This window comes from Bacillus sp. AC266, from assembly GCF_979253805.1.
Genome location: NZ_CEEDEC010000001.1, coordinates 1,172,410 through 1,287,752, shown reverse-complemented (window position 1 = coordinate 1,287,752; position 115,343 = coordinate 1,172,410). Strand labels below are relative to the sequence as shown.

The 115,343-nt window shown below is 34.5% G+C and carries 107 protein-coding genes, 9 pseudogenes and 4 other annotated features (2 of these 120 only partly in view); of the genes and pseudogenes, 87 read left to right on the top strand and 29 right to left on the bottom strand.

Going from position 1 to position 115,343, the window contains the following annotated elements; translation table 11 throughout:
• From moaA to AC0IXC_RS06515, 9 genes are all read left to right on the top strand, one after another.
• Window positions 1–292 carry the final stretch of a GTP 3',8-cyclase MoaA gene (gene moaA / locus AC0IXC_RS06555; protein WP_341112435.1) on the top strand. 722 nt of this gene lie to the left of the window's left edge, so only the last 292 of its 1,014 coding nucleotides appear in the window; the start codon falls outside the window, past its left edge; its stop codon occupies window positions 290–292.
• A gap of 17 nt (window positions 293–309) precedes the next feature.
• Window positions 310–1,323: a molybdopterin-synthase adenylyltransferase MoeB gene (locus AC0IXC_RS06550; protein WP_002031598.1), complete on the top strand. Its 1,014-nt coding sequence runs from the start codon at window positions 310–312 to the stop codon at window positions 1,321–1,323.
• 43 nt (window positions 1,324–1,366) lie between these two features.
• The gene (locus AC0IXC_RS06545) at window positions 1,367–2,656 is read left to right on the top strand and encodes a molybdopterin molybdotransferase MoeA (protein WP_471652723.1); all 1,290 of its coding nucleotides are present in this window, start codon (window positions 1,367–1,369) and stop codon (window positions 2,654–2,656) included.
• A 44-nt stretch (window positions 2,657–2,700) separates the two neighbouring features.
• Complete coding sequence (locus AC0IXC_RS06540; RefSeq protein ID WP_471652722.1) at window positions 2,701–3,171, top strand: molybdenum cofactor biosynthesis protein MoaE; 471 nt, start codon at window positions 2,701–2,703, stop codon at window positions 3,169–3,171.
• Window positions 3,168–3,401, top strand: coding sequence for a molybdopterin converting factor subunit 1 (gene moaD / locus AC0IXC_RS06535; RefSeq protein WP_107887964.1), 234 nt, complete (start codon window positions 3,168–3,170; stop codon window positions 3,399–3,401). The genes AC0IXC_RS06540 and moaD overlap by 4 nt, the downstream gene beginning before the upstream one ends.
• An 80-nt stretch (window positions 3,402–3,481) precedes the next feature.
• Entirely contained in the window at window positions 3,482–4,651 is a 1,170-nt protein-coding gene (gene narK / locus AC0IXC_RS06530; protein ID WP_002031603.1) for a nitrate transporter NarK, read from the top strand.
• Window positions 4,652–4,918: 267 nt separating this feature from the next.
• Window positions 4,919–5,116 carry a PspC domain-containing protein gene (locus AC0IXC_RS06525; RefSeq protein ID WP_000737853.1) on the top strand — a complete coding sequence of 66 codons (198 nt, stop codon included), beginning with the start codon at window positions 4,919–4,921 and terminating at the stop codon, window positions 5,114–5,116.
• A gap of 495 nt (window positions 5,117–5,611) precedes the next feature.
• Window positions 5,612–6,355, top strand: coding sequence for an amidohydrolase family protein (locus tag AC0IXC_RS06520; protein WP_002189422.1), 744 nt, complete (start codon window positions 5,612–5,614; stop codon window positions 6,353–6,355).
• Between the two features lie 85 nt (window positions 6,356–6,440).
• A complete protein-coding gene (locus AC0IXC_RS06515; RefSeq protein WP_002031605.1) occupies window positions 6,441–7,358 on the top strand; it encodes an AEC family transporter in 918 nt (305 codons plus the stop codon).
• A 224-nt stretch (window positions 7,359–7,582) separates the two neighbouring features.
• Here the strand turns inward: AC0IXC_RS06515 and AC0IXC_RS06510 are convergent, their stop codons facing one another.
• The 5 genes from AC0IXC_RS06510 to nirB form a co-directional block, all read right to left on the bottom strand.
• Window positions 7,583–8,053 (bottom strand): precorrin-2 dehydrogenase, encoded by a 471-nt coding sequence (locus AC0IXC_RS06510; RefSeq protein ID WP_002189424.1) that lies wholly within the window; start codon window positions 8,051–8,053, stop codon window positions 7,583–7,585.
• The gene (locus AC0IXC_RS06505; RefSeq protein ID WP_002189425.1) at window positions 8,046–8,756 is read right to left on the bottom strand and encodes a sirohydrochlorin chelatase; all 711 of its coding nucleotides are present in this window, start codon (window positions 8,754–8,756) and stop codon (window positions 8,046–8,048) included. Before AC0IXC_RS06505 ends, AC0IXC_RS06510 begins: the two co-directional genes overlap by 8 nt.
• A complete protein-coding gene (locus AC0IXC_RS06500) occupies window positions 8,753–10,177 on the bottom strand; it encodes a uroporphyrin-III C-methyltransferase (RefSeq protein ID WP_002031608.1) in 1,425 nt (474 codons plus the stop codon). The genes AC0IXC_RS06505 and AC0IXC_RS06500 overlap by 4 nt, the downstream gene beginning before the upstream one ends.
• Before the next feature lie 214 nt (window positions 10,178–10,391).
• Window positions 10,392–10,706: a nitrite reductase small subunit NirD gene (gene nirD, locus AC0IXC_RS06495; protein WP_002031610.1), complete on the bottom strand. Its 315-nt coding sequence runs from the start codon at window positions 10,704–10,706 to the stop codon at window positions 10,392–10,394.
• Between the two features lie 15 nt (window positions 10,707–10,721).
• Window positions 10,722–13,127: an NADPH-nitrite reductase large subunit gene (nirB, locus tag AC0IXC_RS06490; RefSeq protein WP_107888427.1), complete on the bottom strand. Its 2,406-nt coding sequence runs from the start codon at window positions 13,125–13,127 to the stop codon at window positions 10,722–10,724.
• A gap of 340 nt (window positions 13,128–13,467) precedes the next feature.
• Between nirB and AC0IXC_RS06485 the strand changes: the two are divergent.
• Window positions 13,468–13,557 (top strand): annotated as a pseudogene (locus AC0IXC_RS06485) (transposase); the annotation flags it as partial.
• A gap of 71 nt (window positions 13,558–13,628) precedes the next feature.
• Window positions 13,629–14,984 (top strand): RNA-guided endonuclease TnpB family protein, encoded by a 1,356-nt coding sequence (locus AC0IXC_RS06480; protein WP_471652721.1) that lies wholly within the window; start codon window positions 13,629–13,631, stop codon window positions 14,982–14,984.
• A 397-nt stretch (window positions 14,985–15,381) separates the two neighbouring features.
• Here the strand turns inward: AC0IXC_RS06480 and ric are convergent, their stop codons facing one another.
• Both ric and AC0IXC_RS06470 read right to left on the bottom strand, forming a co-directional pair.
• Entirely contained in the window at window positions 15,382–16,089 is a 708-nt protein-coding gene (ric, locus tag AC0IXC_RS06475) for an iron-sulfur cluster repair di-iron protein (protein ID WP_107887432.1), read from the bottom strand.
• Between the two features lie 203 nt (window positions 16,090–16,292).
• Window positions 16,293–17,249 carry an excalibur calcium-binding domain-containing protein gene (locus AC0IXC_RS06470; RefSeq protein WP_326996508.1) on the bottom strand — a complete coding sequence of 319 codons (957 nt, stop codon included), beginning with the start codon at window positions 17,247–17,249 and terminating at the stop codon, window positions 16,293–16,295.
• Between the two features lie 208 nt (window positions 17,250–17,457).
• Between AC0IXC_RS06470 and exsG the strand changes: the two genes are divergently transcribed.
• From exsG to AC0IXC_RS06450, 4 genes are all read left to right on the top strand, one after another.
• Window positions 17,458–17,610 carry an exosporium protein ExsG gene (gene exsG, locus AC0IXC_RS06465; protein ID WP_000395676.1) on the top strand — a complete coding sequence of 51 codons (153 nt, stop codon included), beginning with the start codon at window positions 17,458–17,460 and terminating at the stop codon, window positions 17,608–17,610.
• 249 nt (window positions 17,611–17,859) lie between these two features.
• Complete coding sequence (locus AC0IXC_RS06460; RefSeq protein ID WP_002085943.1) at window positions 17,860–18,069, top strand: hypothetical protein; 210 nt, start codon at window positions 17,860–17,862, stop codon at window positions 18,067–18,069.
• A 262-nt stretch (window positions 18,070–18,331) separates the two neighbouring features.
• The gene (locus AC0IXC_RS06455) at window positions 18,332–19,942 is read left to right on the top strand and encodes a lipase family alpha/beta hydrolase (RefSeq protein ID WP_434088048.1); all 1,611 of its coding nucleotides are present in this window, start codon (window positions 18,332–18,334) and stop codon (window positions 19,940–19,942) included.
• Between the two features lie 504 nt (window positions 19,943–20,446).
• On the top strand, window positions 20,447–20,722 hold the full coding sequence (locus AC0IXC_RS06450; protein ID WP_002035358.1) for a stage V sporulation protein S: 276 nt from the start codon (window positions 20,447–20,449) through the stop codon (window positions 20,720–20,722).
• Between the two features lie 358 nt (window positions 20,723–21,080).
• Here AC0IXC_RS06450 and AC0IXC_RS06445 read toward each other — a convergent pair whose 3' ends face one another.
• A complete protein-coding gene (locus tag AC0IXC_RS06445; RefSeq protein WP_471652719.1) occupies window positions 21,081–22,220 on the bottom strand; it encodes a tyrosine-type recombinase/integrase in 1,140 nt (379 codons plus the stop codon).
• A gap of 20 nt (window positions 22,221–22,240) precedes the next feature.
• A pseudogene (locus AC0IXC_RS06440) lies at window positions 22,241–22,473 on the bottom strand (ImmA/IrrE family metallo-endopeptidase); the annotation flags it as partial.
• A gap of 3 nt (window positions 22,474–22,476) precedes the next feature.
• Here AC0IXC_RS06440 and AC0IXC_RS06435 point away from each other — a divergent pair.
• From AC0IXC_RS06435 to AC0IXC_RS06405, 7 genes and pseudogenes are all read left to right on the top strand, one after another.
• Window positions 22,477–23,229, top strand: a pseudogene (locus AC0IXC_RS06435) (DnaB-like helicase C-terminal domain-containing protein); the annotation flags it as partial.
• 22 nt (window positions 23,230–23,251) lie between these two features.
• Window positions 23,252–23,356 (top strand): annotated as a pseudogene (locus AC0IXC_RS06430) (cell division protein SepF); the annotation flags it as partial.
• A 63-nt stretch (window positions 23,357–23,419) separates the two neighbouring features.
• Window positions 23,420–23,611, top strand: a complete 192-nt coding sequence (locus AC0IXC_RS06425) for a DUF3954 domain-containing protein (protein ID WP_044442009.1) — start codon at window positions 23,420–23,422, stop codon at window positions 23,609–23,611.
• Window positions 23,612–23,646: 35 nt separating this feature from the next.
• Window positions 23,647–23,772 (top strand): hypothetical protein, encoded by a 126-nt coding sequence (locus AC0IXC_RS06420; RefSeq protein WP_254904960.1) that lies wholly within the window; start codon window positions 23,647–23,649, stop codon window positions 23,770–23,772.
• Window positions 23,773–23,944: 172 nt separating this feature from the next.
• The gene (locus AC0IXC_RS06415) at window positions 23,945–24,343 is read left to right on the top strand and encodes a hypothetical protein (RefSeq protein WP_471652718.1); all 399 of its coding nucleotides are present in this window, start codon (window positions 23,945–23,947) and stop codon (window positions 24,341–24,343) included.
• 31 nt (window positions 24,344–24,374) lie between these two features.
• Window positions 24,375–24,578, top strand: a complete 204-nt coding sequence (locus tag AC0IXC_RS06410) for a hypothetical protein (RefSeq protein WP_471652717.1) — start codon at window positions 24,375–24,377, stop codon at window positions 24,576–24,578.
• Between the two features lie 24 nt (window positions 24,579–24,602).
• Window positions 24,603–24,785 carry a hypothetical protein gene (locus AC0IXC_RS06405; RefSeq protein WP_471652716.1) on the top strand — a complete coding sequence of 61 codons (183 nt, stop codon included), beginning with the start codon at window positions 24,603–24,605 and terminating at the stop codon, window positions 24,783–24,785.
• Between the two features lie 437 nt (window positions 24,786–25,222).
• Here AC0IXC_RS06405 and AC0IXC_RS06400 read toward each other — a convergent pair whose 3' ends face one another.
• From AC0IXC_RS06400 to AC0IXC_RS06390, 3 genes are all read right to left on the bottom strand, one after another.
• A complete protein-coding gene (locus AC0IXC_RS06400) occupies window positions 25,223–25,780 on the bottom strand; it encodes a hypothetical protein (protein ID WP_471652715.1) in 558 nt (185 codons plus the stop codon).
• Between the two features lie 1,483 nt (window positions 25,781–27,263).
• On the bottom strand, window positions 27,264–27,563 hold the full coding sequence (locus tag AC0IXC_RS06395) for a hypothetical protein (protein ID WP_044442001.1): 300 nt from the start codon (window positions 27,561–27,563) through the stop codon (window positions 27,264–27,266).
• 88 nt (window positions 27,564–27,651) lie between these two features.
• Window positions 27,652–27,873, bottom strand: coding sequence for a hypothetical protein (locus tag AC0IXC_RS06390; RefSeq protein WP_000807683.1), 222 nt, complete (start codon window positions 27,871–27,873; stop codon window positions 27,652–27,654).
• A gap of 295 nt (window positions 27,874–28,168) precedes the next feature.
• Between AC0IXC_RS06390 and AC0IXC_RS06385 the strand changes: the two are divergent.
• Window positions 28,169–28,638, top strand: a pseudogene (locus tag AC0IXC_RS06385) (ArpU family phage packaging/lysis transcriptional regulator).
• A pseudogene (locus AC0IXC_RS06380) lies at window positions 28,635–29,132 on the top strand (tyrosine-type recombinase/integrase). Before AC0IXC_RS06385 ends, AC0IXC_RS06380 begins: the two co-directional pseudogenes overlap by 4 nt.
• A 395-nt stretch (window positions 29,133–29,527) precedes the next feature.
• Here the strand turns inward: AC0IXC_RS06380 and AC0IXC_RS06375 are convergent.
• Window positions 29,528–29,851: a WGxxGxxG family protein gene (locus AC0IXC_RS06375; RefSeq protein WP_215591188.1), complete on the bottom strand. Its 324-nt coding sequence runs from the start codon at window positions 29,849–29,851 to the stop codon at window positions 29,528–29,530.
• A 345-nt stretch (window positions 29,852–30,196) separates the two neighbouring features.
• Between AC0IXC_RS06375 and AC0IXC_RS06370 the strand changes: the two genes are divergently transcribed.
• The 4 genes and pseudogenes from AC0IXC_RS06370 to AC0IXC_RS06355 all read left to right on the top strand — a co-directional run bounded on the left by AC0IXC_RS06370 (window position 30,197) and on the right by AC0IXC_RS06355 (window position 32,278).
• Window positions 30,197–30,712: a DUF3231 family protein gene (locus AC0IXC_RS06370; RefSeq protein ID WP_000512143.1), complete on the top strand. Its 516-nt coding sequence runs from the start codon at window positions 30,197–30,199 to the stop codon at window positions 30,710–30,712.
• Window positions 30,713–31,281: 569 nt separating this feature from the next.
• Window positions 31,282–31,449, top strand: a complete 168-nt coding sequence (locus tag AC0IXC_RS06365; RefSeq protein ID WP_044441988.1) for a hypothetical protein — start codon at window positions 31,282–31,284, stop codon at window positions 31,447–31,449.
• A gap of 58 nt (window positions 31,450–31,507) precedes the next feature.
• Window positions 31,508–31,942, top strand: a complete 435-nt coding sequence (locus tag AC0IXC_RS06360) for a hypothetical protein (RefSeq protein WP_215591189.1) — start codon at window positions 31,508–31,510, stop codon at window positions 31,940–31,942.
• Window positions 31,939–32,278 (top strand): annotated as a pseudogene (locus AC0IXC_RS06355) (HNH endonuclease). Before AC0IXC_RS06360 ends, AC0IXC_RS06355 begins: the two are co-directional and overlap by 4 nt.
• A gap of 114 nt (window positions 32,279–32,392) precedes the next feature.
• On the opposite strand, the pseudogene AC0IXC_RS06350 reads toward AC0IXC_RS06355, so the two are convergent.
• Window positions 32,393–33,082: pseudogene (locus AC0IXC_RS06350) on the bottom strand (helix-turn-helix domain-containing protein); the annotation flags it as partial.
• 621 nt (window positions 33,083–33,703) lie between these two features.
• A complete protein-coding gene (locus AC0IXC_RS06345; protein ID WP_113734563.1) occupies window positions 33,704–34,393 on the bottom strand; it encodes a hypothetical protein in 690 nt (229 codons plus the stop codon).
• Between the two features lie 109 nt (window positions 34,394–34,502).
• Between AC0IXC_RS06345 and AC0IXC_RS06340 the strand changes: the two genes are divergently transcribed.
• The 5 genes from AC0IXC_RS06340 to AC0IXC_RS06320 all read left to right on the top strand — a co-directional run bounded on the left by AC0IXC_RS06340 (window position 34,503) and on the right by AC0IXC_RS06320 (window position 38,693).
• Window positions 34,503–35,150 carry an HD domain-containing protein gene (locus AC0IXC_RS06340; RefSeq protein WP_002065130.1) on the top strand — a complete coding sequence of 216 codons (648 nt, stop codon included), beginning with the start codon at window positions 34,503–34,505 and terminating at the stop codon, window positions 35,148–35,150.
• Window positions 35,147–37,042 carry an ABC-F family ATP-binding cassette domain-containing protein gene (locus AC0IXC_RS06335; RefSeq protein ID WP_002127139.1) on the top strand — a complete coding sequence of 632 codons (1,896 nt, stop codon included), beginning with the start codon at window positions 35,147–35,149 and terminating at the stop codon, window positions 37,040–37,042. Before AC0IXC_RS06340 ends, AC0IXC_RS06335 begins: the two co-directional genes overlap by 4 nt.
• 75 nt (window positions 37,043–37,117) lie before the next feature.
• Window positions 37,118–37,849 carry a Bax inhibitor-1/YccA family protein gene (locus AC0IXC_RS06330; RefSeq protein WP_215591191.1) on the top strand — a complete coding sequence of 244 codons (732 nt, stop codon included), beginning with the start codon at window positions 37,118–37,120 and terminating at the stop codon, window positions 37,847–37,849.
• A gap of 95 nt (window positions 37,850–37,944) precedes the next feature.
• Window positions 37,945–38,199, top strand: coding sequence for a DUF4318 domain-containing protein (locus AC0IXC_RS06325; RefSeq protein WP_002012563.1), 255 nt, complete (start codon window positions 37,945–37,947; stop codon window positions 38,197–38,199).
• A 161-nt stretch (window positions 38,200–38,360) separates the two neighbouring features.
• Entirely contained in the window at window positions 38,361–38,693 is a 333-nt protein-coding gene (locus tag AC0IXC_RS06320) for a single-stranded DNA-binding protein (RefSeq protein WP_002085936.1), read from the top strand.
• Between the two features lie 55 nt (window positions 38,694–38,748).
• Here the strand turns inward: AC0IXC_RS06320 and AC0IXC_RS06315 are convergent, their stop codons facing one another.
• Window positions 38,749–39,339: a TetR/AcrR family transcriptional regulator gene (locus AC0IXC_RS06315; RefSeq protein ID WP_002136037.1), complete on the bottom strand. Its 591-nt coding sequence runs from the start codon at window positions 39,337–39,339 to the stop codon at window positions 38,749–38,751.
• Window positions 39,340–39,483: 144 nt separating this feature from the next.
• The gene (locus AC0IXC_RS06310; protein ID WP_471652714.1) at window positions 39,484–40,617 is read right to left on the bottom strand and encodes an FAD-dependent oxidoreductase; all 1,134 of its coding nucleotides are present in this window, start codon (window positions 40,615–40,617) and stop codon (window positions 39,484–39,486) included.
• 257 nt (window positions 40,618–40,874) lie between these two features.
• Here AC0IXC_RS06310 and AC0IXC_RS06305 point away from each other — a divergent pair, with 257 nt between their 5' ends.
• The 10 genes from AC0IXC_RS06305 (at window position 40,875) to ileS (ending at window position 55,604) form a co-directional block, all read left to right on the top strand.
• A complete protein-coding gene (locus AC0IXC_RS06305; protein ID WP_016094150.1) occupies window positions 40,875–42,002 on the top strand; it encodes a conserved virulence factor C family protein in 1,128 nt (375 codons plus the stop codon).
• 3 nt (window positions 42,003–42,005) lie between these two features.
• Window positions 42,006–42,389, top strand: coding sequence for a thiol-disulfide oxidoreductase DCC family protein (locus AC0IXC_RS06300; protein WP_002085930.1), 384 nt, complete (start codon window positions 42,006–42,008; stop codon window positions 42,387–42,389).
• 82 nt (window positions 42,390–42,471) lie between these two features.
• A complete protein-coding gene (locus AC0IXC_RS06295; protein ID WP_002012568.1) occupies window positions 42,472–42,906 on the top strand; it encodes a BrxA/BrxB family bacilliredoxin in 435 nt (144 codons plus the stop codon).
• A 49-nt stretch (window positions 42,907–42,955) separates the two neighbouring features.
• Complete coding sequence (locus AC0IXC_RS06290) at window positions 42,956–43,732, top strand: class I SAM-dependent methyltransferase (protein ID WP_215591192.1); 777 nt, start codon at window positions 42,956–42,958, stop codon at window positions 43,730–43,732.
• Window positions 43,733–43,768: 36 nt separating this feature from the next.
• Window positions 43,769–43,983 (top strand) — a binding site (T-box leader).
• Window positions 43,984–44,028: 45 nt separating this feature from the next.
• Window positions 44,029–45,717, top strand: a complete 1,689-nt coding sequence (gene argS, locus AC0IXC_RS06285; protein WP_215591193.1) for an arginine--tRNA ligase — start codon at window positions 44,029–44,031, stop codon at window positions 45,715–45,717.
• A gap of 245 nt (window positions 45,718–45,962) precedes the next feature.
• A complete protein-coding gene (locus AC0IXC_RS06280) occupies window positions 45,963–46,304 on the top strand; it encodes a DUF2085 domain-containing protein (protein WP_002141578.1) in 342 nt (113 codons plus the stop codon).
• Between the two features lie 17 nt (window positions 46,305–46,321).
• Window positions 46,322–46,534, top strand: coding sequence for a hypothetical protein (locus tag AC0IXC_RS06275; protein ID WP_033709025.1), 213 nt, complete (start codon window positions 46,322–46,324; stop codon window positions 46,532–46,534).
• Between the two features lie 121 nt (window positions 46,535–46,655).
• On the top strand, window positions 46,656–47,534 hold the full coding sequence (locus AC0IXC_RS06270) for a methyltransferase domain-containing protein (protein ID WP_471652778.1): 879 nt from the start codon (window positions 46,656–46,658) through the stop codon (window positions 47,532–47,534).
• A 374-nt stretch (window positions 47,535–47,908) separates the two neighbouring features.
• Window positions 47,909–52,111 carry a tetratricopeptide repeat protein gene (locus tag AC0IXC_RS06265; protein ID WP_471652712.1) on the top strand — a complete coding sequence of 1,401 codons (4,203 nt, stop codon included), beginning with the start codon at window positions 47,909–47,911 and terminating at the stop codon, window positions 52,109–52,111.
• Window positions 52,112–52,209: 98 nt separating this feature from the next.
• Window positions 52,210–52,448, top strand: a binding site (T-box leader).
• Window positions 52,449–52,502: 54 nt separating this feature from the next.
• Window positions 52,503–55,604: an isoleucine--tRNA ligase gene (ileS, locus tag AC0IXC_RS06260; protein WP_471652711.1), complete on the top strand. Its 3,102-nt coding sequence runs from the start codon at window positions 52,503–52,505 to the stop codon at window positions 55,602–55,604.
• Window positions 55,605–55,656: 52 nt separating this feature from the next.
• Here ileS and AC0IXC_RS06255 read toward each other — a convergent pair whose 3' ends face one another.
• Window positions 55,657–56,742 (bottom strand): DUF418 domain-containing protein, encoded by a 1,086-nt coding sequence (locus AC0IXC_RS06255; RefSeq protein WP_002189456.1) that lies wholly within the window; start codon window positions 56,740–56,742, stop codon window positions 55,657–55,659.
• Window position 56,743: 1 nt separating this feature from the next.
• Entirely contained in the window at window positions 56,744–57,328 is a 585-nt protein-coding gene (locus AC0IXC_RS06250) for a TetR/AcrR family transcriptional regulator (RefSeq protein WP_002136053.1), read from the bottom strand.
• Between the two features lie 328 nt (window positions 57,329–57,656).
• On the opposite strand from AC0IXC_RS06250, the gene AC0IXC_RS06245 reads away from it, so the two are divergent.
• Complete coding sequence (locus AC0IXC_RS06245; protein ID WP_002189466.1) at window positions 57,657–59,168, top strand: M36 family metallopeptidase; 1,512 nt, start codon at window positions 57,657–57,659, stop codon at window positions 59,166–59,168.
• A 107-nt stretch (window positions 59,169–59,275) separates the two neighbouring features.
• On the opposite strand, the gene AC0IXC_RS06240 is transcribed toward AC0IXC_RS06245, so the two are convergent.
• On the bottom strand, window positions 59,276–59,755 hold the full coding sequence (locus tag AC0IXC_RS06240; RefSeq protein ID WP_002141587.1) for a hypothetical protein: 480 nt from the start codon (window positions 59,753–59,755) through the stop codon (window positions 59,276–59,278).
• 63 nt (window positions 59,756–59,818) lie between these two features.
• Between AC0IXC_RS06240 and AC0IXC_RS06235 the strand changes: the two genes are divergently transcribed.
• From AC0IXC_RS06235 to AC0IXC_RS06180, 12 genes are all read left to right on the top strand, one after another.
• Window positions 59,819–61,201 (top strand): UDP-N-acetylmuramoyl-tripeptide--D-alanyl-D-alanine ligase, encoded by a 1,383-nt coding sequence (locus AC0IXC_RS06235; RefSeq protein ID WP_471652710.1) that lies wholly within the window; start codon window positions 59,819–59,821, stop codon window positions 61,199–61,201.
• A 67-nt stretch (window positions 61,202–61,268) separates the two neighbouring features.
• Window positions 61,269–61,480 (top strand) — a binding site (T-box leader).
• 110 nt (window positions 61,481–61,590) lie between these two features.
• A complete protein-coding gene (gene aspS, locus AC0IXC_RS06230; RefSeq protein ID WP_471652709.1) occupies window positions 61,591–62,889 on the top strand; it encodes an aspartate--tRNA(Asn) ligase in 1,299 nt (432 codons plus the stop codon).
• Window positions 62,890–63,091: 202 nt separating this feature from the next.
• Window positions 63,092–63,856 (top strand): vWA domain-containing protein, encoded by a 765-nt coding sequence (locus AC0IXC_RS06225; RefSeq protein ID WP_098776431.1) that lies wholly within the window; start codon window positions 63,092–63,094, stop codon window positions 63,854–63,856.
• Window positions 63,857–63,870: 14 nt separating this feature from the next.
• On the top strand, window positions 63,871–64,641 hold the full coding sequence (locus AC0IXC_RS06220) for a PP2C family serine/threonine-protein phosphatase (protein WP_471652708.1): 771 nt from the start codon (window positions 63,871–63,873) through the stop codon (window positions 64,639–64,641).
• A gap of 28 nt (window positions 64,642–64,669) precedes the next feature.
• A complete protein-coding gene (locus AC0IXC_RS06215; protein ID WP_012260834.1) occupies window positions 64,670–65,032 on the top strand; it encodes a ubiquitin family protein in 363 nt (120 codons plus the stop codon).
• A 31-nt stretch (window positions 65,033–65,063) separates the two neighbouring features.
• The gene (gene essC / locus AC0IXC_RS06210; RefSeq protein ID WP_341085948.1) at window positions 65,064–69,074 is read left to right on the top strand and encodes a type VII secretion protein EssC; all 4,011 of its coding nucleotides are present in this window, start codon (window positions 65,064–65,066) and stop codon (window positions 69,072–69,074) included.
• Window positions 69,075–69,192: 118 nt separating this feature from the next.
• On the top strand, window positions 69,193–69,465 hold the full coding sequence (locus tag AC0IXC_RS06205; protein ID WP_002158043.1) for a WXG100 family type VII secretion target: 273 nt from the start codon (window positions 69,193–69,195) through the stop codon (window positions 69,463–69,465).
• Window positions 69,466–69,547: 82 nt separating this feature from the next.
• On the top strand, window positions 69,548–72,223 hold the full coding sequence (locus AC0IXC_RS06200; RefSeq protein WP_341085947.1) for a tetratricopeptide repeat protein: 2,676 nt from the start codon (window positions 69,548–69,550) through the stop codon (window positions 72,221–72,223).
• A 23-nt stretch (window positions 72,224–72,246) separates the two neighbouring features.
• Window positions 72,247–75,039, top strand: coding sequence for a hypothetical protein (locus AC0IXC_RS06195; protein ID WP_471652707.1), 2,793 nt, complete (start codon window positions 72,247–72,249; stop codon window positions 75,037–75,039).
• 70 nt (window positions 75,040–75,109) lie between these two features.
• Window positions 75,110–75,547 (top strand): SseB family protein, encoded by a 438-nt coding sequence (locus AC0IXC_RS06190; RefSeq protein ID WP_088039298.1) that lies wholly within the window; start codon window positions 75,110–75,112, stop codon window positions 75,545–75,547.
• A 56-nt stretch (window positions 75,548–75,603) separates the two neighbouring features.
• Window positions 75,604–76,941: a WXG100 family type VII secretion target gene (locus tag AC0IXC_RS06185; protein ID WP_471652706.1), complete on the top strand. Its 1,338-nt coding sequence runs from the start codon at window positions 75,604–75,606 to the stop codon at window positions 76,939–76,941.
• A gap of 15 nt (window positions 76,942–76,956) precedes the next feature.
• Entirely contained in the window at window positions 76,957–77,406 is a 450-nt protein-coding gene (locus tag AC0IXC_RS06180; protein ID WP_001030887.1) for an SMI1/KNR4 family protein, read from the top strand.
• 798 nt (window positions 77,407–78,204) lie between these two features.
• Here AC0IXC_RS06180 and AC0IXC_RS06175 read toward each other — a convergent pair.
• On the bottom strand, window positions 78,205–78,522 hold the full coding sequence (locus AC0IXC_RS06175; protein WP_234785678.1) for a hypothetical protein: 318 nt from the start codon (window positions 78,520–78,522) through the stop codon (window positions 78,205–78,207).
• Window positions 78,523–79,431: 909 nt separating this feature from the next.
• Window positions 79,432–79,680, top strand: a binding site (T-box leader).
• Between the two features lie 116 nt (window positions 79,681–79,796).
• Here AC0IXC_RS06175 and AC0IXC_RS06170 point away from each other — a divergent pair.
• Together AC0IXC_RS06170 and AC0IXC_RS06165 are read left to right on the top strand one after the other, a co-directional pair.
• Window positions 79,797–81,137 (top strand): sodium-dependent transporter, encoded by a 1,341-nt coding sequence (locus tag AC0IXC_RS06170; RefSeq protein WP_471652705.1) that lies wholly within the window; start codon window positions 79,797–79,799, stop codon window positions 81,135–81,137.
• A 36-nt stretch (window positions 81,138–81,173) separates the two neighbouring features.
• A complete protein-coding gene (locus AC0IXC_RS06165) occupies window positions 81,174–82,088 on the top strand; it encodes an alpha/beta fold hydrolase (protein ID WP_326996527.1) in 915 nt (304 codons plus the stop codon).
• Between the two features lie 39 nt (window positions 82,089–82,127).
• Here AC0IXC_RS06165 and AC0IXC_RS06160 read toward each other — a convergent pair whose 3' ends face one another.
• Both AC0IXC_RS06160 and AC0IXC_RS06155 read right to left on the bottom strand, forming a co-directional pair.
• Window positions 82,128–82,703, bottom strand: a complete 576-nt coding sequence (locus AC0IXC_RS06160; protein WP_002012589.1) for a nucleotidyltransferase family protein — start codon at window positions 82,701–82,703, stop codon at window positions 82,128–82,130.
• 24 nt (window positions 82,704–82,727) lie between these two features.
• A complete protein-coding gene (locus AC0IXC_RS06155; RefSeq protein ID WP_002141610.1) occupies window positions 82,728–83,525 on the bottom strand; it encodes a lipid II flippase family protein in 798 nt (265 codons plus the stop codon).
• Between the two features lie 191 nt (window positions 83,526–83,716).
• Between AC0IXC_RS06155 and AC0IXC_RS06150 the strand changes: the two genes are divergently transcribed.
• From AC0IXC_RS06150 to AC0IXC_RS06125, 6 genes are all read left to right on the top strand, one after another.
• The gene (locus tag AC0IXC_RS06150) at window positions 83,717–84,382 is read left to right on the top strand and encodes an HAD family hydrolase (protein WP_215591207.1); all 666 of its coding nucleotides are present in this window, start codon (window positions 83,717–83,719) and stop codon (window positions 84,380–84,382) included.
• Window positions 84,383–84,752: 370 nt separating this feature from the next.
• On the top strand, window positions 84,753–86,192 hold the full coding sequence (locus AC0IXC_RS06145) for a GntP family permease (protein WP_033709030.1): 1,440 nt from the start codon (window positions 84,753–84,755) through the stop codon (window positions 86,190–86,192).
• Window positions 86,193–86,495: 303 nt separating this feature from the next.
• Entirely contained in the window at window positions 86,496–87,698 is a 1,203-nt protein-coding gene (locus tag AC0IXC_RS06140) for an iron-containing alcohol dehydrogenase (RefSeq protein ID WP_033709032.1), read from the top strand.
• 147 nt (window positions 87,699–87,845) lie between these two features.
• A complete protein-coding gene (locus tag AC0IXC_RS06135) occupies window positions 87,846–88,544 on the top strand; it encodes an aspartate/glutamate racemase family protein (protein ID WP_002012596.1) in 699 nt (232 codons plus the stop codon).
• Between the two features lie 88 nt (window positions 88,545–88,632).
• Window positions 88,633–89,106, top strand: a complete 474-nt coding sequence (locus AC0IXC_RS06130; RefSeq protein ID WP_002085895.1) for an SAM-dependent methyltransferase — start codon at window positions 88,633–88,635, stop codon at window positions 89,104–89,106.
• Complete coding sequence (locus AC0IXC_RS06125; RefSeq protein ID WP_002085894.1) at window positions 89,103–89,543, top strand: GNAT family N-acetyltransferase; 441 nt, start codon at window positions 89,103–89,105, stop codon at window positions 89,541–89,543. Before AC0IXC_RS06130 ends, AC0IXC_RS06125 begins: the two co-directional genes overlap by 4 nt.
• A 55-nt stretch (window positions 89,544–89,598) precedes the next feature.
• Here AC0IXC_RS06125 and AC0IXC_RS06120 read toward each other — a convergent pair whose 3' ends face one another.
• The gene (locus AC0IXC_RS06120) at window positions 89,599–90,126 is read right to left on the bottom strand and encodes an HAD-IIIA family hydrolase (protein ID WP_016102095.1); all 528 of its coding nucleotides are present in this window, start codon (window positions 90,124–90,126) and stop codon (window positions 89,599–89,601) included.
• 171 nt (window positions 90,127–90,297) lie between these two features.
• Here AC0IXC_RS06120 and AC0IXC_RS06115 point away from each other — a divergent pair, with 171 nt between their 5' ends.
• The 9 genes and pseudogenes from AC0IXC_RS06115 to AC0IXC_RS06075 all read left to right on the top strand — a co-directional run bounded on the left by AC0IXC_RS06115 (window position 90,298) and on the right by AC0IXC_RS06075 (window position 97,656).
• Window positions 90,298–91,008, top strand: a complete 711-nt coding sequence (locus AC0IXC_RS06115) for an ABC transporter ATP-binding protein (RefSeq protein WP_002141616.1) — start codon at window positions 90,298–90,300, stop codon at window positions 91,006–91,008.
• Window positions 91,001–92,200 carry an ABC transporter permease gene (locus AC0IXC_RS06110; RefSeq protein ID WP_061688413.1) on the top strand — a complete coding sequence of 400 codons (1,200 nt, stop codon included), beginning with the start codon at window positions 91,001–91,003 and terminating at the stop codon, window positions 92,198–92,200. Before AC0IXC_RS06115 ends, AC0IXC_RS06110 begins: the two co-directional genes overlap by 8 nt.
• A gap of 282 nt (window positions 92,201–92,482) precedes the next feature.
• Window positions 92,483–93,070, top strand: coding sequence for a YpjP family protein (locus AC0IXC_RS06105; RefSeq protein WP_002031682.1), 588 nt, complete (start codon window positions 92,483–92,485; stop codon window positions 93,068–93,070).
• Window positions 93,071–93,175: 105 nt separating this feature from the next.
• Entirely contained in the window at window positions 93,176–93,820 is a 645-nt protein-coding gene (locus AC0IXC_RS06100) for an HAD family hydrolase (RefSeq protein WP_002141618.1), read from the top strand.
• Window positions 93,821–93,854: 34 nt separating this feature from the next.
• Window positions 93,855–94,003, top strand: a pseudogene (locus AC0IXC_RS06095) (VOC family protein); the annotation flags it as partial.
• Between the two features lie 11 nt (window positions 94,004–94,014).
• Window positions 94,015–94,947, top strand: coding sequence for an aminoglycoside phosphotransferase family protein (locus AC0IXC_RS06090; protein WP_341085936.1), 933 nt, complete (start codon window positions 94,015–94,017; stop codon window positions 94,945–94,947).
• A gap of 294 nt (window positions 94,948–95,241) precedes the next feature.
• Window positions 95,242–96,123: an AraC family transcriptional regulator gene (locus AC0IXC_RS06085; protein ID WP_427341092.1), complete on the top strand. Its 882-nt coding sequence runs from the start codon at window positions 95,242–95,244 to the stop codon at window positions 96,121–96,123.
• A gap of 133 nt (window positions 96,124–96,256) precedes the next feature.
• The gene (locus AC0IXC_RS06080; protein ID WP_002031698.1) at window positions 96,257–97,366 is read left to right on the top strand and encodes an alpha/beta hydrolase; all 1,110 of its coding nucleotides are present in this window, start codon (window positions 96,257–96,259) and stop codon (window positions 97,364–97,366) included.
• An 8-nt stretch (window positions 97,367–97,374) separates the two neighbouring features.
• On the top strand, window positions 97,375–97,656 hold the full coding sequence (locus tag AC0IXC_RS06075; protein WP_002085886.1) for a phosphatase PAP2 family protein: 282 nt from the start codon (window positions 97,375–97,377) through the stop codon (window positions 97,654–97,656).
• Between the two features lie 150 nt (window positions 97,657–97,806).
• On the opposite strand, the gene tnpB is transcribed toward AC0IXC_RS06075, so the two are convergent.
• The gene (gene tnpB / locus AC0IXC_RS06070; protein WP_326996553.1) at window positions 97,807–98,934 is read right to left on the bottom strand and encodes an IS200/IS605 family element RNA-guided endonuclease TnpB; all 1,128 of its coding nucleotides are present in this window, start codon (window positions 98,932–98,934) and stop codon (window positions 97,807–97,809) included.
• Between the two features lie 268 nt (window positions 98,935–99,202).
• A complete protein-coding gene (locus AC0IXC_RS06065) occupies window positions 99,203–100,660 on the bottom strand; it encodes a serine hydrolase (RefSeq protein WP_002031694.1) in 1,458 nt (485 codons plus the stop codon).
• A 198-nt stretch (window positions 100,661–100,858) separates the two neighbouring features.
• Here AC0IXC_RS06065 and AC0IXC_RS06060 point away from each other — a divergent pair, with 198 nt between their 5' ends.
• The 5 genes from AC0IXC_RS06060 (at window position 100,859) to AC0IXC_RS06040 (ending at window position 106,168) form a co-directional block, all read left to right on the top strand.
• Entirely contained in the window at window positions 100,859–101,815 is a 957-nt protein-coding gene (locus tag AC0IXC_RS06060; protein ID WP_471652704.1) for a thymidylate synthase, read from the top strand.
• Between the two features lie 19 nt (window positions 101,816–101,834).
• The gene (locus AC0IXC_RS06055; protein ID WP_471652703.1) at window positions 101,835–102,323 is read left to right on the top strand and encodes a dihydrofolate reductase; all 489 of its coding nucleotides are present in this window, start codon (window positions 101,835–101,837) and stop codon (window positions 102,321–102,323) included.
• Between the two features lie 154 nt (window positions 102,324–102,477).
• On the top strand, window positions 102,478–104,463 hold the full coding sequence (gene pbpC / locus AC0IXC_RS06050; protein WP_341085931.1) for a penicillin-binding protein 3: 1,986 nt from the start codon (window positions 102,478–102,480) through the stop codon (window positions 104,461–104,463).
• A 238-nt stretch (window positions 104,464–104,701) separates the two neighbouring features.
• A complete protein-coding gene (locus AC0IXC_RS06045) occupies window positions 104,702–105,337 on the top strand; it encodes an FMN-dependent NADH-azoreductase (protein WP_471652702.1) in 636 nt (211 codons plus the stop codon).
• A gap of 111 nt (window positions 105,338–105,448) precedes the next feature.
• Window positions 105,449–106,168, top strand: a complete 720-nt coding sequence (locus AC0IXC_RS06040) for a lysophospholipid acyltransferase family protein (RefSeq protein ID WP_002141628.1) — start codon at window positions 105,449–105,451, stop codon at window positions 106,166–106,168.
• Window positions 106,169–106,205: 37 nt separating this feature from the next.
• Here AC0IXC_RS06040 and trhA read toward each other — a convergent pair whose 3' ends face one another.
• Window positions 106,206–106,862: a PAQR family membrane homeostasis protein TrhA gene (trhA, locus tag AC0IXC_RS06035; protein ID WP_002085872.1), complete on the bottom strand. Its 657-nt coding sequence runs from the start codon at window positions 106,860–106,862 to the stop codon at window positions 106,206–106,208.
• A 209-nt stretch (window positions 106,863–107,071) separates the two neighbouring features.
• On the opposite strand from trhA, the gene AC0IXC_RS06030 reads away from it, so the two are divergent.
• From AC0IXC_RS06030 to AC0IXC_RS06015, 4 genes are all read left to right on the top strand, one after another.
• A complete protein-coding gene (locus AC0IXC_RS06030; protein WP_002012719.1) occupies window positions 107,072–107,251 on the top strand; it encodes a twin-arginine translocase TatA/TatE family subunit in 180 nt (59 codons plus the stop codon).
• Between the two features lie 53 nt (window positions 107,252–107,304).
• Complete coding sequence (gene tatC / locus AC0IXC_RS06025; protein ID WP_012260868.1) at window positions 107,305–108,048, top strand: twin-arginine translocase subunit TatC; 744 nt, start codon at window positions 107,305–107,307, stop codon at window positions 108,046–108,048.
• Between the two features lie 328 nt (window positions 108,049–108,376).
• On the top strand, window positions 108,377–108,628 hold the full coding sequence (locus AC0IXC_RS06020) for a DUF2535 family protein (protein ID WP_002012715.1): 252 nt from the start codon (window positions 108,377–108,379) through the stop codon (window positions 108,626–108,628).
• Window positions 108,629–108,781: 153 nt separating this feature from the next.
• Entirely contained in the window at window positions 108,782–109,624 is an 843-nt protein-coding gene (locus AC0IXC_RS06015) for a DegV family protein (RefSeq protein WP_012260869.1), read from the top strand.
• A gap of 188 nt (window positions 109,625–109,812) precedes the next feature.
• Here the strand turns inward: AC0IXC_RS06015 and AC0IXC_RS06010 are convergent, their stop codons facing one another.
• Entirely contained in the window at window positions 109,813–110,787 is a 975-nt protein-coding gene (locus AC0IXC_RS06010; RefSeq protein WP_471652701.1) for an MBL fold metallo-hydrolase, read from the bottom strand.
• Window positions 110,788–111,122: 335 nt separating this feature from the next.
• Here AC0IXC_RS06010 and AC0IXC_RS06005 point away from each other — a divergent pair, with 335 nt between their 5' ends.
• Complete coding sequence (locus AC0IXC_RS06005) at window positions 111,123–111,710, top strand: SCO family protein (RefSeq protein ID WP_002141632.1); 588 nt, start codon at window positions 111,123–111,125, stop codon at window positions 111,708–111,710.
• Between the two features lie 36 nt (window positions 111,711–111,746).
• Here the strand turns inward: AC0IXC_RS06005 and AC0IXC_RS06000 are convergent, their stop codons facing one another.
• Window positions 111,747–112,214: an Hsp20/alpha crystallin family protein gene (locus tag AC0IXC_RS06000; protein WP_002012708.1), complete on the bottom strand. Its 468-nt coding sequence runs from the start codon at window positions 112,212–112,214 to the stop codon at window positions 111,747–111,749.
• A gap of 217 nt (window positions 112,215–112,431) precedes the next feature.
• Between AC0IXC_RS06000 and asnB the strand changes: the two genes are divergently transcribed.
• The 4 genes from asnB to AC0IXC_RS05980 form a co-directional block, all read left to right on the top strand.
• Window positions 112,432–114,333 carry an asparagine synthase (glutamine-hydrolyzing) gene (gene asnB / locus AC0IXC_RS05995; RefSeq protein ID WP_002012706.1) on the top strand — a complete coding sequence of 634 codons (1,902 nt, stop codon included), beginning with the start codon at window positions 112,432–112,434 and terminating at the stop codon, window positions 114,331–114,333.
• 91 nt (window positions 114,334–114,424) lie between these two features.
• The gene (locus AC0IXC_RS05990; protein ID WP_215591219.1) at window positions 114,425–114,784 is read left to right on the top strand and encodes a GNAT family N-acetyltransferase; all 360 of its coding nucleotides are present in this window, start codon (window positions 114,425–114,427) and stop codon (window positions 114,782–114,784) included.
• 45 nt (window positions 114,785–114,829) lie between these two features.
• Window positions 114,830–115,165 (top strand): hypothetical protein, encoded by a 336-nt coding sequence (locus AC0IXC_RS05985; protein ID WP_078176649.1) that lies wholly within the window; start codon window positions 114,830–114,832, stop codon window positions 115,163–115,165.
• 112 nt (window positions 115,166–115,277) lie between these two features.
• Window positions 115,278–115,343: the 5' portion of an N-acetylmuramoyl-L-alanine amidase gene (locus AC0IXC_RS05980; RefSeq protein ID WP_471652700.1), read on the top strand. It continues 936 nt past the right edge of the window; only the first 66 of its 1,002 coding nucleotides appear in the window; the start codon lies at window positions 115,278–115,280; its stop codon lies beyond the right edge, outside the window.

Below are 115,343 nucleotides of genomic sequence, written 5' to 3'. Positions count from 1 at the left end.
TCGATATGTAGGGAGCGATGCAGAAGTTGGATTTATTACTTCTGTTTCTGAATCTTTTTGTTCCTCTTGTACGAGAGCTCGTATTTCGGCAGACGGTAAGTTTTTTACGTGCTTATTTGGAACGAAAGGAACCGATTTGCGAACGCTTCTTCGAGAAAATATTTCTGATGCTTCATTATTAAAAATTCTCCAACATACATGGGAGTGCAGAACAGATCGTTATTCGGATGAAAGAACGGCTGAAAGTACAAATAAACATCCAAAAGTTGAAATGTCTTATATTGGTGGATAGCGAAAGGAGGATTCCCTATGCAAGAGCGATATTCAAGGCAAGTATTGTTTTCTGGAATTGGTGAAATGGGACAAAGAAAAATAAGAAAAAAACATGTGCTCCTAATCGGTGCGGGTGCACTAGGAGCTGCAAATGCGGAAGCGCTCGTTAGGATGGGGATTGGGAAATTGACAATTGCTGACCGTGACTACGTCGAATGGAGTAATTTACAGCGGCAACAGTTATATACAGAAGAAGATGCACAGCAGTGTAAACCAAAAGCAATTGCAGCGGCAGAACATTTAAGAAAGATTAATTCTGAAGTAGAAATTGTACCAATTGTAACGGATGTCACAATGCAAGAAATAGAAGAGTTAACAAAAGAAGTGGATCTTATATTAGATGCGACTGACAATTTCGATACGCGTCTACTTATAAATGACATTTCGCAAAAAGAAAATATACCTTGGATATACGGTGGATGCATTGGAAGTTACGGTGTAACGTATACAATTCTTCCAGGGGAAACACCATGCTTTCGCTGCCTAATGGATCATCCTATGGGCGGTGCAACATGTGATACAGCAGGAATCATTCAGCCGGCTGTACAAATGGTCGTTGCTCACCAAGTGACAGAAGCGATGAAAATATTGGTGAATGATTTTCAGGCGCTAAGGGGAACGATGTTATCATTTGATATTTGGAACAATCAATATCTCTCATTAAAAGTAAATAGGCAGAAGAAAAGTACATGTCCATCTTGTGGGAATGTACGCACTTACCCAAATTTAACATTTGGATCACAGATGAAAACTGAAGTGCTATGCGGGCGGAATACAGTTCAAATCCGTCCAGGGATAAAGCGAGTTCTTAATTTAGAAGAAGTTCGAAATCGCTTACAAAAAAGCGTGAGTGTCAAAAAAACTCCATATTTACTATCGTTTCTAGTAGATGAATATCGTTTTGTTTTATTTACAGACGGTAGGGCATTTATTCATGGGACAAATGATGTAAAAATGGCAAAACGATTATACGCAAAATATATAGGATGAACAGAAAGAGAGTTTATCCTTATCAAAACGAGGTGAAAAAAGAATGCTAGAAAAACGTAAACCAATTCCAGTAGCAGAAGCAGTTGCACGCATAATGGAGTATGCTCATCAAGGTGAAATAGAAAAGGTTTCTCTTATAGACAGCTACGGTAGAATGCTTGGAGAAGATGTTATTGCAGATCATGATGTCCCGCATTTCGATCGCTCTCCGTACGACGGATTTGCGATTCGAGCGGAAGATACAAAAGAAGCAAATAGCAGTAACCCGATTCAGTTCGAAGTGATTGGTGAGATCGGGGCAGGTTCTGTTTTTAGAGAAGAGGTGAAAGTATTTCAAGCTGTACGTATTATGACAGGAGCTGCAATTCCAGCAGGATGTAATGCGGTTGTTATGTTAGAGCTAACGGAAGGATTTGAAGAAAAAGAAAAGACTTATATGAAATTAAAACGCTCTTTTGCTGCTGGTGATAACATTTCTTTTAAAGGAGAAGATGTAAAACAAAATGCCATACTTGTGAAAAAAGGGACTTCTATTAACCCTGGAGTAGCGGCGCTTCTTGCTACGTTTGGTTATAGTTCCGTACATGTTGTAAAACAGCCGGTTATTGGAATTGTAGCGACAGGAAGTGAACTTTTAGAAGTACATGAACAGCTTAAATCGGGGAGGATTCGAAATAGTAATTCCTATATGATTGCTGCTCAAATTGAGCGAGCAGGTGGAATTGTACGCTATTATGGACAATTTGCTGATGATTTAGAGACGTGTTATGAGACCGTAAAAAGAGCAATAAAAGAAGTCGATATTTTAATTACAACTGGTGGCGTTTCAGTAGGAGACTACGATTATTTACCTGCTATTTATGAGAGATTACAAGCTAATGTACTTTTCAATAAAATAGCGATGCGACCAGGAAGCGTGACAACTGTAGCTGAGCTAGAAGGAAAACTATTATTTGGTCTATCTGGTAATCCCTCTGCTTGTTATGTCGGATGTGAATTATATGTTAGACCAGTTATTCGAACATATTTGCAAAGAAAAGATCCGCATGTATATCGTGCAGAAGCGATTTTACAGAAAGATTTTCCGAAAGCAAACCCATTTACTCGTTTTGTAAGAGGGAGAGTAGAAATTGTAGATGGCCAATTGCAAGCTACACCAGTTGGTTTAGATAAATCTAGTGCAATTTCTTTACTTGCAGAGGCGAACGCATTTATCGTCCTGCCGGGCGGAACAAGAGGATTTGAAGCAGGAATAATTGTTTCGGTATTATTATTGGAATCGAGCATAGGAAGTGAGTGGCCGTGGAAAGAACCACTTCGATCATACAAGTAATAGAAAAATAGATTGCTAATTTATACAAAGGTAAGAGGTGCAAAATGACACATACGTATTATGAAGTAATTGATACACCTATTTCAATTGAAGAAGTTACAAACAAAGTAATTCGGTGTGAGTGTGGTGCGGTTACTACTTTCATTGGTACCGTCAGAGAATTTACGAAAGGACGTCGTACGCTATATTTAGAGTATGTAGCATATAAAACAATGGCGGAAAAACAGCTTGAGAAAATTGGTAATGAAGTAGAAGAGAAGTGGCCTGGGACATATGTAGCAATTACACATCGCATTGGTACATTGCAAATTTCTGATTTTGCTGTTGTTGTCGCCGTTTCAACACCACACCGGAAAGCAGCCTATGAGGCGAACGTATATATTATGGAGCGTATAAAACAAATTATTCCGATTTGGAAGAAAGAGTTTTGGGAAGATGGTGAGTCATGGATAGGTGATCAGTTAGAGAAAATAGCATATGCAAATGGTGAGCCTAAAAGGGAGATGAGAACATGATTGAAGTACTATTATTTGCACATTTGCAAGAAGAAGCAAGTAAGCCGGCCTTGTACATAGATTGTGAAAATATTACGGTTGTTGAACTAAAGGAAGTTCTCATTAAGAAATACAGCGTAGCGATTTCAAACGAGATAATGGTCGCCGTAAATGAAGAGTATGCAAATGAGGATGACATTATTCAAACTGGCGATGTAGTAGCAATGATTCCGCCAGTAAGTGGTGGTTGATTCTTTTCAGCCTAATCATGTTAGGACGTGATTAGGCTGGAGAGAATGAATATAACTATGCATACATAGGAGGGAACAAGGTGAAAAGTCCTAATTTTCAATTAAGTTTACAAACTTCTAATCTAGTTATCGGTTTTATGGTATGGGTTATCTTATCATCATTAATGCCATATATTAAAGCGGATATTCCATTAACTGCGGGACAAATTTCTATGGTCACAGCAGTACCCGTTATTTTAGGTTCTATTCTTCGCATTCCAATTGGTTATTGGACAAATCGTTACGGAGCAAGAAAATTGTTCTTTATTAGTTTTATACTTTTATTATTCCCTGTCTTTTACATTAGTGTTGCCAATTCTATGATGGATTTAATTATTGGTGGATTATTTGTAGGGATTGGTGGTGCTGTATTCTCTGTAGGAGTAACTTCTCTACCGAAATACTTCCCGAAAGAGAGTCACGGTTTTGTAAATGGTATTTACGGTGTGGGTAACGCTGGAACAGCAATTACTTCATTTTTAGCACCTGTAATTGCGACATCAGTTGGCTGGAGAACAACAGTACAGTGTTATTTAGTTTTACTTGCAGCATTTGCACTTATGAACTTTTTATTAGGCGATCGTAAGGAAAAAAAGGTGAATACACCATTAATGGAACAAATAAAAGGTGTATATAAAAATGAAAAACTTTGGTTTCTATGTATCTTTTATTTTTTAACTTTCGGATCATTTGTTGCATTTACAGTATATTTACCAAACTTTTTAGTATCTCACTTCGGATTAGAGAAAGTAGATGCAGGCATGCGGACAGCTGGATTCATCGTATTAGCAACAATGATGCGCCCGATTGGTGGTTGGCTCGGTGATAAATTTAATCCATTTAAAATATTAATCTTCGTATTTATCGGCTTAACACTATCTGGTATTGTTTTATCATTCATGCCTAGTATGAACGTGTATACGTTTGGTTGCTTACTAGTCGCATTCTGTGCAGGTATTGGAAATGGCACAATCTTTAAGCTTGTTCCAATGTACTTCTCTGAGCAAGCAGGGATTGTAAATGGGGTTGTGTCAGCTTTAGGTGGATTAGGAGGGTTCTTCCCACCATTAATTTTAACGTTACTATTCCAACTAACAGGTCATTATGCAATTGGATTTATGGCGTTATCAGAAGTCGCTCTTGCTTGTTTAATCATTACAGTATGGATGTATAGCCAAGAGAAGCTGTTAGTGATGTTAAAGAATCATTAATAAAGAAAAAGAACCCTCCTAAAGTAATCTAGGAGGGTTCTTTTAGTAATAGGCTTCGATATGTTTTTTATTGCTAACTTAACAAACACTTGTATTCTAAAATAATGTGGTTTAAAAATGAAAAACAGAAGTTTTATGGAATTTTATGTTAAAATATAGATATCAGATGTTATTCAATTAAAGGGTTAGTTAAAGAAAGTTTAAATCTCTTCCGAAGATAGAACTAATTTTTAGCATACAAATACTTAATTGGATCGGGGTGTTTAGATGAAAAAATTATATAAGTCCACTCAAGATAAACAAGTATCAGGTGTATTAGGTGGCTTAAGCGATAAGTATGGAATTGATGTAAGTATCCTTCGCATAGTCACTGCATTATCAGCCTTTTTTACTAGTGGATTTACGGTGTTACTTTATATAATAGCTGCAATTGTTTTACCTACAGATAAAGATATTAAGAGATAAATGTATGAACTTAAATCTAATTCCACAATCGAGAACTCTGTTTTTTGTCTATTGAAAGTTTCCAAAGTAAAAGCAACAGTACGATTGTTATAAGACTGAAATGAACAAACGAAAAATCCTCATAAAACATTCGGAATATATCGAGAACGAAAATAATAACTTTTGAATTAAACGATGACTATTGATCGCTAACGAATCGATAAATAGTCGCTCCTTTCTAAAGGATATCTATTAATCTGTATAAAAATATATTGGTGGATTTAAATATTCTGAAATTCCAAAAACATATGACGGTATTTATAACAAGAAAAAACTTCATATTTTTTAGGGCCAGATTTTTTCGTAAGGCTAATGGATATTGTGAAAAAGTACACTTAAAATAAAGAATAAAGTTTAGGTCGATAAGATAAAATTATGAATTTGTATAAATAATCCATAATTTTCTTTATGAGTCATATTTGATATGTTAAAGAAAAGAGAGGGGAGGGAAATGAAATGAGAATTTTTGATGCACATTTTCATATTATTGATTTTAATTTTCCGATTATTGAGAACCAAGGGTATTTTCCACCCAACTTTGTTGTAGAAGATTATCAGAATGAAACTCCTAATTTGAATGTAATTGGTGGAGCGATCGTATCTGGTTCTTTCCAAGGGTTTGATCAAGAATATTTATTAAAGGCACTAAAACAGTTGGGTTCAACATTTTGTGGCGTAACACAATTACCTTTTACAGTGACGGATGAAGAAATACTAAATTTAAATGAAAATGGGGTAAAAGCATTACGCTTTAATATTAAAAGAGGTGGTTCAGAAGATTTATCGAAGCTGGATTACTTTGCTAGAAGAGTTCATGATTTAGTAGGATGGCATAGTGAGCTTTATATGGATGCAAAAGAGTTGCCCGAAATTGCATCCACTATAGAAAAATTACCAGCTATATCAATTGACCATTTAGGGTTATCAGAAGAAGGTTTACCATATTTATTAAAACTAGTTGATAAAGGGGTACATGTGAAAGCTACTGGTTTTGGTCGTGTCGAATTAGATGTTGAGAATGCCTTAAAGTCGATTTATGAAGTTAACCCAGATGCACTTATGTTTGGAACAGATTTACCATCTACAAGAGCAAAAAGACCTTTTGAGTATGGAGATATCAAATTGATTCAACAGCTATTTGATGAACAAGCTACCGATAAAATCCTGTATACGAATGCTTTCAAATGGTATTTTGGGTAGCGTCAGGGGCTACATTTGAATTAACTGTATCCATATTTAGTAAAGAGTTTAATCCAACTATAATGTATTTAGAATGGGGTATTAAATGTTTGTTTTTATTATATTAGACGTGATATTACCAATATTAATATTGATTCTAATTGGTGCAATCTTACAAAGAAAGTTCCAATTTAACTTAAAGCAGCTATCTACACTTATTACTTATTGCTTGATGCCAGCGGCTGTATTTGTGAATATATATGATATTAGTATAGAAACAGGTTTGTTGCTCCAGATAATATACTATTTAATACTTTACAGTCTGAGTGTGATGATAGTAAGTCATTTCATTTCAAAAACATTAAAGTTAGAAAAAGGAGAAAGTGCAGCTCTAAAAAATAGCATTTCGTTAATGAATTCCGGTAATTATGGATTACCAGTAAGTCAATTGATTTTCAGTCACAATCCAGTGGGGGTTTCCATTCAGATTTTCATTGTGATTTTCCAGAATCTTTTAACTTATTCATACGGGATATATAACTTACTATCAGCAACAAAAACAATCGGAAGTATTATTCAATCATTTCTAAGACTGCCTGTATTTCATGCACTCATATTAGGGGTTCTCTTTCAATCTTTTACAATTCAAATACCTAATTCTATCTTTCTACCTCTTAATCAGCTTGCGAATAGTTTTGTTGCAATAGCACTCATATTGCTAGGAGCGCAATTATCCAACATTAAGCTTAATTTTTTCCATCGAGTCATAACATGGGCTTTAATTGGAAGATTATTGATGGGACCATTATTAGCACTTGCCATGATATACCTACTAAACATTGATGGTATTGTTGCACAATCATTATTTATTGCAAGTTCTTTTCCTACTTCAAGAAATACAGCAACTATTGCTATGGAGTATCAAATAGAGCCTGAACTACATGCACAAATCGTTTTATTTTCAACACTTTTCAGCATTATTACAGTAACTGTCGTTATTTATTTGTCATATATTTTGTTTTGAATATACGTGCAAAAACGGATAGATTTGAGGCGGTAAATGATGGACGGAAATCCCATCGATATGAGAAGAAAACAGTCTTTGATATATTGGGTGTCGTTTACAATTGTACCATGTCTGATAATCAAGCGGCTTAATTCAAAAAAGGAACTAAAACAAAAAGAACAAACGCTTCTAAAAAAACGTTTGTCCAAAGGTAATTACTATTTTAGCTAAGAAATAGATTATTATTTGTGAGTACGAGAAAGCTTTTTTATAAGTTTAGGAAATATAGATGTTAGTTCCTGCTTCAAACGCTTTGTAAACGATGGATCCTTACCTGAAGTTGAAATCGTTACAATATATTCATCATTTCGGATGACACCAGGTGTGTGAAAGGATGATTCTGTGCCATCACTTACAACGTTAACCCATTGGAAATCATGGGAGGCCTGTTTGACCATCATATTGACATCATGTTGATTTGTAGCTGCATAAATAAGGTGAGCATCTTTAATATCATCATTACTAAAAGTTTTTTGCTTCCAAGTAATATAAGGAAGTTCCTTCATTTCCTCGCAAATCTCTGGGCTGATAACGGTGACAAAAGCGCCTGTATCTTTTAATCCAGACGCTTTCCGATATGCAATTTTACCACCACCAACTATAACAACAACTTTTTTATCTAAATTAAACATAAGAGGATACATATTATACATACACACATTCCTCCATTCGTTCTAATAATGCCAACTTCATATATGTATCAAATTGAAGACAATTACAAGTCGTAACGTGATCATATTTTTTTGTATGCAACTTAATTTTTTGAAGCAACAATCCGGTAAAGAGAAGGTACGGCATGACATATACATGGGACGCAGTCGATGTTATCGTCTTGAGCTCAGCAGTAAAAGAGGGCGCTCCTTTCGTTAAAAAGGAGCACGATACGGGCATACCGAGTTTTCGTTCGACCGCTGCTCCGATTTGTTGTAACTCATGTATCGGCTGTGGATCACTACTGCCTCGTCCTACGAGTAAAACGCTACTATCTTGCTTTGGCATAGTTTCACGTATTCTTTTCACTACAAGTTCAACCATATGTGGATGCGTACTAAAAGGTGGTACAACTGAAAATGTTATATGTGGATATTTCTTTTGTAGTTGCTCTATTTCAAAAGGAATATCACGTTTATAGTGAGCTGCTGCAAATAATAAAACAGGTACAATCAATATTTCAGTTGCGCCCTCTAGTATTGCTTCTGTAACTGCATCCGAAATGGTAGGTGTCGTTAGTTCTAGAAAAGCTATTTTTTGACTCCTTTCGTTACGTTCTTTCATAACAGATTGAATAAAGTGAATGAATTGTTCATTACCTTCTCGCAGGCGACTACCGTGTCCAACATATACAATTCCTTTCATCGTACCACCAAATCTTTCTTCATAATCATGTCTTGTAATTGCTCATCTACATTATGAAAACCAACTTTATTCGCATAGTGTAACGTTGGAATGTCGGTATACGAGAAGGGAAGAGTAAGAATATCGATAAAGCCAAGTCGTTTTATTTCTGCTAGAAACGTATCAATTGAAGCACGCCCTTCAAATACAATGCTATCCCATGAGAATTCAGAAAGCATACGAGAATGAATTTCATCGAAGCGATGATCAATTGTATACTCATGAGTCATCATATAAGACCCAGCACCAATTTTTTCTTGAATAAAACCAATTCGATTAATATTTCTGCCTAAATAAACAGTTGTATCGGAAGAGAACTCTGCTTGTTTACTTAGTAGCCCATATTGCATAAGTTTTTCTTGAGTGGCAACGTTCATATACTGCAGTTTCGCCTGTAAGGAACGAATATCTTTCTGGTGTTTACTACATGATCGCATCAAGATTTCTACACTTTCATCTGAACAAAATACAAGGCGATCAACGTTAAAAATTTCATTGATTTGTTCAGATGTTAACGTGTATTCTTCCCTTTTGAAAGTTGGAATTTGATATGTTTCTGCACCGCATTCTTGTAACTTTTGCTTTATGAAACTGGTTTTATTTGTTGCGGATGCAAATAAAACTTTTTTACCATGCAATGGTTTACGTTCTTTCCAAGCGATTTGATCCCGTAAGGAAACGACATCACCAACAATTGTCATAGAAGGGTTAGAAATATTTTCGTTTTTGACGACAGGAACAATGGTTGAAAGTGTTCCTGTGACAACGCGTTGCTTTCCAGTTGTACCCCACTCAATGACTGCTACGGGTGTATTTTCTTGTTTTCCTGCTTGTAGTAAATTTTCACAAATTGTAGGTAAGTTTTTTATACCCATGTAGTAGGCAATTGTATCGCTATTGTGGGATGAATTATATTTTCCATGATCGGTTAAAGGACCTTTTGCATGCCCAGTTAGTAAAGTAACGCTATTACTATAGTCACGGTGGGTGAGGGGGATACCTGCATAGCTACTAGCGGCGATGCTAGATGTAATACCTGGTACAATTTCATATGGAATGTCCGCTGCTGCTAAAGTTTCTGCTTCTTCACCAACACGGCCAAAAATAGATGGATCTCCGCCCTTTAAGCGGACAACGATTTTTCCTTCTTGTGCAAATTGAAGGAGGTGGGCGTTAATCATTTCTTGACGCATAGTATGATTCTTTGGCATTTTACCGCAATAAATAAGTTCACAAGTTGGCTTTGTATAGCTAAGAAAGTTAGGGTTCAATAAGCGGTCATATAAGACAATATCTGCACGCTTTAAGCAATCTATCGCTTTCTTTGTAATAAGCCCTTCATCACCTGGTCCTGCACCAACTAAATATACATATCCGTTCATAATCGCACCTCATCATTTTTTATTTAAAAGGAAGCCAGAGGAGGCTTCCTTTCGTAAATTACATGTTTATCCCGCTATTTGCAGGGCAGTAAGACCCCTACCTCAAAATTCAGCGAAAGCAAAGTAGTTAGGTAGGGATCAACTGCCCGTAAAAGCCCGATTGGTGAGGGCTAATAATCAGCGGGGGATGAACCAATCCCCGCTGATTAAAGTTTCACTTTATATAAATGTCACCATCAATAACTTCTACTTCGTACGTTTGGATACAGCCGTCATCAGGTTTTTGAACTTCACCTGTTAGCAATGAGATTTTCCAATCATGCAGTGGACAAAAGACGAATTCCCCAGATACAATTCCTTCCGCTAACGGTCCATTTTTATGAGGGCACCGATTTTCTACAGCTCGAATATCACCATTTGAAAGGCGGAATAGGGCGATAGACATGTCTTTCATTTGTACCTCTTTACCAATTTGAATAGGAAGGTCTTCCGCACGCATAACTTTTATTTTTTCTTTCGTTTGTATCATATAGATCACAGCTCCTTATTTCACAGTTTCTACTTCATACATCGCTTTTAAAGACTTCGTTTCTAGTGCTTCTCCCCAAGCTTCCGTATATGTGCTACGAGCTGTTTGGAAACGATCATTTAACATCGTGACCATACTTGTATCTTGTAGTATTTCTTTTATATGATCGAAGCCTAATCGTTCTGTCCAATAGGCAGTACGCTCCCCGTAAATACCAGTTTCACGATAATATTGCATGTAAGCTGTAGCGATGCGAAGGACATCGTCTTCAGTAGGGACGATCATTACAAAATCAGCCTCGCGTACTTCCGTACCACCATTTCCACCGATATACAGTTGGAATCCATTTTCAACACACACAACGCCGAAATCTTTCGTAAGTACTTCCGCACAGTTACGTGGACAACCTGTTACACCCATTTTCATTTTATGAGGTGTATCTACCATTTCTAATGACTGTTCAAGGAGCATACCAAGTCCTAAAGAATCTTTCGTACCGAAACGACAGAAGCGAGAACCAACACATGATTTTACATTACGAAGCGATTTTGAGTACGCATATCCAGAAGTCATATTTAAGTCAGCCCATACGTTAGGTAAATCTTGTTTCTTAACACCATATAAGCCGATTCGGCTCGCACCTGTAATTTTCACAAGAGGAACGTCATATTTTTTTGCGACTTCAGCAATTTTCATTAAATCATCTGCGGTTGTAACGCCTCCGTACATACGTGGAATAACAGAGAATGTACCATCATGCTGGATGTTACCATTCATTCTTTCATTAACGTAACGGGATGATTTATCATCTACATATTCTTCCGGAATCGCCATACGTAAATAGTAATTTAAAGCAGGACGACATTTCGAACAGCCGTCTTCATGTGCAAAACCGAGTACATTTCGTACTTCTTTTGGCGATTTTAAACCTTTCTCGTGAATGGCGGCTACGACTTCGTCACGTGATAAAGTTGTACATCCGCACATACCAGCAGACTGCGCAGAAGCATCAAAAGCATCTCCGAGTGTATGAGCTAGAACTTGTTCCACAAGCGGACGACATTTACCACAAGACCCTGCGGCTTTCGTGCATCCTTTAACTTCTTCAAAAGTAGTTAACTCTTGTTCTAAAATGGCATGAACGATTGTACCTTTCGTAACGCCATTACATCCACAAATTGTGTCATCCGCACTCATTGTAGCAACGTCAAGTTCACTTTCTTCACCAGCTTTGTGAAGAAGGGAAGCGGCTGTATATTCTTGTATATCTTCTTCTTTCTTTAACATGCTAAAGAGGCGTGTACCATCAGTTGCATCACCATATAAAACGATACCGACGACTTTATTGTCACGAATTAATACTTTTTTATAGGAACGTTTACATTCATCAAAGATTGAAATTGCTTTCGTTTGATCATCTTCATAAATTTGACCAGCAGAGAATAAATCACAACCTGCAACTTTTAACTGTGTACCGACGATGCTGCCCGTATATCCATTAGTTTGTAAATTCGTTATATGTTTTGCTAATATTGCGCCTTGTTCATAAAGAGGAGCAACAAGTCCATATGCGATACCGTCATGTTCTGCACATTCTCCAACTGCATAAATGGATTCATCATTCGTTAGCATATAGTCATTGACTACAATGCCGCGATTTACAAGTAAACTAGCATCTTTTGCTATTTGAGTATTTGGGCGTATTCCGACAGCCATTACGATTAAATTACAATCTACAACTTCACCATCTTCAAATTGAATGCCCTCAACATGGTCTGTACCAAGAATCTTTACAGTTTTCTTTTCCATTAGAAACTTCATGCCTTGCGCTTCTAAATCTTCACGCAATAGGGAAGCTGCTTTCGTATCTAGTTGTTGCTCCATTAAGCTAGGCATTAAATGAACAACATGTACGTCCATTCCTAAGTCAATAAGACCTCTTGCGGCTTCTAAACCGAGTAATCCACCACCAATGACAACGGCCTTTTTCTTTTCTTTAGCGGTATCCATCATAAATTGTGTATCTTCAATTGTTCGAAATCCTGTTACACCAGGAAGGGTGGAACCTTCAACTGGTAAAATAAAAGCACTAGAACCTGTTGCGATAATGAGTTTGTCGTATGTAATAGTACGATTTTTTTCTGTAATAATAATTTTTTCTTTTCGGTTAATACTTTGAACTCTTTCATTTGTATACAAAGTTATTTCATTTTCTTCATACCAACTGTATTGATTCATAATGATATCTTGCATATTTGTTTTTCCTTGTAATACATGAGAGAGCATAATACGGTTGTAGTTCGGATGTGGTTCATCTCCGAAAATAGTAATCTCATATAAATTACTATCATGTTTTAATATTTCTTCCATACAACGTATGCCAGCCATACCATTTCCGATCATAACTAAACGTTTTTTCATTTTCGTTTCCCCTTTTTATGTGAAATGTTGAACAAAGGATTATATTTCTATTATAGAAAATTAAAAAAGAGGGAGATGTGATATTTATCACATTTTTATCCCTTTCGGCAAGAAGACTCCATCTAATTTGTGTTACGGGTGAAACCCAACAATTCAGGTGGAGATGAATTGCTATCATTCAATAGACCAAACACTTTTGTTTGGTTCATAATAATTTTTTGAGGGCGAATATTTATTTCTTTTTGTCTTGCGATATAATCCGCCCTTAGATAAGGAGGGAATATATCGTAAGATAACGAAATTGGATAATAATCATCATTCGGTTACTTGAGCCAAATGTAATTACGATGAAGAACATGTTCACATTTTGTTCCGTTTCGTTCCAAATATTGATTTGTCAAAAGTAATTAACAGTTACAAAATTATTTCTTTCCTAAGATAAAATACTATCTTAGGAAAGAAATAATTTTAATGGACTCTCTAAGAAAGGTGGTGAAAACAATGGCTAGAAAGAAAGCAGTGAAAGTATTACGTAAACAAAAGAAAAGAGAAACCATGCAACGATTCACGCAGAAACAGAATATCGGACGAGCTTGTCTCACAGCTAAAGAATTTCGCTTACTGCAACGCATGTCACATAGTTCTAAAGCATTGCGAAATGTTGGATTGTACACGATTAAACAAAGTTATTTGAATAATAACAAGATGGCTACTGTAAAAGAAGTGGACACTGCCATGCAAACCGATATGAACTACTGGGGTATTCAATCAAACTCTGTTCAAGCGATTCGTAGAGCCTTATTTACAGAAGTGAAGAGCTTTTTTAAAGCAATGGAACAGTGGAAGAAAAAACCTGAAACCTTCACAGGTCGTCCTAAGTTTCCGAATTATTCCCGTTCCACTGACAAACGAATCATTGAAATCTATCAAGTTCCAAAAGTTGATAATAACGGGTATTGGATGATTCCGATGAATGTTGCATTCAGAAAAAAATTCGGTTCCATTAAAATACGTATGCCTAAAAACTTAAGAAATAAAAAAATCTCCTACATTGAGATTGTACCGAAGCAAAAAGGTCGGTTCTTTGAGGTGCATTACACATATGAAATGCACGTTTCTCAAATGAAGAAACAACCCACGACTATTAGTAAAGCTTTGAGTTGCGATTTAGGTGTAGACAGATTAGTAAGTTGCGTAACAAATACAGGTGATGCATTTTTAATTGATGGAAAAAAATTAAAATCCATTAACCAGTACTTCAACAAAATGATACGTAATCTACAACTGAAAAACATGGAAAATGGACTTTCTAAACGAGTTGTAACGAACAAAATGGCTGCACTTTGGCATAAACGGGAAAGACAAATAAATGGTTACATTTCACAAACTGTAGGCTTGTTGTTCGAAAAAGTGAAAGCATTCAACATAGATACTGTTGTCGTAGGGTATAACGCTGGTTGGAAACAAAAATCTGATATGGGAAAAAAGAATAATCAAAAATTTGTTCAAATCCCATTTCATAAACTGATTGCAGCAATTGAGAATAAATGTATAAAAGAAGGCATCCGATTTTTAAAACAAGAAGAAAGCTATACTTCAAAAGCTAGTTTTCTTGATAAAGATAGGGTTCCAGTTTGGGATAAGGATGATAGGACGCATTATCGCTTTAGTGGCAAACGAATCACTCGTGGTCTGTACCAAAGTAAAGCAGGAACATGTATCCATGCTGATATTAATGGTGCATTGAATACATTGGAAAAATCAAAAATTGTACAATTGGATGACAATCTCAAAGTGAAAACGCCGATTCTATTAAAAGTGCAAAAACGTAGGGCTTTTGCTTCGCGCATAGCTTAGTGGGTGTGTCAACCATCCATGTGTACTCGACTTGTCGGGGCTTGTAGCACACGCCGGATTCATCTGAGTGGTGGCTTCTTCCTCAAGGAAGAACTGCTCTTTTTCGAAAGGGTGGTGCAAGTGGGGAAACGATTGTTCGTTTCTAGTACCAACCAAAAACTTACTTGGGGTGTTACCTTAAGGTGGCATGAATTCTAGAGCGTCAAACTGTCTAGCGATAGACGAAAAGACCTAGCGTTCTAACTCAAGCCTCCACTGAAACGTTTTATCTCAGTGGGGGTAGTTGACAATGATTCACAAATTGTTAAAATTAGGATTTGTGTGAGGGGGATGTGGGTATTTTTCAAAAAATGAAAAAGCAGGACATAAGTATTTACACTCATGTCCTGCACTTGATTTATACTCTCGTAATAGCACGCGGAAATAAAATATTATTTTCTAAATGAATATGCTCAAATAAATCAGATTCAATGGCTTCAAGGCGCTGGTAAACAAGGCGATAAGTACCGCAAGCTCCTTCTGGTGGAGTAAAGTCATTTGTAACCTTACGAAGTTCTTTAATAATATTGCCAGCGTGGTTATGTTCATTTTCGAGCTCATCTACTACTTTACGTAACTTTGCATAGTTTTCATCAGTTGGATTTTGTTCGAATTCTAAAATTAACGGGAAATCTTCCGTTTCTTCTTTAATTAAATGTTGTTCTAATTCAATCTTAAGTTCATGAAATAGTTTATGAATTTGAGCTAAATGAGGCTGACTTGCCCCATGAACGCGTAATACTTTCGTCACATATGGACTTAACTGTGGCAACTCTTCATTTAAATAGCGATGATGCTTATTAATCACATAATCAATCAATTCACGATATGAAGCATTTTTCCAATCAATTTCAGATTCATTTAATAGTTTCGTATTATTATAAAGTGTATTTAACTCTGTAATTACCTCTGTTGCCGATAAATTTCTTTCATTAATTGCGTCAATAAGTGGTCTATTACCACCACAACAAAAGTCTATTCTATATGATTTAAAAAGGTCACTAGCTTTCGGAAATTGTGTAACAATCTCACCGATAATTGAAGTTTCAGTAAATGTATGTTTCATATGAATGCCTCCATAAAGTTTAAATGTAATATCTAAATTAAGAATAGCGTTAAATTAAAATCAATGTGGTGATTTAAATCACTTATTATGTGTCATTTTTGAGAATAATAAAATGAGTTTTATAAAAGGGAGAGGGAGGGTAATTCGTCGCAATAGTTTCTGATAATAAAAAAAGAAGCTTACTAGAAGCTTCTTTTTTACTACTATTTTTCACATGCAACTCCATCGCCATCACGATCAAGTTTAGAGCTATAACCTGGTTGATCTCTATATAATGGAGCTTTTCCAGCGTTTTTAACTTCAGTACAATTTTTGTAAGTTACATTACTATTGTTACCTGCAGCTGGTTGTGTTTGAGCTTGCTGTACTTTTTGCTCTTCTTGTTGTTTGCGAGCTTGTTCATCAGCCTGGCGTTTTTGCTCTTCTTGTTGTTTGCGAGCTTGTTCATCAGCCTGGCGTTTTTGCTCTTCTTGTTGTTTACGAGCTTGTTCATCAGCCTGGCGTTTTTGCTCTTCTTGTTGTTTACGAGCCTGTTCATCAGCTAGACGTTTTTGCTCTTCTTGTTGTTTACGAGCTTGTTCATCAGCTAGACGTTTTTGCTCTTCTTGTTGTTTACGAGCTTGTTCATCAGCTAGACGCTTTTCATCTTCTTGCTTAAGAGCTTGCTCTTCGGCTTGGCGTTTTTCATCTTCTTGTTGTTTACGAGTTTTTTCGTCCGCTTCTTTCTTTTCTACTTCCTTTTTCTTTTCGTCATCTTTTTTCTCTTCACTATTAGAAGCGACTTGTTTATTAGTTGCTGTCGTTTTTTCAGAAGAAGGACCTGAAATACCTAATAGCACAACAAAAATGACAAATAAAATAGCTGTAATGATAAATTGTTTTTTTGCAACACCTGTCTTTTTAATTACAGATAATATTGCTAGTACGAGGAAGAAAATAAATAAAACAAAGCTTAAAATAGAAAAGAATTCAACGATTGGGTGATTAGAAGTCTCTGCGCCAGTTATTATTAAGACGATTGAAATCATAAAAAGAATAACGGTAGAACGACCATATCGTATTGCTTTACCATTTTTCTTAAAGAACGAGATGATGCAAAGAATTAAAAGGATAAAAGCAATAAAAAATAAAGCTGCACCAATATTACTCAAAACTGCCATTTTCATACCTCCATTTGTAAGATTTTCTCTATTGATTATATAGGGATTTATTGGATATTACACGTTTTATATTAATTTAGAAAATTAATATTTTTAATAGACTTATAAACATTTATTTCGTATATAAGGAAAAATAGATATATCTACTATTACATTTTGAAAGAGATTTCATAAATTATGGTATATCGATTGAAAGGAGGAGATTTGAATGGAATTTCAATTATTAGTGAATTGTGTGTTACAAGAAGGGAATGCTTACTTTTTAGTAACAAAAGTAGACGATGTTATTACGTTGAAAGTGCCAATTACAGCAGGAGTAGCAGGTTTATTCTTAGCTTTAGGTGTACCAAGATGTTCTTAATTTAGCTTTTGATAGTAAAAGGATGAGGGACAAGCCTTCCCCTTTTACTATTACATAATTTTTTTATGTAAACTAAATAAGGATTTTTAAGTTTTTTAATATTATTTTTGCCATAGCACGTTTAAAACGGACATGCATATACTATAATGTTTCATTGGCCTTTGATGATGAACGATAGTTTTAAAAAGTGTATCGAAAGTAGAAGTGATATTCTTTTCAATAATGAAAATAAAAGAGGTGCTAGTATATATGAAAAGACGAACGTATGATATTCCAGTCGTATTACGAAGAGAATGGTTTTTAATAGAATTAGCGCATTTAACAAAAAAATATGGGATTGAAATAGCAACTAGTAAAATAGAAGATGCACCATTTCTAAGAGATCAAGTTACAGAATTCAAAATAGGAGCGGGTTTGCAATATGATAAATATGATGATGAGTACATCATCGAGTTTTAAACAAAGAAGCTGCGTATAAAAGGTTATTAAAGAGACCTTTTATACGCAGTTTTTTTGTAAAGAGAAAGCTTTATTGAGAAATATTCAAAACGCTTATTGTAAAAAGGAATGAAGAAATGTTGAGAGAATAACGTTTGATAAGAAAGGAATGCGGCTATTAATTTCTTATTATATTGTAACGTAAAAGTAATTGATTAAATGGAATTTAAAACAATTGGTGTTCAACGGAATGGTAGCGTTTTCTTTCGGGAGAAAAAGGGGGATGTTAATGGGAATTATGAAAAGGAGTATCGCATTATTTATTGTACTTTGTTTTATGAGTCCGCTGGTTTTTAGTGCAAATGTACACGCGGAGGTTGTAACAGAGCTTAAGACTGGCTTTCCAAATCAAGAAGTATTTACTCCTGGAGAATGGTTTTTAGGTCAGAAACCTGCTAATTATGATGAGAATAAAACACCAATTCTCTTTGTACAAGGAAGAAATGGTAATGCGGATAGTTGGTATGGAAAGACAGTATATCATGAGATGAATGATATGTACGATTATGCTTTGAAAGCAGGCTATCAAACTGTATTTATTCAATTATATGATGCCGCGGGGAAAGGATCAGCTAGCCAATGGGACAATGGAAAATTGTTAGCACAAAAGCTTGAAGAGATTTATAATCATTTTGGCAAAAAAGTAAATATTGTAGCTCACAGTAAAGGTGGTATTGATACACAAGCTGCGTTAGTTGGATATGGAGCGAATCGATTTGTTGGAAATGTTATTACGCTTGCCACTCCGCATTACGGATCCAATTTAGCGGATTTATCATATAGTTGGTGGGCAGGATGGCTTGCCTCTATATTAGGTCAAAAAGATGATGGGACATATTCATTGCAAATAGGTGAAATGGCAAAGTTTCGTTCTACAATAGATAATAATCCTGCAGCTAAATTAAACCGTTACTATACGGCTACTGGGACAAGCTGGGGACCTGTTTTTTCAGCACTATCTATGGGCGGGTTGTATTTGTCATCATACGGTTCTAATGATGGATTGGTGAACGAATGGAGTGCTAAGTTACCATATGGAACACATTTATTTACAGATTCACGATTTGATCATGATAATATACGAAAAGGTTCAGCCGTTTTCGCACGAATTGAACCATATTTACGGACAGTAAATGTACCAGTACCAGCTTTATTAGCCCCGAGTAATAGTTCAGAGGATAAGGTAGAACAATTAAACACAACTTCTAATCAAGCTATTTTAGGAGGAGAGTTGTCACAAAATGAGTGGGTAGGACAAACTGTCGCAGTTGATAAAAAAGCAGAAGGGGTAGTTTCTATTTTAACAGCTTCTTCAGATGTAGAAATACAACTAATATCTCCAAAAGGAAAAGTTTATACAAATAAAGATAGTGCTGTATCTACTGGTGAAGGTGAATCTCTCTTTAAAGGAGCCACTATAAGAACATTTAAATTTGATAAAATGGAAGCAGGAGAATGGCAAGTTAAAATGATGGCGAAGCAGCCGAAAGATGCATATTTAATCGTGACCGATTACAAAAAAGATGCTCCGTTCGTCCTTCAAATGCCGGCAAAGGTTAAAGTAAATAAGGCAGAGTATAAACTCAAAAAATCACCTGTAGCTCCAGAAATGAAAGGCGATCTTTCAGTAACAGTACGAGTAATTAATAAAGATGGAAAATTAGTTTCTGAATCAAATGAATCGAAAAACATTAATACAACTACATTTACAGGTGCTTTGAAAAATATAGAACAGCCAGGTGTATATAACGTTACAATTGATATGAAAGGAATGAATAAGGAAGGACAACCTTATAATCGTACGATAGTTAAATCGGTTTATGTGGAGAAGTAGGAAAGAATGAATCGGTTTTAATAAAAAAAGTGCCGAATTCTTGTGGAAGAAGGATTTCGGCACTTTTTCATGTTTATTAGATGAATAGAAAAGTGAAATAGGAGCTTATGTTCTATAAGAGGACGATAGGAATCAAAAAAATGTTATGCAATAAAAAAGATGCTGAATTAGCATCTGAATGTGAGGGAATAGTATTAACTTAGTTTTGTAACTGTTAATTCAACTGAATTTATACCATTATCACAAATATCGCCAAAGTAAAGAAGAGAAGTATTTAAAGGACAGCATTTTAGTGAAACAGAGAAATGGATAAAGCGATGATTAAGTTTTTAACTTAGTCGTCGCTTTTTATTTATGTAGTTGTGCAGGAAGAAGGCAAAAAATATCGAATGAATGTAATTATACAGAATTGTTTGTATTTATTTCGAATAGTAGTTAAAGATACGTTAGTTATATTTCAAACAGTAAGAAAAGAGAGATTAAATAATAGAGGGAGCAACTTACATGGAAAATATATTAAAGGTATCCTCAAAATCAAGTCCGAATTCAGTGGCAGGTGCAATAGCGGGCGTACTAAGAGCAAGTGGCAAAGTAGAAATCCAAGTGATTGGAGCTGGTTCTTTAAATCAAGCGATTAAAGCAATTGCGATTGCAAGAGGTTTTGTAGCTCCAAGTGGCATTGACTTGGTTCTTGTTCCAGCGTTTCAAGAGGTTACTATCGATAATCAAGAAAGAACAGCAATCAAATTAATTGTAGGTCCTAGAAGGAGAAGGTCTTAATAGCGAGCATTAATATGAGGGGATTTGAAAAGGTCAATAGACTCCAAAAAGTTAGACACGTTATTTCATTTGACAGTTCCTTGGGCGTGGATACAGTATTGTACCGGATTTATGACTTTTAATTCCTCTTTATATTTAGCGGGTTTTTCTAGAAACTTAAAAATGCCAAATTCTTTGTGAAATAAGGGATTTGGCATTTTTGAGGTTTTTATGTTTTTTTAAATCAACAATTCTAAAACTGCTCATTCTTCTCCCAAGATTCAAAGATATAGGCTTATAAACCTTGTTATATCAAGGTTTCTGAGCCCTGTTTTTACTCAATGCTCACATTTTGCTCACATTAGAATTTTTCGGTTTTTTATTTGATATTTTCATAAGGTTTTATAACGTTCACAAAACTTTCGGCAGCTTGTTGCTGCATGTTTTGTGTGATATGGCTGTACTTGTCTAAAGTCATTTGAATGGAAGAATGGCCTAAGCGATCCTGAACGATTTTAGGGTGCTCTCCAGCTTGAAGCATGAGTGTAGCGTGAGTATGTCGTAAGTCGTGTATACGAATTCGAGGAACACCAGCTTTTTTATAGTGATCATTCAAAAAGCGATGAGGAGCATCTATATGTAAGGGCGAATGTATCGTATTGCCGGTGAAAATAAAGGCCTCTTCATTCAAGTGTATACCCCAGCGGGAAAATTCTTTCTTTTTATAGGAATAGTAGGATTGTAACTGCTCTATAACAAAAGAAGAGATACTAATGCTTCTATTTGAAGAATTAGTTTTTGTAGCAGCTTTAAATAGTCCTTTTTCTGTTTTTACAAGCGATTTATTAACCAGGATACGTTTATTATCAAAGTCCATACCTTTCCATGTTAGTGCAAGTAATTCTCCGCGTCTCATACCTGTATAGATTGCAAGTAAGAAGAACATATGGTACTTAGTATTTTTTTCTTTTAGATAATGAAGAAATTGATTACATTCTTCGCTAGACCATGTTTTCATCTCACCTTGCTCTTCGCGTGGTTTTTTAACCTTATTTATTATATTATCATGTATGATTTCCCATTCTACAGCGTGTTTGAAAATACATCTTAGGCAGCGGTGGATATTACTGATTGTACCATTTGATAGTCCTTTTTCCTTAAGTTCAGCATAGTAGCTTTGAACCATAACGGGTTTAATACTTTTAATTTCTTTATAACTAAATGTGGGAAGGATATAGAGCCTAACTAAACTCATGTCTTTTTCATAAGATGTAATTTTTAATTCAGCTTTACGAAGAGGCTTTAACTTTTCCCATATATCTAAAACAGTTAATTGTTTGTCATCAAAATATATTCCTTTTTCAATCTCTATAATCATTGTTGCAGCAGCATTTTGGGCTTTTTTCTTTGCTCTAAATCCACTTTTACTTTTTTGCTGTCGTTTTCCTGTGACCGGATTTATACCGATGTCTATTGTAAAAGACCACATATTTCTACGTTTCTGAAAACTTCCTTTCATGTTCAATACCTCTATTATTGTTAATTTTTAAAATTACAGTATTGTGATATTCGGTTCTGTAATTTACTTGCTAGTAATTGATTTTCATAATGTAAAAGCCTTTTTTCAGCAAATTGTGGTGTTACATTGAATTTTTCTGTGATTATATATGTTTTTAACTGTAGGGAAGGAAGTTTTCTTAACATAAAAGTAGGGACACAAAATTATTTGCTTTTGCTTCTTGATAATCCAGAAACATTTGATGCATAAATAATTATTACAAGAAGGCGATTTAATCATTGTTGGTGCTCGACCTTCAATGGGGAAAACAGCATTTGTATTAAACGTCGCTTTTCATGCAGCAACAGGGGTATTTTCGCTAGAGATGAGAGAAAAACAGTTAATTAAACGTATGATTTCAAGTACTGGAAATATAGATGCTACGAAATTAAAGAATCCCAAAAAACTATGCGATTTAAAAGATTGGGAAAAGATTAGTCAAGCAATGGGTTTGATAAATGATTTACCACTAGAAATTTACGATAAAGCGAATGTAACGATGCAAGAGATTTACGCTAAGACTAGGAAATTGAAGCGAAAGCATCCTGATAAAAAGGTATTAATTGCAATTGATTACTTACAGCTCATTGTCGGTGATCCAAAGCATAGAGGGAATCGTATGCAAGAAATCGGTGAGATTAGTCGTAAGCTAAAACTTATGGCAAGAGAGTTAAATATCTGCGTAGTCGCACTATCACAATTAAGCCGTGCTGTTGAAAGCAGGCAAGATAAAAGACCGTTACTTTCAGACCTACGTGAAAATGGTCAAATTGAGCAAGATGCGGACTTAATCGCATTCTTATATCGCGAAGATTACTATGACCGTGAAACAGAAAATAAAAACATTACGGAAATCATTTTAGCGAAACAGAGAAATGGTCCAGTTGGTGTTGTTGAACTAGCATTCATTAAAGAATTTAGTAAATTTGTGAACTTAGACCGGAAGTTTAGTCATCAACAGGAGGCTTAATCATGTAGTTACGGCAGGAAGTAGAGCGGAGGATAAACAATTTGTATGGGAAGAAGCTGAAGAAATGTGTAAGCGAGCAAGAGATGAAAAAGCATTCATTCCAGAAAACATTGTGCAATATTTGTAGACAAATAAAAAAGCCGAGACCACTCCCGAATTACTTCGACAAAGTAATTCGGGAGTGGTCTCGTTGGGAATTATTAAAGAAAACATTGCAGAAATGACAGCTGAAATTTCATTAAATCAGAATATGATTTACGTTGTGAAAGATGGAAAAGTTCATCTGATTGAACCACCAACTAGTGGCCACGGTGAACAGTCCTTTGTATATAAAAACGGAAAAGTAACTCGTATGGATGAGCGGAAAACGCAATTAATTTAATAGAGTTTGAATTTTGTATAGAAAGGCGTGGAAATATGGATAAGAAAAAGAATCTGGAAAACATTATCTGGCACATTAAGATGAATAGAACGGTTTTGGGTGATGAAATAACATTGAATCATGTGTTAGAAGCGTTAGAAAACATGGTAGAGGAAAACTAAACAAAAACGTTATTTTAACAACAAAAAGCCCTAGCAGGGGAGCTAGGGCAGGGGACGGGGTATTAAGAATTATTGATTCTATAAATAACGAATGACATCTTCGAATGAATTTAGTGTAACACACAAACTTGTATACATCTGTTACAAAATCATGAACAAAGGGGAATGAGAGATGAAGAAAGATAGAAATCAACGCATAGAAATTGTGAATTCACTTCTTAGTTACTTAGCAGATCACGAAAAGGATTTCTTTCGTTATGAAGATGAAAATAGAACAGCTCATTTTAAACATGATGGTAGAAATCTTTGGTTTGTAGATCACTATTCAAATGTTTCTATGCGTATGACAAGAAGCTCATATAAGAACAAGAAGCAAGAAAGGTGCTTCTCAAGCGGTGGAACGATGTGGGCACTAATTAGAGATCTTACTGACTTCATCTATGGGAATGACAATCCAAACGGTAGAAATGGATATGGCGGTCTGTACTGTACTCATTGGGGTTGGTCAGAGGAAGAAATGAAAAAGATGCGTGATTATGCAAGGGAAATTGGATACTTAAAAGCTTCATAAAATAGTTATCTTGTAGAAAAGAGGTATGTAAATGAAATACCAGGATATAAGAGAAGATAAATCGATTTGGGAGAAGAAGCATCTTGAAGGTGTAGGTGAGGTGCTTCTCGTCGAAGAGAGTTATTATGATTGGATTGCAGAATGTGTTGAAAAAACAAATAAGGTTCAAATGAAATTCTATAAAGTGATGTTTGGTTTTGGTGAAAATATAAAAGTCATTAGGGCGAAGAGTTGATATGAAGCGGTTGGGTATTACCTAATGGATGTTATAGGCTTCGGAGATATTCATGATGTTGTCATTGAGGAAATGGACCCGGCTGAAAAAGTCGAGTGGGAGTGTATTGGACTCCCTGTTTATAAAACGTTAGAGGAAATTCATATGGAGAAAGAAGCAGGTTGGTCGGATGACACAACATATTTGGTGGTAGGTCTAGAAGATTAAACAAAAGCGTTATTTTAAAGCTAAAGAGCGCTTAAGAAAAGCGCCCTGCACCAAGATGTATATTGAAAGAGGAAACATGACATTATATGCATGATGTTTTAGAATGGTGTGATTTTAAAGCTTAATCTTCATTGAATAACAAATAAAAAGAGCACACATATAAGTATGCTCTTAAACAAGAAAAGTTGATTTCTATGAGTGGAGAGTCTCCATACAATAGCATATGCTTGTCCAGTTTAAGTGTGAAAAGTTTTTAACAAAAACATTATTTGATACTAAAATTATCCACTTTAAAAGAGCACTATAAAAAGTGCTCCTTCAAAAAAATATTGTTATTTACTTAATTTTAATAATAACTAACAAAAAGAAATTGGAGTTTACTTACTGTGATATAAGTTGCGGAAAATTTATTACGGTTGGAATTACTGTGAATATTCTTAGTGAAATTGTTGTTGACCTTGTTGGTTACCCATTTGTTGACCTTGTTGGTTACCCATTTGTTGACCTTGTTGGTTACCCATTTGTTGGCTTTGTTGGCCACCCATTTGTTGGCTTTGTTGGCCACCCATTTGTTGGCTTTGTTGGCCACCCATTTGTTGGCTCACTTGATCAACTTGTGATTGAGCCTGAGAAATAGCTTGATTTATTTGACTTAACGTTTGATTAGATTGTAGATACTGTAATCCTTGGTTTAATGTTTGAATAGCTTGTTGAATTGTTTGCTGTAATTGTTGATCAGCTTGTTGCATTTGTTGTTGAGATTGATTACTAAATTGTTGAAGTTGTTGCATTAATTGATTAGCTTGTTGTAATCCTTGTTGGCCACCCATTTGTTGATTTTGTTGTAATCCTTGCTGTTGACCTTGAGATGCTTGTGATAAAGATTGATGTAACTGTTGAATTTGATTTTTAAGACTAGTTAATTCTTGTGAAACTTCTAAATCAGCAGCTTTACGTGCCACAGCTTCAACTTTTTTCTCAGTACGTTTGTCCATTTTTAACTCCTCCTTATGTAACCACATAATAGTGTGGAACATTTTTATAATGTACAAATTCTTATTTTTGATACTAAAAAATAAAATTTAGAGACTAGGGAAGAGAGGTATATAAATAGTACTTTAATCGAAAATAGAACAAGCAAAATTGCTTGTTCTAGAAGGAGGAGATGCTTCAAAACACCAAAATGACTTGTATTGGTAAACAGGTTCCTGGATAGTATGATTCAAATTAAGAAAGTTATACAAAAATAGCAGGCAAAGTTTCCTTGCCTGCTTGTGGGTTGAACGAGTTAGCCAATTGCGATAAATTGCCTTCCCATTCTTTTACAAGAAGAGTGAAGCCACTAGTTCGAATGGCTTATAAGTATCGTGTGCAGTTTAGCTAAAAAATATGTAAAAGAAGATAAAGAATTTATTTTATAACAAAAAAAGAGCGCTATTTGTAAGTGCTCTTGAAAGACGAGCTTCAATAATAACAAGAGATCGATTCAATAAAATTGATGATTTTCTTATTTTAAGGTAAAAATTAAACGTAAAATAGGAGAACAGATACATAGGCTGTTCTCCTAAGGAGCGGGAATACTGAATTTGAAGTGCATCTCAAATGACAATCAATCAAGCATTTCATAAATAGTATGTACTTATGTAGAATTTTAATACAACAAAGCAGCTAGCTAATTAAGCTAACTGCGATGTTCTCAGTACTGTCTCTAAAGGATATGTGATTCGGCACAATTTCATAGGAAAACAATTATGGCTGTTAGCCCACCTATAGTATGTAAAATTTTTAGGGATTTATTCTTGGATTTTATAATAAAGAACCAATGAAAATAATATGGCAGACAGTTGGTAAGTGAAAACTGCCTACCAAATGAATGAACAGCTGTGATTTGGAAAGATTGAGCTACATCTGTAATAGCTCATGGGTAGTATAGGTGAAAACTTAAAAGTTTATTCAGTGGGTAAAGTGAACTAGGCAAAAAATTCATTTGAAAATAAAATCAACATGTAAAAAAAGAGCACTGTAAACAAGTGCCCATCGATAAGGAGGTAACTCTTTGAGCGAGTGTCTTGCGATACTAGGATATGTTTAAGGAGCGTGGAATAAAACCAAATTTGTATAAGAATAACAAAAGACAAGAAATTTTACTTGTCCATGAGTTTAGAGAGTGAAATGCCCCTTTTAACTGATATGTAAGCAGTATGTGTAATGAAATTGAGAATATAAAAAAAGCAGCTAGCAAAAGCTAACTGCTCGCTACAAGGAGATACAGAGAAAACTACTTTAAATGAGTTTTGGCATACAGCCTATCTACATTATTGACGGAGTATTTAGTTTTATTTGGCCGAGCCAAAAAAAGAACTGTATATTAGTGCTCTTCAGACTAAGTCTCTTACAGTATCAGTTACTGGCGTTATGTGTAAGAACTACAAGTGTATCTTAAAAATAATGCTTATTTATTCAAATATAACTTCACAATTAGAGTAGAATCGCATCAATACGCTCACAGTTAACTACAGTGATATCTCCGTTTTCACCTATAAATGTAGCAAGGCATGATTTATTATGGAATCCTACAAATATAGAAGCTTTTAATACTGTGCCGTTAACTAAAAGTTGCTTTATTTTTTTTCCTAAGTAAAATGTTTCTAAAAGATAGCAAATATCTTTAGAACTCTCTTTTGGGGTTGGGATAAAAGAAGGGCGGTTATTTGGAAGAGATGTTAGATTAGGATTGAATACTTTGGGAGTAAGAGCATAGTTTATGAAAACTGACATTTTTCTGGCTCCTCTTTTTTATAGTTTGTATTGAAATATGCTTATGGAATTGTGAGATGGGGCTTTTTTCCAAAGCCCCATCTTTACTCTACTCAGCTTCAATTCTAAGTGCTTGAATATCACGACAGTCCAAAATAATAATAGAGCCAGGTTCTGTTGTGTTATCCACAAATGTTACACAAAAATTATCAGGATTAAAGTTAGTAAAAATAAGATCCTCTAGTGTTGTTCCTGTAAGGAAAACATCTACTTCTGTACCTAACTGTAATCTTTCTAATTGTTCGCAAACACATTTTGTATGCTCAGCCATATAAAAAACCTCCTTTCCTCGGTTTACTGTTAATATATGTATAAATTAAATAGAACGATTGGAGTAATAGCTTAATAATACTAATTATTTTGCTAGTTAATATGTTTATAAAATAATCCTTTGAATAGAAAAATAGATAAATTATGTAAAAATGGTATAATAAAAATTAAATATTTAGTCCTACTGGAAGAACTAGCGGACATCAAACCATAAAGAGCATTAGCGATAGTGCCCTATGGTTTGATGTCCGCTTTTTTATTTTCATTAATAAAACAGACAAGGAGTGTTTATACATATGAAGCAATTAACATTCTTACCCAAAATCGATCGTAAAGCAACACAAGTTCGTTTAGAAGAGATTCTTGAAAATGTTCGTATTTATAGACAATTTGGGATGATTAGAAATGAGATGAAGGTTACAGCTTCTTGTGAGGTGAGATATCACGGTCCAATAAACATAGTAGGAAAGCCAGCTGAAGATGTTGCTTTAGCAAATATTGCAATGAATGAAAGAGAAGTGAAATTACAACGTTTATCTTTCAAATCGATAAGGCGTTAAGTCGCTTTAGCAAGAGTCAAAGGGAGATTATTGTAAAACGATATTTAGAAGATGAAGAAGTGTTTGATTACATGGTTTATAACGATATTGGTATGAGTGAACGTACATATAGAAGAAATAAATCTAATGCTTTTTATAAATTAGCTTTTGCTCTTAGATTAGAAGTATATGAGACAGAAGAACAAAATGGAGGGAAGGATATATGAACTTTGTTCAACCTATTCGTGATCCAGAGCAAATACAGCAGATTAAAGAATATCTGAAGGAAAACAATGAACGCAATTATATTTTGTTTGTAATGGGAATTAATACGGGATTACGTATTAGTGACATTCTAAAATTGAAGATAGGTGACTTGAAAGGTAGCCATATTTCAATGAGAGAAAAGAAGACAGGCAAACAGAAACGGATTCAATTAACTCCAGCGTTAAAAAGAGAACGGTACATTGAGGAAAGAGATGAAAATGAATATTTAAATTAAGAGTCGTGAAGGAACTAATAGACCAATTGGGCGCAGCATGGCAATAAGATACTTAGAAGTACAACGGCAGAGTTTGGCTTAAAGGAGATAGGTACTCATACGTTAAGAAAGACATTTGGATATCATATGTACATGCAAAAAAAGAACATTGCGTTGTTAATGGAGATATTCAATCATTCAAGTGAGAAAGTGACACTTCGATATATAGGTGTAAACTAAGATGCGATGGATAAGGCTATGACTCGATTTAAGATATAGCAAAGTCCTTTTTGTTTTTTGATTTTTATAATTACCCATTTTTTATGCGTTGTGTAACTTAAAAGGGAAAGTATTATGAAGCTAAGAATATCAAGGGATTCAGCAATAGGGGCAGTTACACAAAATATAAGATATGGGTAAGTGAAGAAAAGGCATAAAAAAGGAGCGTAATTCGTCAAATAGATGTAATGCTCTATTACTATTAAGTTAAGAAATTCATTGTTTCCGATTAATTGCATCCGTTTATTGTGATTGTTATTGATTTTAAAAAATAAAAAATCGCCTTATTAAAGGCGATTCATTTTGCATTTTTTTGATAAATAAATATCTTTTAAAATTAAATACAATGTTCTACATTAACGTCTTTCTGGATCATTGTCTTTTTTTCTAAGACCAAATAATCCTACTAGCCCCAGTAAACCAAGCCAAGCCCAATTATTATTTTTATTACGATTATCATTTAAATCATTTGTCGTATTTACATTTCGAGTTCTCACATCATTATTAACTCTATTCATATGATAGTCATTAACTCTATTCGTGTTATAGTCATTAACTCGAGTTGTAGTATTGTTAACTCTATTCGTATTATATCCATCGTATTCAGCATGGACGCTTGTACCAAAAACCATAATAGTTAGTAATAGGGCACCTAAAATAGATGAAAGTTTTTTCTTCATGGTTTTCCCTCCTTTCGTATTTAGTAATATCTCCAGTTCCTTTAGACAATATTCGGTTGAAAATATATAAAACCATTTGAATTGAAATTCCAATAAACATCTTTAATTTTTATTATTAAAAGTACTTATAATAATGGATTAAGTTAATTGAAATGTATTTATTCTTTATAAGAATAAATTTTTGGTAACGGTACATTCTATGAGAGGTAATTACTATATTTGGGTAAGGTGTTCCTTATGAGTTATAAGAATTTATTTTCTTTAATCAAGAACATGGTTGGGAAAATTTTTTCTATAGTAAGTATTGTTGCTAAAAGTCTAATTTCTTTAAGGAGGAATATTTTTATGGGTATTTTAAGTGGAAATCCACAAAATGAACCAATGCACTACGGAGAAGTCTTTGGAATTTGGAGTTACCTTGCAGCGGCACAAGGTGCAATTGCTGGATATCAAGTTCTTATTAACCACACAGGAGACGAGGATTTAAAGAAATTTTTAGAAAACCTTGTAGAGAATGATATTCAATCAGAAGTTGAAGAATTAAAAAATATATTAAAATTGAATGGTGTTGCATTACCACCAGCACCTCCAGAAAGACCAGTTGCATCTATTGAAACGATTCCTCCTGGTGCTCGTATTAATGATGCAGAAATTGCAGCTAAAGTTTCTATGGATCTTGCTGCTGGGTTAGTAGCATGTAGTCAAGCTATGGGACAATCTCTTCGAGAAGACGTTGGAATGATGTTTGGTCAATTTCATATGAAAAAGGCCCAAGCTGGAGCTATATTACTTCGTCTGAATAAGAAAAAAGGTTGGATTATTCCGCCTCCATTACATGTTCTACAATCAGATCAAGCATAATAACTAAATAAAATTCAATCTATTCTTTATGGTTGTTGCAGTGAGGTTGTCTAGGGAAATAAAGGCGATTAGCAAATTAAAATAATTGGCAGAGTCGTGACCGCTTTTTGGCAGTAAATGTGTCGGTTGTTTTGGAATCAACGTGATATCTTTGTATTGTGAGTAGTGGCGGAAAACATTGCTCACAAAACTCCTTATATCTGAAAATGGATCGTCATAACCGGTGGCGATGGTTGCAGATTGGCTGAACAGTTGTTTCTTGATTTCACATTCAATTGCAATTCACGTTGTGTAAACGGAGAAGGGCTTTTGCTCTTCTTCCAGTTACTTAATATTGTTACCTAGATAAGTGTAAACAACGTTAGGTGGTTGGAAGAAGAATAAAACTTCATTTACCGTATTTATAGTAATAGCATAAGATTTTGACGAAAGGGCAACTGACGCATGGTTGCTCTTTTATAATGCCAAAAGTGTATAATTCGTGTGAGATTTGAAAAAATAGTATATTATCTTTCTCGATGTACATATTAAATAAAGTGTTTAATATCATACATAAAAGGCGGGAGAATATGAGTGAAAATAAGAAAAATGAAGAATTGAATAAGGTAAAGAAGTATTATTTTAATGAGGATAATCAGCCAGTAGCTGGTATAGAGTTAACTTTGCCGCCTGATATAGGAAGCTTGTTAGACCCGAAATCAGTTAATGATGAAAGTAGAGATATTGATAATGAATAAGTTTAATCTAAGCATCCATTCGGGTGCTTTTTATTTTATAGATAAGGAGTGAGGATAGATGTGTGAGGTACGTACAGAAACAAGATATTTCAATCGTTCTGAATGTTTAGCGTGTGGTCATCAAAATAAGGTGTATCATCCATCTAAAGAAAAATATCAAGAAGTAACCGTTTGTCCGAAATGTAACGGTGCTTTTGTAGATATGTTTAAGTTAGGGAAGTACAAACAATCGGATGATATAAAAGCTAACGAAGAACCTTTATTACAAATTGTGCAATCAGATATCAATGCTGTTCCTATTGTGCTTTATAAAGGCGAAGAGATAAAAGGTAGAGTAAGAGTTAGTTTTGATTGGAAGACAAACTATAATTGTAGATTAGGTTCTTACATTCACACCGAACACGTTGAACCAGATGAACAAGGTATTAACACAAAAAGCATACAGCATAATCATCCTATTGTGGGAGAACAGGTAGAGTTCTTTCGGTTATGAAAGAATACAAAACCAAACAACAGAAGCGTAAGTTCTATTACAGTGGCGAGTGGAAGAGTATACGAGAACAAGTAAAGAAACGAGACAACTATGAGTGCCAACCAAGAATGTAAACGAAATGGTCGAGTTCAAACTGATACCAATGAGTATAGTGAGAGCGCAAAGCGTAAGAAGATACAACTCGTTGTTCATCATATAAAAGAACTAGAACATCATCCAGAACTTGCATTAGAAATAGACAATCTCGAAACAGTCTGTGTTAATTGCCACAATAAAGAACACGGAAGAACATTTAAAAAGAAAATCAACAAATGGGAACATGATGAAAAGTGGTGAAAATGATTCGGAAACAGCACCCCCCCTTAAAATATTTCATCAAAAATTGCTCTAAGGGGCACCGGAGGAGGGGATCGATTTTCTGAATTTATCACCGTTTTCGCGCGTTATATTAGTAACCTCTTGGTCCTTAGTAAATGCTTTATCACCTGTAGAGAAGTTTGTAACTTTATTGCACTGTCTTACGACCTTCCACAGTTCTTGAATTGTTTTTGATTCACTGTAAAAAGAGCTAGTTAAAGAAACAAAACGTTCTGGTACCCAGTGAGCTACGAAATCAGCTTCTTTAATGTTTTTTTCAGGAGTATTGCTATTCTCATTACTATTACGTTTGTTTTTATCTTTTATATTTTGTTTTAAGGAAGAAGGGGTTGTTTTAATGGTAGGGCACTTTGTAGGAGTTTTTGTATTTACCTTGTCGGATACTTCTTCCACAATTGGTTGAATGATAATGGCATTAGAAGTTTGTAGCATATCTTTTGTGCGCTTCATTGCCACTTGTTTAATCATCTCTAAATCGACAAGTTTCTTCATTAAACGTTGTACAGTTTTATATGAAACTTCCATCTATGCAGCAATTCTATTTCTGCATAGGAAACTAACACCTACATATTTAAAGCTGTGGCGCTTTAAAATTTCAAGTAATGTAATTAATTTAGATTGTACGTCAGTACGTTTAATAGACATACGAATGTTGTCTCTGTATGTACGTACAGTTTTATTTAGTTCTTCTAAATCTGTGAATGATGATAAATTATGGAAGGATTCTTTACTTGCGATAACATCGATACGTTTCTTTTCCATCATTAATTAGCCCCTTTGTATAAACAAAAAAGCAACAGAATGCCAATTGTAAGCAAACTGTTGTTAAGGAGCTCTTACGTACTGTAAAATAGTCCGTAAGAGTACAGCAAGTGTTTGTGCCTATCTAGCGTAGGCGGACGGTATATAGAGTGTTGGTATCACCTTATATACACGCTATGCTCTTTTGTTTTAGATTTAAAAATGCCCGATTTTATACAGTGCATTTTGGGTTATTTTGATTTATCGAATATACAAAAGGCTGATAAAGTAATGTTTCACAATGAATTTGATTTGAATTAATATCCTGAAATTTGTTCCGCACACAAGTTCAAAAATGGGAACGGTAATACCTATTTATCAAGGTGATTGTAATACAATATTTATTGTAGAAATGTATGTTAAATGAATTGTTTTTAAAATAAAAATCGATTTAATACAGTTTAATTAAAAGGCTATTATTTGCTCACATTTTGCTCACAAATAATATAAAAACACGTGAAAAAATATGAAATTCCCTATTGAAATAGAATGTAATATAACAAATGAAAAAGTGTCACAAATGCTTGTATAACAGGCGTTTGCGACACTTTTATAGTTTTGCTTAACACAAGATGAATAAGATTAAAACTGCTCATTCTTCTCCCAAGATTCCACAATATAATGTGCAATCGTCGGATTAAATCCTTTACCAACTAAGAACATAATCGCAGCAACTTCTGTTAAAGCATGTTTGTGTGATGTATGTTTCGCTTCATTCAAGCCGTAATCTACCCAAGGTTTTACGAAATCAAGTACAGGTTTCTTTAAAGGTAAAAACTGTGTACCGACAACTTGTTGAATTTGTTGTTGCGTTGGTTCTGTAATAGGTCCAGGTGGTAAAATTTGAGGCTGCGTAATATCGAATGTAGGTCCAGGTGGTAAAATTTGAGGTTGCGTCGGATCGATTGTTGGTGGTTTTGGTGGTGAGACACGTGCGTCGTAGTTGGGTTGATACATTTGTTGTTGGTATTGTGGTTGTTGTGGCTGAGTTGGGTATGGATTTTGTTGTTCTTGAGTTTGCTGAGTTGGGTATGGATTTTGTTGTTCTTGAGTTTGCGGTGCTGCATATGGATTTTGAGGATATTCATAATTTGGACGTGTGTCATATGGATTTTGTTGTTCTTGAGTTTGCGGTGTAGCGTATGGATTTTGTTCGTATTGTTGTTCTTGCTGTTGTAATTCTTGCTCCTCATATTGTTCAGCATATCTTTGTTCCTGATGTTGAGGATAAAGAGGTTGTTGTGGGTAAGGCGGTTGGTTATTATAGAACATTTTTATTCCTCCTTCATAATGATGCTTACCACCTAGTGTATGGGCGGACAAGAAAATATGTGATGAAAAAATGCGGGCGTGTTACAATAAGTAACTGGGTGAAGATAAAATGATAAAACAAGAAAAAATACAAAAAACAATAACTTTCGTAAAGCATATTTTAGAAAAAGATGCGAGTGGGCATGATTGGTATCATATTGAACGCGTACATAAATTGGCGATTTCTTTATCCGAGCAAGAAGGGGGAAATCGTTTTATAATTGAAATGGCAGCATTACTTCACGATGTAGCAGATGAGAAGTTAAATGAGAGTGAAGAAGCAGGAATGAAAAAAGTTTCTGATTGGTTAGAAGAGTTACGTGTTGAAGAAGAGGAAAGTAAGCATGTTCTTCATATCATCGCCAATATGTCTTATAAGGGCGGTCATGGTGGCACAGTTGAGTCACTTGAAGGGAGAATTGTTCAAGATGCGGATCGTTTAGATGCTCTTGGTGCAATTGGAATAGCTCGAACGTTTGCATACGGAGGAGCGAAAGGGAGATTAATGTATGATCCAACTATCCCTCCTCGAGAAGTGATGACGAAAGATGAATATAGAAAAAATAATGATCCATCTTTAAATCATTTTTATGAAAAGCTTTTAAAACTAAAAGATTTAATGAACACGAACGCAGCAAAACAAGAGGCTGAAGTTCGTCATCGTTATATGGAACAGTTTATTGAACAATTTATGAAAGAGTGGAATGCACAAATATGAAAATGTTAACTGTGGAGAACTTATCGAAATCATACGGAGAAAAACCGTTATTTGATGGATTATCATGTAGTATTACAGAAGGACAACGTGTCGGAATTATCGGTGTAAACGGTACTGGTAAATCAACGTTATTAAAAATTATTGCAGGATTAGAAACTCCTGATACAGGTGATATGACGCATTCACGCGGATATACAATTAGTTATTTATCACAGCAACCAGAGTTTGATGAAAAACTAACAGTATTAGAGCAAGTGTTCCATGGTGATACACCTTTAATTCGTCTTCTTCGTGATTATGAACAATCGTTATTAAATATCGAAAAAGATCCAAGTAATGAAAAAGTACAGGAACAATTATTTGCAGTGCAGCAACGTATGGATGCGATGAGTGCATGGGAAGCAAATGCGAATGCAAAATCGTTATTAACGAAATTAGGAATTACTGATTTTACAGCAACTGTTGGAAACCTATCTGGTGGACAAAAAAAGCGTATTGCAATGGCGCAATGTTTTATTGAAACACCTGATTTATTAATTTTGGATGAGCCCACGAACCACCTTGACCATGAGACAGTTGAATGGTTAGAAGAATATTTAGCAAGATATACAGGTGCGGTATTACTTGTAACCCATGATCGTTATTTCTTAGATCGTGTGACAAACCGTATTTTTGAATTAGATAACGGTAAACTGTATAGCTACGAAGGAAACTACAGTACATTTTTAGAAGCGAAAGCACTTCGTGAAGAGCAAGAATCGGCACAAGAATCAAAACGCCAAAATTTATATCGTCGTGAACTTGCTTGGATTCGCCGTGGTGCAAAAGCCCGTTCTACGAAACAAAAGGCGCGTATTCAGCGTTTTGATGAGCTAAAGGGACAAGAAGGACCAGCAGCGAAGCAATCAGTTGATATTGCACTAAGTGGAAGTCGTTTAGGAAAGAAAGTACTTGAATTAAAAGATGTAACGAAAAAATTTGGTGATAAAACAGTATTACATAACTTTAATCATATTGTGAAGCCTGGTGATCGTATTGGAATTATCGGAGCAAATGGAAGCGGAAAATCATCACTATTAAATATGCTTGCAGGAAAATTCTCTCCTGATAGTGGTGAAATTGAAGTAGGACAAACTGTAAAAGTTGCCTATTATACGCAAGAAAATGAAGAGATGAATTTAAACCAGCGTATGATTGAATACATTAAAGAAATTGCGGAAGTTATTCATACGACAGATGGAAAAGTAATTGGCGCATCTCAAATGTTAGAACGTTTCTTATTCCTACCGCATTCACATGGAACAACGCTTGGTAAACTATCTGGTGGCGAAAGAAGACGGTTATATTTATTGCGTATTTTAATGGGAGAACCAAACGTACTATTACTTGATGAGCCTACGAATGATTTAGACACACAAACATTAACAGTGCTAGAAGATTATTTAGAAGATTTCCCAGGTGTCGTTTTAACTGTATCGCATGACCGTTACTTCTTAGATAAAGTAGTAGATGAATTGTTCATCTTTACTGGCGAAGGCGAAGTGCGTGAATTCCTAGGTAGTTATACAGAGTATTTAGAAATGGAAAAAACGAGAGAACTCATTGAGAAAGCAGAAGTTCAAAAGGAGAAAAAAGTAGTAGAAGAGGCTCCGAAACAACAACGTAAACGTAAACTTTCTTACAATGAGCAGCGTGAATGGGAAACAATTGAAGATACAATTGCACAACTAGAAGAGAAACTTGAATCAATTGGAGAAGAACTTACGAATGTTGGATCTGACTTCACAAAGGCCCAAGAATTATCTGAAGCAGGGCAGAAGATAGAAGAAGAGCTAGAAAAAACGATGGAACGATGGAGTGAACTATCCGACATCGTTGAAGGATTAAAATAAAAACAAGCTGCATATATTGAAAAGTAAAGAGAAAAACTTTACACTATTGGTAGAACCTATTTTAGGAGGGAAAAAATGAGAACATCTAATCCAATGTTGAAAAAAGAGGCATTCCGTAAAGAGGGAGCAAATACTTCCGCGATGACTATTGGCGGAACAGTAGGCAAAACGTTTATCATGCTTATCTTGCTGCTTGCAACGTCTGTCTATTCATACATACAGATGTCAAATGGTACGATGAAAATGCCAGTATTAATTGGTGCTTTAGTTATTGCGACAATCGTTGCGTTTGCATCTATCTTCTTCCCACGCATATCACCAATTGGTGCACCGATTTATGCGGCAGTAGAAGGGGTAGTGTTAGGAAGTATTTCAGCAGTTTATGCAATGAAATTTCAGGATTCTATCGTTTTAAACGCTGTATTACTAACAATCTCAATTCTATTTGCGATGTTAGTTTTATATGCAACACGCGTAGTGAAGGTAACTGATAAATTCCGCACAGGTGTTATGGCAGCAACAATGGGAATTATGGTTATGTATTTAATCGTATTCTTACTAAACATGTTCGGTGTTTCTGTTCCATATATTCACCAAGGTGGGACAATTGGTATGATCATTAGTGCAGTTATTATTGTAGTTGCTGCATTAAATCTATTACTAGATTTCGATTTAATCGAAAGCGGTGCACGTAGTCAAGCTCCAAAATATATGGAATGGTACAGTGCAATGGGTCTAATGATGACTCTAGTATGGTTATACCTAGAAATTCTTCGTTTCGTTTCTTACTTTACGAAAAATGACTAATAAAAAAATCCTGCATGAAATGTGCAGGATTTTTTTATTTTCAAAGATAAATTGAAAATATGATGTTGGCAACTTAAATTGAAGGGGGATGGAATATGATGAAAGAGAAAAAAGGGATTATGAAAAAACTATTTTCTAAAAGTTTTTTCATAGAACTAGATGACGCTTTAACATATCCATCAGCAGAAGTTATTCGTTCAGCTATTGAAAGCTATGCGGCTAAATGTAATGAACAATTAAAAATTGAGAGTAAAGTTAAACCGATTACTTTCTACTTAGAAAATGTAATGTACCGCGCTGAAATAAAGATGGCCCGCGGAGGATATTACATATCTTGCAGTGAAGTATAATGTTTTTGGAAACCTTACATGTTTAAAATATGTAGGGTTTCTTTTTTACTTTTAAAAGATATAAAGTAGTACTTTTTACTTGAAAATATATCATTTTGCACTTTTTACCCTGCACACATTTTTCCTTACAATGAAGAAAAATATGTGAGGTGGTATAACTTATGATGAATCGAGTTGTATTAATCGGTAGATTGACAAAGGAGCCAGAATTATACTACACAAAACAAGGTGTCGCTTATGCACGAATATGTGTTGCGGTGAATAGAGGTTTTCGAAATAGTTTAGGTGAACAGCAAGTAGATTTTATTAATTGTGTTGTATGGAGAAGGTCGGCTGAAAATGTAACAGAATATTGTACGAAAGGCTCACTTGTTGGGATTACAGGGCGTATTCATACGAGTAATTACGATGATGAACAAGGAAAGAGAGTATATAGAACTGAAGTTCTGATTGAGAGTATTACATTTCTGGAGAGAAGGAGGGAGGGTGCATAGGGGTAGAACGTAAAGAGCATTAAAAATTAAGAGGGCTATGTAGTATAGCCCTCTATTATTTTTGATTGATACCTTCCCAAACAACATCTAACTGTTGATTGAGTATATTTTTTGCATTTGTTTCATTAGAATTTAATAGGGATTGGGACATGAGTGTATAAAAATAAGTACTCATAATAGTAGAAGTGATAATATTTATATCCCATTGACTGTTTAATTTTCCTGTTTCTTTCGCTGCTGTAATAATTGAAGACAAACTTTCTTGTAGCTGTTGTATACTTTTTAATTCATTTTCTACTAAGTAGTTAGATTTAATAATTTCAAAAACAGCATGCTTCATTAATTCTCCATGTCCAGTAAAGCGATCTAGTAAGTCTCCTAAAACAAGTTTGATTCGTTCTTTTGGATGTTCCACATTTTCATACGTTTTTAAACTTTCATTCCATAGTTCAATTTGAGAATCACCTAAAAATAATAATATGTTTTCTTTTTTCGGAAAGTAGTTGAAGAAAGTTCCTTTTGCAATCCCACATGCAGTAGTAATATCTTGAACCGTTACATTTTCGTACCCACGTTCTTGAAAGAGCTGTACTGCTTTTAGGAATATAAGTTCTTTTAATTCTTTTTTTCTCGTTTCTCTAAGCATATAATCGACTCCTAATACAAACAATTATATCTGTTTATTAGAGTATCTCAAATGAAATCTTATTTCATGCCTCCTAATTTTACTGTTTAATACAATTGAAAGAAGGATAGAGAGAATTCCGTTCATACTTTTCGTTGGAGTTTGTCATAAATGAAAACTGTATAGTTCATGTGCTCGCCTATCAGAAATCCATTTCGGAATATGTTTCATTGCTTGGTTTCTTAGTATAGTTAAAGGTTTACTTTCTATTTGCGCCATTTTTCCAACTTTCCACGCAGTGTTTGAGATTTTTTCAATTCTTTCTCGTCTTTTTTGTTCGTATTCTATAAATGCTTGGCGATAGTGGGCATTATTTTTGATGCATTCAGCAAGAATAATAGAATCTTCAATTGCCTGACAAGCCCCTTGGCCTAAATTAGGTGTAAGTGCATGGGCAGCATCCCCAATAAAGACGATGCGTTTGTCAAAAAACTGTTTCATTGGAATAATGTCTACAATATCACGATGAATCATATCAATGTCAGAGGCGTTATTTAAAATAGATGGGATGGGGTTATGGTAAGTTTTGAAATGATTATACAAATCTGTTGTTGTGTAATCCTTGTATTTGGGATCTCTAGCTTTAGCGTTTATGAGCGCATACCAGTATACTTCGTTGTTTGGGAGAGGGACGATACCAAATCTACCGTTTGTTCCCCAAGTTTCAATAAAATCGTTTGTTAAAGATAGACTATGAGCTGGAGTTACGCCGCGCCAACACGTATAACCGGCATAACGATAACCGTCACTTTGTGTTACTTGTTTTCGAACGACAGAATGAATACCATCTGCAGCAATGAGTATATTGCCGAGTGCTTCACTACCATCTTGAAATAATATTTTTAAGGCGTTTTCTTCATTTTGTTCTATTTTTACGCACTCTTTTCCCCATTCGACAGTACCTTCTTGTAGTTCGGAAAGTAGCAATTGATGTAAATCTTTTCTATGAATGGAGTACATTTTTGGATAACAAGCTGGAATGGTCAATTTACTAAATATAGTTCCTTTTTCGGATACAAGGTTAAAACCGTCACTTTCGTTGCCAAATTTTTTTATTTGCTCAGAAATTCCGTATGGTTCAAGTGCTTGCATCGCATTTGGGGCAATGATAATACCTGCACCAGCAACAGTAGTTTCAATATTTTTGTCATATACTTTTACATCTAATCCTATTTTTTGTAAGGAAATTGCTACACAAAGACCAGCAATACCACCACCTATAACCATGACATTATTCATTTGTTATCCCTCCACAATTAAGTGACTTAACTCATAAAATGACCAAGGTCATTTTATGAGTTAAGATTAATACCTTTTTTTGTTATTTTCAATTAGACTTTTAACTATAGTTCCGGAACGATTAGGTGAAAATAGAAATAATTGAAATTCTAAAAATGTAGAAGAGGAATTAGTAAAATTAAGCATCCGAGTAGGAGTATAAAGGGGTAACATGTTACAATACAGCTAAGAACACGCAATAAAGGAGAGTTTTTTACGTGAAGATTAAAGCAATTGAACCGACGCCAAGTCCGAATACAATGAAAGTTATTTTGAATGAAGTATTACCATCAGGAGCGCGTAATAATTATACAAATGAAAATAAAGAACAAGCACCAGTGCAAGTGCAAGAAATTTTGAAGATTGAAGGCATTAAAGGTGTGTATCATGTTGCAGACTTTTTAGCAGTGGAGCGAAATGCGAAGTATGACTGGAAAGTTTTATTACAACAAGTTCGTGCTGTTTTCGGTGAAGAAATAGTGGAAGAAAGCGAAGAACAACAACTTTCTCATTTTGGAGAAGTGAAAGTGTTTGTTCAAATGTTCTTTACAATTCCGATGCAAGTGAAGTTAACAGATGGAACCTCAGAAGAGCGTGTTGGTTTACCTGATCGTTTTAAAGAATCAATTATGAAAGTGCAAATGTCTGCACCTAACGTTGTGAAAGAGCGTAAGTGGGTAGAGCAAAGTACACGTTACGGTAATTTTGAAGAAATCGGGAAAGAAGTAGTAGAAGAAATTATTGCTGCTTATTCAGAAGAACGTGTAAATGAAACGGTTAAAGAATTATTAGATCAAGCAGGTGCTGTTGAAGTAACGATTCAAAAGCGTGAGCCATATAAAGTAACAGAAGAGATGATGAAAGATTCTGACTGGAAAAACCGTTTTGCAGCTTTAGAACAAATGGATCCAACGGAAGAAGATATGATGGTATTGAAAATGGCATTAGATGATGAGAAAGTATCTATCCGCCGTTTAGCAACAGCTTATTTAGGTATGGTAAAAGGTGATGGAGTATTGCCGTTATTATATAAAGCGTTATTAGATCGTTCAGTAAGTGTTCGTCGTACAGCAGGAGATTGCTTATCGGACGTAGGTGATCCAGCAGCGATGTTCGTTATGATTAAATCTCTGAAAGATTCAAGTAAATTAGTACGCTGGCGTGCAGCAATGTTCTTATTTGAACTTGGTGATGAAAGTGCAATTCCGGCACTAAAAGCAGCAGAAGATGATCCGGAGTTTGAAGTGGCGATGCAAGCACGTTTAGCTTTAGAACGTATTGAAGGCGGCGAAGAAGCAAAAGGATCAGTATGGAAGCAAATGACGGAGTCTCGTAAAGGGGAATAGTTTATGATTGTTTTCTATGATAGTTGGTGCCCGATGTGTACGGCGGTTGCAGAACGTACGAAAAGATTAGATAAAAAGGGTAAGATGAAATTTGTTTCATTTCGAGATGAAGATGTAGTTGAGAAGTATGAACTTTCTCAAGAATTACAAAGTAAAATGGAACAAAGATTGTATATTTTAAAAAATAATAAGTGGTATGACGGAATTCATAGCATTAACGTATTAGCAAAGGCCGTTCCATCTTATTGGTTTGCAGTACCTTTTATAAAACTATCTATCGTACTTGGATTTGGAAGTAAAGTATACGATTATATTGCCAACAATAGAAAACTTGTCCCAGTTGGACACTGTCGTGAAGGGGTTTGTGAAATCCCTACAAAAAAATGAAATCATCGTTATCTTTCTTTTGCACCTATTAATAGAGCATGATATGATAAATTTGGAATGAAAGTTGAAGGAGAGATACAAGATGTCAAATGCATATGAAGAATACATGCGTCAAATGGTAATTCCAATGCGCCAAGAGTTAGTGCGTTCTGGATTTGAAGAGTTAACTACAGAAGAAGCTGTAACAGAATTTATGGAGAATGCATCAGGTACAACTTTAGTAGTTGTAAACTCTGTTTGTGGTTGTGCAGCTGGTTTAGCACGCCCATCAGCAGGTCAAGCGGTTGTACGTGCTGAAAAACAACCTGATCATCTTGTAACTGTATTTGCAGGTCAAGATAAAGATGCTACTGTAAAAATGCGTGAATACTTCGGAGAAATTCCTCCATCTTCACCATCTATGGCATTACTAAAAGGAAAAGAAGTTGTTCACTTCATTCACCGTCATGAAATTGAAGGCGCAACAATGGACGAAATTATTACAAACTTAGAACAAGCTTTCGAAAAGAATTGCTAAAGTAGGGGGAGAGTGAATCTCCCTCTTTTCTTTATATAGAGGTGAAAAAATGATAGTAACAACAGCAGGAAGAACAAATAAAGAAATGAAAGATTATGCAAACAAGGTAGCAGCAGAATTAAATCTTTCTTTCGTTAAACGTAATGACATACCAGTAAATAAACTGCATGAGCAGTATGAACAAGATGTACTTGTCGTAGGGAAAAATCGATTAGCCATTTATCCAAAAGGTACGGAAGAGTCGTTTTTCTTTCATCCAAACTCAGCGATGTTTCGTGTGAAAAGGTTAATGCGCGGAGAACATGATCCATTTATACAAGCTGCTAAATTAGAGAGCGGAATGACAGTATTAGATTGTACGCTCGGTATGGCATCAGATAGTATTGTAGCTAGTTATGTTGTTGGTGAAAGTGGAAAAGTAACAGGGCTTGAAGGAAACGAATATATGTCTTACATCATGGGAAAAGGCTTGCAAACATGGTCTTCATCCGTTTCTGAAATCGATGAAGCAATGCAAAGAATCGATGTAAAGCAAACAGAGCATTTTGCATTTTTAAAACAATGTGAAGATAATAGTTATGACGTTGTTTACCTTGATCCAATGTTTGAAGAAACTGTCATAGAATCAGATGGAATTAAAGGATTAAAACACTTCGCTTTGTATCATGATATTACTGACGAAACAATTGCGGAAGCGAAGCGTGTGGCGAGAAAGCGTGTCGTTCTGAAAGATCATTTTCGTAGTTCTAGATTTGAAAAACATAATTTTCACGTATACAAAAGAAAAAGTGCTAAGTTTCACTTTGGTGTAATTGACCCTTGCTAATTGTTTGAAAAGATGTATAATAAGCAATAATTAAATATACTGTCTGTGATGAAGAGAGTAATCTTTTTCAGAAGGAAAGCGAGCTAGGGATGGTGTGAGCCTAGTGCAGAAGAAAAAGATGAAGCGCACTTCGGAGACGCTTCTTGAACGAATAGTAGAGTAAGCCGAGGCCCCCTGTCCTCGTTATAAACGGGAAAGTGGTTCGAAATGAACAACAAGGGTGGTACCACGGGTTAAAACTCGTCTCTTTTTTAGAGACGAGTTTTTTGTGTTTTAAAAAATAAGGAGGTTATAGTATGAATTATAAAACGCAGTTTGCGAAAAGTTTATCGAATATTTTTACGAATGAATTAACGCAAAATCAAATTTTAGATTTAATCGAAACACCAAAACAAGATGAATTCGGAGATGCAGCGTTCCCATGCTTTTCACTAGCGAAGCAATATAAAAAATCACCAGCTATTATAGCGAAGGAATTGGCGGAGAAATTAAATGATCCGTTCTTTACGAAAGTAGAGGCTGTGGGTCCTTATGTAAATGTATTTTTTAATCGTGAAACAGTAAGTGATAAAGTATTAAAAACGATTTTAGCGGAGAAAGAAGAGTACGGTCAAAATCACTTTGGATGTGAAAAAACGGTAGTTATCGATTATTCCTCTCCTAATATCGCGAAACCTTTTTCAATGGGGCATTTACGTTCTACAATGATTGGTAATTCGCTGAAACATATCGCCGAAAAATGTGGGCATGAAGTTGTCGGAATCAATTATATTGGCGATTGGGGCACGCAGTTTGGAAAGTTAATTACTGCATATAAAAAATGGGGAAATGAAGAAGTTGTTAAAGAGGATCCAATTCGTGAGTTATTTAAGTTATATGTTCAGTTTCATGAAGAAGCAAAAGAGAACAAAGAACTAGAAGAAGAAGGACGCTCATGGTTTAAAAAACTAGAAGAAGGAAATGAAGAAGCAGTCGAACTTTGGAATTGGTTCCGTCATGAGTCTTTAAAAGAATTTTCTCGTATTTATGAACTTCTCGGTGTGGAATTTACAAACTTTCAAGGAGAAGCTTTCTATAACGATAAAATGGAAGACTTTATTGGGATTTTAGAAGAGCACGATTTACTTGAAGAATCAGAAGGCGCATTAGTCGTTAATTTAGAAAAAGAAGGTATGCCGCCTTGCCTAATTAGAAAATCAGATGGTGCAACTATTTACGCAACACGTGATTTAACAGCGGCATTGTATCGTCAAAACACATACGAATTTGATAAAGCTTTATATGTTGTAGGCCCAGAACAAAGCTTACATTTCAATCAATTTTTCACTGTATTAAAAAAGCTTGGTTATGACTGGGTCGATGGTATGGAACATGTACCTTTCGGGTTCATATTAAAAGATGGTAAGAAAATGTCGACACGTAAGGGCAGAATTATTTCATTGGAAGAAGTGTTAGAAGAAGCTGTTGCGCTTGCGGAACAAAATATTGAAGAGAAAAATCCGAATTTAAAACAAAAAGAAGAAGTGGCAAAACAAGTCGGTATTGGAGCAGTTATCTTCCACGATTTAAAAAATGAGCGTATGCATAATATCGAATTCTCATTAGAAAATATGTTGAAATTTGAAGGAGAAACAGGACCATATGTGCAGTACACACATGCGCGTGCCTGCTCTATTTTAAGAAAAGAAAGTGTAGAATTTGAAACGTGTACTTTTGAATTAAAAGACGATTACAGCTGGAGTGTAGTAAAATTACTCAATAAATTCCCGCAAGCAATTGAAGCGGCCTTCAACAAAAATGAGCCATCTATTATTTCAAAATACGTATTAGATGTAGCGCAAGCGTTCAATAAATATTATGGAAATGTTCGTATATTAGAAGAGAGCGAAGAGAAAGAGAGTAGACTCGCATTAGCTTATGCTGTGACGGTTGTATTAAAAGAGGGATTACGTTTACTTGGGGTAGGGGCACCTGAGGAGATGTAAAATAAAAATTTTGTGCTTATGCGCCGAGAGAAATATTCACATTACTTTACTAATAAACTACAGATCAAATTAAAGCGTAATATAGAGTAACAAAAAGACAAAACAGGCGATTATTAGCCTGTCTTGTCTTTTTGTATTTTCTTAAATAAACTCTTATCTATAAAGAGTTATACGCTGCGAAGTGTAAGAACTCTATAATTATGTTGCGAAATCAATTAAAATATTTGTAGAGAGGATGGTCCGTATTGATTCGAGCTTTCATTTTACATATTCCTTGTCATAGACTACCGGAAAGAAGTTTTCTTAAACTACAAAAATACATACCTTTATGTGCGCGTTGTACAGGCATGTTTATCGGTATTTTGATGTTTCCAATTTATTTTTATATGACACCTTCGTTTCTGCCTGCAATAATACTATCATTTTCCGCTCAAATTCCGTTACTTATTGATGGATTCACCCAAAAATGGAAATGGAGAAGCAGCACAAATTTACTAAGAGTAACGACTGGTTTATTAAGCGGTAATGGTATGGGGCTATTTATTGCCTCTAGCATTATATGGATAACATCTAAAAGCATATATTAACGGAAGGAGAACTTTACATGTTTTGGATCTACTTAGTTTTAATTCTTATTTCAGGAGGAAGCGGGATTAGTTTTCTCATTTATGAAAGAAATATAGAAGCAATAATTGCTTTTGTTATTTGTACAATATTTATTGTGTTACTCTATTTTCACCTAAAAAGAAATGACGAACATAGAAACTGTGATTGCAGTACATTAGCTTGTACCGATTATACTGATTGTAATTGTTAAATTATGCGAGTGGAAAAGTTAGTGTATCATTTAAGGTATACTAGCTTTTTTTATTAGAAGTGTAGGAATGTGACTATTAAATGGAGAACTTTAGTTTTGTATATAAAAGGAGGTGTTGGACCTGAAAGAGTATGATTGGAACAGCAAACTAACATATTTAAAAAATACGAGAGATTTATATTACAATGACGATTATTTAAGTTTTTTAGTAAATACAGTTTGGAAGATTTCTGAGCCAGTACATATTGTTGATTACGGTTGCGGGTATGGCTACTTAGGTTTAATTTTGTTGCTGTTACTTCCAAATGGATCAAAGTATACAGGTATTGATAGCGGGGAAGCATTAATAGCTGAAGCGAGAGAGTTGTTTCGTTCGCTTCCATATGAATCAGAATTTATTGAAGGAGATGCTACAGAAATTGAATTGGAAAATAAATATGATATAGCAATCTGTCAGGCTTTCTTATTACATATGAGTTCCCCAAAAACGATGCTAGAGAAGATGATACATTCAATTAAACAAGGTGGTAAAATAATCTGTTTTGAACCACATTGGATGTCAAATATGTCTTCATACGTATTAGATGGAGAGAATCAATCGGAAATTATCCAGATAGGTATTTTGCAGAAATTATTTGAAAGGGACACACAGAGAAACGATAAAGATGGAAATATCGGTATCAAAATACCTATGTATTTAAGTGAATTGGGTGTGGGAAATATCGAATGTAGAGTAAGTGATAAGGTGAACTTTTTAGACTCTAATATGCATCATAATGATAAATATAGTTTGTATCATTCATTAAAAGAAGAGGGAATTGCGGGCAATCCAGGTGATAAACAGCAATTTATAGAACTTTTAATGGCCAGAGGATTAACATATGAAGAAGCGTTAGCTCAATATGAAGCGGAACTACGGTTTTTTAAAGCATTTCATATGCATTCATCTTTAGTATATGCTCCGAATATGAAAATTACATTTGGTGAAATAAAGAAGTAAATATCATATTAGAAAAGTAAGAGAGAAGGAGAATTGCTATATTTCTAATAAGGTTATCATTATTATCAAGATTTTTCGGTGAATCGATATATCTTATCAAATCGTTAATATAATTTCATCCACTGAATGAAGGCTCAAAAAAGAAGATAAAACCCATCTTCGAATAATACATGTTATTTCATCAAATTAAACAAAATAACGAGAAAAAGTATCGTTTTTAAGATATTTAGTTATAAACTTGAATAATATTAAATAATATCGTTCATTATATGAGGTTTTAGTTGAATGCATACTATATGATGTGTAAAATCTAAGCAAGTAGGTTAGAATACTGCTTGCAAATGGCAGTATAAATAATAATTTGAGGTGAATGCATGCTAGATTTTAAGCAATTAGAGATTTGTTTGAAAGAAAAGAGATTCCTAGATGGATTACATGAGATAAATAATGAAATTGCGCATATAAAAGAAACGAATAAGTTATCATACGTGAAGAACTGGCTTTCTAACGTCTCGTCACCTAAGGAGTTTGATACATTAATTCGTCTTGCTGATGAAGGTTTGATGCATCAATATAGCTCCTTTTTAATTCGTTATACTTATAAAAAATTCCCGAATATGAGAACGCTCTCTTTATATTGTGATGAATTAATTGATGAGCGTAAAATCCTTGATGCTGAACAATTGTTAAAAGCTTCTTTGGAAAAGGTAAACGAAGAGGAAACTGATGCGGATGTTTTAACGAAAGCATACTTTACGTTAGTTAGATGTTTGCTAGATATGAAGCGAAATGAAGAGGCCTATGCCTATATGCAAAAGGCGGAAAAATATAGTACGCGTGCAGTTTTTGATAAATGGGGTTACTTATATATACAGACTGGTGAGTGGGAGAAGGCAGAGGAACAACTTTTATTCGGTCAGCAGCATAAAGATTGTGAAGAGTTAGCTACGTACTTATTGGCGCAATTATATGCATATAAAGGTGAACAGCAGCGAGCGTTACAACTCATTAATGATGCGATTGCAAAGTTCCCTCAAGTACCATATTTCTATTTTGAAAAAGTAAAATATTTATTAGATTTAGAGCGCTATGAAGAAATGTTAGCGGTAATAGATAAAATCAATCATATGCTTCCGCATCATGCATATACAACTTATTTTATACATTTACGTGCAGAAGCATTTTATAAAATGAATAATATTCACGATTTGCAAGCACTATTGAAAAGTGAAAAGAGTTTGAAAAATTCTCTATATCATCATATAGAAAAAAATCCTGATGGAAAAAAGGTTCGTTTACCGATAGTTCCGGTTGTACAAAAGGATAACTATTGCGTTCCGACAAGTTTGGAAATGATGTTAGGGGTATGGGGAGAAAAACGTACGCAAGATGAAATTGCACAACATATTTTTGATGTAACAGGTTCTAAGTTTTCAGATACAGTTACATATATAGAAGAGCAAGGTTACGAATATCGTTATTTTCAAGGGAATGAGGAAAATTATAAGAGATTACTCAATCAAGGTATTCCCGTTTTATTAAGTATAGATATTGAGCACGCTTCCCATGTACAAGTGCTTTCTGGTTATGACGATGTACTGCAAGCTTTTTATATTCAAGATCCGAATTTCTTGGAACCGATTCTTGTGGAATATGATAAGTTGCAAGAAAAATATCGTTATACAGATTGTTTAGCTATTACGTTTATACCAAAAGATAGAATGGAACAACTTTCATTTTTAAATGAGGAAGAACACACTTATTATAAAACAATCTTTTCTCTTACAGATCATTTAGGTGAGCAAGATAAAGAGGGAATTGAAAAATTAGTACTATTTTTAAAAGAAACAAGTGAAAATCCAAACACTTGGTTATATACGATTAAACATTTAGATGCTGAAGTAGATAAAGATTTTATTCAGTTTTGTATAGAAAAATTAATGAAAAAGTTTCCGAGCTCTGACTTTGTGAAATTGCATAGTGCACAGTGTTTTATTCGTCTGCAGGATATGGAAAAAGCAGGACAGATGCTTCAAAGTGTGGAGAAGAAAAGCAATCAAGCGTTGTATCATTTTATAAATGGACGTTATTCTTTTGAGCAAGATAATTATGCAGAATCGATTGCTAGTTTTCGTTCATCATTACAATTGGATGCAGATCAACCAGTTGCGTGGAGTTTCTTAGCATTATCATACATGTATATGGATCAATCCGAAAAGGGGCTAGAGTATTCTCTAACAGCTATAGAACGTAGTCCAGAAAGGTTTACACTTGTAAATCACGGTTTAATTTTAATAGATTTAGAACGATATGAAGAAGCATATGGATTCTTTAATGATTTATTAAAAGAATATAAATATGAAGCGCACATATGGTATGAACGTGCAAGATGTGCTCAGTATTTAGGGAAAGTGTATTTGGCGGTAAAAGGACTTAAAGTGGCGATTCAATTAGATAAAACAGCAGCCTATTTATATACGAAGCTTTCGGAAATCTATGAATCGGATTTGGATGATGAGAAAAATACGAAGGAAATTCTATTACAAGGAATTCAAAATTGTGAAGATCAGGCGTCTTTATATGTTCGTTTAGGAGATTTTCATTTTCAAAATGATGAACTTGAAGAAGCGGAAACTATATATAAGCGTTCTTTAGAAGAAAATAATGAAGATGTATATTCTCATTTCGGTTTAATTCAAGTTTATATGGCAAAGGAACAATATAAGGATGCAAAAAACTATATTGTCAGTATTAATAAGCAATTTGAAGACAATCAAGATTTCCTTATGAATGCTGGTATGGTGTTATGGGATGCTGAAATGGCATTAGGTGAGGATGAAAAAGAGTTAAAACTTGCACTTTCTAAATTAGAGAACGGTATACGAAGCGTATACGCTAATATAGCGAGCGTGTTGGATGAGTATGTAAATCGAATAAAAGACACAGCTTTTGTGCAACGAGGCATAGCATTTTTAAGAACGTTAGAAAAAGAAAAAGAGGATGTAATTGAATACGGTTGTTACGCAGGTGTTTTATATGAATCTATTGGACAGTATGATCAGGCGATAAAACGGTATAATGATGCACTTAAGAAAAAACAAGATTCATTGCCGTATTTCCGTATCGGTGAAACATTCATGGCGTTAGGGCAATTTCAAGAAGCGAAGCATGCGTATGAAACATGTTTAGAAATGGATAAGAACTTCTTAGGTGTACATTTGCAGCTTGCTGAAATATACGAAAAAGAAGAGAATCGTTCCAAAGAACAAAAGCATATGGTCCAGGCGATGAAAGAAGAACCAATGCATATAAATATGGAATATTTAGCGCAGCTTTCAGTAGAAATGAATCTTCAGGAAGAATTGCTAGTTGAACTAGAAAAATTGGAGGAAGAAGTTCCTGAAACATGGCGTTTAGATGCGATTGCATACGTGTTTGGCGCGATGAATGACATAGATAAAGAAAAAGAATATATCGAATGCGCAATGAAAATAGATGAAGCGCATGTGGAAGTACTATATCATTATGCGAAATTGCTAGTTAAAAAGCAGAATGCAGAAGCAATCGAAGTTGCGCTGAAAGTAATGCATAAAGATTTGGAAAGTGAACGTATTTTTGGTGTGTACGTAAAAGCAATGGAACAACATAAAAAATTATCCCAAATACGAGACGTACTTCATACGCTAAAGGTGAAAAAAGCAGAAAGAAGTACAGCGTTTATGTATGCAGCTACTGCGGTTGCCGAAAGATTAGTAGAAAGGCAACAAAATGAGCAACCGAAAAAATCTATATTTACAAGAGCATTTTATCGTATGAAAAATCGTGCGAAGGAAATTTCAATGATTACAGTTATTATTGATTTATTTGAAATCTCCTTAAAGTTAAATCCGAAAAATAGTATGGCAGCGCAGCGTTTCGCAATATTTTATGAGAATGCGGCGATGAATAAAGAAGCTATAGAGGTTTTACAAACATCGTTAGAAAATAAGTGGGATTATGATGTAGCGAAGCAACTTGTAAATCTTTTCATTGAGTGTGAGGAAGAAGCTATGTTACGAGATGCTTTGGAATTAACGAAACAAATGGTTCGAGAGCTACCGGATGATTATGATACTCTTCTTTTACAAGCGAGTGTATTATGTAAGCTAGGCGAAGAAAGAAAAGCCGAAAAAATTTACTTGCAATTAATTGAGAAAACACCATTTGTAAGTAGAGGATTCCTTGCTTTAGGGGAAATGTACCAAAGTCAAGAGAGGTTTGAAGAGGCGATTCATTTATTAGAAGGTGCTTCTGTGCATCATCCGAATGAAACGGCAATTCTTCTTGCTTTAGCATCTTCGTATCATAGAGCTGGGCAAACGGCCAAGGCAGAAGAAATAACAAGTGAAATATTAGCAATTGATGCTACTGACTTGTTAGCAAGATACGATCATGCTTGTTATTTAACAACATTAAACAGAAATGAAGAGGCAAGAGATGAACTTGAAATTGTGCTTCGTGAAGATGAAACAGGATTTTTCGCTGAACTTGCAGAGGAAGATGAAGATTTAGCAGGATTGCGAGAATTTGAAAAGTAATTGTATAAGAATAGAGAAAAAGGGTATAAATAAAAATATATTTCGAATTAGTTGACAATTAATTGTTTAATGGCATAAAATAACTTTTAATAAAGTATACAAATCTGAAGACGAGAAAGAGTAAAATAGTGAGCTGTTCTCCAGAGAGCCGGTGTATTGCTGAAAGCCGGTGTGCAGACGTTATTTGAAAATCATCTCCGAGGAGCCGTGGCTGAATAAAGTAAGCTCGGACGGATGTCTACCGTTACAAAGAACGCGTATGTTAGTACGTTGCTAAGTGCTATTAGTGAAAAGCTAATAGAATTAGGGTGGTAACGCGGGTAAACCCGTCCCTACTTCATAGGGGCGGGTTTTTTGTGTGCTTTTAAAACATTCAAAGGAGTGATTGTAGATGAAGAAAGTAGATGTAAAAGAGTCGGCTGTAGGGAGAGAAACACGTATTCGTAAGCAGTGGAACGAACAGGGCATTTTTGAACAATCAATTCAGAATAGAGAAGGCGCACAATCGTTTGTGTTTTATGAAGGACCACCAACGGCGAACGGTTTACCACACGTCGGCCATGCACTTGGTCGGGCAATTAAAGATTTAGTAGCGAGATATAAAACGATGGCTGGATATAAAGTGTTAAGAAAAGCTGGCTGGGATACACATGGATTACCTGTAGAATTAGGCGTCGAAAAACAACTTGGTATTTCAGGTAAGCATGAGATTGAAGAGTACGGCATTGAGCCATTTATTCAAAAGTGTAAAGAGAGTGTATTCACGTATGAGAAGCAGTGGCGTGAATTTACGGAGAGCATTGGATATTGGGTAGATATGGATGATCCATACGTTACTCTAGAGAATCCATATATCGAAAGTGTATGGAATATTTTAGGGACGATTCATGAAAAAGGTTTGTTATATAAAGGACATAGAGTTTCTCCATACTGTCCAAGCTGTCAAACATCGCTTAGTTCACATGAAGTTGCACAAGGATATAAAACAGTGAAAGATTTAAGCGCAACGGTTAAGTTTAAAGTAAAAGATAGTGAAAATGAATATTTCCTTGGATGGACGACAACGCCGTGGACACTTCCAGCGAATGTTGCACTTGCCGTACATCCAAATATGGAATACGTTAAAGCGAAACAAGAAGGATATGTATACATTGTTGCGAAAGAACGTGTACAAGAAGTATTAAAAGAAAACTATGAAGTATTATCTGTTCATAAAGGCGAAGAATTAGTAAACACATCTTATACAGCACCGTTTCCGATGAAGGAAGTTACAAATGGATACCACGTAATTGCAGCAGATTTTGTAACAGCAGATAGTGGTACAGGACTCGTTCATATCGCTCCAGCATATGGGGAGGACGATTATAAAGTCGTTCAAAGTGAAGGGTTATCATTTTTACATGTTGTAGATGAGAAAGGTGAGTATACAGAAGCAGTACCGTTCTTAAAAGGAAAGTTTGTAAAAGAATGTGACGTTGATATCGTTCGTTATTTAGCGAAAGAAGGGTTACTATATCATAAAGAAAAATATGAGCATAGCTATCCGCACTGTTGGCGCTGTGATTCACCATTACTTTATTATGCAGGAGAAAGCTGGTTAATCCGAACAACTGAGATTAAAGAAACATTTTTACGAAATAATGATTCTGTTAAGTGGTATCCAGACCATATGAAGCATGGACGGTTTGGTAAGTTTTTAGAAAACATGGTGGACTGGAATATTAGCCGGAATAGATATTGGGGAACACCTTTAAACGTATGGGAATGTGAAAGCTGCGATCATCAATTTGCACCGAAAAGCATTGCCGAATTAAGAAAGCATAGTACGAAAGAAGCACCTGAAGATTTAGAATTGCATAAGCCGTATGTAGATGAAGTGCAAGTTTGCTGCGAAAAATGCGGAAGTACAATGAATCGCACACCAGAAGTAATCGATGTTTGGTTTGATAGTGGTTCCATGCCGTTTGCACAATATCATTATCCATTTGAAAATAAAGAGTTATTTGAAGAACAGTTTCCAGCAGATGTTATTGCAGAAGGCATTGATCAAACACGCGGATGGTTTTATAGTTTATTAGCCGTATCAGCGCTATATACAGGGAAAGTACCATATAAACGAGTGTTATCACTAGGGCATGTTCTAGACGAGGAAGGACAGAAAATGTCTAAAAGTAAAGGAAATGCACTAGATCCAGTTGATTTAGTAAATCAGTTTGGTGCAGATGCTTTAAGATGGGCTCTACTTGTTGACAGTGCTCCGTGGAATGCAAAGCGTTTTTCTGAAAGAACAGTACTGGAAGCAAAATCTAAATTTGTAGATACGTTAGTCAATGTATATAGCTTCTACGTTTTATATGCAAATTTAGATGAGTATAATCCGAAAGAAAAGTATGAAGTTAAACGTACGAAATTAGATGAATGGGTATTATCAAGATTGCATAGCACAACGAAAAAAGTGAGAACAGCACTTGATGATTATCAATTTACGAATGCAGCTCGTGAAATCGCGGCGCTTGTAGATGGAGTCAGTAACTGGTACGTAAGACGATCACGTAATCGTTTCTGGGAATCTGGTATGAATCCTGAAAAAGCAGCTGCGTATGAAACGCTTCATGAAGTGCTTGTAACAATTAGTAAATTAATCGCACCATTTACACCGTTTGTAGCTGAGGATATTCATCTGAATTTAGAAGGAAGAAGCGTTCATTTAGCAGATTATCCGGTTGTAAACGAATCACTTATCCAGCCTGAGTTAGAAGCAGAAATGGATGCTGTTTTACAAGTTGTTGAACTTGGAAGAAGTAACCGTAATCAACATTCATTAAAAGTAAAACAGCCGTTAGCGGAACTTGTATTACTAGCGCATAATGAAAATGATATGGATTGGGAATCTTATCGTGATATCATCATGGATGAGCTAAATGTAAAAGCGTTCCATGTTGAACTCGATGAAACGAAATACACGTCCTATCAATTAAAGCTGAATTTTAAAACGGCTGGGCCGAAGTTTGGTAAAAGTGTGAATGCAGTAAATGGCTGGCTAAAACAATTATCAAAAGAAGAAGTACAACACTTTGTATCTACAGAAAGAGCAGTTTACGAAGTAGCACCAGGAGAAGAAGTAGTTGTAACAGCTGAAGATGTATTAGTAGAGAAAGTTGCGAAATCAGGATTTTCAAATACGACTAACGGTCAATATACGGTAATGTTAGATACGAATGTAACGGAAGAATTGTTACAAGAAGGAGTAGCACGTGAATTTATTCGTGCAGTTCAAGAATATCGTAAGCAGTTGAATTTACCAGTTAACTTACGGGTTGATATTACTCTTGATGTAGAAGATGAATTGCAGCATACATTAACGAACCATAAAGAGTTATTAGAAGAAAACTTACTCGTCAAGCAATTTACATTTGGTCACTTAACGAATGAGGACGATGAACTTTCTTTAGGTGAGACAAAGATCCGAATTAAATTAAACGCGGCTAATTAAAGAAAAAAGGAAGATGGAATCATTCCAACTTCCTTTTTTGTATGAAGATAAATTAATCAGTTATTTTCCGCATAATCCATTCGATAGGTCCTCTAGAAAAGTTCCTTCGCCATAATACGCTAAATAAAATACTGAAAATGAAAAATGCAGTAGCAAATAATAAAACGAAAAGTAGTGTTTGATGTTCCATACGATTTAATACAATCAATGCGCCAATACCGATAAATACATGACTTACATAATGCGTTAATGTTAATTGTCCTGTTTGTATAATGGAAGTAACAAACCAATTATTTTCATATTTTTCAGCAATGTAGAGGCAAATTATTAATATAGCAATAGCAGATCCTGTAGCGGATGCGACGTATAATATATTGGGCAAAATGGGTCCTGTGTTAAACAAAAATGTAGCTGCCTCTTTGCCGATGTATGGAATAAAGAAGTGTGTAAGTCCTTTTGATAAAAGTTCTGTCAGTATTGTGATTGTAATACTGAGTAAGAGTAATCTTTCTCTAATATTTTTATTATGAAGATCTAATCTACCAATTATCATACCAATTAAGAAGAAAGAAAACCATGGGAAAATAGGGTGATAGCCATTAAAAAATAAGTTGCGAAGAAAACCTGTTAAGGTCCAAAAGTCTATATAGTTTATAAATGGGATTGTGCCTCCCCATCCTTCGAAGGCGTTGAAAGTAAGTTGGAGATATTGTGCAGCAAGTAAAATAATGATAGAAAGCCATATTAGTATAGTTCTTCGTACAGTAATTAGTAATGCAGCGATGAAAAGGTAAACGCCGTAGTAGTGTAAAATATCACCCGTCCATTCCATTACATACAATAATAATCCTAAAATAAATAAGAATAGTGATCGTTTCCAAATCAATATTCGGCTGGTATTGATTTTTATTTTCTCTTGGCTAGCAACAGATGATTTAGTCATTAAAGTTATGCCAATCCCAGCAAGTATAACAAACAAGGCAGAAGCTCTACCTTCAAAAAGTGTTATAAAGGTTTTTAACAGAGGAGGTCCATTTCCTTCCGCCCCTGTTATCACCATGAAATTAACTAGTAACATTCCAAACATTGCCCACGCTCTAGCAAAATCTAAGCCGATAATGCGCTTTTTTGTATTCACTTCAATCCCTGCTTTCAAAAATGCTATTTACAGCTTCAATCCATATTTGTTTATAATCCATATCTAAATGTAACATCATAAAATTCCCAATATTATCAAGAACTAATGCTAACATATGAGCTTTTGAAACTAGATTTTTATTTTGAATGAGTTGAAGTTCATTTGCTTTTGTTAGGAGTGATTCAAACCCGTTTAAATATTCTGTTTGTACAGTTAGTAATCGATCTTTGTACATATCGTTTCTTGAAGATAGTAATACATATTCTTGTAATACACGATTAAAATAAGGATCTTTCTGTTGTTCGTCTATCATTTTAAAGCCAATTTCAACACATTTCTCAATGAAATTCTCTTTCGTAAATTCTTCTGTATGAAAGAATGAGGAGAACTGCATCGCTGCACATAATTCATTAAAAATACTTTCAATTAATGCATCTTTAGATTTAAAGTAATAATAAATAGATGGCTTGGCAATACCAACTTCTTCAGCAATCATTGTATAGGTCGTTTTGGCAATGCCGTGACCGGCAAATAGTCGATAACTTGCTTCGACTATGGAAGAGAGTGTTTCTTCACTTTTGCTCATGATAAGTCCTCCTAATAAAAAAGGTTACATAAATCGTATCATTCATTAATATTATTTTCAACCTACCGTTAGGTAAAAAATAACTTATTTTTTTACACATTACTTTAAAAAGCATAAGGTAAAGAAATTTACAAAAGAAATATATTTCTACAGTATTTTTCTCGTTTTACACATAAATATTGAGAAAATTTCACTTACCCAAAATGTAAAGGTAATAGAATTGTTTGTATAGAATTACTCGTAGATTCACTTTATTTCGTTACTTGTGGACAGGAATAGCCTTATAGGAATGGGGTAAAGTTTTCAATTTATTAGGGGGAGTGGTTTTATGTTAAACAAAAAAATGGTGGCAATGGCAATGACTGTGCCATTAGTAATGGGGACAATTTCTACTGTTTCAGCACTGGAAAAACAACAGCAAGTAAAGCTAGAAGCTTATTCACCACAGAAAAAAGCAATTGAATATTTAAAAGGACATGCTACGGAATATGGATTGAAGGCAGACCTTTCAGACTTGCAATATATTTCTACAACAGAAACATCAGTAGCTTCATATGTTAGGTTCCAACAAGTGGTCAATGGTGCGCCTGTATTTTCAAAACAAATTACAGTTACTCTTAACGGAGAGGGAAAAGGCTTACTTGCGGTTTCTGATTATCAGCCTGTTACAGGTGTGAAGGAAGTTACGAAAAAAATTAGTGAAAAAGATGCAGAACAAAAATCGATGGCGTATGTTGGAGGAGAAAGTGAGCAAAACTTATGGGCTCCTACAGAAAAAGAATTCGGATATATTGTTGAAGAGGGAGTCGCTATTCCTGTATATAAAGTGGTAGTCCATTCTAATAATCCATTCGGTGCATGGGAAACATTCATTGATGCGGAAAATGGAAAGTTAATTAAAAAAGTTGATATAAACCGAAAAGCAGAAGGAACAGGAAAAGTATTTTTACCTAACCCTGTCGTATCTAGTGGAAGTTTAGCAGGGTTAAAAGATAATAATGATGCAGATTCAACAGCATTAACGAATCAATTGAAAACTGTTACGTTAAAAGGTTTAGATGGTACAGGATTTTTAATTGGTGAGTATGTTACGATTTCTTCAAAAGCGAAGACGAAATCTACAAACTTACAATTTAACTATACACGTGCAAATGATAGTTTTGAAGATGTTATGTCATATTATCATATTGATACATTACAGCGTTACATTCAAGGATTAGGCTTTCAAAATATTAATAAACGTTCGATTAAAGTGAATGTAAATGGTACAACTGATGATAACTCATTTTATTCTCCATCAACGAAAGCTTTAACTTTCGGTACTGGCGGAGTAGATGATGCAGAAGATGCTGGCATTATTGCGCATGAATATGGTCATTCTATTCAAGATAATCAAGTGCCAGGCTTCGGAAGTTCACCAGAAGGTGGAGCGATGGGAGAAGGATTTGGAGACTTCTTAGGTGCTACTTATGAAGATGCAGTATCGACAACGGGATACGGGAAAGCATGTATTGGAGAATGGGATGCGGCTGCTTATTCTAGTTCAGATCCGACGTGCTTACGCCGATTAGATACGAATAAAGTATACCCGAAAGATATAACGAATGAAGTGCATAATGATGGGGAAATTTGGGCTCAAGGTCAATACGAAATGGCGCAATCTTTTGGACGTGATGTAGCAACAAAAATTATTTTACAATCACATTGGTCATTAACGCCAAATGCGAAATTCCGTGATGGAGCGAAAGCAATTAAGCAAGCAGATGCTCTTTTATACGGCGGACAACATGCCGCGGAAATCGATCGAATTTGGACAGCGAGAGGAATTAGTACGAATTAATATAAAAAGTCGTGGCGTTTAAAAGCCACGACTTTTTTATTTGCTTAAGAACTGGTACTAGTAAATTAAGCTATATCAATGATAGTGTGAATTTATACGCATTCCATTTATTTCTTTGCGTCTTTAAAAACAAAATGCTCTTTAAATTTTCTAGACTCGACTTTTTGACCGTTTCGCATCGAGCGGAAAGGGTGTTCTTGCCAAGTGATTATAACGTCAACCTCATCTGATTTTGTAGAAACAGGGAAGTTAGCATGTCTAAATCCAGTTTTTCCACTTGCTAGACGACCTTCTTTTAGGGAAAAGAGTTCGTATTTTGTTTTCATATTTGGTTCATTGCGGAAGACTTCAACTTGTACGTTATATACTTCGTTTTCTCCAACATTCTTTACTGAAAATTGATATGTTTGAAATTTATCTTTTTTAGCTTGAAGCATATTTTCACTTGTTTTTTTCGGTTCATCAATATTCACTTGCCATTGATCAGAGTTTTGAGAGATTGGTAAAGATTTTGGTGAATAGGCGTATGTTTCATTAACTACAACTAAGCATAATAATAGGAGAAAGAAACTAATTGTTTTTTTCATATAAACACCTCGCTACAAAATTTTTATTAATATGCGTAAATGAAGCAGAGTTTATGTAATAAAATGGAAAAAGGTGATACTTTGATTCAAATGAATTTGAAAAAACTTGAAGAGGTAGTAGATGGAGTAGGATTACAAGAATCGTTTCATCATATAGAAATACATGGTGTCTGCATAGATTCCAAAAACATTAAAGAAGGAAATTTATTCGTTCCAATCATTAGGGTGAAGGATGGACATGGTTATGTGAAAGAAGCAATGGATAATGGAGCTGTCGCTTCATTATGGAAAAAGTCTTACGGTACTCCGCCAAAAGGGATACCAATTATATTTGTAGATGACACTTTGTTTGCTTTGCAACAATTGGCGCAATTTTATCGAAAAGGGCTAGATGTAAAAGTAATCGGAATTACTGGTAGTAATGGCAAGACAACGGTAAAAGATATAATAAGCACGATTTTAAGTACAACTCATCGTGTGCATAAAACAAAGGGCAATTTTAATAGTCAAATCGGTTTGCCGTTAACAATTTTAGAAATGAAACGAGATACAGAGTTTTTAATACTTGAAATGGGAATGAGTGAGAAAGGACAAATTCGAAATTTATCACAAATAGCACAGCCAGATGTAGCGATAATTACAATGATTGGACAGTCTCACTTAGAAACACTTGGATCAAGAGAAGAGATTTCGAAGGCTAAATTAGAAATTATAGACGGATTAAAAGAGGAAGGATTGCTCTTATATAATGGTGATGAGACATTACTTTCTCGAAAAAATAATGTACTAGTTCTAGAATGTAAGTCATTTGGTGAAAAGGATACAAATGATTTGTTTCCAACAAACGTGCAATTAGATGAATATGGTGTTCATTTTAAATTAAATGATTCAAAAATACAGTATGATGTCCCCTTACATGGAAAACATAATATTTTAAATACGATTGTTGGAATCGCTGTAGGTCAATTTTACAATGTCCCTACAGAAAAAATACAGGATGCATTGAGGCAAATAAATATTACTCATATGCGCTTTCAATTTTTAACTGCTAAAACAGGTTTTACGATTATTAATGATGCATGGAATGCCAGTCCCTCGTCAATGAAGGCTGCAATTGAAACGTTACAGAAATTAAATGCCTATAAGAAAAAAATCATTGTCATTGGGGATATGTTGGAGTTAGGGAAGGAAGCTGAAACTTATCATAGAGAAATTGGTAAAATGTTAAATCAAGAGAATATTTCATATGTGTTTACTTATGGAGAGATGGCAGAAATAGTGGCGGAAGAAGCAAGAAAGAAATATGATACAGGAAAAGTACAGTCATATAATAATAAAGCTAAGATAGCAGAGGAAGTATTGAAAATTATAACGAAAAAGGATGTCGTATTATTGAAAGGCTCTCGTGGAATGGCTTTAGAGGAGATTGTGCAAAATTGGATATGAAAAATCAGAATATATTTTAAAAAAGCTTGCGTTTTATAAAATAAAGAGATAGAATACTCTGTAAATATAAAAAGTGATGATTAGGAAAAGTACATGATGCAGGGGTCTACAGAGAGCAATCGATTGCTGGGAAGATTGCGATACCGCATGATGGAAAGACACCTGTGAGTGTTGCTTTGAACGTGATAATTAGTAAAAGCAAACGGTACCTACCGTTATCAGGGCTAAGATGGTCATTATGACAATTTGGGTGGTACCGCGGAATAATCCGTCCCTATTATAGGGGCGGATTTTTGTATTCTTTGAAAGGAGGTGAGTGACCGTGGATGATGATGACGACAACAATAACAATAACGTAAATAAAAATAAAATTAATGGAGGGAAATATAATGGATCAAATAATGAAGCGTTCACTCACACGAGAATGTACGGAGCAATGCGAAAAGATTGTATTACTACAAGGGTGGGTAAAAAAGATTCGTCATCTTGGAAATGTTAGTTTTTTATTATTAAGGGACCGAACAGGAGTTATTCAATGCGTATTAGAAAATGAATTAGCTGGATACAAAGTTGATGTTGAAAGTGTCGTTCAAGTAGTTGGTGAAATTGTAGAGACTTCGAAAACAGAATTAGGGGTTGAAGTACTCGCTCATGAAGTGAAAGTATTAAATGGTGCAGAACCACTTCCGTTTGAAATAAATAAAAAGAAGTTACAAGTTGGCTTAGATCAATTATTGAATGAGCGGGTATTATCTTTAAGACATGAGCGAACCGCGGCGATTTTTAAAGTGAAATCGACACTCGTTCAAAGCTTTGGTGAGTTCCTAATAGAGAACGATTTCACACGTGTATTTACTCCGAAAATTGTCTCGCAAGGGGCAGAAGGAGGAGCAAATGTTTTTAAGCTTCCATACTTCCAAAAAGAAGCTTACTTAGCGCAATCACCACAGTTTTATAAACAAATGATGGTAGCGGGAGGACTCGAACGTGTTTTTGAAATTGCTCCTGTGTACCGGGCGGAACATCATAACTCTTCACGACATTTAAATGAATATATATCGTTAGACGTAGAACTTGGATTTATTCATGATTTTCATGAAGTGATGCAATTAGAGGCAGATGCATTACGATATATGTTTCAACAAGTAGAAAAAAACTGTGAAAAAGAATTACAACTATTACAAATAGCAGTACCCGTCATTGGAGAAATTCCTAAAATCACATTATCAGAAGCACAAGAAGTTTTGATAAGTAAGTATCGAAAAGAATCTCCTGTAGGGGATTTAGATACAGAAGGTGAAAAGTTACTAGGGAAATATGTGAAGGAAACATATAATAGCGAGTTAGTTTTCATTACACATTATCCGAAAGAAGCGCGTCCAATGTATACGATGCCGAATAAAGAGAATCCATTGATTACCGATTCTTTCGACCTATTATATAAAGGACTAGAAATAACGTCAGGCGCACAGCGAATTCATAATCATGAAATGTTGCTCGCATCTTTTAAAGAAAAAGGATTACATCCAGATAAATTTCAATCTTATGTAAATACATTCCGATACGGTTGTCCGCCACATGGTGGTTTTGGAATTGGATTAGAACGAGTTGTGTATAAGCTATTAGAATTATCGAATGTAAGAGAAGCGAGTGCTTTTCCGAGGGATTGTACACGTCTTATACCATAACATTAAAACCCTTCTATAATATAGAAGGGTTTTGTGCATTTCAACATATGTTAAAGGGAATGATAATGGTTTTTTCGTGTGAAAATATGTAAATTATATCAAGAAAATTTGATAATGAATTGAGAAATAGAAAATTCATAAGTTATAATAAAATATGAATATAAAAATAGTTCACATAATAATGTATGGAAGGGTATGAAACATGTTATATCAAACTCAAGCAACACAACAAACACCAGCTTATATAATCTATCTTCTGGATGTAAGCGCATCAATGAATCAAATGATGGATGCAGGCGGAGAAGAAAAAAGAAGAATTGATATTGTAACGGATGCTCTTTCTTTAGCGATTCGCCAAATGGTATTTCGTTCAACAAAAGGTAGTCGTTTGCTCCCAAGGTATAAATTGTCTATTTTAGCCTATAGCGATCATGTTTTTGATCTATTGGGTGGGGTGAAAACAATAGACGAAGTAGCAAGACTGCGCCCACTAGAAAAAATCCAAACGCATCGCTTAACTGATACAGCAAAAGCTTTCTCTGTAGTGGAGAAGTTATTGCAAATGGAATTACCAAATTTACAAGATGGGCCAGCTCCTGTGGTCTGTCATATGACAGACGGTGCTTCAACTGGTGAAGATCCAGAATTAATTGTGCGAAGAATTATGGATATGTCTGTACCTGATGGAAATGTGTTAATTGAAAATATTTTTATTTCAGATGAAATTATGCAAGACCAAATTACTAATATAAAGAAGTGGCAAGGTATTATGCCAAATACAGAAATTACGGATGAGTACGGAGCAAAGTTGCAACGACTTTCATCACCTATCCCTCAAAGCTACCGTGAGATGATGACTGAGTATGGTTTTCATATTGGGGAGGGTGCAGTGATGATGTTTCCTGGTACAAATGCGGATTTAGTGTCACTTGGATTTCAAATGTCCGCTGCGACGCCTGTTCGATAGGGGAGATGAATAAAGTGAATTATATCCTGTCACAAGAAAAAGAAACGGTATTACAGGAGAAGAAAAGTGAACATTTTACATATCGATATAGTTATGTAAGAGCTAAAGAAACACAGGACTTAAATGAAAGTGGACAAGACTTCCTCGCATTTCAAGATAATGGAACTCGTTTCATGTTCGTATTATGTGATGGAGTAGGAATGTCTTTTCATGGCGAAATCGCTGCGAACTTTCTTGGTATGAAACTATTACATTTATTTGAAACATTTCAGGGAAAAGAACAGGATATTTCAGCCCTATTAAATGAAGAGCTGGAAAAGTGGAAAGAAGAAGGATTAGAGGAAGTGAGGGCATTTCAATTGCCGGAAGAAACACCGTGGCTACTTCGCGATGTATTGGAAGAAAAGAGAAAACAGGGTAGTGAAGCTATGTTTATTGGCGGGAGAATAGAACTCATTCCAAATGAAGATAAAGTATATGTAACAATAGTTACACATGGTGATTCATTTGTACAATTGTTTCAAAAGCAGAAGAATTGTTTGAATGTAATGAAGTTTGAGAGAAATATAGAGAAAAGATGGTCTACACATCGTGGCATTATTGGTGGCGAATTGGAGGTTTTTTCAAAGACATTATCCAGAGAAGAAGCTAATCGGATGGTTATTCATTCAGACGGGCTTATGTCGCTTATGCAGTATAATTTTGAGGAAGTCTTAGCAGAAATCGAGAGGGCGCAGTGCTCGCCGACAAGCGATGATATTTCATTTTTAGATATTTCTTGGTAACAACACGATGGAAAAAGGTGAATAAAACGTGGAAGAGATTATTGTGACATACATAAAACAATCAAATGAAGAAATAGATATTGCGATTCCTAATGATATAAAAGTAGTGCAAATTATTGAAGCGATTTTACATCATGAAAAAATAGATGAAGCATTAAGCAGTATCTATGAAATTAAAGTGGCAAAAGATAAAGAAGAGTGGCATTCTATTCGGAATGATGAAACTTTGCGAGATAATGATGTTTGGGATGGACAATATGTAATGCTATATAAAAAGGGGGCTATTATTCCTTCTTTTGAAATGTTATCGGCAGAAGAAGTTTATAATGAACCTGTTAAACCAGATATATCTTCAAGTAGAGAAGATTATGTATGGAAAATCATTGAGTAATAGTTTTTGAATGGGGAAGGAGAAATGTTTTGTGCAAAAATCACCATATTTTCAACGCTCTCCGCGTGTGAAAGTAGATATACCCACAGGGGATGTTATTATTCATGATCCGCCGAATATACCGGAGGAGCCGAAATTTTCAATTGAAACGATGATATTGCCAGCGGCGATGACAATTTTGACTCTAGTATTATACTTTGTGATGATGAAGGTTATGAAAATGAATTCAAGCTATATGCCGCTAATGATGGTTTCTAGTATTCCTATGTTAGGGTCATATATATTTACATCGATGGGGCATTTACGTAGAAAGAAAGAACACCGTCAATTGGTTGAACAATTGCAAACAAGATACTTAGAGCAAATTCAAAAGCACCGAGTGGAATTAGATACGTTAAAGGTTGAACAAGCAAAGTATTTAATTACACAAAATCCAAGTCCTTTAAAAAGTGTGCAAAGAATTGAAAATCAAGAAAGTAACTTATGGGAGCGAACACCCGAAAGTCCGGATTTTTTAGATATTCGTATTGGAACGGGGGAAAGGCCATTCCTTGTAGAGTTGAAAGTGCCTGAGCAGAAAGGTTACGAAGAAAATCCATTAGTTACAGAAGCACAAAATGTGAAAAGAGATTTTACTACAATTCCTAATGGGCATATTTCAATTTCTTTGAAAAAAAATGATGTGATTGGTGTAGTTGGAAATAAAGAAGATAGGTTGAACTTTATTCGAATTGTAACGACGCAAATTATGACACATCATGCGCCAAATGAAGTGAAAATAGCAGCTTTTTATCATGAGAAGGAGAAAAAACAGTGGGATTGGATGAGATGGCTTCCTCACGTATGGGATGAGCAGAGAAGTATGCGTTTTCTATCTGCAAATCAACAAGACGCTCAGAAATTAGCTGAAGCGTTGTTCACACCACTTAATATGCGTAGAATTTATAATTCCTCTGCACAGGCAGATGCGAAAATACCTTTAATCCCAATGTATGTCTTTTTCTTATCCGCGCGAGAATTTTTAGAAGATGATCCTCTAATCCCAATGTTACTTAGAGAAGGGGAAAGTGTCGGAGCATCTACGTTTATATTTGCAGAACAAAGAGAAAGATTGCCGATGGAATGTGATCTTGTTATAAGCTTAAATGGAGAAAATGGTGAGTTAGTAGAAACGTTTTCAAGTTCAGCTGAAAATAGTGGGACAACACGTGTTAGTTTTAAAGTAGATCGACTTTCATTCGAACGATGTGAATTAGGAGCGCGAAGCATTGCTCCGATTCGGATGAAAAGTTCTACAGCAGCCAACATTCCGAAAGTATTAACATTTTTAGACTTGTTTCAAGCTAAGAAAATGGAAGAGTTACAAGTGCTAGAGAGATGGAAAGAAAATCGATATCCGACTTCATTACCGGTTCCAATTGGTGTAAGAGAAGGAAGTAAGCCTGTTTTTCTAAATATTCACGATAAAATAGAGAAAAAAGGGCATGGTCCACATGGTCTAATGGCTGGTACAACAGGATCAGGAAAAAGTGAAGTTATTCAGTCTATAATAGCAGCGTTAGCAGCAACCTATCATCCTCATGAGATGGCATTTATGCTTATTGATTATAAGGGTGGCGGAATGTCAAACACATTTGCGGGATTACCGCATATTATTGCATCTATTACGAACTTAGAAGATCCAAACTTAATTGAGCGTGCTAGAATTTCATTAAAGGCAGAATTAGAGCGGAGACAAAAATTATTCATTCAGGCTGGAAATGTCCAGCATCTAGATGAATATTATGAAACACGTTGGCGTGAAAAAGAACCTTTACCACATTTATTTATTGTCATTGATGAGTTTGCTCAAATGAAAAAGGAACAACCTGAATTTATGGACGAGCTAATTAGTGTCGCTGCAATAGGAAGGACATTAGGAGTTCACTTATTATTAGCAACTCAAAAACCTTCTGGGGTTGTAAATGACAAGATTTGGAGTAACTCGCGTTTTCGAATTTGTTTACGTGTACAAGATGATGCGGATAGTCGTGAAATGCTAAAGATTCCAGATGCATCTAAAATCAATGTACCGGGACGAGGATATCTACAAGTTGGCAGCAATGAAGTATTGGAGTTATTTCAATCTGCATGGAGCGGAGCACCTTATAATCCAGATGAAGAGAAAGTTCTTGATGTTGTTGACTTTACAGAAGTTAAGCTTTCAGGTGAAAGAATAAAAGTGAAAAAGCGTCCAAAACCAATGACAAATAGTCCAAAGCAATTACAAGCTTTTATTCAATATGTACAGAGCGTATCAGAAAAAGAAAATATTAAAGCATTACCAGGACCTTGGTTAGCACCTTTACCAGAGAAACTATTATTAAATCAATTCTATGAAATAGAGAATTGGAATGCGGATGTATGGAAGCAAAGAGAAGATGAATTGCAGTTAACGGTAGGATTAATCGACGATGTGGCAAATCAAGCGCAGTATCCTTTGAAATTAGATGTACAAGAGGGGCATTTAAATATTTACGGTATGCCGGGTACAGGGAAAACGACTTTCTTACAAACAATTATTATGTCTCTGGCACTGTCTCATACGCCAGAGGAAGTAAACTTTTATGTGGTTGATTTTGGTCGCATGTTTTTAGACTTTAAAGATTTACCACATATGGGTGGAATTGTACAAGAAGACGAAATTGAAAAAATGAAACGATTGTTTAGCTCTTTGAAAAAGGAAGTCACATATCGGAAAGAATGTTTTTCTGATGTGGGAGCAAAATCTTTCGCGATGTATAACCGAATAGTAGAAAGAAAGGTTCCAGTTATTGTCGTAATGATAGATGGTTATATTAGGTTCCGAAGTGAGTATGAGAAGGAAAATGAAATTTTAGAGCTATTATTACGTGAGTCAAGTACGTACGGTATTCATTTTCATTTTTCACTCAACCAAACAAATGATATGTTTGACCGTGTTCGTAACAATATTCCGATGGCGATTTCGTTTGAATTGCAAGATAGAACAGAATACTATAGTTTACTTGGAAGACCAAAATTCCCATTAATTGATGTACCATCTGGACGTGGTTTAGTGAAAGGGCAGCCCCCAGAACTATTCCAAGCAGCATTGCCTTTTATCGGAGAAAATGAATTGGAATATTCTCAGCAATTAAAAACAATTATTCAAAAAATGAATGGGGCATGGACTGGAGAGAAAGCGAAATCAATTCCAATGGTTCCAAAACAGTTGTTTGCTGAAGATATGCTAGAACAATCAGAATCATCGCGAATTTGTGTAGGTATCGAAACAGAAGATATTCGTTTGCAAAACTTTTCATTGGAAGAAATGACAAATATTTTCATTGGCGGAAGAATTGAAGGTGGTAAGACATCTTTATTACAAACACTGATTTTTTCTCTTACCTATCAACATGCACCTGAAGAAATTGAATTACTCATGATTGATTTAAGCGAAAAAACAACTGGTATTTTAGCTCTTGGAGAATTACCTCATGTTAAAAAGCGAATTACAGATGGAATACAATTAAAAGAAATGTTAGATGAGTTGCTAGAAGTAATAAATAACAGAGAAGTAGTCATGCCGTCTTTAAATCCAAATGAAAAAATGAAGTTTCCATATTCGAGGATTATTATTGTTATTGATGATATTGATCAAATGCTGGCGTTATTATCTACTGATTTTGATGCGAAAAATAAAATAGAGCAAATTGTTCAAAATGGAAGAAATAAAGGGATCCATTTTGTTGCAGCTGCTACAACTTCAAGTGTAACTAATTATTCACATGAAAAATGGTTTGCAGAAATCAGAAAACGAAGCTTTAGTTATTTATTAGGCACCACACAAAATAATGATGTGTATTTCTTTAATATAAAGCTTAAGCATACAGAAATGGATCAAGAATTCCAAAGCGGGGAAGGATATTTTATACGCAGACAACCTATGAAAGTAAAATGTGCTTTTACACCGCTACATTTACTACATGATTTAACAAAAAAGGTTGCTAGGAAATGGTTAGAATCTAAAAAAAGAGTATAAAATTAGGTAATTTACAAAAAAATACTATTTTTTTGTAAATTACCCCTTTAAAAATAGTGTGAATATAGTTTATAATCTAATTGTTATAATATTAGTAGATTGAAAGGGGAAATACAGGATGACACAAATTAAAATTACACCTGAACAACTTGATCAAATTGCTGGACGCTTTACAAACGCAGCAGCTGAAGCTCAACAACAAATCAATAACCTTGGAAATGACATTGAAAGTTTAAATGGGCAATGGTCTGGGGCAACACAAGATAAGTTCAGAGCGAACTTTAGTGATGCTAGACAAGAAATGCTAAAATACATTCCGATTCTAGAACACATTTCTGCCGATTTGAAAAACATTGCTACTAACTTCCGTAACGCAGATAACTCATATTAATAGCAGAACAATTGCAAAAGGCCAGGAGCTATTGTTCCTGGCCTTTTCTTTAAAAATTGTCATATGAGAGTAAGGGGATAAAATGGGATTCAGACCAGAAGTGGGAGAAAAAATTGTTTTTAATAAAGATGCTTATCATTTTGCAAAGCATCCAGCAGTTATTGGGATTGATATGCCATATGGGCAAGAAGGTAGACAAGGAACGGTATATCAGCTACAACATGAAAATAGTATAGATCGAATCGCATTAAAAGTTTTTAAGGAACGCTATCGTGATGAAAAACATCAATTAGTATTTTTAAAACCACTTTCTTCTATAGCGGGTCTTAAAGTATGTTCACGTTACATTGTTACAAAAGAAGAACATACATCTGTAATTGAAAAGTCAGAAGATCTTGCGAATAGTATTGTGATGCCTTGGATTGAAGGGCCAACTTGGGCTGATATTTTACAAGAGCAACGAATGTTATCAAAACAGCAATGTTTTTTTATTGCAGAAGCATTTCTAACAACACTTAAAACAATGGAAGAAAATGAGATTGCTCATAATGACTTGTCATCTAGTAACATACTAATACCTTTTTTAAGTGAAAATCCTATTGAAGGTCAACACCGTATTGAGCTTGTTGATGTTGAGCAAATGTATGGGCCAAAAAGTAAAAGACCTTCGTTATTGCCAGCAGGTTCAGCGGGTTATGCGCCAATGTATTTAAAAAGCGGGGTATGGCAAAAAGAAGCCGATCGATTTGCTGGTGCTATTTTATTAGGAGAAATATTAAGCTGGTGTAGTGAAGAAGTTCGAAATACAAAATGGACGGATGCAAGTTACTTTAAAACGGAAGAAATGCAGACCGAATGTGAAAGATATACGTTACTTCAGCAAGTATTACATAATCAATGGAATGGGGAAATTGCTAGGCTATTTAAGCAGGCATGGAATAGTAACTCTTTCGCAGAATGTCCAAGCTTTGCACAGTGGTACGATGCATTTAATAGCGCAAGAGAAATAATAAAAATTGATGCGGAAAGGCAGTCAGCACAAGAACATTCTCTTTTTGTATCGAAATGTTTGGAAATTGCAAGATTGTTTGAAGAGAGAGGACTTAAACAAGCGGCATTATATGAATATAAAAAAATTTTCAATTCACTTAATCCATCAACAGCTCTAAAACAAGAACTCGCATATATCATTCAAACTATGGAGAGTCAAGAGCCTGAAATAAATCAAAAAAAGGTACTACAAATTTATTTGGAACTAGCTACTGAATTGGAACGAGAAAACAATGCAGAATTTGCTTGTTTCGTCTATTCACGAATCGTACAATTTCCAAACATTGATCATGCGTTAAAAAAGGAAATTGAAAGCATTATTGAAGAGATAAAAGAAGAACAAGGAACACAGCCGCAGCAAGAAATAGCAGCCACAATTACAGTTCCTAATAGCATTCTACAGAGTCGGAAACAACCAAAAAAACAAGTTGAATATGATATAGATGATGAAATTTTAAATGCAAAAGCATCGAATCAACCACTTACAGTAGCGCATGAACAAAGTGAACCGTCTGCTTTTTCTAAATGGTGGAAAAAGAATAAGAAACGGATTTTGATTATTGGCTCAATAGTAGTAGTTGTTATAGGTGGTTCAACGTTATTTTATTTCTATACAACAAACGCTAAATATCAAAAATATATGGAACAAGCACGACAAGCTTATCATGATAAAAAATATACAAAAGCAGAAGAGGCTGTTGGTCATGCAATTACAGTGAAAGGAAGAGACGAAGCGCATCTTCAATTAGCAACAATTTACGTTGCTGAAGGAAAGAATAAAATTGCAATCGATTATATTACCAAATTAATAAAGGATAGAGAAATTGATAAAGAAAATAATGAAGCTGCCTATTTATTAGCTTCAGCAAATTTCCGCATCGGAAAATATCAAGAAGCAGTGTTGAATTTTGAACAAGCATTAGCGAATAATGCAAAAGGAATTGAACCGTATAAAAAAGATGCTATGCGAGATTTAGCTGTAAGTCATATGAAGATGAAAGAATTTGAAAAAGCAGAAGATGTTATTGTCAAAATGAGTACGAAGACAAATGAGGATAAGGCAATTGTTTCGTATTTAAAAGGGCAACTATCAACAGCAACTGTGCAGTTAGACAAAGCGGAGTCTTTCTTTAAAGAAGCTATTATACAAGATTCAAAGAATGCCATATATACAATTGAACTTTCAAATTTATATGTGCTTTGGAATAAAACAAACCTAATTGATAGTGCGAAAAAAGAAATGAATTATCAACAGGCATCTCAAGTATTACAGGCTGCGATTCAAAAAGATATGAAAAATATAGAATTATTAAATCAACTTGGAATTGTGTATTATGAAGCTGGTCAATTTTACGAAACGCGAGATGGTGCAAAGAGTAATGCTGCGTATCAACAAGCATTGGACGCTTACAATAGAGTTGTCAACAGTGGGACTCGCGACATAAATACGCTTGTAAATATAGGGATTTTATACGATAAAGTGGGACAAGGAAATGAAGCAGAGAAATTTTTTACAGAAGCATACTCACAAAATGATGAAGATCCACATGTGAACTTTGCATTTGGAATGTTCAAAATTAAACAGAAAAAATATGAAGAAGCGAGCCGCTTCTTAAGAAAAACAGTACAAGCAAATGAAAATGAAGCTGAAGTAAGAGCAGCACAAGAAAAACTAGCAGAAATGAAAACAAACGGCTGGATTCAATAAAGATAGGAAAAGGGGAAAAAGGCATGGAGGAAAACAATAATAACCTAGGGAAAAAAGTTGCTATATCAGTAATGTCGGTAGCTTTATTTGGAACGTCAGGATATCTTGTGTATGACAAAGGCTTTAGCACAGCGGGAAGAGAAACTGTAAAACTAGCAAGTAATACAGAAGAGAAAAAAGATGATCGTATTACAGGAAGCAACTTACAGTCTATGTTCCCAAATTTAGTTGCTGATCCTGCAAAAAAAGATGAAAAACCTGGCGAAAAACCAACTGTTAATTTAGCAGACCTAATCGGAAATAATAAATCACCAATTACACCAATGACGTATAAGCCAGATGATGTGTTGGTGGAAAAGAAAGATCCACAGATTAAATTGTCAGATGCACCAATGCCACAAAAGCCAGAGTTGCCAACGAATATGGGGGGGCCTGTGGTGGAGCCGAGTAAAAATTTACCGGATAGTTTGGTGGATACGGGGAAAACACCGGGCGATGGAAAGACGCCAGGTGGCGATAAAGAACCAGAGAAGCCAAAACCAGGTGATGATAAAGAACCAGAGAAGCCAAAACCAGGTGATGATAAAGAACCAGAGAAGCCAAAACCGGGTGATGATAAAGAACCAGAGAAGCCAAAGCCAGATGATGATAAAGAACCAGAGAAACCAAAACCAGGTGATGATAAAGAGCCAGGGAAACCAAAACCAGGTGATGATAAAGAACCAGAGAAACCAAAACCACCAGTTCCACACGATCAAATTACTGTATCCCCAATAACTGGAGATATTTTGGTGGAGTGGTATGCTGGGAATGGAGAAAGGTACTCGTCGGTATTTTTCAATGATTATTATGATAAAGGACAAAATTTTGATACGTTGAATAATAGGGCTGAATATTCCAAGGAAAATAAAGAGTTAACACTTATATCTCAATTGAATGCATCTTCAAATGCACAGACAGTTGCTGATCATAGATTAACATTGGACAATTTGGGAGAAATTTTAGCTAATAAGGAGAATTATTCGAATCATAGTGAATTATTTTATTTACGTAACCAAATGAATACACTTAAGAAAAAGGATAAAACACAACAAGAGTTACAAGCATATTTAAATGAAAATAAGAAAGAGTATATTCAATCTGTTGCAAAGTTAGTATACGAAAAGGCTGTACAAGAGGAGAATATTTGGTTAAATAACCCAAATGATATAGCTTCTTTAGAACAATCTTTAAGTAAATATTACTTAGTTACTTCGGTGATTGAAAGCGTGGATCCTAAATTAGTAGAGGCTGCAAATCAACGTGTAGAAAAGATTTTCTACAAACTATTACAAGAAGAATTAAAAAATATTAACATCGAAACACCAGTAGTGACATCTAAAAATGATACAAAAGAAAACGTAAGTCCAGAGAAAGCAACTGCAACTAGCAGTAATAGAGGACAAGCGGTTAAAGAAGATAATACGAATAAAACTGAGGCATCAGAAATAGTTAGTGAGAAAGAGCAAAAAGATCAATTAACTGAAGCTAATAAAAACAACAAAGAAAATACGAAAGAAGTAAATCATAAAGACACAAATAGCACAGATACAGATGGTCAAATGAAGCCAGAAAAACCTGAAAAACCAAATCTGATCAATCAAGCGATTGAGCAAATTGAAACATATTTAAACCCTGAAAGTCTAAATTATGAAAATGCTTTGCTATTAGCAAAGCAATGGATTGATGTCGCAAAAGATCAACAAAAAGAAAAACTAAATCAGCAATTTAGTATAGCGGTAGATGGACTTCGAGGTCAGATGAGAGATCCTAATCTTTCAGTGGAAGATGCTTTAAAGAAAGCAAATCTATTAGCAAGTACGGCAAGGGTAGAAAAACCTGTTCAAGATGAAGCAAGTAAAATGTTAATGCCACTTATGTTTGAAAGAAAAGCAAATGAGGCTGCAAATAAAGGAGAATATTATACAGCTGTATTGAATATTGCCAATGCAATTCGTACAAAACATCCATTAGAGCGTTCAAGAGAAGAAATGGTGAATTATGCAAATAAACTATGGGAAAAAACAGAAGTTGAATGGGAGCAAATCAATGGAACACCAAATTGGCAAGAAAAGGCTGAGAAAACTGTACTTCCATCATATACGTTATTGGCACAGTTGAAAGATATTGATAAAACAATTGAGCAAATCGCTGGTATGAGTGTTATTGATAATGCGTCGAAAAAGATGGAGGGAATCCAACTACTACAAGTAGCAAATGCAAAAGCGAACCAGAACGGAAAACTTTACGAAGCTTTACACTATTATGGACAAGCTTCTTATCGTGGAGCTAATGATAAAAAAGGATTCACTAAAGTCGCAAGTGCTGTATTGCAAGAAGGGAAAAAAGCAGAAGAAAGCAATTATGTATCAGCATTAGAAATTTATCAAATTCTTTATAAGACGCCAGGTATTGAACTGACTGGAATGAAAGATAAAGCCAAAGCTGCCATTGAATATTTAAGTGCATTTGATGCTGCAAATAAAAGGGCTAATCATGTAAGAACTATTGAAGATTTAGCATCAGTAATTGAATTAACACATCAATCAATGATGCTAGGGTATCAGCAGGAGCCTGTAAATAAATTTATGAAGTCTGTTTCTAAAGAAATGTTAGAGACAGGTGAAGAGTATTTAAAGAAAAATGATAGTAATAATGCATATAAATGTTTCGAGTTTTTAACTCGACCAATATATTCAGCTACAATTGATGGAGAATTGCGCCAAAAAGCAATGAAACAATTAGACGAAATTAAAGCTATAAACGTTCAAAAATAATTAGATTTAAATTTCGCCATCTTACTTTGCGTAAGATGGCGAAATTATTTCACATAAGGAGTGAAGTTCAATGAGTTTACTAGAAATTAGTCCATTAGATGAGGCGTTAGTGGAAGCTTTACAGAATGAAGAAAAAAGAGTTCGTTTTTATGAGATATTACAGAAAACAAATTTATACGTTGTAGCTTCTGTCGAGGGAGATACAAATGTAGATGAAGAAGGGAATTTGATTTCAACTGATAATACACAATTGCAAATTCATTATTTTGAAATGGAAGAAGGATTAATGTTACCACTGTATTCTGATTTGAAACATTTAGAAATGGTTATTCCAGAAGAATGTCCGTATGTCTCTATGAATGCGGTTGAATTATTAAAGACGATAGATTTAGAGGCAAATGTCATATTGAACCCAGGAACAAAATTTCAAAAATTATTTGTAAAGGAAGAAATTGAAGCGATTTGTGATAACAGTATTTTTGATGTTTTCTCTAAAGAGAATAAGTGAAAATTGATGCAGTTCTATTTCTTTTTGGTATAAAATAGAGGAAGGTGGGAGAAGGTTTGGAGATTAAAGTCAAACCTGAACAACTCGAACAAATTGCCAAAAACATATCAGAGATGCAAACACACAGCCAGAATATACAACAAAATCTCAATCAATCCATGTTTAGTATTCAAATGCAATGGCAAGGAGCGACGAGTCAGCATTTTTATGGGGAATATATGAGATCAATGAGACTCATGGAATCTTACATACGTAACTTACAAGTTACAGAAAAAGAATTACGGCGTATTGCTCAAAAGTTTCGTCAAGCAGATGAAGAATATCAAAAGAAACAAAATGAAAAATTGAAAGAAACCCATAAAAAAGAAAAGAAACATGAAAAATCATGGTGGGAAAAGGGAATAGAAGGAGCAGCTGAATTCATCGGAGTGAATGATGCAATTCGTGCAGTTACTGGTAAAGACCCTATTACAGGAAAAGAATTATCAACAAAAGAAAGACTCATCGCTGCAGGATGGACACTCCTAAACTTTGTTCCTGTTGGAAAAGTTGCGAGTCTTGCTGGAAAAGGAATAAAGTATGTCGCCTCTAGCTTCGGGAAGACAATTGTAAAAGCAGGAAAAGGACTAGGCGAAGGTATAACGATGGTGGCTGGAAAAGCTGGAAAAGCAGCGGTCGATGGAATAAAAACAGCCACCCACAAAGTAAAAGAGGGTGTAAACTTTGTAGCCTCCACAGCAAAAGGCTTTGCCGACAAAATCGGAAGCTTATGGAACAAAGGTGCCACAACCGTAAAAACAACTTTCTTGCAGGGGAATGAAAAGATTCAGTACGCAGTAAAAACATTACTGGAGTACAAATGGATCCCAGGTTTAGGAAAAGCCTACGTCATGCCTGGAGTAGGAATGGTCCGAGAGATGGGACAGCATTCTCTGAAAGATGCTTATCAGTATATGAAAAGTGTTGGAGAGAAGGGTGTTAAGGGTACGGGTAAAGAATATAAAAACTATAAGGATGTAGAATATACTGGAACAACTAAAGTTAATGGAGAAGTAAGGGATATTAGCAGACGGGTTTTTCAAAGGTTAGATATTGATTATATGAGAATTGACCCTAAAACTGGTATGACAAATCTCCAATTGATGAAAAAAGGAAGAGCACCAATTTGGCAAGATGGGACTGCTATAGAACTTCATCATTTAATTCAAAGAGAGCCCGGATCAATGGTGGAGCTCCCGGGTAGTATGCATAAGGAATATTATAAAATATTGCATGGCTTAGTGGAGAATGGTGGAAGCTTTAGAAACGATCCTGTGTTAAAAAAGCAATATGAAAATTTTAGGTCGAAATATTGGAGATGGAGAGCTAAACAAATAGATAAAGCTGAATTATAAAAGGAGGAATTTTGAATGAATAAAGAGGAATTAACCAATTTTATTAAGATAAATATGGAATCAGATGACTTTACTGGTGGAGTAGATAAAAAACAAGTTGATTATGTTCAAGATACCCTACAGTTAAAATTGCCAGAAAGTTATAAATGGTTTTTAACTAATTATGGCTCTGGTGGGTTATTTGGTGTTGATATTTTAGGGGTGGCTAAGTCTAATATAGCTTCTGTTGTTATTGAAACAGAGAGTTATAGGGATTTAGGAATGAGTGAGAATTTAGTAGTTATTGAAGATATTGGGGAATATGCTTATTGTCTAGACACTAGTAATATGGAAAACAATGAGTGCCCAGTAATAGCATGGGATAGACAAGGTGGACTTGATGACTACAATACAGCAAAGAATTTTTATGAGTTTTTATCACAAAGGTTATTGGATGCAAAAGAAGCATGGGAAGAAGAGTTTTAATATAGATAAATGACCTTGTTTAGCTTAAAGCTGAATAAGGTCATTTTTATTATAAGAAGATTAATTGTTTATGATGAATAGAAGTTATAAGTATTATTATTATATTTTTTTATTTTATATATGAGGATATTTAAAGCTTCATACGTAGGTAGACAAGAAAAGAGAATGAAAACGAATTTGTTTTTGATGTGGATAGAAAAAATATATGGTGTTTGAAAGTAAGTACTCCATGATGGTTGTACCATCATGGAGTACTATGTGCAATTCTAGGATAGAAAAACGAAGTACGAGCTTAGGCGAGATGACATTTTATTGGGCGATGAATATAAACACATGGAATGGGCATTAAACTAGCGAACTCGTACAAACTCGTAAGTTTTAACATAATATTTGTCAGGATGTACAAAAGGTGTCATATTGTTACTATAAAACTTACAAATTTATGCTACTTAAAACATATGAACTTAAAGCACTTGATTGTCTACGATAGGCAACAAGTGCTTTTTTGTGTTTTAACGTGAAAATTTAAAGGAGCACTATAATTTTATAAGTGCGCTAAGTGTTAATTTTTATAGATTGTAATGGCTGTGAACAGTGTATGACGATAGTAGAGGGCAAAATAAAGGGTTGTGTTATGTTTTGAAGTCATCTTAAATTATGTTTTAATGGATAGACGTTATAGGGATTGTAATCATGTCTACTACATCGATAGATAAAAGCTATTCAGCAAAAAGAAGCAGCGTAACAAAAAGAAGATAAAGACGATTTAGATGATTAATATACAATTGGGTATTGCTGTTAATGTTTTGTCATAAATCTTTGCTTAAACGAAAAAAGAAGGTTTCTTTTTTCGTTTTTTTCTTTAGCCAAAACACTTAATAAAAGCGAGTTATCTATATAATTTACATCTTTGTCTAGTGTGCTTTGCATTCCAGATAACATCATGTATACAGCTAAAATAACTATAGTGAAAAATAAAACAGGTCCGAATGCTACCCAAGGTAATACATTTAAAAATTGATGATTGTGACCAAGTAAAACAAGTGTACCAGCAATGTTAAATGAAATGGTTTGAAATAATGCTAAATGCAGCAATAAAACTAAGGTTTGCAGCATTTGCTGATTAATCCAAATAAAAATCTTTGGCATAAGAAAGGGTTTTAAATGAATCTTGCAAATGTGAAAAAAACTACCTCCTAATGTTTTAGAACTTATCACAAATTCATTTTGTAGTAATAAACGAATTTCATTACTGCAAAGTTGTACTAAATTTGGTACGCTAATAAAAATTAAAACCGAAATTATATAAGTAAGCCAGAGACGTTCTTCATCAGGAGATACGAACATTACAGGTGATAGTAAAAATATCGCTAGTAAGGTAGTCGGAACGTATTGGAATGTTTCAAATAAAATATCTAAAAAGCGTACATATCGATAAAAGTATGCATGAAGAACACCGAATATAAGTGAAAAAACAATCCGAAAAAAGCTAATAATTACTGTATAAAATATTGGTGTTTTTGCCTCGTAGAGAGTCCAAATTAATACATCACCCCCATGCTGATCTACTCCGAGGGGATGAGAGAAAGATGGGGGTGCTGGGGCAGTACTAGTTATTTTACCATCGACATATTGATAAGCAGGAACAGGTGTGATTTTTCCTGCGTCTACTTTCTCTTTCGTAATATAACTTGAAATTATGATAGTTACTAAAATTAAATTGTAAAGTAGGTGTTGGTTGTATAGCTAGCGATGTTGATGAACTTGGAGATGTACCAAAAAACAATTGTGGTAAAGAACAAATCCCAATAATACCAAGGATAATGAACAGTGAGCGGATAATAAAAAAACATCCACTCTTTAAAAGTGACATAACGTATTTTTTCCTTATATTTTTATTTGTAAATATTTTCTATGTGATTTTATAAAAATCCTTTTCGACAAAAAAATAATATATCCCTTGACAGTTATAAATATAACCGATATACTTCATATTAATTTCAAAAGAAAATATATTCTAAATATTAAAATGTGTTGAATAGGAGTAGTAAGGTCATGTATTTGTGCAGAGAGCTATGGGTTGGTGCGACATAGTCAAATGACATCCTGAACTCGCCTAGGAGCAGTAAGGTGGAACGGAATCACATTCTTAGTAAATCTTAACGGTTAACCTTCGATATTAGGTTTGTAATCAAACGATTACTACTAAGGTGGATTCATAATGGAATCAATAAGGGTGGTACCGCGTTAAGTAAATGGCTTAGCGTCTCTTTATATAGAGACGTTGGGCCATTTTTTTATTTTATAGAAAAAGAAATGGAGGTTTTATTCAGATTGATCAATAACATTTATTTATTAATATAAAATGATTTTAGCAGGAGGAAAATAGGATGAAACAGACGGAGCAATGGACTTCGAAATTAGGTTTTATTATGGCAGCAGCAGGATCAGCAATTGGACTTGGCGCAATATGGAAGTTCCCTTATATTGCTGGAAAGAGCGGGGGAGGAGCATTCTTTTTAATCTTTATATTATTTACTGTATTAATTGGATTACCGCTACTTATAGCTGAATTTATGATTGGACGTAGTACACAAAAACAAGCAGTTGGGGCATTTAAAAGTATCGCACCAAATACAGGATGGCACTGGATTGGACGCCTTGGTGTTGGAACTTGCTTTATATTACTTTCGTTTTATAGCGTTGTAGGTGGATGGGTTTTAATATATTTTTTCAGGGGAGTAACAGGACAACTTATTACTCCGGGACAAAATTACGGTTCGTTATTTACTGAAACAATTGGAAATCCGCTTTGGGCTATTACTGGACATTTCGCTTTTATGTTCATTACGATATGGGTTGTATCAAAAGGTGTACAAAATGGAATTGAAAAAGCAAGTAAATATATGTTACCAGCATTGTTCGTTTTATTTGTCGCTCTTATTATTCGTTCATTAACACTGGATAATGCGATGCAAGGCGTGAAGTTTTTCTTACAACCAAATTTCTCGAAGATTACTTCAGAAAGTATTTTATTCGCAATGGGCCAATCATTCTTTGCGATTAGTATAGGGATTTCGATTATGGTTACGTATAGCTCGTATTTAAATAAAAAAGAAAGTTTACCAAAATCAGCAATAACAATTGTTGGATTGAATTTATTCGTCTCTTTATTTGCAGGTCTTGCCATTTTTCCAGCAGTATTTTCGTTAGGCATGGAGCCGACAGAAGGGCCAGGCTTACTATTTATCGTATTACCATCTGTATTTAGTCAAATTCCATTAGGAGGATTGTTCTTAACGGTATTTCTTGCGCTATTTACATTTGCGACATTAACATCGGCATTTTCTCTACTAGAGACGGTAGTTTCAGCATTAGCAAATGGTGAACAAGAAAGAAGAGCTAAACTATCATGGATCATCGGGTTCTGTATTTTCCTAGCAGGTATACCATCTGCCTTATCATTTGGAGTATGGAGTGATATTACGATTTTTGGGAAGAATATTTTTGATGCAGTAGACTTCTTATCTAGTAATATATTAATGCCGCTGGGAGCATTATTTATTAGTATTTTCGTATCATTCAAGATGGAAAAGAAAGTGTTAGAAGCTGAATTTTTTGTAGGTGGAAATTACGGAAAGATAGTATTTACTATCTGGGCATTTTTACTTCGATTTGTAGCACCACTTGCAATAATTATTGTCTTTTTAAATGTAATAGGGATTATTTAATATTAAATGTTATAATATTCGGTAAAAAAGAAGGTGATGATCATAAAAACGAATTTGATTGAAGTTGGGAAATATATGAACATTAGAGGGAAAAAGCTATACGTTGAAACACATGGAAGTCCTAAAAATAAACCAGTATTATTTTTACACGGTGGTCCAGGTGAAAGCTGTTATGATTTTTCATTTCATCAAGCGGAACGATTAAAAGATTCCTTATATGTAATTATGATAGATCAAAGAGGGGTTTGTCGGTCAGAAGTAATTACCGAAGAAGAAACTTTTGGACTATGTGATTTAATTGAAGACTGTGAAGAACTAAGAAAAGTATTACAAATTGAGAAATGGTCTGTAATTGGACATTCTTTCGGTGGATATTTAGCGTTGTTATATGCGTCGATGTATCCAAATTCAATAGAGAAAATAATATTTGAAGGTCCGACTTTCGATTTTGCATTAACAAGTAGGGCCTTACTACAAAAGACAGGAACTTTATTAAAAAAGTATGGAAAAGAATTAGTGGCAGAAGACTGCTTTGCTTATTCATCTAATAATGCTAGTTCAGAAGAGTTGTTAGAAGCTTATATAAGATTAAGTGCTGAATTAGAAGAAAAAAGAATGGAGATTTACAATTATAAAAAAGATGAGACAGACGATAGTTTATATAGTGATGAAGAGTGGGAAGTATTTTCAAATCGCTCCAAAATCCATTTTGATAGATTAAAATTAGAGGGAGCATGTCATACGTCATTATTATCTAAAATAAAAGATATACAAAATCCAATGTTATTAATTGTAGGAAAACATGATGTAGTAACGTGTGAAAAACAAATTGAAACATTTAATAAAGATGCTCAAAATGGGAAGCATATCATATTCGAAGAGAGTGGCCATACACCACATTATGAGGAAGCTGATCGATTTGCTGAAACAGTCATTCATTTTTTGAACTAAAAAAGAAAGAGCGCTTCGTATAATGCGAAGCGCTCTATTTTAAATTTCTGGATAAGTGATTGTAATATTAGGCCATTTACTTTGCCATTTCTTTTGATTAACTCTTTTGTTGTACATATGTATTCGTTCTTTCGTTTCCAGAAAATGAGGTGTAGGTTTCACTTGTAATGAAAGTACATCTTCAATTCCACATGGAGCTGTTAATATGACATTGTTTTGCTCGTCAAGCGTAACTCCTAAAGCGGTTGCTGTTTCAGGAAATTTAGAAATAGCATCAACAGAAGAAGAGTATGGTGGCATTCCATTCACTACATGCATGCGAGTTTGATTTTTTACTGACCAAGGGATAGAGGCATCCATATTCGCCAGCTTCTGTTTTAATGATTGTTCGTACGCCTCATCTTTATGTAATGGATCATAATAAATGACATCGACATCTGGCGTAGCCGTTCTTACTTCGTAGTTATGTAAAGTATCCCAAATTTTAGAACGGACAAACCCAGCGCAAATCCACCAATCAGGTAGCTCTAGTGATTTTGCCAATTGTAATACATTCATCATCCATTCGTCGTTTTCTATTAAGTGAATTAAATCTTGCTCTGTTTTTATATTCATTGATAAATACACCTTCCTAGTAGATTAATGCATCAGCTCAATAATCCATAAAATCCAGTGAGCACCTGGTACAAATAAAAGTTGTGCTAATAAGGTGCCGAGAAGTCTAGAAATCATTAGCCAACCATACATTTTACTCATAGATTCAGCGCCATTTTCTGATTGTAAAGCACGTTCTGTCAAAAGTGCTATACGTGGATCGAGTAACACTGTTAATAAAATTGTAGCAAAACCATTCACAAGGCCAGAAGCTGTACTTGCATTTGTTGCGTAATCTGGATTTAGAAAAGAAGCATAAAGGGCAGAAAGAACACCTGCTGTATAAATTGCAGTAGCAAACATGTTAATAAGCATAATACGCTTTGGGATACCACCGATACGCAATCTATGAATCATTTCAAATCTTGGAAAGCGCACATATTTTTTTGTGTACTTTAATTTTTGAATGTTATTTGTTTTCATCATTCGAATGAAAGAACCATCTGTTTCAAAGTTTTGAATGACATATCCAAATAGTTTTGTCAAAGTTGGATAAAGAATAATCGCAAGTAATGTACCGATGGAAGCAGATAATAGTACAAGTCGTATAGTATGTTCTAAATTAATAGAAGCATCTCGTTTTGCGTCATCGACAATCCCGCCAATTAAAAAGGCTTGTAGTAAATTTGACGTTCTTGAAATAAGTAATACCATTCCTACGACAGATAAGGCAACGACAATCTTTTTTAAACGAACACCAGCTAATCGAATACTATAAGAACTAGTTTCGACTGCGTGGATAACAATTGTGAAAGCCATTATAAAAATTAATGTAATTGACATTTGTTTCACCAGTTTCTATTAAAATAATTGTAACTTTTTTACTTTATCATATCTTTTGTGATTTTGTAACTGAAAGTATAAGGGTTAGAAAAAGTAATTTTCTGAAAAGTTAGATGGTGATAGTATAGTAAAGGGATAAGTAGGAGCATGGCCTTAATAGGGTACATATAAAATCAGTGGGGGAATTAAATATGTATACAACATTTCTATTTGATTTAGATGGAACATTAACTGATCCGAAAGAAGGGATAATCAATGCTGTTCTATACGTGTTAGAAAAAATGGGGATTGAAGAAGTGAATATAAGTGAGTTAGATTCATTTATCGGTCCACCAATTCAACAATCTTTTGCAGATAGATATAATATGAATGAAATAGAAGTAGAACGAGCGGTGTTTTACTTTCGGGAATATTTAAAGCAAAGTGGTTTATTAGAGAATAAAGTATACGATGGAATTACAGCCCTATTGCAAGAATTAAAGGATGCTGGCAATCGTTTGTTTGTAGCAACTTCAAAGCCTACTGTATTTGCGAAACAAGTAATAGAGCACTTTCAGTTAACATCTTTTTTTGAAGAGATTGTTGGGAGTAATTTAGATGGGACAAGAATAAAAAAGGAAGAAATAATTGCTCATATTTTACAAACAAATGAAGAACTCAAAAAAGAAGAAATGGTGATGATTGGTGATAGAAAGCATGACGTAATCGGTGCGAACAGTAACGGAATTTCTTCAATAGGTGTATTGTATGGATATGGTAGTGAGATTGAATTGAGTGATGCTGGGGCGATTCATATAGTGAAAGATGTCGAAGAGCTACAAAGCTTTTGTATAGAGAATAGTACGATAAAACTATAGAAATAGAACCTAGAAATCCCTTTATAACATATGACGATGAAATCGTTTTTGTTTAAAGGGATTTTACATATGTAATCGAATACTATAATTAGACAATTTTAGCATGAAAAATTTGTAATAAAGTGAAACTTTAATCAGTGGAAGTTTTGTCCATCCGGCACTGATTATCAGCCCTCACCAATCGGGCTGTTACGAGCAGTTGATATCCCGCCTAGCTTCTGCACATTTGCTGAATTTTAAGGTGGGAGTCTTACTGCCCGCAAATAGCGGGATAAAAAGAGGAGGAATGTCATGAAATAAAAGGGTTCGAAATACGAGTAAAAGTTCGTCGTTAAAAGATTGAATTTTCAGTTTAAAAGGAGGGTTATAATTGGAGCTAGTTATTATTTTATTAGCACTTAGTTTACTCATGTTTGTAGCATATAAAGGATTTTCTGTAATATTATTCGCACCTATTTTTGCATTATTTGCGGTATTTTTGACAGAGCCTAGTTTTGTATTACCTTTCTTTTCAAATATTTTTATGGAGAAAATGGTAGGATTTATTAAATTATATTTCCCTGTGTTTTTACTTGGAGCAATATTTGGGAAAGTAGTAGAAATGTCAGGAATCGCTGATTCCATCGCAAAGACGATTGTAGAGTTAGTTGGAGAAAAACGTACAATTTTAGCGATTGTTTTAATGGGAGCTATTTTAACGTATAGCGGTGTTAGTGTGTATGTAGTGGTGTTCGCTATATTTCCGTTTGCGGCTAAGTTGTTTCGACAAGCGGATATTCCAAAACGTTTAATCCCTGGCACAATCGTTCTTGGAGCAGCGACATTTACAATGGATGCGCTTCCTGGATCACCACAAATTCAAAATGTAATACCTACAACTTTTTTTAAAACTGATATTTATGCAGCACCGATACTTGGTATTTTAGGCGCAATTTTTGTTTTAACGTTAGGCTTACTTTATTTAGAGAGCAAGCGTAAGAAGGCAAAAGCAGCAGGAGAAGGGTATTTTGGTTTTAACGATGGAAATTCTGAAATGGCAGCATCTTTGCAATTAGAACAAAAAGATATGCCGATATTAAGCGGTATTGAAATTACAAGAGTACAGCAAGTAATTGCGTTTGTACCACTTATTTTAGTAGGTGTAATGAATAAAGTTTTCACAATCATGATACCAAAGTGGTATCCAGATGGTTTTGATTTCTCAGCTATTGGTATGAAAGCATTTGGAAAAGTTGAATTAAGTGCGGTAGTTGGGATTTGGTCTGTAGAATTGGCACTTATTATAGGGATTTTATCAACGCTTTTATTATATTGGAAACGAGTAGTAACTGGATTTCAAGCTGGATTGAATACAAGTATTGGTGGAGCGCTACTTGCAACAATGAATACAGGCGCGGAGTTTGGATTTGGTGGTGTTATTGCAGCACTTCCAGGCTTTGCAATTATGAGAGATAGCATCTCTGCAACTTTCACGAATCCATTAGTAAATGGGGCAGTAACGACGAATATTTTAGCTGGAATTACAGGTTCAGCATCAGGCGGAATGGGAATTGTGTTAAGTGCGATGGGGGATAAATTTATTGCAGCGGCCAATCAATATGATATTCCATTAGAAGTTATGCACCGCATTGTATCAATGGCATCAGGCGGAATGGATACATTACCACATAATGGTGCAATTATTACTATTCTAACGGTAACAGGATTAACACATAAACAGTCATATAAAGATATATTTGCTATTACAATTTTGAAAACGATTGCTGTATTTGCAGTCATCGCATTCTATACTTTAACAGGGATCTATTAATACTAGTTAATATACGAAAAGAAAATATTTATTAGATTGATATTTTACATAATAAAATATTTATTGTAACTACTCAGTCACTCTATGAAAAATCGGCAGAAAAGTTTTTTAATTTGGTCGAGAGAGGACCTGGCTATTTATAGGAGCGGTCAGGGCCTTTCCTGCCACGCGCAAAGTTTTAAAACAAAGTATATTAATAAGGGGGCTTATTTTAACTGGAATAATAGACTTTATCAAACTTCTGAATGAAATGCATGGCTGAGTAGTTGCAAATATTTATTATAAATAGAAGGGGTGGAGTACTTGCAAGAAGTTGCTGAGTTTCGTATGCCGAAGTCTGTATTATATGGAAGAAATTCGTTTGAAAAACTAGGGGATCAATCAAGAAAGTTAGGGAAAAGGGCTTTTATTGTCAGTGATACAATTATGGAGAGTTTCGGTTATGTTGAAAGATGTGTGGATCACTTAAATGCGAAAGGGATTACTGTTATTACGTACAATGAAGTAAACACTGAGCCTACAAATTTACACGTATTGGAAGCGTTATCTATTTGTAAAGAAGGAAAATGCGATTTTATCATAGGTATTGGAGGAGGAAGCTGTATTGATGCTGCGAAAGCAGTAGCAGTGTTATATACAAATGGTGGAGAAATTGAAGATTACGTCCAAAAGGATATAGAAATAGAATACAATCCACTACCGCTAATCGCAATCCCTACGACTTCTGGTACTGGATCGGAAGTAACAAGTGTAGCAGTAATTACAAATAAAAAAACAGATGTGAAAATGATGATAAAACATCCAAGCTTTATCCCTCATGTTGCTATAATAGACCCGATTTTTACAAGTTCGGTACCACCTCATATTACTGCAGCAACGGGAGTAGATGCATTATGCCATGCAATTGAAGCTTATATTTCTAAAGTTTCACAACCTCTTACAGATGTTCTTGCTCTTTCAGCTATTGAAAGCATTATGAAATATTTACGTATCGCATATGAAGATGGAGATAATATGGAAGCAAGGGAAGCAATGATGATTGCTTCATTACAAGCTGGGATTGCTTTTTCGAATGCATCTGTTACATTAGTGCATGGTATGTCCCGTCCAGTGGGAGCATTATTCCATGTACCACATGGAATATCGAATGCAATACTATTACCTACAGTTTTAGAGTTTACAAAAATGAGTGCAATAAAAAGGTTAGCAGAAGTAGGACGTAGCTTAAACAAAGATTTGTATTCTCATTCTGATGAAGAAGTAGCGAACTACACGATTGCTGAAATTAAGAAACTTTGTTTTGATCTTCGTATTCCTAATTTAAGAGAATACGGAATTGACGAAGTTGAATTTGAAAATGCTATTTCTAAAATGGCGAAAGATGCAATTGCAAGTGGTAGCCCAGGAAATAATCCACGAGTTCCTTCTTATGATGAAATCAAACAGTTGTATCGAGAGTGTTTTAATTATCAATATGAAGATGCTATAAAAACATCAGGGTTTTAATTTCAGAATATTATAATAAAATTTCCTTGGAAATAGTTAAAACAAGACTTTATATTATAAATTTAAAGTCTTGTTTTATTGTGTATAATATACATAATAAAATATTGTTATTGGTTTTATAAAAATAGTTTAGGTAGGTGTTTTACTATGAAAACGATAGGTCTTATAGGTGGTATGAGTTGGGAATCAACTTCTGAATACTATCGAATTTTAAATGAAGAAATAAAAAGTAGATTAGGTGGATTACATTCAGCAAAATGTCTGATTAATAGTGTGAATTTTGAAGAGATTGAACGATTCCAGTCTAGCGGAGATTGGGAGGGAGCAGGAGAAGTATTAGGGAATACGGCGTATTCATTGCAGAAAGGAGGAGCAGACTTTATAATCATTTGCACAAATACAATGCATAAAGTAGTTGAGAAAATAAAGGAGAATATTAACATTCCAGTATTACATATTGCGGATGCAACTGCAAAAGAAATAAATAGAAAAGGTATTCAATCGGTTGGTCTGCTTGGAACAAAATATACGATGGAGCAAGATTTCTATAAATCACGTATAGAAGAGAATGATATAAAAGTAATAGTACCATTAGGAAAAGATAGAGAAAAAATAAATGAAGTAATATACAAAGAATTATGTTTAGGAAAGATAACATCTCAATCTAGAGAGTATTATAAAAGAGTTATAGAAGAGTTAGTGCAAAAAGGGGCGCAAGGAATAATATTAGGGTGTACAGAAATAGGGTTATTAATAAAGCAGGAAGACATATCAGTTCCGATATTTGATACAACGCATATACATGCGATTGAAGCAGTCAATTTCGCTTTAGATAATAGATTGTAATTATATTATGTAAACTCAACTCATTTGTCTGGAAAACATTCAGAAAATATTTTATAATGTAAGTGGTTACATTTAAGGGGGAATGCGGATGTTTTCAGTTCAGCCAATCGCATTTGTACATAATGAAAGAAAGGAAATAAAAGATGATGAGTGGGGAGAAGTAAGATCCTATATTACTTTAACTGATATGTATACAGAGGAAAGTATACAAGGGATTGAAGATTTTTCTCATATTGAAGTTGTCTTTTATTTTCATAAAGTAACTGATGAACAAATTCAATATTTTGCTAGACATCCTAGAAATAATAATGATTATCCTAAAGTAGGCATTTTTGCACAGCGCGGGAAAAATCGTCCGAATCGCATAGGAGCTACAATTGTAAAGGTGATCAAAAGAGAAGGTAAATCAATTATTGTTGAGGGGTTAGATGCTATTGATGGCACCCCTATATTGGATATAAAGCCGATAATGAAAGAGTTTATGCCGAAAGAAGAAATTCTACAGCCTAAATGGGTAACGGATATTATGAAACAATATTGGAAGGGGAATAAAACAAAATGAGAATATATGAGGCAACAATTGCAGATTTAGATGGACTAGCATCTGTTTTTAATAACTATCGCGTATTTTATCGACAAGATTCCGATATTGAAGGAGCAAAAGTGTTTTTACGAAATCGAATCGAGAGAAAAGAATCCATTATTTTCGTGGCAGTTGAAGATGGAGAATATATCGGATTCACGCAACTATATCCATCATTTTCTTCTATTTCGATGAAAGAGTTATGGATTTTAAATGATCTGTTTGTACAAAAGGCGAAGCGCGGAGCCGGAACAGGTAAAAAATTGTTAGAAGCTGCAAAAGAATTTGCCTTAGAAAATGGCGCAAAAGGTGTGAAATTACAAACAGAGATTGATAATTTATCAGCTCAGCGATTATACGCTGAAAATGGATACTTGAGAGATAATCGTTATTTCCATTATGAATTAACTTTTTGAAATATATATAGTTAAATGAGACGTTTTCAATGTGAAGACGTCTCATTTAATTTTTTTATTGATGATTTAAAATCCAATTTGTAGCATCTTCAAAGTTTTCTGCGATGTAGTTTGGTTCAATATGTGCCCATTTATCTCGGAATGTATGTAAAGCATCATATCCAGCGCCAGTTTGAACCAATATAGTCGTTGCATTTACTTTTGCCCCAGCAACAATATCCGTCCAGCGATCACCGATTACAGCGCATTTTGTTAAATCAAGCCCATGTTTTTCCGCTGCTTGCAGGAGCATACCTGCGCTCGGTTTGCGGCATTCACATCCATCACCATGTTTATGAGGACATAGATAAATATCATCAAAACCAAACTCTTTTAATTCTTTCGTAAAATCATTCGCAGTTGCTTTTCCATCCGCGATACCTGGTTGATTCGTAAAAGAGAATAGTTTAATATTTTGGGCTTTTAACTTTTGTAAAGATTCCTTTGTAAAAGGAAATAATGTGAAAGAACCTGGATAATGTATTGTAGTATCACCGCCAATTGTTCCGTCACGATCAATGAATATTGCTTCAATGTTTGTCATAGTTATAGTCCTTTCAATTTAAATTAAAATCTACAAACATTAAGTATTCTCTTGAAATATGCTTTTTCCTGCTACAGAAATAAATATATCAGAAGTGATATAATACTATATTAAGAGGGATATGTTATCATTTTCCTTGATTGTAATGTAAATGGAAAGAAGGTAAGTATTATGTTAGAGGTGAATATCCGCTCAGCCGGATATGAAATTGGTGAAAAGACAGTTCATGATATTGCATTTGCAATTGAAAAAGGAGAGTTAGTGGCTCTTATTGGTGCAAATGGCGTAGGAAAGAGTACGACAATTAAGTCGATACTCGGTTTGCTTGTCAATATGGATGGTGAAATCTCGTTTGGTGAAAAGAAAAATCCATATGCATATGTACCGGAGCATCCCACTTATTATGATTATTTAACTTTATGGGAGCATATTGAATTGTTAATGGCTGCCCGTGGAAATGAAGAGGGACATTGGGAGGACAAAGCAAAGGAATTATTACATACGTTTCGAATGGAAAAACATATACACGAATACATATCAAAATTTTCAAAAGGTATGAAACAAAAATCGATGCTAATATTAGCATTTTTAACAGAGCCAGATTTCTATATTATTGATGAGCCTTTTATCGGTTTAGATCCAGTAGCCACGAAAGACTTTTTGAATTATTTATATAAAGAAAAAGAGCGAGGAGCAGGTATATTACTTTGTACGCACGTGCTGGATACAGCTGAAAGAATTTGTGAAAGATTTTTACTCATTTCGCAAGGTACATTAGTAGCAGATGGGCATTTAGAGGCGATCCAATCGTTAGCAGAAATGCCAGGACGTACACTGTTAGATTGTTTCGATGCAATTGTAAGGCGGGAACAAAATGATTAAACAACAGTTTAATAAAAGGTTACGTCATGAATTGCAAAGAAAATGGAAAGCGATTCGTTCTGTAACAGATTGGACAGTAGCATTATATATTATTATTCCAGCACTTATATTTGCGGGGATCTATTATCGTTCACTATGGATGAAAGAATTATCGATGGAAGAGAACATTTATTTTGGGTTAGGTTTACTTGCGTTTTATTTTGTCACATTTTCAAGAGGAGTTCGCTCATTTTTTGAACAAGCAGATAGTTTATTTTTAATTTCGTACCCAAATCATATGCGAAAATTAATGAAGCTTGGCATTATATATACGTTAATTCGGATTGCAATAACGAACGCAATTGTAGTATTTATTATGCTGCCTATATTGATGAAAAGTATGGGAGCGACAATTATACAAATCGTACTGTTCTGGATGTTCTTTACTGTTTTTCGATTTATGCTATCGTTGTTGACGAGATTCATAAATGTACGTGTGGGGAAACGATGGGTTTTATTGATTATAAAAGATGTTATATTTTCTTTAAGTTTAGTCTATTTTGGAATCAGTGTATTTTTCATTTTTAAAAATCCATTGTATTTCATATTATTTACCGGCCTAGTAGCTGTACTTACTGTAGTCTTAGTAAAAGAAAAGATGAATTATAAAAATTTCTTTTTTAAAGAAGTTGAGAAAGAAAAAGAAGAAAGTATGCGCTGGACTGTAGGGATTATGCAAGTTGGTGGTCATGCAGCTAAACCAAGTAGTTCGAATAAAAAACCGTGGATGTTCCCTCGGTCTAAAAAGATATTAGGAAAAAATTCTGATTCGCGTATTGTAGAAGCTTTTTTAAAAGAATTTTTGCGTACAAGTAGTGCTTTAATATTTTATGTTCAAATTGTATGTATAAGTACTGTAAGTATTATCGTGACTCCGCAGTGGATAACAGCTATTATTCTTGTATTTGCTATAGTTGCTATTTCTCGCTATGCGCGTGATTATTGGAATGAATTTACGAAGAAAATGTTTCTACATTTATATTGTGATGAAGGAGAATTACTATTATTAAGGTGGAAGGCGGATCGTTATTTGCTCCTTCCAGTCGTATTCATATACGGGACGGTCATCCTTTCTCAGTTTTATTTATTACCAGCAGTAATTATTGGAGTTATTTTTATAGTATTCATTGGTTGGATTGTATTTTTACCATAGAAAAAGAGCCGGAAGCGGCTCTTTTTCTAGTCTGTAACACACTGGTAAATAAAATATACTAAAAGGAGTATGCTTGCGGCTGAGTACACGACATCTAAAGTCATCTGATTGCCCCCTCATTGTTGTTGTATTTATAGTGTATGAAATCTTACAATTTCATATTCAAGTGAAAAATATGTGAACGTTAACAAAATTGTAAAGTGCAAAAATTACAATCATTTTGTATAATAGAAGAAACAACCGTTATATAAAATATAATGAGTGAAAGGGGAGGGAACATAAATGCCAAATTGGTTTAGAAAAACCTTAGTCGCATTAATTACCGTATTTACGTTTGGTTTAGTGACGCCTCCTTCCATATTACTTGATAATGCCAAAGCTGCGGACAAGCCTACGAGCACAGCTGGGCAACAAAATTTGGAGAGTACGTCCTATACATATGAAGAAACAAATGATAGGTTAACCACCGATACTTTTGTTAACTATGCGATGCAAGAAGCAGAAAAGCAATCTATGCAAAAATTCGGCTCTAAAATTGGGCCTGTAATTGAAGATGAATTTAAAGATGTTGTATTACCTAAAATTGAAGAGGCAATTGCGGAACTTGCAAATGATGTGCCAGAAGAATCTTTGCAATCATTAGCGATTTCTCAAAGACCGGCTGGTGGAAATAATGAAAAGATTTTTCATGTTTATGACACGAAATCAGGAAATGACTTACTGCGATTTCATGTGAGGAGAGATCATCCACCGCAAGATGGATATTATTTTAATTTCCACTATCATCGTTTTGATGATGGATATTCAGGACACCATGAGTTAGGAAATATTTATTGGAATACGAATGTACCGCCGAAATGGTTGTCTTAAAAAGAACGAGAGAAAATCTTGTTCTTTTTTTATGTGTATGAAAGGGTAAGACATTTATGTTGTTGAATAACATAGGTTTAGGAAAAAAGAAAAGGGAGTATGGGGATGCAAAAATATATCGTTTTTGACTTTGATGGCACATTAGTAGATTCACAAAATATATTTGTACCAATTTATAATCAACTTGCTGAAAAGCATGGATATAAGACAGTTAGTGAGGAAGAAATTGAGCCTTTACGAAAATTGACTATTTCTGAAAGATGTAAAAAACTCGATGTACCACTTTATAAACTTCCTATATTGGCGTTAGAGTTTTATAAATTATATCAACCTGCTATAAAAGATCTCGTTTTATTCCATGGGATGAAAGATGTATTAGATGAATTACATAAAAAAGACTACGGGATTGCGATTATATCTTCGAACTCAGAAGAGCATATTAGGGCATTTTTACATAGTAATGGCATAGAAAATATTCAAGAAGTGTATTGTTCTAAAAATTTGTTTGGTAAAGATAAAATGATTAAAAGATTTTTAAAGTCGAAAAAGCTAACAGAACAAGATTTGTTGTATGTCGGTGATGAACAACGTGATATTACAGCTTGTAAAAAAGCTGGTGTGAATGTCATTTGGGTTTCTTGGGGGTATGACGTAATTGAGACAGTAAAAGGAGACGCGCCAGATTATATGGTTAATACGCCAGGGGAAATTGTGCAAGTAGTACAGGCGGCACATTCTCAATATAAATAAACTTCGAGCAGTTATTTATCATATTGAATTTTGGGTAGCAAAGTTTCTTACTGGCAATAAGGTGAAGGTTATACGTGGTCCAATTGAAATGAATCATTATTCGGATGTTACTATACAATAGACTTTTATGACCCGAAGGGCTTTATTGTAGAGGTTGCGTATACAGCGAATACAGAAATGTAAGGAGAATAGACATGAAGATAATTACAACGTGGAAAAACAATATACAAATAGTAAAAGATGCTGCAAATATTGAAGAAATCTCTAAAGGTTTCTCTCCTGATAAAAAATATATTATTACGACTACTGATGATGAAAAATATTTATTACGGACAGGTGATATAAAAGAGTATGATAGGAAAAAAATAGAGTTTCAAATTTTAAATGAAATGGTAAAACGTAACGTGCAGGCTCAAAGACCAATTGAACTCGGTATATTGGAGGAAGAAGATTTATGTTATAGTATTTTTTCATATTTAGAAGGAGAAGATGCTAAGAAGCTATTGCCTACATATACGCCAAGAGAACAATATGATATTGGTATAGCAGCAGGAAAAGACTTAGCAAAAATGCATACACATGAAGCTCCTAAGGATATACTCTCATGGTATGAAAGAGCAATGAAAAAACATCGAAAATATGTAGAGGCATATAAAACATGCGGAATACGAATTAAAAATGATGATAAAATCATAAAGTTTATAGATGAAAATGAAAAATATTTAAAGAACCGCCCAAATCGATTTCAACACGATGATTTTCATTTAGAAAATATAATTGTACGTGATGCGAAATATGTAGGTGTTGTTGATTTTAACGGCTATGATTGGGGCGATCCACTTCATGATTTCGTAAAAATTGCATTATTTGCAAGAGACATTAGTATCCCATATTCAATCGGACAAATAGAAGGATACTTTAATGGGAGAATACCAGAGGAGTTTTGGAAATTATATGCGGTTTACGTTGGCATGACGGTTTTTTCTTCAGTTGTCTGGAGTTTACGAGCAGCACCGCATATGTTAGATGATACGTTAGAACGTCTTACTATAGTTTTAGAGGATCATAAAAACTTTGAATTATCAAAGCCAATCTGGTTTGATAGTGAAATGATGAATAAAAAATAAGGATAGCAGGTGGGAAATCTCACACCTGCTATTTGTAAATAACTCATGAGACGGTCTCTTTACATACTATGTATGTAGTTTTTTTATGAAGGAATGAAAACCTTGACGTCTACTTTATCCCGCTATTTGCCGGGCAGTAAAACTCCCACCTCAAAATTCGGCTTGAGCAAAGAAGTTAGGTGGAAGCCCTGCTGCCCGTAAACGCTCGATTGGTGAAGGCTAATAATCAGTGGGGATGAACAAAATCCCCACTGATTAAAGTTTCACTTTATAATATAAAAAGGGGGTGGACTATTGAAAATCAGGCAAGGTAAATATGAAGAAATAAAAGTACGCGATAGAATTCCAGGAATGGTTGAATATATAGAGGACACGATGTTACCTACTGGTTTTCACTATTATATTCCTCCTCACTGGCATAGAAGTATTGAAATTAGTCTAGTCGTATATGGAGAGGTTTTCTTGTATGTGAATGGGCAAAAAAAGAAAGTATCCGCTGGCGAATTTATTTTTGTGAATAGTGGCGATGTTCATGAATTCGAAAAAGTTAAAAATACAAGTTGTGCAGTAATGATGTTAATTATTTCTTATGAATTTCTTAAAGAGGTAAATGGAGATTTTGATAAATATAGATTTAATATAAAAGAATCAGTTGTTCAGAAAACTAACCTCCAGCAAATATTTTATGAATTAAAGGAGTTAGTCACAAATTCTGATGATTTAAGTTACATAAAAATTAATAGTTTAATTTATGAAATTGTTTATATTCTATTGCGATATTGCAAAGAAGGAGAGAGTATAGACAATAATTATCAACTTGGAAATAAACAGAAAGAAATGATTACGTATATTTATAAACATTATGATGAAGAACTTAAACTGAAAGATGTAGCTAAATATTTTTTTGTAAGTGAAGAACATTTTTCACGTATGTTCAAAAAATCGTTCGGATCAAATTTTACCACTTTTTTAACGAGATACAGGCTCTATAAAGCGTATGAAGATATTATTAATAGTACAAATTCTATACAAGATATAGCAGTGAAACACGGATTTCCAAATGTAAAATCATTTATTTCACAGTTTAAAGAAAAATACGGATATACACCATTACAGTATAGGAAAAATATCATATCAAAAAATGACAATAATCGAATCAAATATGAACAACAATAAAAATACGTTCCATGGTACATTTTGTACATGGAACGTATTTTTATTTAGTAATAGTAAATGAAGTGAGATTCAATAGAGATTTATCTAATCTGAAGAAATGAAAGCGTTTAAAACAAGGGAGGATGAATACTAGATGACTAGAAAATATGACTTAAACCTATTAGAAAAAATTCAAGAAAAACAAGAAATAATTAATGTACAGGGGGCGAAAGTTTTAGTAAAAAACATACCAGATTGTGATGAAAAAGGAGCGATGGATCCACGTCTTTATAAGGACACGAAGGTTCAAATGAATGTAATGAGGTTTATGCCTAAAAATATGATGAAAATGGACGCTTCTGAAAAATCGGTAAGGAATATGCGAAAACAATTTAATGGAATTAAGAGTGTTCCAATTGTCACTAAAGACGTTAATATTACGCATAAAACAGTGAAAGCGGAAGATGGATATGATATTCCGATAAGAATTTATAACAGTGTTTCTAAACAAGAGAATGCGCCAGTTTTATACTTTATTCATGGTGGTGGATTTATGGCAGGATCACCAGATGTAGTAGAAGAACTTGTGAAATTGATAGTAGAAAAAACGGATATACTAGCAGTTTCTGTGGATTATCGATTAGCTCCGGAAAATCCTTTTCCAACTGGGCATACAGATTGCTACACTACTTTAAAGTGGATTTATGAAAATGCTGAAATACTAGGCGGTGATAAGAATAATATCTTTGTTGCTGGTGATAGTGCAGGAGGGAACTTAACACAGTATTGTACAACTAAAGATATGGAAGATGGTAGGAAGTACGTGAAGGGACAGTTGCTTCTGTATCCTACACTTAATATGTGTGACTATGAAGATGAATTTTATTCTTGGAGTATAGATAAATATGAAATTGCTCCTAAGTATAAAAAAGGATTAGAAAAAATGCTTAATATAATGCATTCAATGGTTGGAGGTATGTCAGAAGTACTTGGTACGAAAGAAATTCATTCGAAGTATTTAAGTCCATATGTTGATGTATCCCCAGACTATCCAAGTACATTTATTACGGTAGGAGAGCATGATTTTTTAATGATAGAATGTTTAGCGTATGCAGCTAAATTGACTAAAAAAGGAGTGGATACTGAAACGGTCCTTTATCGTGGTTTAGGGCACGCTTATGGAGATAATGTAGGGGTTTATCCTCAAAGTGAAGATTTAGCAATTGAGATGGGGAATTTTATATTAAAGCATAGTGGAAAGTAGGAGAAATGATGGGAAATAGAAAAGTGATATTAATTTCCAGCTTCGCTATTTTACTATGTATCTTTGCATTTACAGACTTACAAATATCCAATAGTTTATATGAACCAACTAATAAGATACTAGTACCAATGAGTCGTATTGTGGTAGGAGCCCATTTTGCTTCAGATGTTACAGTTGGAGTCGCTATTTCAGTTACTGTTTTTATGTGTTTGAAAAAATTTATATGGAAAGATAAGAAAAATAAACGCACAAATAATAATGATGTTCTTCCACATTCATTGAATCGGTAATAAGAAAGTCTTTTCCTTTGAGGGAATATAATAATTAATGCATGGCTTGTTCATTAAGCTGTTTTGTTGAACTACTCACCACTTAACATTCTCACGGACTGTTTGAAGTGGGAGTTTCCTAAGTACAGAAACCTAACGGTTTCTAATTCATTAGGCTATCCCCGTAGTTCCTACGGTTAAGAGACGAATTGCTTCATTTCTAAGATTGAGTGCTGCATTTCGATCTCTATCGTGATGTGCGCCACAAGAAGGGCAATCCCACTCACGAATGGTTAGATTTTTAACGTCTTTGTTTTTGTATTCACAATTGGAGCATAATTGACTAGAAGCAAATGTTTTAGATACTATAACAACTTGTTTGCCATACCATTTTGCTTTATATTCCAACATAGTCCGAAATTGTGACCAAGATACTTCACTAATCGCTTTTGCAAGCTTTCTATTTTTGAGCATGTTACTGACTTGTAAGTCTTCCATACCGATAACATCGTGGTTTTTGATGATTTCAGTAGAAAGTTTATATAAGTAATCAGCTCTTGCATTTGCAATATGTTCATGGATTCGTGCAACGTTCACACGTTGTTTATTCCAGTTCGAAGAACCTTTTGTTCTTCTAGAAAGGATACGTTGTGCTTTCGCTAACTTCTCTTCTAATGTACGGAAGAATTTAGGGTTCTTGTATGTTGTGCCATCAGAAAGAATGGCAAAATCTTTTAATCCAACATCAATTCCACAAGTGGAATCAGTTTTAGGCATTTCTTGTACGCTTGTTTGAACAAAGATAGATACAAAGTATTTACCACTTGGGTTACGACGAATCGTTGCATGCAAGATACGCCCTTCTACTTCACGACTTTTAGCAAAGCGAACAAGGCCAAGTTTCGGTAATTTTATTGTGTTGCCTACAATTCCAATATTTCCGTTTGTTTGCTTAGTTGTGTAGGATTGAACTGTATTCTTTTTAGACTTGAATCGAGGCATATCATTCTGTTTCTTGAAAAAACGTGAAAAAGCATCTGCGAGGTTTTTTAATGTGGATTGAAGAGCGATACTATCTACTTCTTTTAACCAAATCGTATCCTGTTGCTTCTTTAATTGAGTAAGCTTGGCAGAGCAAGAAAAGTAGGTTAACCCTTTTCTTGCTTCTTTATACGTATCATTCCAAAGAGCAAGGAAATAGTTAAATACAAAGCGACTGCAACCGATTGTTTTAGCAATTAATATTTCTTGTTTCTTATTCGGGTAGATACGAAATTTATATGCTTTATTTACTAACATAGGTTGCACCTCACTTTTTCATCGTATATCTACAGTATACAAAAAAACGTAGGCTTACGCCTACTGACATTCATCTCCCACCTAAAATTGGTGTTTCACACCTTCACATTTTTGAGGAAGGAGTCTTCTGTCAGAAAACGATAAATAATTTAGCATTTGGGTTATCATCATTTTATTTGTTAAATTCAATAATAGGATTATAGGTTGCAAGGTAAATTTCTGATTGCAAAATAATAGAGGGAAGAGTAATCTTCCCTCTATTATTTTGTTATTTAATTTTCGTAAATGTAAGAGGCTGAGTACTTAAAGTTGCAGGTACGTGTAATTGAAGAGTCGGGAATTCACCATTTACATTCATATCATAAGCGAATAAAAGCCCCATTTTCATTTGGAACAAACTAATTGATGCTGAGAAGATGTTGTAATGATGATGTTTTAGCTGAAATTCCATATCCATAAATTGTACATGTAGGAAATCATCTTGTTTGTATACTTTCAGTGTTCCATAAGCGGGATGCTCAAAAGTTCCAGTGTAGTCATCTAATGCATGAGAAGGGGTAGTCCCTTTTATTGGTTCGGGAAGTGATGTAGTTGCCTCTTTCATCATTTCTTTCATTTTTTCACTATCTTCTACAGCGCGTTCATGCCAGTCGATATATTCTAGTCCGAGAAGTTCGTCGTAAATATGTTTTGTAATATAAGTAGGGAGTACAGTTTGCCCTGAATTTGTTAATACGATAATACCGATATTTTCGTTGGGCATAAATGACGCAAGTGCAGAAAATCCATCAATATTACCACCATGATGAATAAGTTTATAACCGCGGTAAGCACTAATAAACCAACCTAGTCCATAGCTATTTAATGGTGATTCACTTGTTGATAACATTGGCTGATCCGGGATTGGAGTGTGTGGTGTATACATTTCTTGGAGTAGTTCAGTAGAAATCAAATCATGATTTTCTGTTTTTCCTTCGTTTAAATGAAGCAAAACCCATTTTGCCATATCTTCAATGGTAGAATTAATACATCCAGCCGCTCCAACTGTATCAATATTTCGGAATGGAATTTCTTTCATTTCACCATTATCTTCAGTGTAAGGTAATGCGTAATCATCTGTATTTTGTGAGTCTGTAACAGATAAGTTTGTATGCCTCATATTTAAAGGTTCTAAAATATGTTCTGCAACGTATTGCTCCCACGTTTGATTCGTAATGTTTTCTACAATATAACTAATTGTCGCATACATTAAGTTGTTATAAAGAAATGCTGTGCGGAACGGTGCATCAAGTGATAAATGTTTTATTTTTTCAACAAGATCTTTTCGAGTTAAGGAAGAACTGTACCAAAGAGCATCGTGACGACTTACCCCAGTACGATGAGAAGCTAAATCTCGTCCTGTAACTTGCGAGTTAGCGAGCATATCGGATAGAGAGAAGTTAGGTACGTAAGTTTGGACAGGAGTATCCCAATTAAACTTTTTTTGCTGTGCTAATAAGCTTAATGAAAGCGTACCGAATGCTTTCGTCGCAGAACCGATTGCGAATCGTGTCTGCGGAGTAACAGCCTCTTTTTTCTCTATGTTACGATAGCCGAAACCTTCTGAAATAATGACCTCACCATCTTTTATAACAGCTACAGCCGCTCCAGGAACGTGTAAATCCTTCATCATCTTCTCAACCTTATGTTGTAACGTACTTAAAACAGGAGTTTTGATTTTAGACATGCTTCCAACCTCCAAATATAATTTTTATGTTCCGCACTATACTTTCTGTAATAGAAAAGTGAAAACCTTTTTTAATATTGAAAGTTAATAATTTTGTAAGAAATATTGAAAGAATTTTTATTAATTTGGATTATTAAATTCGCTGTTTTTCATGTTATGATAAATCTCATATAAGATTGAAAGAAGGTTTTCTTACATATGAAACATGCTGAATATGAATACTTAAATTTATGCCGTCATGTAATGGAGAACGGTACGAAGAAAGAAGATCGTACAGGGACAGGTACTGTATCTGTATTTGGATATCAAATGCGTTTCGATCTAAGTAAAGGATTTCCTTTATTAACGACAAAGAGAGTGCCATTTCGCCTAGTAGCAAGTGAACTGCTTTGGTTTATGAAAGGTGATACAAACATTCGCTATTTATTGCAACATAATAATAATATTTGGAATGAATGGGCGTTTAAGAGCTGGGTAGAAGGCGATGAGTATACTGGCCCTGATATGACAGATTTCGGTCTTCGCTCACAACAAGATGAGGAATTTAAAGTGCAGTACGATGAGCAAATGGAATTGTTTAAAAAGAACGTTTTAGAAGATGATGATTTCTCGAATAAATATGGTTATTTAGGAGATGTATACGGAAAGCAGTGGCGTGCCTGGAAAACGACAGCTGGTGAGACGCTTGATCAATTAAAAGATGTAATTGAAATGATTAAAAAAACGCCAGACTCCCGTCGCTTAATTGTTTCTGCCTGGAATCCTGAAGATGTACCAAGTATGGCATTACCACCTTGTCATACGCTATTCCAGTTTTATGTAGCGGATGGCAAACTTTCTTGTCAGTTATATCAAAGAAGTGGTGACATATTCCTTGGAATTCCATTTAACATTGCAAGTTACTCATTACTAACACATTTAATCGCACATGAATGTGGTCTTGAAGTGGGAGAATTTGTTCATACAATTGGAGATGCACACATTTATACGAATCATTTTGAACAAGTAGAAAAGCAATTGGCACGTGAACCACGTCCATTCCCGAAACTTACATTAAATCCAGATGTGAAATCTGTGTTTGATTTTGAAATGGAAGATTTAACGATTGAAGGATATGATCCACACCCAGCAATTAAAGCACCGGTTGCAGTATAATTGTAGAGGAGATGAAAAAATGATTGTTTCATTTATGGTCGCAATGGACGAGAATAGAGTAATTGGCAAAGATAATAATTTACCTTGGCGTTTACCAAGTGAATTGCAGTATGTAAAGAAAACAACGATGGGCCATTCACTTATTATGGGCAGAAAGAACTACGAAGCGATTGGTAGACCACTGCCTGGAAGACGTAATATTATTGTAACACGTAATGAAGGGTATCGTGTTGAAGGTTGTGAAGTAGCACATTCTGTAGAAGAAGTGTTTGAACTATGCAAAAATGAAGAGGAAATCTTTATTTTCGGCGGAGCACAAATTTATGATCTCTTTTTACCTTACGTAGACAAGTTATATATAACAAAAATCCATTATGCATTTGAAGGAGATACATTCTTCCCAGAAATGGATATGACAAATTGGAAAGAAGTTTTTGTTGAAAAAGGTTTAACGGATGAAAAGAATCCGTATACGTACTATTATCATGTATATGAGAAGCAACAATAATAAGAAGGATTGATGTGAAATTCACATCAATCTTTTTATTTGTATTCATTAATATAAGTTTATAGATGGTATTCAATAGTGCTATAATGAAATCTAGCATGTAAAAATGCTAAAATTTTCAAAAGTATTCATATAGAAAGAGGAGGAGAATCGATTGAAAAAGATATGGGGGATTCTTTTTCTTTGCTTAACGTTCATGTTAGTTGGATGCGGTAAAGAAGAAAAACCACAAGAAGCGTTTGATACATATACAAAAGCATGGAATAAACAAAAATTTGCAGAAATGTATGATCAATTATCAGAAAAGGCAAAAAAAGATATTTCAAAGAAAGAGTTCACTGAGAAATATGAAAAAATTTATTCTGGCATTGAAGTGAAAAACTTAAAAGTAGAAGCAGGAGAAGTAAAAGAAGATAAAAAAGATGAAGGTCCTGTTCCTTTTAAAGTAAGTATGGATACAGTTGGTGGTAATATCTCTTTTGGCCATGAAGCAAAAATGGTGAAAGAAAAAGATGGAGATAAAGAATCTTGGAAAATAGATTGGACTCCTGATTTCATTTTCCCTGGCATGACAAAAGATAGTAAAGTGCGTATGCAGGCAACACAACCAAAACGTGGTGAAGTTTACGATCGTAATGGAAAAGGTCTTGCGACGAATGGGAAAGCTTCTGAGATTGGAATTATTCCAGAAAAATTAGATGAAACTGCTCCGCAAACGAAAGAAGCAGTAGCGAAGTTGTTAAATATGTCTGTAGAAGAGATTGATCAAAAACTAGCTGCGAAATGGGTAAAACCAGGGTATCTCGTACCAATTGGAATTTTGCCTGAGGGAGCAACGCAAAATACGTACATCGATTTACCTGGTGTTGCAGCAAAACCTGTAAATGTTCGTACATATCCGTTAGGGGAAGCAGCAGCGCATCTTACTGGTTATATCGGAAAAGTAAATGCAGAAGATTTAAAAACGCTTCAAAAGAAAGGCTATCAAGCCGATGATCCAGTTGGTAAAGCTGGATTAGAGCAAGTATTGGAAGAACAGCTACGCGGGAAAAAAGGTGGCCGTGTCTTCATGGAGGATGCACAAGGAAAAGAAATTAAAAATTTAGCGAAAACAGATGCTGTTGATGGAGAAAATGTAACTTTAACTATCGATAGTGTTGTTCAAGAAAAAACGTATAATGAAATGAAAGGAGAAGCTGGTTCAAGTGCGGCAATTAATCCGAAAAGTGGAGAAACAATTGCTCTTGTAAGTAGTCCAGCTTATAATCCTAATTTAATTGCACGAGGAACATCAAAAGCACAGCGCGAGGCTTGGAATAATGACCCGAAAAAACCGATGACGAATCGATTTACACAATTATCGGTACCAGGTTCTGTATTTAAGCCAATTACAGCTGCAATCGGTCTTGAAACGAAAACAATCGATCCGAAAGAAGAGTTGAAAATTGAAGGATTGAAATGGACGAAAGATTCTTCTTGGGGTAATTATTATGTAACGCGTGTAAAAGATGCAAATCCGATTGATTTTGATAAAGCGATGAAATACTCGGATAATATTTATTTCGCACAAGAAGCTTTGAAAATCGGAAAAGATAAATTTATGAGTGAATCGAAAAAATTCGGATTCGATGAGAAATTACCAATTGAATATGGATTCCCAGCTTCTAAAATCGCAAATGATGGGATTAAAAATGATATTCAAATGGCAGACACAGGTTATGGACAAGGGCAAGTATTAATGACGCCACTCCATCTAGCATTAACTTATGCACCAATTGTTAATGATGGAAACATACCTTCTCCATATATTATTAAAACAGATAAGCAACCAAAAGTTTGGAAAGAGAATGTCATTTCAAAAGGCAATCAGGATATATTAAAGACTGCTATGACGAAAGTAATTAACGATCCAGATGGTACGGGGAAAATTGCGAAAATTGATGGTATGACGCTTGCTGGTAAAACAGGAACAGCAGAATTAAAAGTATCAAAAGAGGCAGAAGGAAAAGAACTAGGTTGGTTCGCTGCGTTTGATTTAAATTCACCTGATATGGTTATTACAATGATGATTGAAGATGTAAAAGGTAGAGGTGGAAGTAATATTCCAGCTGAAAAAGTGAAACATGTTTTTCAAAAGTAGTAATTGAAGAAGACTATCTCCATGAAATATGGAGATAGTTTTTTATTTGATTAAAACCTTAATATTTATATACAAAAACTAACTGAAATAATATAACTTATTAACTTACGAAAAAAAAGTAGCTATTTTTATTGACATCCATTAAAACTTTTTGTATTATACTTACATAAGGTAAGTTATTTACTATAAAGTAATAAATCTCGAATTAAAGATAAATTAGAAAAAGGGAGATAATACAATGACAAAAGTACTATTTATTACAGCAAATCCAAATTCAGCAGAAGGTTCTTTCGGTATGGCAGTAGGGGAAGCTTTCATCGAAGCATATAAAAACGAACATCCACAAGACGAAGTTGTAACAATTGATTTATTCAATACAACTGTACCAGCAATCGATGCAGACGTATTCGCTGCTTGGGGTAAATTTGCAGCAGGCGAAGGATTCGAAGCTTTAAGTGAAAATCAGCAACAAAAAGTTGCAGCAATGAACAATAACTTAGAAACATTTATGCATGCAGATCGTTATGTATTCGTGACTCCAATGTGGAACTTCAGCTACCCAGCAGTAGTGAAAGCATACTTAGATAACTTATCAATCGCAGGTAAAACATTTAAATATACTGAAAATGGTCCAGTTGGCTTACTAGAAGGAAAAAAAGCACTTCATATTCAAGCTACAGGCGGCGTTTACTCTGAAGGAGCATACGCATCTATGGACTTCGGTCGCAATCATTTAAATGCAGTATTAGGATTCATGGGTGTATCAGACACTGAATATATTGCAGTTGAAGGAATGAATGCAAATCCTGAAAAAGCACAAGACATTAAAGAAGCAGCAATTGCAAGTGCACGCGAATTTGCAAAACGTTTCTAATATAGAAAACTTCAAAATGTCCAAACACTTGTTGTTTGGACATTTTTTCTTCTTTTTCCTTCGTTTGTCTAGTATAATGAAGGTCGGAATGATAATAGGTGGGGGTTCTGTATGATTCAAACGTTTTTTAAAATCTTTTATTTAATTTTAATCGTAATTGCGATTACACCAAGGTTGTGGCGTATAAAAAGAAAAGCAAATGCGATGTCACCGCAAGAAAAAGATAGTGTTGTGTATAAAACAACAAACTGGTTTGGTAAGAAAATGGTGCGTGTAACTGGATCGACTGTAGAAGTAAAGGGACTTGAAAATGTTCCGAAAGACAAGCCAGTGCTAGTTGTAAGTAATCATCAAAGTAATATGGATATTCCTGTGTTACTAGGTTACTTAAATAAGCCAATTGGATTCGTTTCAAAAGCGGAAATTAAAAAGTTTCCGGTTGTGCCAACATGGATGGAACTAATGAATTGTGTGTTTATGGACCGCAGTGATCGTCGTCAATCTCTTAAGGCAATTAAAGATGGAATTGAACTGTTAAAGAGCGGGCATTCTATCGTGATTTTTCCAGAGGGAACGAGAAGTAAGGGTGGCGAAATCGGTGAGTTTAAAGCAGGGAGTTTTCACCTTGCTGTAAAATCTGGCGTATCTATATTACCAGTAACTTTAGATGGTACATATAAGATGTTTGAGGCTAATGGAAATCGTATGAAACCAGCTCATGCAACATTAACAATTTCTAAGCCAATTACACCTGAAGAATATGCAAGTATGGATGCTAAAGAGTTAACCCAGCATACAAAAGATATTATTGCATCTCAATTACATAAGTAATAAAAAAAGTTTCAGCTTAAACAAGCTGAAACTTTTTTTATGCTGCGGGTAAGACATAAAACAGTACGCAGAAAAACATCATTGTACTACCGCCTAGTACGAAGAGATGCCAAATGGCATGATTGAACGGAAGCTTTTCCCAAAGGAAGAATATAGCTCCGACAGAATACAAAATGCCGCCTATTAATAGTAGTGAGAAGCCGTGACCGGTTAAATTTTCATAAAGGGGTTTAATGGCAACGATGATGAGCCAACCCATAATGATATAACATAATGTTGATGTTTTAATAAAGCGACGAACAAAGAAGATTTTGAAAATAATGCCACCAATCGCAAGGGTCCAAATAATTGCGAGTAAAGTCCAACCGAGCGGGCCACGCAGTGTAATGAGTAGAAATGGTGTATACGTGCCGGCAATTAATAAATATATGGCGGAGTGATCTAAAATGGTAAATAACTTTTCTACTTTTGGATGATGGATGCTATGTAGCAGTGTAGAAAATAAGTATAGTAAGAACATGCTTACGCCATAAACGGTAAAGCCAACAACAGCAGATGCTGTGCCATGTTTGGAAGCATGAATAATTAATATGATTAAGGCAGGGATGCTTAAAATGGCACCGATACCATGGGTAATTGCATTCGCAATTTCTTCTTTTACAAATTGGGTCATTCTTTTAATTTTTTGCGTCATAATGTTAATCCCTTTCACTGTATTGAGATAAGTTATATTTTCCTTAACCATATCATATACAAAAGGAATAGAAAATGATATTTAATTGATTATATTTTTGAATTTTTTTGACAAAAGACAACGGATACATTGACGTTTACGAAATTTTTTGACAAAATGAACTTATGGAATAGTAGGACAAGGAATCTACTTATGAAGGGGATGGGGAAATGTTTTCAAATATCGGCTTTCCGGGGTTAATTTTAATTTTAGTAGCAGTGTTAATTTTATTTGGCCCAAAAAAGTTACCGGAAATTGGGAAAGCTTTAGGGGAAACGTTAAAAGAATTTAAAAAATCAACAAAAGAATTGACTGATGAGGCATTTCAAGAGAAAGAAAAAAATAAATAAAAGAATATGCTGAAGTTTTTCTCGGAATGGATAAATAAAGTGTGGTGAACGAGATGGAAGATCGGGAAATGAGCGTAGTAGAACATATTGTTGAGCTTCGCAAACGAGTAATATATACAGTATTATCCTTTGTATTATTTTTAATTATTGGATTTACTTTTACGAAGGATATTTATTTTTGGCTTGTAAAAGATTTACCAATGAAATTAACTGTTCTCGGTCCAAGTGATGTGTTGTGGATTTTTTTCTCGATTGCTACAGTATTTGCTATCGTTTGTACAATTCCTTTTGCTGCGATACAAATTTGGTTATTTGTAAAACCAGGTTTACATCCCAATGAACAAAAAATGACATTAATGTATATACCGGTATTGTCTATATTATTTATAGCAGGCCTATCTTTCGGTTATTTTATCGTCATGCCATTTTTATTTCATTTCCTAACTACAATTGGTAATGAGATGTTTAATACGATGTTTACAACGGAAAAATATTTTCATTTCGTATTAAATTTAACAGTTCCGTTTGCTGTTATATTTGAATTACCTGTAGTTGTTATGTTTTTAACGAGTATAGGTCTTCTAACGGCAGAATTTCTTCAGAAAATAAGAAGATATGCTTATGTCGTGTTGATTATAATTGCATCATGTATATCGCCGCCAGATTTTTTATCACATAGTTTAGTAGCGGTACCGCTTATTTGTATTTATGAAATTAGTATCGCTTTATCAAAGATAGTTAGTAAACGAAAACAGAAAAGAGAAGAAGAAATACAGTCGAAAAGTGCCTCGTTATAAAGGCACTTTTTAATTTATTTGTTATACTCTAGCTATAATTGTATACAATATATAGAAGGAAAAAATTATAGAATCTCCAAAATTTAGACAAACTTTTCATTTTTATAAGTTTATACTGAAGTTATCAAGCTATATATGGGTAATAAGACTCCCGTCTCAAAGGATATATAGGACAGGGTTCGAATTAGGTGGATATAAATGAAGTATTAACTTCTAAATGGGGCAGCTTAAGGATATTTTAGTATTCATAGGAAACCTACACTAAAAAACGTGTTAAAGAATAAAGTGGAGGAAGTTCAAAAATCCAACGAAAAAGAGGATTGATATTGTGATTACGAAAAGTTTTTATTTCACTCATGCAACAGGGAATTGTATTAAAATATTTGAAATCCCTGTCCTACAAACACAGCATCCATTAGCGTTTCTAATTCAGTCTCGTCTTCAATTATTTATTGCAAAAATTCAAAAACATAAAAACCCAAGATTCTCGTACTCTTTCCGTGAATATTTACAAAGTTGTTTGAAGTGGAATGATTATTCAAATGTATATAAGACAAATACTCTTGAAAAGAATGCATAATACACAGCAGGGACAGAGTTAGATAGGCTCTGTCTTTTTCATTTTAGGTATAAAAATATAATTAATTTGGTGAAATTCATTCGAAATTGTTGAAAGCCTCGGGAATGCTAGTATAATAACAGGGAGAGCGTATTGGAAAGGGAAGAATATAATATGCAAAAAATTAAAATTGTAACAGATTCAACGGCAGATTTATCAAAAGATATACTTGAGAAGTATGATATTCATGTTTTACCATTATCTATTTCTGTAAATGGACAAACATACTTAGATCGTGTAGATTTGCAACCGGATGAATTTATTGAAGAAATGATTAAATCAGAAGAATTACCAAAAACATCACAACCGGCTATGGGTACATTTGTAGAAATGTATGACAAGCTAGGCGAAGACGGAAGCCAAGTGCTTTCTATTCATATGACAGGTGGAATGAGCGGTACTGTCGCAACAGCGAATAGTGCTGCATCAATGACAGATACAAAAGTAACAGTTGTTGATTCTCAATTTATTACACATGCTTTAGCATATCAAGTAATTGAAGCTGCAAAAATGGCAAAAGAAGAATGCTCACTAGAAGATATTTTAAAACGTATTGATGAAGTAAGAAAGAATACTCGTTTATATGTTGTCGTAGATACATTAGAGAACTTAGTGAAGGGTGGACGTATCGGTAAAGGGAAGGCTTTTATCGGTTCATTACTTAATATTAAACCTATTGCAAGTTTAGAAGGCGGCGTATATAATCCGGTAACGAAAGTACGTAGCCAAGGGCAGATTGTAAAAACGTTGGCTAAACTATTCGAGGAAGATACTGCTGGAAAAGTGGTGAAAGCTGTTGCGATTCCACATGCTAAAGCAATTCCTTTAGCAGAAAGTGTAAAAGCTGCTGTTGAAAAAGTGAATGGATTCACTCAATCAGAGATTTTCTATACAACACCAGTTATCAGTACTCATACAGGACCAGGAGCAATTGGTTTTATGTATTTAGCAGAGTAATAAAAAAGCTACTTGAAATGAATTTTCAAGTAGCTTTTTTATTATTTCAGGACAGAAAATAAGAAATGAGAAGGGCAATACAGGCGCTACCGCTAATTATATAGCGAGTCTGTAAATAATCTTTCATGAAAAACACCCTTTTCAATTTTTTAAAGTATATGATAAATTACTCGCAAAAATTAGTACTATTATACATGAGAAGTTTCTGTGATTTTTACTGGTTTTTTATCTGGGACAATAGGGCTATACGTGAAAGTTTGACCTAAAAAGAGAACATGTAGTTGTTCCCACGGTAGCATTCGTAAATTCCAGTTATTTCGTATTCGTGTTACTGCTTCCCTTGGTGTTTCATCTGCTAAAGCAAAAGTACCGTAGTGCATGGGAATGAAATGTGTAGCTTTTATATCTAGATACGCTTGCACAGCTTCTTCTGGTGAAACGTGAGACACTTTCATAAACCATTCTGGTTCATAGGCACCAATTGGCATAAGTGCAATATCGATTGAAAAGCGTTTGCCGATCTCTTTAAATCCTTGGAAATAACCACTATCACCACAAAAATAAATGGTTTCTGAAGAAGTCATATTATCAATGATCCATCCTCCCCAGTGAGAGGTGTTCATATCAAATAATGTTCTTCTCGTCCAGTGCTGGGCAGGTACGAAGTGAAAAGAGACGTCATCAATTGTTGTACTTTCCCACCAGTTGTATTCTTCTACATTGGTGAATTTTTTACGAGTAAATAATTTTTTTAGCCCAATAGGAACAAGGTATAAGGTATCATCATTTAGTTGACGAAGAGATGAAAAGTCTAAATGATCGTAATGACCGTGTGAAATAAGAACGATATCGATTTTAGGTAGTTCTTTTATAGTGAGCCCTGGCTCAGTAAGTCGTGGAACTAACTTTAATTTATTTGCCCATACTGGATCTGTTAAAATATTTAAGCCGTTCGTTTGAATGAGAAAAGTTGAATGACCAATCCATGTGACAGTCGTTTTTTCAAAGTTATTTAGTAGAAATTTACTTTGTTTAACAGGTGATTGTTCTACTAGAAAAGAAAAGTCTTTTTTGTTTTGCTTTCTCTCTTTACGCCAACGTAAGAAGGAGCGAATTGATTTTTTTGTACTTGCATTATCCATATTTTCATAGCGCTTTGCCATGAACATCACCTCATTTAAAATCGTTGTAGTTGTATTGTACCGAAATGTTGTTAAGGAATACAGTGTTTAACATGGATTAATGTTTAAGTAATTGTAAAAAAATAGGGAGATTTATTTACAAATTTAACAATGAACTTCGTTTCGCAAATAATGGTTAGAGAAATAATAGTAGTAAAATATATTTTGTCTAGTAATTCGCTTGAAATAAAGAAGTAACATATGTAAATTCGTACGATTTCGTGAACAAATGATGTAAACAATTTTCTCATAGTGTTTACTTTTGTTATGATATACATAACTTACATAAATTAAGGATAGAGAAAAGAGGTTTAATAATGAAGCGTTATCAAAAGTTAATTGGTCTTATGGTTGTATTTTGTCTCTTTGTACTTGCAGGTTGTAGTAGTTCAGGGGCAAAACTCCGTAAACCGTTAAACTGGGATTTAGAAACTTTCCAATTTACAAATCAAGAAGGAAAGCCGTTTGGTACAAAAGATTTAAAAGGGAAAGTTTGGGTAGCTGATTTCATGTTTACAAACTGTCAAACAGTTTGTCCGCCAATGACTGCTAATATGGCGAAATTACAGAAAATGGCTAAGGAAGAGAAATTAGACGTTCAGTTTGTTTCGTTTAGTGTAGACCCTGAACTTGATAAACCAGAAAATTTGAAAGCATTCATTCAAAAGTTTACAGAGGATACAAGTAACTGGAACTTGTTAACTGGTTATTCACTGGAGGATATTACAAAGTTTTCAAAAGATAACTTCCAGTCGCTTGTAGATAAACCAGAGAATGGGCAAGTAATACACGGTACATCATTTTTCTTAGTCGATCAAAATGGAAAAGTAATGAAAAAATATAGCGGCATTAGCAATACGCCATACGAAGATATTATACGTGATATGAAGCGATTAGCTGATTAAAAAGAAGGGTGCTTAGCACCCTTCTTTTATTAGTATTCAGTCTATGGATAATATGTCATGCTGTTGTGGTAATTTCGGTGCGCGAATTTCTAATACACCGTTTTGATAAGAAGCTTTCGTTGCTTTTTTATTAATTAAATATGGTAACTTAATAATTCTTGACGCTTCTGAAATGGAACGTTCTCGGCGATAATAGTTATGAGATGTTTGTTCTTCTTCCGTCTCTTCAAGTATATCTTCTTTTACAGAGACTTTTAAGTATTCGCTTTGTATTTCAATTTGAATTTGTTCTTTTTGTATACCTGGTAGTTCGGCTGTAACGACGAGTTCGTCACCAACTTCGTATAAATCTACTGGGAATGTTAATAAACGGTTTCCTTTTTGGAAAAAATGATTTAAATCAGCAATTACGCCACGAAGAGGCGTTTGTTCGAAAAAATCATCAATTTGTTTTAAATAATTACGAACTGGTGGGCGAGAAGAATCTTTTTTTTCTTCACTCATGGTATTACCTCCTAGAAATCAATTTGCAATATCATATGACAAAAGCGGAGAAAGGTGAGTGCCTAGTTTTCATGTTTTCATAAAAAAATGTTAAAAATGTGAAATGGAGTGAGTTTTTTATAGTTTTTGGTCGCCATATTCAGTTGATTATGCTAGTATAAATAGGGTTGATATAGTAGTATTGAGACAGAATGAAAACTGAAAGAGGGTAAGAAGTATGTGTGGTTTTGTAGGATGTTTATGTGAAAACCCTAGAGAGTTTTCAGAAACAGAAAAACATCAATTTGAAAATATGAACACGATGATTTTCCACCGCGGTCCAGATGACGAAGGATATTTTCGTGATGAACATGTACAATTTGGCTTCCGCCGTTTAAGTATCATTGACTTAGAGGCAGGACATCAGCCGTTAACTTATGAAAATGATCGATATGTAATTATTTTTAATGGTGAAATTTACAATTATGTAGAACTACGTGAAATGTTACTTGAAAAAGGTGCAACGTTTGCTACACAATCTGATACAGAAGTTATCATTGCATTGTATGCACATATGAAAGAAAAATGTGTAGACTACCTTCGTGGTATGTTCGCATTTATGATTTGGGATCGTGAAGAAAAGACACTTTTCGGTGCACGTGACCACTTCGGTATTAAGCCTTTATACATCGCACAACAAGGTGATACTACATTCTTCGCATCTGAGAAGAAAAGTATTATGCATGTAATGGAAGACAAAGGGGTAAACCCAAAGTCACTACAACACTACTTTACGTACCAATATGGTCCAGAGCCAGAAACATTAACAATTGATGTTAACAAAATTGAGCCTGGTCATTACTTCGTAAAAGAAATCGGTAAAGAGATGGAAATCCATCGCTACTGGAATCCTTATTTCAACGCTTCAAGCGCAACGAAAGAGGAGCATATCCAAGCAATTCGTGATGTATTATACGATTCTGTAAAAGTACATATGCGTAGTGATGTACCAGTAGGTTCTTTCTTATCTGGTGGTATCGATTCATCTATTATTGCTTCTATCGCAAGAGAAATGAATCCAAATCTATTAACATTCTCTATTGGTTTCGAACAACGCGGTTTCAGTGAAGTTGATGTTGCGAAAGAAACTGCTGAGAAATTAGGAGTTAAAAACCATAACGTATTCATTACAGCGCAAGAATTTATGGATGAGTTCCCAAAAATCATTTGGCATATGGATGATCCTTTAGCGGATCCAGCAGCTGTACCATTGTATTTCGTTGCGAAAGAAGCGCGTAAACATGTAACGGTTGTTCTTTCTGGTGAAGGTGCAGACGAGCTATTTGGTGGATATAACATTTATCGTGAGCCAAACTCGTTAAAAATGTTCTCTTACATTCCTAGCCCAGGAAAGAGTGTTCTAAAGGCATTAAGTGGTGCTCTTAAAGAAGGGTTTAAAGGAAAAAGCTTCTTAGAGCGTGGATGTACGCCAATCGAAGAGCGTTACTATGGAAATGCGAAAATCTTCCGTGAAGAAGAGAAAGCTGAATTAATGAAGTATTACGATGAAAGTGTTAACTATATGGATATCACGAAACCATTGTATAACGAAATTAAAGATTATGATGATGTAAGTAAAATGCAGTACATTGATATGTTCACATGGTTACGCGGCGATATTTTATTAAAAGCTGATAAAATGACGATGGCAAATTCATTAGAACTTCGTGTACCGTTCTTAGATAAAGAAGTATTTGACGTTGCATCTAAAATTCCGACAGAATTTAAAATTGCAAACGGAACAACGAAAGCTATATTACGTGAAGCTGCTCGTGGAATTGTTCCGGATCACGTGTTAGATCGTAAAAAGCTTGGATTCCCAGTACCAATTCGTCACTGGTTAAAAGATGAAATGCACGATTGGGCTGTAAATATTATTAAAGAAAGCAAAACTGAGCATTTAATCGAAAAACAGTATGTATTAAACTTACTGGAAGCACATTGTGCAGATAAAGGCGATTATAGCCGTAAAATTTGGACTGTACTTGCGTTTATGGTATGGCATCAAATTTATGTTGAGCATAAATACGATACGAATAAGTTCCACGAAGAAACAAAGCGTGCGTATAGCTTAGTTTAATAAAAAACCTTAAGGTCGCATTCGATCTTAAGGTTTTTTTCATAAATTGCATTTATTATTGATACAATAATAGTAAAAGGATGGACAACATATGATTACATTTGAGAAAGTAAATATAGAAAATGAAAGCGCTGTAAAAGAAATGTTTCACTCACACAGCTTAGATGAGAAAAAGGTTCAGTATTGTGTAAAGGCTGATGATACATATATTGGTGTAATAGATTATAGCGTTCAAGAAGAGAGTGCTATTTTGTCACAGTTAATTATTCATTTTGATTATCAAGGTTATGGATACGGGACAAATACGTATTTTACATTTGAAGAAATGATGAAACAGAGAAATGTGAAAGAAATAAAAGTATTGCAAGAGATGTTTACGGAACAAGCTAAATCTTTCATAGAGGGATCTGGTTTTATTGAGGAAAATGGAATATATGTAAAGAAAATATAGTGAATATTGATTAGGTGATGATATGAATATAAGGTAGGTGGACGTATGACGATAACTTCTGGTCTTGTATTAGTTGGAGGTTGTTTTATAGTAGCAGAACTATGCCAGACTTTTATTCGGAAAAGAATGTATAAGAAGAGAAGACCATATGAATTACAATATATACCCGTGTTTGTAATTTTGTTTTGTATGCTATTTGTATTGCAAAACATAACGTATTTCCCACCTCTTTTGAACATCTTTTTGAAGTTTGGGTTGCTATATAGCGGCGGTGGGATATTTCTTTTATTTCTTTTATTTTGCATACGTTACATCCATTATCAATCGTATATATTCATTTTAAATTGGCTAAAGCAAAGCGATAGAAACCGCCTTACATAAGGGGGTTTTTTTATTTGTACTTGTACTTGTAACGGAACTTGTACAATTAACATAAAATAGGACGAGTAGAAATGAAAGCTTATTACAATAAAGAAAGGAATGAAAAAGATATATGAAACTTGTTATAGACGCAGGGCATGGTGGATATGATTCTGGTGCTGTTGGTAATGGGTTAGTG

What these genes read in the sequence shown, in the direction of transcription:
- AC0IXC_RS06550 (WP_002031598.1), top strand. Translation starts at nt 310, where the DNA reads ATGCAAGAGCGATATTCAAGGCAAGTATTGTTTTCTGGAATTGGTGAA.
- AC0IXC_RS06545 (WP_471652723.1), top strand. Translation starts at nt 1,367, where the DNA reads ATGCTAGAAAAACGTAAACCAATTCCAGTAGCAGAAGCAGTTGCACGC.
- AC0IXC_RS06540 (WP_471652722.1), top strand. Translation starts at nt 2,701, where the DNA reads ATGACACATACGTATTATGAAGTAATTGATACACCTATTTCAATTGAA.
- moaD (WP_107887964.1), top strand. Translation starts at nt 3,168, where the DNA reads ATGATTGAAGTACTATTATTTGCACATTTGCAAGAAGAAGCAAGTAAG.
- AC0IXC_RS06525 (WP_000737853.1), top strand. Translation starts at nt 4,919, where the DNA reads ATGAAAAAATTATATAAGTCCACTCAAGATAAACAAGTATCAGGTGTA.
- AC0IXC_RS06520 (WP_002189422.1), top strand. Translation starts at nt 5,612, where the DNA reads ATGAGAATTTTTGATGCACATTTTCATATTATTGATTTTAATTTTCCG.
- AC0IXC_RS06515 (WP_002031605.1), top strand. Translation starts at nt 6,441, where the DNA reads ATGTTTGTTTTTATTATATTAGACGTGATATTACCAATATTAATATTG.
- AC0IXC_RS06510 (WP_002189424.1), bottom strand. Translation starts at nt 8,053, where the DNA reads ATGTATAATATGTATCCTCTTATGTTTAATTTAGATAAAAAAGTTGTT.
- AC0IXC_RS06505 (WP_002189425.1), bottom strand. Translation starts at nt 8,756, where the DNA reads ATGAAAGGAATTGTATATGTTGGACACGGTAGTCGCCTGCGAGAAGGT.
- AC0IXC_RS06500 (WP_002031608.1), bottom strand. Translation starts at nt 10,177, where the DNA reads ATGAACGGATATGTATATTTAGTTGGTGCAGGACCAGGTGATGAAGGG.
- nirD (WP_002031610.1), bottom strand. Translation starts at nt 10,706, where the DNA reads ATGATACAAACGAAAGAAAAAATAAAAGTTATGCGTGCGGAAGACCTT.
- nirB (WP_107888427.1), bottom strand. Translation starts at nt 13,127, where the DNA reads ATGAAAAAACGTTTAGTTATGATCGGAAATGGTATGGCTGGCATACGT.
- AC0IXC_RS06480 (WP_471652721.1), top strand. Translation starts at nt 13,629, where the DNA reads ATGGCTAGAAAGAAAGCAGTGAAAGTATTACGTAAACAAAAGAAAAGA.
- ric (WP_107887432.1), bottom strand. Translation starts at nt 16,089, where the DNA reads ATGAAACATACATTTACTGAAACTTCAATTATCGGTGAGATTGTTACA.
- AC0IXC_RS06470 (WP_326996508.1), bottom strand. Translation starts at nt 17,249, where the DNA reads ATGGCAGTTTTGAGTAATATTGGTGCAGCTTTATTTTTTATTGCTTTT.
- exsG (WP_000395676.1), top strand. Translation starts at nt 17,458, where the DNA reads ATGGAATTTCAATTATTAGTGAATTGTGTGTTACAAGAAGGGAATGCT.
- AC0IXC_RS06460 (WP_002085943.1), top strand. Translation starts at nt 17,860, where the DNA reads ATGAAAAGACGAACGTATGATATTCCAGTCGTATTACGAAGAGAATGG.
- AC0IXC_RS06455 (WP_434088048.1), top strand. Translation starts at nt 18,332, where the DNA reads ATGTTAATGGGAATTATGAAAAGGAGTATCGCATTATTTATTGTACTT.
- AC0IXC_RS06450 (WP_002035358.1), top strand. Translation starts at nt 20,447, where the DNA reads ATGGAAAATATATTAAAGGTATCCTCAAAATCAAGTCCGAATTCAGTG.
- AC0IXC_RS06445 (WP_471652719.1), bottom strand. Translation starts at nt 22,220, where the DNA reads ATGAAAGGAAGTTTTCAGAAACGTAGAAATATGTGGTCTTTTACAATA.
- AC0IXC_RS06420 (WP_254904960.1), top strand. Translation starts at nt 23,647, where the DNA reads ATGGATAAGAAAAAGAATCTGGAAAACATTATCTGGCACATTAAGATG.
- AC0IXC_RS06415 (WP_471652718.1), top strand. Translation starts at nt 23,945, where the DNA reads ATGAAGAAAGATAGAAATCAACGCATAGAAATTGTGAATTCACTTCTT.
- AC0IXC_RS06410 (WP_471652717.1), top strand. Translation starts at nt 24,375, where the DNA reads ATGAAATACCAGGATATAAGAGAAGATAAATCGATTTGGGAGAAGAAG.
- AC0IXC_RS06405 (WP_471652716.1), top strand. Translation starts at nt 24,603, where the DNA reads ATGGATGTTATAGGCTTCGGAGATATTCATGATGTTGTCATTGAGGAA.
- AC0IXC_RS06400 (WP_471652715.1), bottom strand. Translation starts at nt 25,780, where the DNA reads ATGGACAAACGTACTGAGAAAAAAGTTGAAGCTGTGGCACGTAAAGCT.
- AC0IXC_RS06395 (WP_044442001.1), bottom strand. Translation starts at nt 27,563, where the DNA reads ATGTCAGTTTTCATAAACTATGCTCTTACTCCCAAAGTATTCAATCCT.
- AC0IXC_RS06390 (WP_000807683.1), bottom strand. Translation starts at nt 27,873, where the DNA reads ATGGCTGAGCATACAAAATGTGTTTGCGAACAATTAGAAAGATTACAG.
- AC0IXC_RS06375 (WP_215591188.1), bottom strand. Translation starts at nt 29,851, where the DNA reads ATGAAGAAAAAACTTTCATCTATTTTAGGTGCCCTATTACTAACTATT.
- AC0IXC_RS06370 (WP_000512143.1), top strand. Translation starts at nt 30,197, where the DNA reads ATGGGTATTTTAAGTGGAAATCCACAAAATGAACCAATGCACTACGGA.
- AC0IXC_RS06365 (WP_044441988.1), top strand. Translation starts at nt 31,282, where the DNA reads ATGAGTGAAAATAAGAAAAATGAAGAATTGAATAAGGTAAAGAAGTAT.
- AC0IXC_RS06360 (WP_215591189.1), top strand. Translation starts at nt 31,508, where the DNA reads ATGTGTGAGGTACGTACAGAAACAAGATATTTCAATCGTTCTGAATGT.
- AC0IXC_RS06345 (WP_113734563.1), bottom strand. Translation starts at nt 34,393, where the DNA reads ATGTTCTATAATAACCAACCGCCTTACCCACAACAACCTCTTTATCCT.
- AC0IXC_RS06340 (WP_002065130.1), top strand. Translation starts at nt 34,503, where the DNA reads ATGATAAAACAAGAAAAAATACAAAAAACAATAACTTTCGTAAAGCAT.
- AC0IXC_RS06335 (WP_002127139.1), top strand. Translation starts at nt 35,147, where the DNA reads ATGAAAATGTTAACTGTGGAGAACTTATCGAAATCATACGGAGAAAAA.
- AC0IXC_RS06330 (WP_215591191.1), top strand. Translation starts at nt 37,118, where the DNA reads ATGAGAACATCTAATCCAATGTTGAAAAAAGAGGCATTCCGTAAAGAG.
- AC0IXC_RS06325 (WP_002012563.1), top strand. Translation starts at nt 37,945, where the DNA reads ATGATGAAAGAGAAAAAAGGGATTATGAAAAAACTATTTTCTAAAAGT.
- AC0IXC_RS06320 (WP_002085936.1), top strand. Translation starts at nt 38,361, where the DNA reads ATGATGAATCGAGTTGTATTAATCGGTAGATTGACAAAGGAGCCAGAA.
- AC0IXC_RS06315 (WP_002136037.1), bottom strand. Translation starts at nt 39,339, where the DNA reads ATGCTTAGAGAAACGAGAAAAAAAGAATTAAAAGAACTTATATTCCTA.
- AC0IXC_RS06310 (WP_471652714.1), bottom strand. Translation starts at nt 40,617, where the DNA reads ATGAATAATGTCATGGTTATAGGTGGTGGTATTGCTGGTCTTTGTGTA.
- AC0IXC_RS06300 (WP_002085930.1), top strand. Translation starts at nt 42,006, where the DNA reads ATGATTGTTTTCTATGATAGTTGGTGCCCGATGTGTACGGCGGTTGCA.
- AC0IXC_RS06295 (WP_002012568.1), top strand. Translation starts at nt 42,472, where the DNA reads ATGTCAAATGCATATGAAGAATACATGCGTCAAATGGTAATTCCAATG.
- AC0IXC_RS06290 (WP_215591192.1), top strand. Translation starts at nt 42,956, where the DNA reads ATGATAGTAACAACAGCAGGAAGAACAAATAAAGAAATGAAAGATTAT.
- argS (WP_215591193.1), top strand. Translation starts at nt 44,029, where the DNA reads ATGAATTATAAAACGCAGTTTGCGAAAAGTTTATCGAATATTTTTACG.
- AC0IXC_RS06275 (WP_033709025.1), top strand. Translation starts at nt 46,322, where the DNA reads ATGTTTTGGATCTACTTAGTTTTAATTCTTATTTCAGGAGGAAGCGGG.
- AC0IXC_RS06265 (WP_471652712.1), top strand. Translation starts at nt 47,909, where the DNA reads ATGCTAGATTTTAAGCAATTAGAGATTTGTTTGAAAGAAAAGAGATTC.
- ileS (WP_471652711.1), top strand. Translation starts at nt 52,503, where the DNA reads ATGAAGAAAGTAGATGTAAAAGAGTCGGCTGTAGGGAGAGAAACACGT.
- AC0IXC_RS06250 (WP_002136053.1), bottom strand. Translation starts at nt 57,328, where the DNA reads ATGAGCAAAAGTGAAGAAACACTCTCTTCCATAGTCGAAGCAAGTTAT.
- AC0IXC_RS06245 (WP_002189466.1), top strand. Translation starts at nt 57,657, where the DNA reads ATGTTAAACAAAAAAATGGTGGCAATGGCAATGACTGTGCCATTAGTA.
- AC0IXC_RS06240 (WP_002141587.1), bottom strand. Translation starts at nt 59,755, where the DNA reads ATGAAAAAAACAATTAGTTTCTTTCTCCTATTATTATGCTTAGTTGTA.
- AC0IXC_RS06235 (WP_471652710.1), top strand. Translation starts at nt 59,819, where the DNA reads ATGGAAAAAGGTGATACTTTGATTCAAATGAATTTGAAAAAACTTGAA.
- aspS (WP_471652709.1), top strand. Translation starts at nt 61,591, where the DNA reads ATGGATCAAATAATGAAGCGTTCACTCACACGAGAATGTACGGAGCAA.
- AC0IXC_RS06225 (WP_098776431.1), top strand. Translation starts at nt 63,092, where the DNA reads ATGTTATATCAAACTCAAGCAACACAACAAACACCAGCTTATATAATC.
- AC0IXC_RS06205 (WP_002158043.1), top strand. Translation starts at nt 69,193, where the DNA reads ATGACACAAATTAAAATTACACCTGAACAACTTGATCAAATTGCTGGA.
- AC0IXC_RS06200 (WP_341085947.1), top strand. Translation starts at nt 69,548, where the DNA reads ATGGGATTCAGACCAGAAGTGGGAGAAAAAATTGTTTTTAATAAAGAT.
- AC0IXC_RS06195 (WP_471652707.1), top strand. Translation starts at nt 72,247, where the DNA reads ATGGAGGAAAACAATAATAACCTAGGGAAAAAAGTTGCTATATCAGTA.
- AC0IXC_RS06190 (WP_088039298.1), top strand. Translation starts at nt 75,110, where the DNA reads ATGAGTTTACTAGAAATTAGTCCATTAGATGAGGCGTTAGTGGAAGCT.
- AC0IXC_RS06180 (WP_001030887.1), top strand. Translation starts at nt 76,957, where the DNA reads ATGAATAAAGAGGAATTAACCAATTTTATTAAGATAAATATGGAATCA.
- AC0IXC_RS06175 (WP_234785678.1), bottom strand. Translation starts at nt 78,522, where the DNA reads ATGCTGCAAACCTTAGTTTTATTGCTGCATTTAGCATTATTTCAAACC.
- AC0IXC_RS06170 (WP_471652705.1), top strand. Translation starts at nt 79,797, where the DNA reads ATGAAACAGACGGAGCAATGGACTTCGAAATTAGGTTTTATTATGGCA.
- AC0IXC_RS06165 (WP_326996527.1), top strand. Translation starts at nt 81,174, where the DNA reads ATGATCATAAAAACGAATTTGATTGAAGTTGGGAAATATATGAACATT.
- AC0IXC_RS06160 (WP_002012589.1), bottom strand. Translation starts at nt 82,703, where the DNA reads ATGAATATAAAAACAGAGCAAGATTTAATTCACTTAATAGAAAACGAC.
- AC0IXC_RS06155 (WP_002141610.1), bottom strand. Translation starts at nt 83,525, where the DNA reads ATGTCAATTACATTAATTTTTATAATGGCTTTCACAATTGTTATCCAC.
- AC0IXC_RS06150 (WP_215591207.1), top strand. Translation starts at nt 83,717, where the DNA reads ATGTATACAACATTTCTATTTGATTTAGATGGAACATTAACTGATCCG.
- AC0IXC_RS06135 (WP_002012596.1), top strand. Translation starts at nt 87,846, where the DNA reads ATGAAAACGATAGGTCTTATAGGTGGTATGAGTTGGGAATCAACTTCT.
- AC0IXC_RS06130 (WP_002085895.1), top strand. Translation starts at nt 88,633, where the DNA reads ATGTTTTCAGTTCAGCCAATCGCATTTGTACATAATGAAAGAAAGGAA.
- AC0IXC_RS06125 (WP_002085894.1), top strand. Translation starts at nt 89,103, where the DNA reads ATGAGAATATATGAGGCAACAATTGCAGATTTAGATGGACTAGCATCT.
- AC0IXC_RS06120 (WP_016102095.1), bottom strand. Translation starts at nt 90,126, where the DNA reads ATGACAAACATTGAAGCAATATTCATTGATCGTGACGGAACAATTGGC.
- AC0IXC_RS06115 (WP_002141616.1), top strand. Translation starts at nt 90,298, where the DNA reads ATGTTAGAGGTGAATATCCGCTCAGCCGGATATGAAATTGGTGAAAAG.
- AC0IXC_RS06110 (WP_061688413.1), top strand. Translation starts at nt 91,001, where the DNA reads ATGATTAAACAACAGTTTAATAAAAGGTTACGTCATGAATTGCAAAGA.
- AC0IXC_RS06105 (WP_002031682.1), top strand. Translation starts at nt 92,483, where the DNA reads ATGCCAAATTGGTTTAGAAAAACCTTAGTCGCATTAATTACCGTATTT.
- AC0IXC_RS06100 (WP_002141618.1), top strand. Translation starts at nt 93,176, where the DNA reads ATGCAAAAATATATCGTTTTTGACTTTGATGGCACATTAGTAGATTCA.
- AC0IXC_RS06090 (WP_341085936.1), top strand. Translation starts at nt 94,015, where the DNA reads ATGAAGATAATTACAACGTGGAAAAACAATATACAAATAGTAAAAGAT.
- AC0IXC_RS06080 (WP_002031698.1), top strand. Translation starts at nt 96,257, where the DNA reads ATGACTAGAAAATATGACTTAAACCTATTAGAAAAAATTCAAGAAAAA.
- AC0IXC_RS06075 (WP_002085886.1), top strand. Translation starts at nt 97,375, where the DNA reads ATGGGAAATAGAAAAGTGATATTAATTTCCAGCTTCGCTATTTTACTA.
- tnpB (WP_326996553.1), bottom strand. Translation starts at nt 98,934, where the DNA reads ATGTTAGTAAATAAAGCATATAAATTTCGTATCTACCCGAATAAGAAA.
- AC0IXC_RS06065 (WP_002031694.1), bottom strand. Translation starts at nt 100,660, where the DNA reads ATGTCTAAAATCAAAACTCCTGTTTTAAGTACGTTACAACATAAGGTT.
- AC0IXC_RS06060 (WP_471652704.1), top strand. Translation starts at nt 100,859, where the DNA reads ATGAAACATGCTGAATATGAATACTTAAATTTATGCCGTCATGTAATG.
- AC0IXC_RS06055 (WP_471652703.1), top strand. Translation starts at nt 101,835, where the DNA reads ATGATTGTTTCATTTATGGTCGCAATGGACGAGAATAGAGTAATTGGC.
- AC0IXC_RS06045 (WP_471652702.1), top strand. Translation starts at nt 104,702, where the DNA reads ATGACAAAAGTACTATTTATTACAGCAAATCCAAATTCAGCAGAAGGT.
- AC0IXC_RS06040 (WP_002141628.1), top strand. Translation starts at nt 105,449, where the DNA reads ATGATTCAAACGTTTTTTAAAATCTTTTATTTAATTTTAATCGTAATT.
- trhA (WP_002085872.1), bottom strand. Translation starts at nt 106,862, where the DNA reads ATGACGCAAAAAATTAAAAGAATGACCCAATTTGTAAAAGAAGAAATT.
- AC0IXC_RS06030 (WP_002012719.1), top strand. Translation starts at nt 107,072, where the DNA reads ATGTTTTCAAATATCGGCTTTCCGGGGTTAATTTTAATTTTAGTAGCA.
- tatC (WP_012260868.1), top strand. Translation starts at nt 107,305, where the DNA reads ATGGAAGATCGGGAAATGAGCGTAGTAGAACATATTGTTGAGCTTCGC.
- AC0IXC_RS06015 (WP_012260869.1), top strand. Translation starts at nt 108,782, where the DNA reads ATGCAAAAAATTAAAATTGTAACAGATTCAACGGCAGATTTATCAAAA.
- AC0IXC_RS06010 (WP_471652701.1), bottom strand. Translation starts at nt 110,787, where the DNA reads ATGGCAAAGCGCTATGAAAATATGGATAATGCAAGTACAAAAAAATCA.
- AC0IXC_RS06005 (WP_002141632.1), top strand. Translation starts at nt 111,123, where the DNA reads ATGAAGCGTTATCAAAAGTTAATTGGTCTTATGGTTGTATTTTGTCTC.
- AC0IXC_RS06000 (WP_002012708.1), bottom strand. Translation starts at nt 112,214, where the DNA reads ATGAGTGAAGAAAAAAAAGATTCTTCTCGCCCACCAGTTCGTAATTAT.
- asnB (WP_002012706.1), top strand. Translation starts at nt 112,432, where the DNA reads ATGTGTGGTTTTGTAGGATGTTTATGTGAAAACCCTAGAGAGTTTTCA.
- AC0IXC_RS05990 (WP_215591219.1), top strand. Translation starts at nt 114,425, where the DNA reads ATGATTACATTTGAGAAAGTAAATATAGAAAATGAAAGCGCTGTAAAA.
- AC0IXC_RS05985 (WP_078176649.1), top strand. Translation starts at nt 114,830, where the DNA reads ATGACGATAACTTCTGGTCTTGTATTAGTTGGAGGTTGTTTTATAGTA.